98 protein-coding genes, 1 tRNA gene and 4 pseudogenes (1 of these 103 cut by a window edge) are annotated in these 113,135 nt (G+C 71.4%); 65 read left to right on the forward strand and 38 right to left on the reverse strand.

The features are described from left to right. Positions 1-226: 226 nt before the first annotated feature. The 4 genes from ACZ7L1_RS09020 to ACZ7L1_RS09035 all read right to left on the reverse strand — a co-directional run bounded on the left by ACZ7L1_RS09020 (position 227) and on the right by ACZ7L1_RS09035 (position 4,981). Positions 227-1,288, reverse strand: a complete 1,062-nt coding sequence (locus ACZ7L1_RS09020; protein ID WP_471435506.1) for a LuxR C-terminal-related transcriptional regulator — start codon at positions 1,286-1,288, stop codon at positions 227-229. A 189-nt stretch (positions 1,289-1,477) separates the two neighbouring features. Further along, positions 1,478-2,635, reverse strand: a complete 1,158-nt coding sequence (locus tag ACZ7L1_RS09025) for a ParB/RepB/Spo0J family partition protein (protein WP_471435508.1) — start codon at positions 2,633-2,635, stop codon at positions 1,478-1,480. Positions 2,636-2,838: 203 nt separating this feature from the next. Further along, complete coding sequence (locus ACZ7L1_RS09030) at positions 2,839-3,801, reverse strand: HAD family hydrolase (protein ID WP_471435509.1); 963 nt, start codon at positions 3,799-3,801, stop codon at positions 2,839-2,841. Positions 3,802-3,808: 7 nt separating this feature from the next. Continuing rightward, on the reverse strand, positions 3,809-4,981 hold the full coding sequence (locus tag ACZ7L1_RS09035) for an acyl-CoA dehydrogenase family protein (protein ID WP_471435510.1): 1,173 nt from the start codon (positions 4,979-4,981) through the stop codon (positions 3,809-3,811). A gap of 130 nt (positions 4,982-5,111) precedes the next feature. On the opposite strand from ACZ7L1_RS09035, the gene ACZ7L1_RS09040 reads away from it, so the two are divergent. After that, complete coding sequence (locus tag ACZ7L1_RS09040) at positions 5,112-5,747, forward strand: TetR family transcriptional regulator (RefSeq protein WP_471435512.1); 636 nt, start codon at positions 5,112-5,114, stop codon at positions 5,745-5,747. 200 nt (positions 5,748-5,947) lie between these two features. Here the strand turns inward: ACZ7L1_RS09040 and ACZ7L1_RS09045 are convergent, their stop codons facing one another. Next, a complete protein-coding gene (locus tag ACZ7L1_RS09045; protein ID WP_471435514.1) occupies positions 5,948-7,033 on the reverse strand; it encodes a ScbA/BarX family gamma-butyrolactone biosynthesis protein in 1,086 nt (361 codons plus the stop codon). A 162-nt stretch (positions 7,034-7,195) separates the two neighbouring features. Between ACZ7L1_RS09045 and ACZ7L1_RS09050 the strand changes: the two genes are divergently transcribed. Next, positions 7,196-7,873: a ScbR family autoregulator-binding transcription factor gene (locus ACZ7L1_RS09050; protein ID WP_471435515.1), complete on the forward strand. Its 678-nt coding sequence runs from the start codon at positions 7,196-7,198 to the stop codon at positions 7,871-7,873. Between the two features lie 189 nt (positions 7,874-8,062). Here the strand turns inward: ACZ7L1_RS09050 and aroC are convergent, their stop codons facing one another. From aroC to ACZ7L1_RS09065, 3 genes are read right to left on the reverse strand one after another with little or no spacing between them, the layout of a single operon-like run. Then, positions 8,063-9,262, reverse strand: a complete 1,200-nt coding sequence (aroC, locus tag ACZ7L1_RS09055) for a chorismate synthase (protein ID WP_471435516.1) — start codon at positions 9,260-9,262, stop codon at positions 8,063-8,065. Beyond that, a complete protein-coding gene (locus tag ACZ7L1_RS09060; protein ID WP_471435518.1) occupies positions 9,259-9,576 on the reverse strand; it encodes a hypothetical protein in 318 nt (105 codons plus the stop codon). Before ACZ7L1_RS09060 ends, aroC begins: the two co-directional genes overlap by 4 nt. Continuing rightward, positions 9,573-11,135, reverse strand: a complete 1,563-nt coding sequence (locus ACZ7L1_RS09065; RefSeq protein WP_471435519.1) for an acyl-CoA carboxylase subunit beta — start codon at positions 11,133-11,135, stop codon at positions 9,573-9,575. The genes ACZ7L1_RS09060 and ACZ7L1_RS09065 overlap by 4 nt, the downstream gene beginning before the upstream one ends. Before the next feature lie 266 nt (positions 11,136-11,401). Here ACZ7L1_RS09065 and ACZ7L1_RS09070 point away from each other — a divergent pair. The 3 genes and pseudogenes from ACZ7L1_RS09070 to ACZ7L1_RS09080 all read left to right on the forward strand — a co-directional run bounded on the left by ACZ7L1_RS09070 (position 11,402) and on the right by ACZ7L1_RS09080 (position 14,007). Continuing rightward, positions 11,402-12,064 (forward strand): annotated as a pseudogene (locus tag ACZ7L1_RS09070) (RraA family protein). 229 nt (positions 12,065-12,293) lie between these two features. Next, entirely contained in the window at positions 12,294-12,953 is a 660-nt protein-coding gene (locus ACZ7L1_RS09075; protein ID WP_471435521.1) for a L,D-transpeptidase, read from the forward strand. Positions 12,954-13,047: 94 nt separating this feature from the next. Continuing rightward, positions 13,048-14,007 (forward strand): D-2-hydroxyacid dehydrogenase family protein, encoded by a 960-nt coding sequence (locus ACZ7L1_RS09080; protein WP_471435522.1) that lies wholly within the window; start codon positions 13,048-13,050, stop codon positions 14,005-14,007. A 17-nt stretch (positions 14,008-14,024) separates the two neighbouring features. On the opposite strand, the gene ACZ7L1_RS09085 is transcribed toward ACZ7L1_RS09080, so the two are convergent. The 5 genes from ACZ7L1_RS09085 to ACZ7L1_RS09105 form a co-directional block, all read right to left on the reverse strand. Further along, on the reverse strand, positions 14,025-14,522 hold the full coding sequence (locus tag ACZ7L1_RS09085; RefSeq protein ID WP_471435524.1) for a DUF5949 family protein: 498 nt from the start codon (positions 14,520-14,522) through the stop codon (positions 14,025-14,027). Between the two features lie 120 nt (positions 14,523-14,642). Next, positions 14,643-14,939 carry a hypothetical protein gene (locus tag ACZ7L1_RS09090; RefSeq protein ID WP_471435526.1) on the reverse strand — a complete coding sequence of 99 codons (297 nt, stop codon included), beginning with the start codon at positions 14,937-14,939 and terminating at the stop codon, positions 14,643-14,645. A 137-nt stretch (positions 14,940-15,076) separates the two neighbouring features. Continuing rightward, the gene (locus ACZ7L1_RS09095; RefSeq protein ID WP_471435528.1) at positions 15,077-15,781 is read right to left on the reverse strand and encodes a hypothetical protein; all 705 of its coding nucleotides are present in this window, start codon (positions 15,779-15,781) and stop codon (positions 15,077-15,079) included. 251 nt (positions 15,782-16,032) lie between these two features. After that, positions 16,033-16,272 (reverse strand): chaplin ChpG, encoded by a 240-nt coding sequence (gene chpG / locus ACZ7L1_RS09100; RefSeq protein WP_471435530.1) that lies wholly within the window; start codon positions 16,270-16,272, stop codon positions 16,033-16,035. Between the two features lie 369 nt (positions 16,273-16,641). After that, positions 16,642-17,601 (reverse strand): helix-turn-helix domain-containing protein, encoded by a 960-nt coding sequence (locus ACZ7L1_RS09105; protein ID WP_471435532.1) that lies wholly within the window; start codon positions 17,599-17,601, stop codon positions 16,642-16,644. Between the two features lie 180 nt (positions 17,602-17,781). On the opposite strand from ACZ7L1_RS09105, the gene iolC reads away from it, so the two are divergent. From iolC to ACZ7L1_RS09140, 7 genes and pseudogenes are all read left to right on the forward strand, one after another. Then, entirely contained in the window at positions 17,782-18,735 is a 954-nt protein-coding gene (iolC, locus tag ACZ7L1_RS09110) for a 5-dehydro-2-deoxygluconokinase (protein ID WP_471435534.1), read from the forward strand. Positions 18,736-18,769: 34 nt separating this feature from the next. Further along, positions 18,770-18,933: pseudogene (locus tag ACZ7L1_RS09115) on the forward strand (5-deoxy-glucuronate isomerase); the annotation flags it as partial. Between the two features lie 89 nt (positions 18,934-19,022). Further along, a complete protein-coding gene (iolD, locus tag ACZ7L1_RS09120) occupies positions 19,023-20,906 on the forward strand; it encodes a 3D-(3,5/4)-trihydroxycyclohexane-1,2-dione acylhydrolase (decyclizing) (RefSeq protein WP_471435535.1) in 1,884 nt (627 codons plus the stop codon). A gap of 14 nt (positions 20,907-20,920) precedes the next feature. Then, positions 20,921-22,423: a CoA-acylating methylmalonate-semialdehyde dehydrogenase gene (gene mmsA / locus ACZ7L1_RS09125; protein ID WP_471435537.1), complete on the forward strand. Its 1,503-nt coding sequence runs from the start codon at positions 20,921-20,923 to the stop codon at positions 22,421-22,423. A gap of 300 nt (positions 22,424-22,723) precedes the next feature. Continuing rightward, positions 22,724-24,121: an APC family permease gene (locus ACZ7L1_RS09130; RefSeq protein ID WP_471435538.1), complete on the forward strand. Its 1,398-nt coding sequence runs from the start codon at positions 22,724-22,726 to the stop codon at positions 24,119-24,121. A 195-nt stretch (positions 24,122-24,316) separates the two neighbouring features. Further along, positions 24,317-26,962 (forward strand): alpha/beta fold hydrolase, encoded by a 2,646-nt coding sequence (locus ACZ7L1_RS09135; RefSeq protein WP_471435540.1) that lies wholly within the window; start codon positions 24,317-24,319, stop codon positions 26,960-26,962. Continuing rightward, positions 26,959-27,822: an ABC transporter permease gene (locus ACZ7L1_RS09140; protein WP_471435541.1), complete on the forward strand. Its 864-nt coding sequence runs from the start codon at positions 26,959-26,961 to the stop codon at positions 27,820-27,822. Before ACZ7L1_RS09135 ends, ACZ7L1_RS09140 begins: the two co-directional genes overlap by 4 nt. Before the next feature lie 91 nt (positions 27,823-27,913). On the opposite strand, the gene ACZ7L1_RS09145 is transcribed toward ACZ7L1_RS09140, so the two are convergent. Next, on the reverse strand, positions 27,914-28,321 hold the full coding sequence (locus ACZ7L1_RS09145) for a rodlin (RefSeq protein WP_471435543.1): 408 nt from the start codon (positions 28,319-28,321) through the stop codon (positions 27,914-27,916). Positions 28,322-28,575: 254 nt separating this feature from the next. Between ACZ7L1_RS09145 and ACZ7L1_RS09150 the strand changes: the two genes are divergently transcribed. The 4 genes from ACZ7L1_RS09150 (at position 28,576) to ACZ7L1_RS09165 (ending at position 30,867) form a co-directional block, all read left to right on the forward strand. Continuing rightward, positions 28,576-28,986, forward strand: coding sequence for a rodlin (locus ACZ7L1_RS09150; RefSeq protein ID WP_471435899.1), 411 nt, complete (start codon positions 28,576-28,578; stop codon positions 28,984-28,986). A gap of 355 nt (positions 28,987-29,341) precedes the next feature. Beyond that, positions 29,342-29,533, forward strand: coding sequence for a chaplin (locus ACZ7L1_RS09155; protein ID WP_471435901.1), 192 nt, complete (start codon positions 29,342-29,344; stop codon positions 29,531-29,533). 136 nt (positions 29,534-29,669) lie between these two features. Further along, positions 29,670-30,320 carry a chaplin gene (locus tag ACZ7L1_RS09160; RefSeq protein WP_471435545.1) on the forward strand — a complete coding sequence of 217 codons (651 nt, stop codon included), beginning with the start codon at positions 29,670-29,672 and terminating at the stop codon, positions 30,318-30,320. 346 nt (positions 30,321-30,666) lie between these two features. Beyond that, the gene (locus tag ACZ7L1_RS09165) at positions 30,667-30,867 is read left to right on the forward strand and encodes a helix-turn-helix transcriptional regulator (RefSeq protein WP_103838731.1); all 201 of its coding nucleotides are present in this window, start codon (positions 30,667-30,669) and stop codon (positions 30,865-30,867) included. A gap of 78 nt (positions 30,868-30,945) precedes the next feature. On the opposite strand, the gene ACZ7L1_RS09170 is transcribed toward ACZ7L1_RS09165, so the two are convergent. Further along, the gene (locus ACZ7L1_RS09170; protein WP_471435547.1) at positions 30,946-31,989 is read right to left on the reverse strand and encodes a zinc-dependent alcohol dehydrogenase family protein; all 1,044 of its coding nucleotides are present in this window, start codon (positions 31,987-31,989) and stop codon (positions 30,946-30,948) included. A 249-nt stretch (positions 31,990-32,238) separates the two neighbouring features. On the opposite strand from ACZ7L1_RS09170, the gene ACZ7L1_RS09175 reads away from it, so the two are divergent. After that, complete coding sequence (locus ACZ7L1_RS09175) at positions 32,239-32,478, forward strand: heavy-metal-associated domain-containing protein (RefSeq protein ID WP_263230015.1); 240 nt, start codon at positions 32,239-32,241, stop codon at positions 32,476-32,478. Positions 32,479-32,564: 86 nt separating this feature from the next. After that, on the forward strand, positions 32,565-34,829 hold the full coding sequence (locus ACZ7L1_RS09180; protein WP_471435548.1) for a heavy metal translocating P-type ATPase: 2,265 nt from the start codon (positions 32,565-32,567) through the stop codon (positions 34,827-34,829). A 630-nt stretch (positions 34,830-35,459) separates the two neighbouring features. Here the strand turns inward: ACZ7L1_RS09180 and ACZ7L1_RS09185 are convergent. Both ACZ7L1_RS09185 and recD2 read right to left on the reverse strand, forming a co-directional pair. Continuing rightward, a complete protein-coding gene (locus ACZ7L1_RS09185; RefSeq protein ID WP_471435550.1) occupies positions 35,460-36,749 on the reverse strand; it encodes a citrate synthase in 1,290 nt (429 codons plus the stop codon). A 253-nt stretch (positions 36,750-37,002) separates the two neighbouring features. Continuing rightward, positions 37,003-39,288 (reverse strand): SF1B family DNA helicase RecD2, encoded by a 2,286-nt coding sequence (recD2, locus tag ACZ7L1_RS09190; protein WP_471435551.1) that lies wholly within the window; start codon positions 39,286-39,288, stop codon positions 37,003-37,005. 346 nt (positions 39,289-39,634) lie between these two features. Between recD2 and ACZ7L1_RS09195 the strand changes: the two genes are divergently transcribed. The 15 genes from ACZ7L1_RS09195 (at position 39,635) to ACZ7L1_RS09265 (ending at position 51,469) form a co-directional block, all read left to right on the forward strand. Further along, entirely contained in the window at positions 39,635-40,675 is a 1,041-nt protein-coding gene (locus ACZ7L1_RS09195) for a LacI family DNA-binding transcriptional regulator (protein WP_471435553.1), read from the forward strand. Further along, positions 40,672-42,201, forward strand: a complete 1,530-nt coding sequence (locus tag ACZ7L1_RS09200; protein ID WP_471435554.1) for a sugar ABC transporter ATP-binding protein — start codon at positions 40,672-40,674, stop codon at positions 42,199-42,201. Before ACZ7L1_RS09195 ends, ACZ7L1_RS09200 begins: the two co-directional genes overlap by 4 nt. Next, entirely contained in the window at positions 42,191-44,137 is a 1,947-nt protein-coding gene (locus tag ACZ7L1_RS09205; protein ID WP_471435556.1) for an ABC transporter permease/substrate-binding protein, read from the forward strand. Before ACZ7L1_RS09200 ends, ACZ7L1_RS09205 begins: the two co-directional genes overlap by 11 nt. 132 nt (positions 44,138-44,269) lie before the next feature. Next, positions 44,270-45,250: a ribokinase gene (locus ACZ7L1_RS09210; protein ID WP_471435558.1), complete on the forward strand. Its 981-nt coding sequence runs from the start codon at positions 44,270-44,272 to the stop codon at positions 45,248-45,250. Continuing rightward, positions 45,247-45,636: a D-ribose pyranase gene (gene rbsD, locus ACZ7L1_RS09215; protein ID WP_471435559.1), complete on the forward strand. Its 390-nt coding sequence runs from the start codon at positions 45,247-45,249 to the stop codon at positions 45,634-45,636. The genes ACZ7L1_RS09210 and rbsD overlap by 4 nt, the downstream gene beginning before the upstream one ends. A gap of 277 nt (positions 45,637-45,913) precedes the next feature. Further along, positions 45,914-46,240, forward strand: coding sequence for a gas vesicle protein GvpO (locus ACZ7L1_RS09220; protein WP_471435903.1), 327 nt, complete (start codon positions 45,914-45,916; stop codon positions 46,238-46,240). Positions 46,241-46,275: 35 nt separating this feature from the next. Beyond that, complete coding sequence (locus ACZ7L1_RS09225) at positions 46,276-46,713, forward strand: gas vesicle structural protein GvpA (protein ID WP_471435561.1); 438 nt, start codon at positions 46,276-46,278, stop codon at positions 46,711-46,713. An 8-nt stretch (positions 46,714-46,721) separates the two neighbouring features. Then, positions 46,722-47,432, forward strand: coding sequence for a GvpL/GvpF family gas vesicle protein (locus ACZ7L1_RS09230; RefSeq protein ID WP_471435562.1), 711 nt, complete (start codon positions 46,722-46,724; stop codon positions 47,430-47,432). A 40-nt stretch (positions 47,433-47,472) separates the two neighbouring features. Continuing rightward, the gene (locus ACZ7L1_RS09235; RefSeq protein WP_471435564.1) at positions 47,473-47,736 is read left to right on the forward strand and encodes a gas vesicle protein GvpG; all 264 of its coding nucleotides are present in this window, start codon (positions 47,473-47,475) and stop codon (positions 47,734-47,736) included. A 28-nt stretch (positions 47,737-47,764) separates the two neighbouring features. Continuing rightward, complete coding sequence (locus tag ACZ7L1_RS09240; RefSeq protein WP_471435565.1) at positions 47,765-48,262, forward strand: hypothetical protein; 498 nt, start codon at positions 47,765-47,767, stop codon at positions 48,260-48,262. Then, positions 48,255-49,394, forward strand: coding sequence for an SRPBCC family protein (locus tag ACZ7L1_RS09245; protein WP_471435567.1), 1,140 nt, complete (start codon positions 48,255-48,257; stop codon positions 49,392-49,394). The genes ACZ7L1_RS09240 and ACZ7L1_RS09245 overlap by 8 nt, the downstream gene beginning before the upstream one ends. 81 nt (positions 49,395-49,475) lie before the next feature. Continuing rightward, positions 49,476-50,000 carry a gas vesicle protein gene (locus tag ACZ7L1_RS09250; protein ID WP_471435569.1) on the forward strand — a complete coding sequence of 175 codons (525 nt, stop codon included), beginning with the start codon at positions 49,476-49,478 and terminating at the stop codon, positions 49,998-50,000. Between the two features lie 5 nt (positions 50,001-50,005). Then, positions 50,006-50,818 carry a GvpL/GvpF family gas vesicle protein gene (locus tag ACZ7L1_RS09255; RefSeq protein ID WP_471435570.1) on the forward strand — a complete coding sequence of 271 codons (813 nt, stop codon included), beginning with the start codon at positions 50,006-50,008 and terminating at the stop codon, positions 50,816-50,818. Then, positions 50,815-51,081, forward strand: coding sequence for a gas vesicle protein (locus tag ACZ7L1_RS09260; RefSeq protein WP_471435572.1), 267 nt, complete (start codon positions 50,815-50,817; stop codon positions 51,079-51,081). Before ACZ7L1_RS09255 ends, ACZ7L1_RS09260 begins: the two co-directional genes overlap by 4 nt. Next, positions 51,065-51,469: a gas vesicle protein K gene (locus ACZ7L1_RS09265; protein WP_471435574.1), complete on the forward strand. Its 405-nt coding sequence runs from the start codon at positions 51,065-51,067 to the stop codon at positions 51,467-51,469. The genes ACZ7L1_RS09260 and ACZ7L1_RS09265 overlap by 17 nt, the downstream gene beginning before the upstream one ends. Positions 51,470-51,517: 48 nt before the next feature. On the opposite strand, the gene ACZ7L1_RS09270 is transcribed toward ACZ7L1_RS09265, so the two are convergent. From ACZ7L1_RS09270 to ACZ7L1_RS09280, 3 genes are read right to left on the reverse strand one after another with little or no spacing between them, the layout of a single operon-like run. Then, the gene (locus ACZ7L1_RS09270; protein WP_471435905.1) at positions 51,518-52,318 is read right to left on the reverse strand and encodes a sugar phosphate isomerase/epimerase family protein; all 801 of its coding nucleotides are present in this window, start codon (positions 52,316-52,318) and stop codon (positions 51,518-51,520) included. Between the two features lie 32 nt (positions 52,319-52,350). Beyond that, positions 52,351-53,502 carry a dihydrodipicolinate synthase family protein gene (locus ACZ7L1_RS09275; RefSeq protein WP_471435575.1) on the reverse strand — a complete coding sequence of 384 codons (1,152 nt, stop codon included), beginning with the start codon at positions 53,500-53,502 and terminating at the stop codon, positions 52,351-52,353. Then, positions 53,499-54,650 carry a Gfo/Idh/MocA family protein gene (locus ACZ7L1_RS09280; protein WP_471435576.1) on the reverse strand — a complete coding sequence of 384 codons (1,152 nt, stop codon included), beginning with the start codon at positions 54,648-54,650 and terminating at the stop codon, positions 53,499-53,501. The genes ACZ7L1_RS09275 and ACZ7L1_RS09280 overlap by 4 nt, the downstream gene beginning before the upstream one ends. A gap of 366 nt (positions 54,651-55,016) precedes the next feature. On the opposite strand from ACZ7L1_RS09280, the gene ACZ7L1_RS09285 reads away from it, so the two are divergent. The 5 genes and pseudogenes from ACZ7L1_RS09285 to ACZ7L1_RS09305 form a co-directional block, all read left to right on the forward strand. Further along, the gene (locus tag ACZ7L1_RS09285) at positions 55,017-56,057 is read left to right on the forward strand and encodes a LacI family DNA-binding transcriptional regulator (RefSeq protein WP_471435577.1); all 1,041 of its coding nucleotides are present in this window, start codon (positions 55,017-55,019) and stop codon (positions 56,055-56,057) included. A gap of 159 nt (positions 56,058-56,216) precedes the next feature. Next, a complete protein-coding gene (locus tag ACZ7L1_RS09290) occupies positions 56,217-57,017 on the forward strand; it encodes a sugar phosphate isomerase/epimerase family protein (RefSeq protein WP_471435579.1) in 801 nt (266 codons plus the stop codon). Positions 57,018-57,720: 703 nt separating this feature from the next. After that, positions 57,721-58,197 carry a hypothetical protein gene (locus ACZ7L1_RS09295; protein WP_471435580.1) on the forward strand — a complete coding sequence of 159 codons (477 nt, stop codon included), beginning with the start codon at positions 57,721-57,723 and terminating at the stop codon, positions 58,195-58,197. After that, a pseudogene (locus tag ACZ7L1_RS09300) lies at positions 58,194-58,901 on the forward strand (caspase family protein); the annotation flags it as partial. The gene ACZ7L1_RS09295 and the pseudogene ACZ7L1_RS09300, both read left to right, overlap by 4 nt. A gap of 183 nt (positions 58,902-59,084) precedes the next feature. Continuing rightward, positions 59,085-59,783 (forward strand): annotated as a pseudogene (locus ACZ7L1_RS09305) (DnaJ C-terminal domain-containing protein); the annotation flags it as partial. A gap of 66 nt (positions 59,784-59,849) precedes the next feature. Here the strand turns inward: ACZ7L1_RS09305 and ACZ7L1_RS09310 are convergent. Continuing rightward, a complete protein-coding gene (locus tag ACZ7L1_RS09310) occupies positions 59,850-60,005 on the reverse strand; it encodes a hypothetical protein (RefSeq protein ID WP_471435581.1) in 156 nt (51 codons plus the stop codon). Between the two features lie 30 nt (positions 60,006-60,035). Further along, positions 60,036-60,959 carry an EamA family transporter gene (locus ACZ7L1_RS09315; protein WP_471435583.1) on the reverse strand — a complete coding sequence of 308 codons (924 nt, stop codon included), beginning with the start codon at positions 60,957-60,959 and terminating at the stop codon, positions 60,036-60,038. Between the two features lie 90 nt (positions 60,960-61,049). Here ACZ7L1_RS09315 and ACZ7L1_RS09320 point away from each other — a divergent pair, with 90 nt between their 5' ends. The 3 genes from ACZ7L1_RS09320 to ACZ7L1_RS09330 all read left to right on the forward strand — a co-directional run bounded on the left by ACZ7L1_RS09320 (position 61,050) and on the right by ACZ7L1_RS09330 (position 64,816). Then, positions 61,050-61,967 carry a LysR family transcriptional regulator gene (locus tag ACZ7L1_RS09320; RefSeq protein ID WP_471435585.1) on the forward strand — a complete coding sequence of 306 codons (918 nt, stop codon included), beginning with the start codon at positions 61,050-61,052 and terminating at the stop codon, positions 61,965-61,967. A gap of 312 nt (positions 61,968-62,279) precedes the next feature. Beyond that, positions 62,280-64,106: a glycoside hydrolase family 3 protein gene (locus tag ACZ7L1_RS09325; protein ID WP_471435587.1), complete on the forward strand. Its 1,827-nt coding sequence runs from the start codon at positions 62,280-62,282 to the stop codon at positions 64,104-64,106. Between the two features lie 113 nt (positions 64,107-64,219). After that, positions 64,220-64,816: a hypothetical protein gene (locus tag ACZ7L1_RS09330; RefSeq protein WP_471435588.1), complete on the forward strand. Its 597-nt coding sequence runs from the start codon at positions 64,220-64,222 to the stop codon at positions 64,814-64,816. A 13-nt stretch (positions 64,817-64,829) separates the two neighbouring features. On the opposite strand, the gene ACZ7L1_RS09335 is transcribed toward ACZ7L1_RS09330, so the two are convergent. The 6 genes from ACZ7L1_RS09335 to ACZ7L1_RS09360 all read right to left on the reverse strand — a co-directional run bounded on the left by ACZ7L1_RS09335 (position 64,830) and on the right by ACZ7L1_RS09360 (position 74,755). Further along, entirely contained in the window at positions 64,830-65,219 is a 390-nt protein-coding gene (locus tag ACZ7L1_RS09335) for a hypothetical protein (RefSeq protein ID WP_471435590.1), read from the reverse strand. Positions 65,220-65,366: 147 nt separating this feature from the next. Further along, positions 65,367-69,104, reverse strand: a complete 3,738-nt coding sequence (locus ACZ7L1_RS09340) for an ABC transporter ATP-binding protein (protein ID WP_471435591.1) — start codon at positions 69,102-69,104, stop codon at positions 65,367-65,369. A gap of 153 nt (positions 69,105-69,257) precedes the next feature. Continuing rightward, the gene (locus tag ACZ7L1_RS09345) at positions 69,258-70,196 is read right to left on the reverse strand and encodes a serine hydrolase (protein WP_471435593.1); all 939 of its coding nucleotides are present in this window, start codon (positions 70,194-70,196) and stop codon (positions 69,258-69,260) included. Between the two features lie 302 nt (positions 70,197-70,498). Beyond that, on the reverse strand, positions 70,499-72,184 hold the full coding sequence (locus ACZ7L1_RS09350) for a thiamine pyrophosphate-binding protein (RefSeq protein ID WP_471435594.1): 1,686 nt from the start codon (positions 72,182-72,184) through the stop codon (positions 70,499-70,501). Then, positions 72,181-73,188 (reverse strand): agmatinase, encoded by a 1,008-nt coding sequence (gene speB, locus ACZ7L1_RS09355; protein ID WP_471435596.1) that lies wholly within the window; start codon positions 73,186-73,188, stop codon positions 72,181-72,183. Before speB ends, ACZ7L1_RS09350 begins: the two co-directional genes overlap by 4 nt. Before the next feature lie 106 nt (positions 73,189-73,294). Continuing rightward, complete coding sequence (locus tag ACZ7L1_RS09360) at positions 73,295-74,755, reverse strand: sodium:solute symporter family protein (RefSeq protein ID WP_471435598.1); 1,461 nt, start codon at positions 74,753-74,755, stop codon at positions 73,295-73,297. Between the two features lie 220 nt (positions 74,756-74,975). On the opposite strand from ACZ7L1_RS09360, the gene ACZ7L1_RS09365 reads away from it, so the two are divergent. Together ACZ7L1_RS09365 and ACZ7L1_RS09370 are read left to right on the forward strand one after the other, a co-directional pair. Continuing rightward, entirely contained in the window at positions 74,976-76,508 is a 1,533-nt protein-coding gene (locus ACZ7L1_RS09365; protein WP_471435600.1) for a helix-turn-helix domain-containing protein, read from the forward strand. Between the two features lie 115 nt (positions 76,509-76,623). Next, entirely contained in the window at positions 76,624-77,421 is a 798-nt protein-coding gene (locus ACZ7L1_RS09370) for a phosphatase (RefSeq protein ID WP_471435602.1), read from the forward strand. A gap of 32 nt (positions 77,422-77,453) precedes the next feature. Here the strand turns inward: ACZ7L1_RS09370 and tesB are convergent, their stop codons facing one another. The 3 genes from tesB to ACZ7L1_RS09385 form a co-directional block, all read right to left on the reverse strand. Next, the gene (tesB, locus tag ACZ7L1_RS09375) at positions 77,454-78,320 is read right to left on the reverse strand and encodes an acyl-CoA thioesterase II (RefSeq protein WP_471435603.1); all 867 of its coding nucleotides are present in this window, start codon (positions 78,318-78,320) and stop codon (positions 77,454-77,456) included. Between the two features lie 35 nt (positions 78,321-78,355). Beyond that, positions 78,356-79,513, reverse strand: coding sequence for an acyl-CoA dehydrogenase family protein (locus ACZ7L1_RS09380; protein ID WP_471435605.1), 1,158 nt, complete (start codon positions 79,511-79,513; stop codon positions 78,356-78,358). A 197-nt stretch (positions 79,514-79,710) separates the two neighbouring features. After that, positions 79,711-80,319, reverse strand: coding sequence for an SACE_7040 family transcriptional regulator (locus ACZ7L1_RS09385; RefSeq protein ID WP_471435606.1), 609 nt, complete (start codon positions 80,317-80,319; stop codon positions 79,711-79,713). A gap of 86 nt (positions 80,320-80,405) precedes the next feature. Between ACZ7L1_RS09385 and ACZ7L1_RS09390 the strand changes: the two genes are divergently transcribed. The 4 genes from ACZ7L1_RS09390 to ACZ7L1_RS09405 are packed head-to-tail and all read left to right on the forward strand — an operon-like array spanning position 80,406 to position 86,091. Next, the gene (locus tag ACZ7L1_RS09390) at positions 80,406-82,022 is read left to right on the forward strand and encodes a carboxyl transferase domain-containing protein (RefSeq protein WP_471435608.1); all 1,617 of its coding nucleotides are present in this window, start codon (positions 80,406-80,408) and stop codon (positions 82,020-82,022) included. Positions 82,023-82,038: 16 nt separating this feature from the next. Further along, positions 82,039-83,991 carry an acetyl/propionyl/methylcrotonyl-CoA carboxylase subunit alpha gene (locus ACZ7L1_RS09395; protein ID WP_471435610.1) on the forward strand — a complete coding sequence of 651 codons (1,953 nt, stop codon included), beginning with the start codon at positions 82,039-82,041 and terminating at the stop codon, positions 83,989-83,991. Further along, positions 83,988-84,926: a hydroxymethylglutaryl-CoA lyase gene (locus ACZ7L1_RS09400; protein ID WP_471435611.1), complete on the forward strand. Its 939-nt coding sequence runs from the start codon at positions 83,988-83,990 to the stop codon at positions 84,924-84,926. The genes ACZ7L1_RS09395 and ACZ7L1_RS09400 overlap by 4 nt, the downstream gene beginning before the upstream one ends. 4 nt (positions 84,927-84,930) lie before the next feature. Beyond that, positions 84,931-86,091: an acyl-CoA dehydrogenase family protein gene (locus ACZ7L1_RS09405; RefSeq protein WP_471435612.1), complete on the forward strand. Its 1,161-nt coding sequence runs from the start codon at positions 84,931-84,933 to the stop codon at positions 86,089-86,091. 98 nt (positions 86,092-86,189) lie between these two features. Here ACZ7L1_RS09405 and ACZ7L1_RS09410 read toward each other — a convergent pair whose 3' ends face one another. Then, positions 86,190-86,954, reverse strand: a complete 765-nt coding sequence (locus ACZ7L1_RS09410) for a glycerophosphodiester phosphodiesterase (protein ID WP_471435907.1) — start codon at positions 86,952-86,954, stop codon at positions 86,190-86,192. Positions 86,955-87,226: 272 nt separating this feature from the next. Here ACZ7L1_RS09410 and ACZ7L1_RS09415 point away from each other — a divergent pair, with 272 nt between their 5' ends. The 7 genes from ACZ7L1_RS09415 (at position 87,227) to ACZ7L1_RS09445 (ending at position 95,355) form a co-directional block, all read left to right on the forward strand. Further along, positions 87,227-88,276, forward strand: a complete 1,050-nt coding sequence (locus ACZ7L1_RS09415) for an ABC transporter substrate-binding protein (RefSeq protein ID WP_471435613.1) — start codon at positions 87,227-87,229, stop codon at positions 88,274-88,276. Between the two features lie 46 nt (positions 88,277-88,322). Next, entirely contained in the window at positions 88,323-89,204 is an 882-nt protein-coding gene (locus tag ACZ7L1_RS09420) for a siderophore-interacting protein (RefSeq protein WP_471435615.1), read from the forward strand. Positions 89,205-89,325: 121 nt separating this feature from the next. Next, on the forward strand, positions 89,326-90,792 hold the full coding sequence (desA, locus tag ACZ7L1_RS09425) for a lysine decarboxylase DesA (RefSeq protein WP_471435616.1): 1,467 nt from the start codon (positions 89,326-89,328) through the stop codon (positions 90,790-90,792). Then, positions 90,776-92,059, forward strand: coding sequence for a lysine N(6)-hydroxylase/L-ornithine N(5)-oxygenase family protein (locus tag ACZ7L1_RS09430; RefSeq protein WP_471435618.1), 1,284 nt, complete (start codon positions 90,776-90,778; stop codon positions 92,057-92,059). The genes desA and ACZ7L1_RS09430 overlap by 17 nt, the downstream gene beginning before the upstream one ends. Beyond that, on the forward strand, positions 92,056-92,598 hold the full coding sequence (locus tag ACZ7L1_RS09435; RefSeq protein WP_471435620.1) for a GNAT family N-acetyltransferase: 543 nt from the start codon (positions 92,056-92,058) through the stop codon (positions 92,596-92,598). The genes ACZ7L1_RS09430 and ACZ7L1_RS09435 overlap by 4 nt, the downstream gene beginning before the upstream one ends. After that, complete coding sequence (locus ACZ7L1_RS09440) at positions 92,595-94,367, forward strand: IucA/IucC family protein (protein WP_471435622.1); 1,773 nt, start codon at positions 92,595-92,597, stop codon at positions 94,365-94,367. The genes ACZ7L1_RS09435 and ACZ7L1_RS09440 overlap by 4 nt, the downstream gene beginning before the upstream one ends. Before the next feature lie 109 nt (positions 94,368-94,476). Further along, entirely contained in the window at positions 94,477-95,355 is an 879-nt protein-coding gene (locus tag ACZ7L1_RS09445) for a DUF4429 domain-containing protein (RefSeq protein ID WP_471435624.1), read from the forward strand. Positions 95,356-95,380: 25 nt separating this feature from the next. On the opposite strand, the gene ACZ7L1_RS09450 is transcribed toward ACZ7L1_RS09445, so the two are convergent. Continuing rightward, positions 95,381-96,946 carry a purple acid phosphatase family protein gene (locus ACZ7L1_RS09450; RefSeq protein ID WP_471435908.1) on the reverse strand — a complete coding sequence of 522 codons (1,566 nt, stop codon included), beginning with the start codon at positions 96,944-96,946 and terminating at the stop codon, positions 95,381-95,383. A 165-nt stretch (positions 96,947-97,111) separates the two neighbouring features. On the opposite strand from ACZ7L1_RS09450, the gene ACZ7L1_RS09455 reads away from it, so the two are divergent. Further along, on the forward strand, positions 97,112-97,369 hold the full coding sequence (locus ACZ7L1_RS09455; RefSeq protein WP_471435625.1) for a hypothetical protein: 258 nt from the start codon (positions 97,112-97,114) through the stop codon (positions 97,367-97,369). A 77-nt stretch (positions 97,370-97,446) separates the two neighbouring features. Then, positions 97,447-99,264 (forward strand): glutamine--fructose-6-phosphate transaminase (isomerizing), encoded by a 1,818-nt coding sequence (gene glmS, locus ACZ7L1_RS09460; RefSeq protein ID WP_471435627.1) that lies wholly within the window; start codon positions 97,447-97,449, stop codon positions 99,262-99,264. Positions 99,265-99,391: 127 nt separating this feature from the next. Here glmS and ACZ7L1_RS09465 read toward each other — a convergent pair whose 3' ends face one another. Together ACZ7L1_RS09465 and ACZ7L1_RS09470 are read right to left on the reverse strand one after the other, a co-directional pair. Beyond that, a complete protein-coding gene (locus ACZ7L1_RS09465) occupies positions 99,392-99,961 on the reverse strand; it encodes a GPR1/FUN34/YaaH family transporter (RefSeq protein WP_471435629.1) in 570 nt (189 codons plus the stop codon). A 327-nt stretch (positions 99,962-100,288) separates the two neighbouring features. Further along, positions 100,289-100,816, reverse strand: a complete 528-nt coding sequence (locus ACZ7L1_RS09470; protein ID WP_103838671.1) for a universal stress protein — start codon at positions 100,814-100,816, stop codon at positions 100,289-100,291. 324 nt (positions 100,817-101,140) lie between these two features. Between ACZ7L1_RS09470 and ACZ7L1_RS09475 the strand changes: the two genes are divergently transcribed. From ACZ7L1_RS09475 to ACZ7L1_RS09490, 4 genes are all read left to right on the forward strand, one after another. Continuing rightward, entirely contained in the window at positions 101,141-101,461 is a 321-nt protein-coding gene (locus tag ACZ7L1_RS09475; RefSeq protein WP_471435631.1) for a hypothetical protein, read from the forward strand. 377 nt (positions 101,462-101,838) lie between these two features. Beyond that, positions 101,839-103,074, forward strand: coding sequence for a helix-turn-helix domain-containing protein (locus tag ACZ7L1_RS09480; protein ID WP_471435633.1), 1,236 nt, complete (start codon positions 101,839-101,841; stop codon positions 103,072-103,074). A gap of 160 nt (positions 103,075-103,234) precedes the next feature. After that, complete coding sequence (orn, locus tag ACZ7L1_RS09485; RefSeq protein ID WP_103838668.1) at positions 103,235-103,837, forward strand: oligoribonuclease; 603 nt, start codon at positions 103,235-103,237, stop codon at positions 103,835-103,837. Between the two features lie 126 nt (positions 103,838-103,963). Continuing rightward, positions 103,964-104,036 (forward strand) — tRNA-His (locus tag ACZ7L1_RS09490). An 84-nt stretch (positions 104,037-104,120) separates the two neighbouring features. Here the strand turns inward: ACZ7L1_RS09490 and ACZ7L1_RS09495 are convergent. Next, positions 104,121-105,236: a DUF4037 domain-containing protein gene (locus ACZ7L1_RS09495; protein ID WP_471435636.1), complete on the reverse strand. Its 1,116-nt coding sequence runs from the start codon at positions 105,234-105,236 to the stop codon at positions 104,121-104,123. A gap of 204 nt (positions 105,237-105,440) precedes the next feature. Beyond that, positions 105,441-106,496, reverse strand: coding sequence for a LacI family DNA-binding transcriptional regulator (locus ACZ7L1_RS09500; protein WP_471435638.1), 1,056 nt, complete (start codon positions 106,494-106,496; stop codon positions 105,441-105,443). Between the two features lie 352 nt (positions 106,497-106,848). Here ACZ7L1_RS09500 and ACZ7L1_RS09505 point away from each other — a divergent pair, with 352 nt between their 5' ends. From ACZ7L1_RS09505 to ACZ7L1_RS09525, 5 genes are all read left to right on the forward strand, one after another. Continuing rightward, a complete protein-coding gene (locus ACZ7L1_RS09505; protein WP_471435640.1) occupies positions 106,849-108,174 on the forward strand; it encodes an ABC transporter substrate-binding protein in 1,326 nt (441 codons plus the stop codon). Positions 108,175-108,179: 5 nt separating this feature from the next. Further along, positions 108,180-109,190, forward strand: a complete 1,011-nt coding sequence (locus tag ACZ7L1_RS09510) for a carbohydrate ABC transporter permease (RefSeq protein ID WP_471435642.1) — start codon at positions 108,180-108,182, stop codon at positions 109,188-109,190. Between the two features lie 10 nt (positions 109,191-109,200). Then, positions 109,201-110,106, forward strand: coding sequence for a carbohydrate ABC transporter permease (locus tag ACZ7L1_RS09515; protein WP_471435644.1), 906 nt, complete (start codon positions 109,201-109,203; stop codon positions 110,104-110,106). Positions 110,107-110,257: 151 nt separating this feature from the next. After that, entirely contained in the window at positions 110,258-111,691 is a 1,434-nt protein-coding gene (locus tag ACZ7L1_RS09520; RefSeq protein WP_471435645.1) for a GH1 family beta-glucosidase, read from the forward strand. 130 nt (positions 111,692-111,821) lie between these two features. Next, complete coding sequence (locus ACZ7L1_RS09525) at positions 111,822-112,349, forward strand: STM3941 family protein (RefSeq protein WP_471435647.1); 528 nt, start codon at positions 111,822-111,824, stop codon at positions 112,347-112,349. Between the two features lie 18 nt (positions 112,350-112,367). Here ACZ7L1_RS09525 and ACZ7L1_RS09530 read toward each other — a convergent pair whose 3' ends face one another. Beyond that, positions 112,368-113,135 carry the 3' portion of a glycoside hydrolase family 18 protein gene (locus ACZ7L1_RS09530; protein ID WP_471435648.1) on the reverse strand. It continues 684 nt past the right edge of the window, so the window shows 768 of its 1,452 coding nt (coding positions 685-1,452); its start codon lies off the right edge, out of view — the gene reads right to left on this strand; it ends in the stop codon at positions 112,368-112,370.

Raw genomic sequence — 113,135 nt, forward strand, 5'->3', positions numbered from 1 at the left:
CCGAAGACAGGGCTCCGGCCCGATCGGCGCGCAGGGCTCCGGCCCGGCCCGAAGACAGGGCTCCGGCCCGATCTGCGCGCAGGGCTCCGGCCCGGCCCGAAGACAGGGCTCCGGCCCGATCGGCGCGCAGGGCTCCGGCCCGGCCCGAAGACAGGGCTCCGGCCCGATCTGCGCGCAGGGCTCCGGCCCGGTCCGAGGGCGGGGCTCCGGCCGGACCGCTGTTCCCTCACGTCCCGCCACGGTCGCTCCTCGCCCGCCGTCCGGAGGCCGCCCGGCCGGGCGACGGCGGCTGCGGGACGGGAGTGAGCCAGCCGCGGGCGGCGGCGAGGACACCCGCCTGGAAACGGCTGCGGGCCTGCAGGCGTTCGAGGAGGTGCGCGGTGACACGGCGTCCGGTGCGTACCGAAATCCCCAGCTTGCGGGCGACGACCTCGTCGGTGTACCCGGCCGCGAGCAGTTCGAGGACCGCGCGTTCCTGGCCGGTGGGGCGTTCGTCGTCGGCCGGCTCGGGCTCGGGGTCGAGCGGCTCGGAGCGCTGCCACTGCAGCTCGAAGAGGGCGTTCAGGGCGGTGACGGCGGGGCCGCCGTCCAGGACCAGGATGCCCTCGTCCAGCTGGTGCTGATCGCGCAGCAGCACGGCGGTGCGGCCGTCGAACAACGCCATGCGCAGCGGGAGTTCGGGCACCGTGCGCACCTCGGCCCCACTGCCCCGCAGCCAGCGGGCGTGGGCGAGGGCGTCCCGGTCGCCGGCGAGGCCGGTCACGCACAGGTAGCGGGCGCGCAGGCGGCCCCCGACCACTCCCTGCTCCAGCACACGGGAGGCCTCCGGCGAGCTCTCCAGCCGCGGGCCGCGCGGCGCGAACAGCGCGAACTCGCGCTCGCAGCCGTACGCGTAGCGCTCCAACCGGGAGCGGACCGCGTCCTCGCCGGTGAACTCCCTGACCCCGCTGGGCCCGGTGCCCGGGGCCTCGTCCATGAGCTCGATCAGCATGCGGCTGATCTCGAACCGGGCCTCCGCCACGGCCTTCTGCCGCTCCAGCAACCGCTGTTCCTGGCGGGCCAGCAGGCGCTGCAGGCTCAGCTCGGGGTCGACGAGCCGCATGCGTCCGGGCCGTTCCTCGGAGGGCCGCAGCAGCGCCAGGCGGATCAGCTCGTCCCACGCGTCCTCGATCCGGTCGGGCGCCCAGCCCAGCATCCCGGCCAGTTCCTGCCGTCCCAGCTGCGGAGTCCTGAGCATGACGCCGTACACGGCTGCGGCGTCCGGGCCCAGTCCGAGTTCGTCAAGCATCGTCGGTTCCTCGTCGGGGGGTGGGTCGGATCGGAGGATTCGCGGAGGGGACGGAACGCGCGGGGGGCGCGGTCCGGGGGTGTGCGACCGCGGGGGTGCGGCAGTTGCACGCGTGGTGCGCCGCCGGGCGCTCCGGCGGGTGGGCGGACCGCGCCTCCCGGTGTCCGTCGGGGGCGCTTCGGCCGGGCGTCATCCGGCCCTGCCGTCCAGGCTGCGGGCCAGGTCGAGCCAGGCCTCGGCGCACTGCCGGGCCAGGCCGGCGGCGATGCCGGTGCAGTGCGGCGGGACGCTGTCGGCGAGCTGGCGGCGACGCTCGGCGGGGACGGCGTGGGTGGCCATCAGCCGCAGCAGGTAGCGGCCGTTCTCGGTGAGCCGTACCGACGGGTCCCGGCTGAGCACCCGCAGCAGCTCGTCCCGCTCCTCGGCGGCCGGGCGTCCGGCCGCGCTGCGTCCGCCGCGGGTCCGCGCCGGGCGGCCCGCGCGGTCCGCGGCCCCGTCGGCCGACCGGTCCTGTCCGGCCGTCTTGGCGGCCCGCCGCTCCCGCTGCCCGGGCGGTACCGGGTCCTCGCCCCGCAGCACCCGTTGGCGTACGTCCCTGACCGTGCCCGGCGAGATGCCGACCGCGGCCGCGACCGCGCGCAGGGACGCCTCGGGGTGCGCCGCGATGAACGCCCCGGCCTGGCGGCGGGCCTCGGCGGTGTTCAGCGGGCGGACCCGTCCGTCGCGGCCCACGCGGACCGCGGCCTGCGGCTCGGGGCCCTCCATGCGCTGGCGGATCGCGCACACGGTGCGGGCGGACAGGCCGACCACCGAGGCGATGGCCCGGTCGGACCACTGGGGGTGGGTGCGCAGGATGCGGTGGGCGGCCGCGGTCCGGTCGGCCGTGGACAGCGGCAGGCCGTGTTTGACGTTCAACTCGACGGCGAGCACGAAGGCGTCGTGCTCGGACCCGTCGAAGAAGCGCACCGGCAGCCGTTCCTCGCCGCGCAGGCGCGCGGCGCGCAGCCGGTGCATGCCGTCGACGACCCGCATCGTCGCACGGTGCACGATGACGGGCGGCAGGGTCGCCCCGGACCCGGCGAGCGTCCGTGCGTGCGCCGCGTCCTCTCCTCCCAGCCGCGGGGACGCGGCCGGGAGCAGCGAGTCGATCGGGACGAGCTCCACGGGGGAGAGCCGGTTGTGGTGCGCGGCCTCGGGATCGGCCGTGTCCAGGAACAGGGCGGCGGAGTCCGCGAGGCTGAGCGGTAACCCGCCTCCCGGGGATCCGATGGTCAGGGCGCTCCCCTGGACGGCGGTCCCGGTGTCCCGGATCGCTGCGCCTGTGTCGGTGGAGTCGGTGCTGCTCACGTGGCTGTCCCCCCGGTTCGGTCGGTCGTGCGGGGTCGCATCCAAGGAGGCGTACGGCGCCGGGCGCGAGGTGCGGTCCCGGCCGGTGAAAGATGTGTGGCGTTCCGCATGGTGCGTGTCCCCCTTCGGGGCGGCGGGGCCGTTCGGGGTTCGGGCCGTCCGCCAAGTCCCCGCATCCAGCATAATACCTTCGCGAAGGAATTTTATTTGAGCCGAGTGGCGCCCGGTAGGCGCGCGGCGAGTTCCGGGTCGTCCCCGACGGTCACCGGGTGGCCGACCTCGGTGAGCATCGCCAGGTCGGAGACGTGGTCGCCGTAGGCGAAGCAGTCCCGCGGGTCTGCCCCGGGGTACCGGTCCAGCAGCCGCCGGACCAGTCGCCGCTTGCCCTCCCCGATCACCGGCCCGTCCTGGAGTTCGCCGGTCAGCACCCCGCCGCGCTCCACCGGGCGGGCGCACAGCAGGTGTCGGGCGCCGACCGCTTCGGCCACGGGGTCAAGGAGCGCCGGGAAGGACCCGGAGACGAGTGCGAGGACGGCGCCCTCGGCGCGGTGCGCGTCCAGGGCCGCGCGGGTGCCGGGGACGAAGAACCCGGCCCGGCGCGACCGTTCGCGATACCAGCGGCGCCCCACCTCCGCGACGGCGGCGGCGCTCTCACCGGCCCAGGCGCGGTAGTACCGGCGGTTCGCCTCCTCCCGGGACACCCCGGCGCCCGCCATCGCGGCCAGTTCGGCGGTGAGGCGCCGGGCGTGCCGGACGCCCTGTGCGCCGTACCGCTCACCCCAGTAGAAACCCAGGAAGTCGATCAGGCTCTTGCAGGCGACGAGCGTCTCGTCCACGTCACTGAACACCACCACCCGCACGGCGACGGCACCGTCCGGCCACTCCTGCCCGGCGGGTCCGAGCGGACCGGACGGCATCGGGCAGGGGGTGGGCCCGCACGGGGGCGGCGACACCGATGCGCCGTGGGGCGGCGCCGCGACCGCCGGCTCCTTCGTCCCGTTCACGCCGGCGCGGGCCTGCCCGACGGCGGTCCGCGGGGCCGCGTGCAGCCGCCCGGTACGCCCCAGGGCGCGCGTTCCCGCTGCCCGGTCGGCCGTCTTGGCGGCCGCTCCACCGGCACGGCTCTCGACCGCCGTCACCGCCGGCGTCCGATCCCCCGTGGTCACGCCCTCGTCACCTGCCCTCGGCCGCCAGGGCCGCCGTGCCGACGCGGGCATAGGCCTCCGCCGCGGGGCCGAGCCGCAGGGCGGCGTGCCCGGTGGCGGTGTGCACATCGCGCCAGGCACGTTGGAAGTCGCCCGCCGCGTCGCTGCCGTGCGAGCCGCCCGTCCGGAAGAGACGGTCCACGGCGGCCACCACGAGTTCGGCTCCGACCGCGGCGTCCCGCTGACCGTGCGCGACCGCGCCCTCGGCCCGCGGGTCCACGTCCGCCCGGCACGCCACCTCGCGCAACAGCAGCCCGGCGGCGTCGAGTTCGGCGGAGGAGCGGGCGTACGCCTCCCAGACGGGAACGGCGGCGGAGGCCGCACCCGTCGCCGCCTTGCCCAGTACCAGCTCGCTCCACAGGCGCAGGGCCCGCCGGGCGGCGCCCAGCGCCACCGCGACCAGCAGGACTCCGCCGACGAGCTGGGCGGGGGCGGCGTAGGGGACGGGGCGTCCGGGCGTCGCGTCGCCGCTCATCATCGCGGCCATCTCGAAGGAGCGCCGGCGCGGTACGAAGACCCCGTCCAGCGCGATCTCGTGACTGCCCGTCCCGCGCAGGCCCACGCTGTTCCAGGAGTCGATGACCTCGACCTCGGCCCGGGGCACGGCGAAGACGAGCGCACGCGCACGCCCGCCCGCGTCGGCGTCCGCCTGCCGCTCCGGCGCGGCCACCAGCACCCAGTCGGCATGGTCCACGCCGCTGGCGAACCGCCATCTGCCGCGCACCCGCCAGCCGTCGGCCTCGGGCTCGGCGCTTCCCGCCGGCGGGATGACCGCCGCCGATATCCGCACGTCGGGCGTTCGGCCCCAGAGGTCCCGTTGCCCCTCCTCGGGCAGGAACGCGGCGAAGCGCCCGTGGCCCGCCCACAGCACCCCGCACCATCCGGCGGATGCGCAGCTCCCGGCGACCTCGACGGTCGCGTCGAACAGCTCGGCGAAGCCGCCCTCGCCGCCGCCCCAGGTCCGGGGCACGAAGTGCCGGGCGAAGCCCGCTTCGGTCAGCGCCCGCGCGGTCCGCGCGCAGATGTGCCGTTCCCGCTCGGCGTCGGCCGCGCCGAGCGAGGCGACCGCGGCGGCCGGGGCCGGAGCGAGCAGCCCGCGCCGCCGGGTGTCCGCCGCGATCAGGTCAGTGAGCTCGGTCATCCCTTGAACTCCTCGGATCAATGCGATTGTTTGAGACGGCCCGGACCGTGACGAGGGCGTTCGGGCTACCAAAAATTCCTTCGCGAAGGTATCTTTAGCATGTACCAGCAGCCCTCGGAAGGGAAGAGGGATGACCGGAAAGCAAGCACGGTCACGGCTGACGTACGAACGCGTCCTGGACGCCGCGGCCGAGGAGTTCGCCCGGCAGGGGTACCCGAACACCAATCTGCAGCGGGTCGCGGAACGCACCGGACTCACCAAGGGCGCCCTGTACGGCCACTTCCCCTCCAAGGAGAAACTGGCCAGGGCCCTGGTCGAGCAGTTCGACGCGGCCCTGAGCACACCGGACCATGAAAGGACCGGGGGCGACGACGGCACGGACGCCTCCGACGGCCCGAACGGCACCGCGCTCGGCAAGCTGCGCTCGCTCACCTTCTCGCTCGCCGACCGCCTCGAGAACGACATCCGCACCGCCGCCGCCCTCCGCCTCGTCATGGACCGCGCCCAGCGGACCGGGGAGCCCCCGACGATGCTGTCCCGGCTGCGGGCGCACGCCGTGGAGCTGGTACTGGAGGCCCAGCGGGAGCGGGACGTCGACCCGGAGCTGCCCGCCGAGCGCGTCGCCAACCTGCTGCTCGCCGTACTGTTCGGCGCGCACTGCACGGCACCCGTCGTGAACTGGGCGAAGCTGCCGGACCGCGTCCGCGAGATGTGGGACCTGCTGGGCCCGGCCCTACGCGGACACCGTGCGGAACCCGGCTCCTGACCGGAAAGGCACGCCACCGTCCCGGGCCGGCCCGGGACGGCCCGGGACGGGCGGGGCACGGCGGCGGCCGACGTACGGGCGGAGGGACAGGTCACCCTCCGCCCGCGCCACCGCCCCGACGGAACGTCAGCCGCCCGGCGTTCACCGCTTGCGGCGGGGTGTCAGCCCGCCCACCCCCCGCACCACCGCCCGACGGAACGTCAGCCGGTCTCCGCCCACACCAGGTCCGCCGTGGTGACCACCTTGCCGCACTGCACCGCGTCGACGGTCAGTCGGCGGGTGCCGGTCTCGTGGCGGTCGTCCCGGACGACGAGTGAGACCGGGGCGTCGAGCTCGACGAAGAGGCGGCAGTCGGTGGTGCACGAGACCAGGGAGTACGCGCCGACGTCGGACGAGCCGCCGTTGACGAGCAGATGTCCGAGCTGCCGGAAGCCCTCCAGGGACGCCATCATCGGCAGATGGTCGGTGGGATGGTCGAACAGGATCGCGTGGTCCGTGTCGATCCGCATGCGCCACTCCCCCGCGGCGGACCGCTCCAGCACACAGTCCTTGGCCCGCAGCCGGCCCGTCCCGCAGGGCGGCACCGTCTCCCACTCCGCCCCGCCGGGCCCCGTCCGCACCGCGTCGCTCGTCAGTGAGACCGGGCTCGCGTAGGGGGTGCTGCGGGACCGCAGCACCTGATAGGTCCGTTCGTCCAGCGCGATGAAACGGATCCCGGCCCGCCCGCAGACCCTGCCGTCCACGGTCAGCTCCGCCTCCAGGCGCAGTCCGTGACGGCGCGGCGGCCGATGCCCCACCCGTACGCAGCGAACGTCCAGCACAACGGAGTGCGGCACCGCGCGCACGCGCAGGGGTGCCGGGTCCGTGATCTCGAAGTCCATGTCGTAGGCCACGAACCGGTACCCGAGAGGCACGTCGTAGTACTCGTGGGAGAGGTAGACCAACGACTGCCGAAGCGTTTCTGCAATGAGCAGGGGATCCGTGCGGCCCAGCGGATCCGGGTAGTACAGCGCATGATCCCTGGGCCACTGCGCGGCGACCAGGAAGTGGTCCTCCCCGAGCGGTGCCGTGTCGGTGAGAAAGACCTCGGCCATGGCCGCACGGTGCACCAGGGTGCGCGGCACCGGCCTGAGATGGTCGAGGCGCTGCACGAAGTCGGCACGCCACGCGCCGCCGGCGACGAGGGGCGCTTCGCGCGTCGAGGTGCGGACGCCCGGCGCACCGCCCCGGTCGGTCACGGTCTCGGCTCTCGGAGTGGTCGCCTCCGCGGCTAAGACATCAAACATGATGCATCCTCCACTCAGTCACGATGGAACGATGTACGGATCGCTGCGATGACGGAGCGGGGGCAAGAACCCATCCCCCAGGGTCGAGAAAATATACCTTCGAGAAGGAATATTGCAATGCCTGCCGCTCTCCCCGACGATGGTCCACATCACCCAGGAGCAATGAACGTGAAGAGGAGCACTGTGGGAGCAGCAGACAAGCCCACGCGCCGACCCTCGTCCAGTGCCGCCAGGCCGCGCGAGCTCAAGCAGGAGCGCGCCGTCCGCACCCGTCAGCAGGTGCTGGACGCGGCCGCCGCGGCCTTCGCGGAACGGGGCTTTCCGGCCGTGACCATGCTCGACATCGCGGAGATCGCGGGCATGACGAAGGGCGCCGTCTACTTCCACTACGCGAACAAGGAGGCCCTGGCCACCGCGGTGAGCGAGGAGTTCTACCGCCGTCTTCCCCTGATCGCCGAGGAGGTGGGCAAGGCCGGCCTGCCTCCCCTCCAGGCGGTGGCCGAGCTCCTCAACCGCACGGCGCTGGCCTTCCGCGACGACACGATGATCCAGGCCGGGGCACGGCTGCAGATAGAGTCGGCGTCCATCAACGCCTCGCTGCCCGAGCCGTTCGTCGGATACACCGAGTCGGTCACGCAGCTGCTCGACCGGGCCCGGGGCGCGGGCGACCTGCCGTCGCACAGCGCCCCGGACGCTCTGGGCCGGGTGCTCGTGGCGGCGTTCTTCGGGGCGCAGCACATCTCGTGGCGGCTCGACCAGCGGGCCGATCTCGTGACGCGGGTGCGGGAGATCATCGACGCCGTGCTGCCGATGGCGACCTCCGCGGCCGGCAAGGTCTGACACCGCGGAGCCGACACCTGGTCCCTTCCCGCACCGGACCACCGCGGGAGACGGGCCCTCCCGGAGACGGGCCCTCCCGGAGGCGGGACCCCCGGACCGGACCACCCGGAGACCGGACCATCCCCGGACGGCCCGACGACCGCCGCCCCGCGCCTGCGGCGGCCGTCGGGAGGCCCGGTGGCGGTGACGTCAGCGGATGCGCAGGCCATCGAGGTACGACCGCACGTTGCGGCGGGTCTCGGTCACGCTGTCGCCGCCGAACTTCTCCGCCACGGCATCCGCGAGGACCAGGGCGACCATCGCCTCGGCGACGATGCCGGCCGCCGGCACCGCGCACACGTCCGAGCGCTGGTGATGTGCCTTGGCGGCCTCACCCGTGGCCACGTCGACGGTGGCCAGCGCCCGCGGCACCGTCGCGATCGGCTTCATCGCCGCCCGCACGCGCAGCACTTCCCCCGTGGACAGACCGCCCTCGGTGCCCCCGGAACGGCCGGTGGCACGCCTGATCCCGTCACCGGTCGGCACGATCTCGTCGTGCGCCTCGGACCCCGGCACCCGCGCCAGCCCGAACCCGTCGCCGACCTCGACCCCCTTGATCGCCTGAATGCCCATCAGCGCGGCGGCCAGCCGCGCGTCCAGCCGCCGGTCCCAGTGGACGTGCGATCCCAGCCCGACCGGTACGCCGTACGCGAGGACCTCGACCACACCGCCGAGCGTGTCACCGTCCTTGTGCGCCTGGTCGATCGCGGCGACCATCGCCTTCGACGCCTCCGCGTCCAGGCACCGCACCGCATCCGCGTCCAGCCTCGCCACGTCGGCCGGGGTCGGACGGACGCCGTACGGGGCCTTGGTGTTCGCCAACTCGACGACGTGCGAGACGATCTCGATCCCGGCGGTCTCCTTCAGATAGGAGCGGGCCACCGCGCCCAGCGCCACGCGGGCCGCCGTCTCGCGGGCCGAGGCGCGCTCCAGGATCGGCCGGGCCTCGTCGAAGCCGTATTTCTGCATCCCCGCCAGGTCGGCGTGGCCGGGCCGGGGCCGGGTCAGGGGCGCATTGCGCGCGAGGTTCTCGAGGACGGCCGGGTCCACGGGGTCGGCCGCCATGACCTGTTCCCACTTGGGCCACTCGGTGTTGCCGACCATGATCGCGACCGGTGAGCCGAGGGTGAGCCCGTGCCGCACACCGCCCAGGAAGGTGACCTTGTCACGCTCGAACTTCATGCGCGCGCCGCGCCCGTGGCCGAGCCGCCGCCGGGCCAGGTGGTCCGCCACCATCCCGGTGGTGATCGGCACACCGGCGGGAAGCCCCTCCAGCGTCGCGACCAGTGCGGGACCGTGGGACTCCCCCGCGGTCAGCCAGCGCAGCCTGCCCGCCGTCGCGCCGCTCATGCCGCCTCCCGCCGGCCTGGTGCCGCGGCTGGCGACGTTTGCCCGTCAAGCGTCGCCTGCCGCGGCGCCAGCAGGGACGCCGCCGCCCATGACGTGGCGGCGGCCGACCATGGCTCGCCGCGGCGCAGGGCCACGGGGGCCGTGGCCGTCCGGTCCGTGTCGCGCGGTGCCGGCTTCCGCCGCCGGGACAGCGCCGCCCCGAGCACGAGCGCCAGCGCGGCCACCTCCTCCGCTGTGGGCTCTCCCCTGACGACCCGCCAGGACCCGGCGGCCAGCAGGTCGTGCGCGCGAAGCCCCTCGCTGAGGGCGCTCATTGGGGCTGGTTCCCATGCTTCCGGCCGGGCAGGGGGACGTGTTTCTCGCGCAGCATGGCCAGCACTCCAATCAGTGCGGAACGGGTGTCCGCAGGGTCGATGACGTCGTCGACGAGGCCGCGTTCGGCCGCGTAGTAGGGATGCATCAGTTCGCGCTGGTACTCCTCGACGCGTTGCCGACGGGTGGCCTCCGGGTCCTCGGAGGCGGCGATCTCCCGCCGGAAGACGACATTGGCGGCGCCCTCGGCACCCATCACCGCGATCTCGTTGGTCGGCCAGGCCAGGCAGACGTCGGCGCCGATCGACTGCGAGTCCATCACGATGTAGGCGCCGCCGTAGGCCTTGCGCAGCACCAGGGAGACCCGGGGCACGGTGGCGTCGCAGTACGCGTACAGCAGTTTGGCGCCGTGCCGGATCACGCCGTTGTGCTCCTGGTCGACACCGGGCAGGAAGCCGGGCACGTCGACGAGGGTGACGAGGGGGACGTTGAAGGCGTCGCAGAACCGCACGAACCGCGCGGCCTTCTCGGACGCGTGGATGTCGAGCACCCCGGCGAGCACGGACGGCTGGTTGGCCACGACACCGACGACCTGTCCAGCCAGCCGCGTCAGCGCGCACAGCACGTTGGGCGCCCACGCCTCGTGCACCTCGAAGAAGTCGCCGTCGTCGGCGATCTCGGCGAGCACCGCCCGCATGTCGTAGGCGCGTCGGGGGTCGGCGGGCACCTGGTCGAGGAGCGTGTCGGTGCGCCGGTCCGGAGGGTCTTCCACAGGAAGGGCGGGCGGGTGTTCGCGGTTGTTGGAGGGCAGCAGGTGCAGCAGCCGCCGTACGTCCTCCAGGCAGCTCTCCTCGTCGTCGTGGACGAAGCCGGCGAGTCCGGAGCGCGCGGCGTGCACGTCGGCGCCACCGAGGCCGTCCTGTCCGATCCGCTCGCCGGTGACCGCCTGGACCACATCGGGGCCGGTGAGGAACATCTGGGAGGTGCCGCGCACCATGAAGACGAAGTCGGTCAGTGCCGGGCTGTAGGCGGCGCCGCCCGCGCACGGCCCCATGATGACGCTGATCTGCGGAATCACCCCGGAGTTGCGGACATGACGGCGGAAGATGCCGCCGTAGCCGGCCAGCGCGGTCACGCCCTCCTGGATGCGCGCGCCGGCACCGTCGCACAGGCCCACCAACGGCGCCCCGGCCTTCTCCGCCAGGTCCATGAGCCTGTGGATCTTCTGGGCGTGGGCCTCGCCGAGGGCACCGCCGAACATGCGGAAGTCATGGGCGTACGCGAAGACCGTACGGCCGTGGACGGTGCCCCAGCCGGTGACGACACCGTCCGTGTACGGCCGCTTGTGCTCCAGGCCGAAGCCGCTCGCGCGGTGCCGGCGGAAGGGTTCGGTCTCGGTGAACGTGCCCTTGTCGAAGAGGAGCGCGAGCCGCTCGCGCGCGGTCAGCTTGCCCTTCGCGTGCTGTGCGGCAGTGGCCTTCGAGCCCGGTCCGGCGTGCACCTGCTCGCGCAGGGCGGCCAGTGCGGCCGCCCTGGCGCGGGCGTCCCCCGGCTCGGTCATCTGCACGCCCCCCTCCGCAATCGGGACCGGCCGCTCCCGGCCGCACCCCTGGCCTCAGCTGGACACCTGCCATGGTGGACGCCCGCCCTAGCCGGAGCCTTGCAGGGATCTGTACCGGTGGCCTCGGTCCTCGATCCGAAGCGGCGTGATCACCAGTCAGCCGGCGCGCGTCTTCGGTAGGCTCGCCGCCATGGTCATGACCAGTGCATCTCCGCAGGTCACAGGGGGTGTGTCGAGGTCCACGACGTACGACGAACGGAGCGACCATGACAGACGTCTCTGAGGCCACCGACTCCGCCGGTCCGTCGGTCTTCGCGGACATTCCCACGACCACCCTCGCCGACATCCTGGGCCGAGAGCAGGTCATGGACATCGGCATACGACCGCTGTGGTCGCCGGTGCCGCGCACGGCCGGACCGGCGTTCACCGTGCGGTGCGCTCCCGGCGACAACCTCATGCTCCACGCGGCCATCCACCGCGCCGGGCCCGGGTCGGTCATCGTCGTCGAGTCGGGCGACCTGGACTACGCGCTGGCCGGCGGAAACGTCTGCGCCGTGGCCCGGTGACGCGGCGTCAGGGGCTTCGTCGCCGACGGACTGATCCGCGATCTCGCCGAGGTCCGTGCCATGGGCTTCCCCGTCTTCGCCCGGGGCGTCATCCCCATCCCCGGCGGCAAGTCGGTCGTGGAGCCGCTCGACGTGGAGGTCCGCTGCGGCGGGGTGTCGGTGCGCGCCGGCGACCCGGGGGGGGCCGACGAGGAGGGCGTCGTCGTGGTCCCCGCCGCCCGCGCGGACGAGGTGCTCGCCGCGGCCCGGGCCAAGCTGGCCAAGGAGGCCACCGAAACCCTCGACGCGTGGGAGGAGGCTCACCGCGCCCGCGTCGACGCGATCCTGCGCGCCCAGGGCTTCGAGGGCCGACGGCACGTCTGACGGGTCGTCAAGGGCTGCAGGGAACTGGTCCGGGAGCGCCGCCGGGGGCATTGGGGTGATGCCCACGGCGCCTCCGTTTGACAGGAACGGGAAACGTCAACTGGTTCCCCGTCGACGCACGCCCGGGAATTCCACGGGCCCGGTACCGAGAGGGAACCTGATGGCAAGGAGGAAACGAATCCCCTTCCGTTGGATTCGCATCTGGGCCGCGGCGGGCATGGCATTTCCCATGACGCTCGCCGTCACCTCGGCTTCTTCGGCCACGAGCACTCCCCACATCCGCTCCGCAGGCGACGAAACCCCGGAATGCCGGCTCACCACGGGGCCTTTTCAACGGCAGGTGGAGAAGTATCTGGGTCTGCTCGAGGACGGAGAGCAGTCCGCGACGGACTGCGCGGCCATCCAGAAGATGCAGCAGAAGTACGAGATCGACCCGGCGGACGGGTATGCCGACCTCATCAGCTACCGAGCCGCCGGCGTGACCTGGGCCGCGGCCCACAAGAAGTCCCTCACCGGATGCCCCGGAGGGGCGAAAGTCGCGGTCTGCGTGGACCAGAACCGCCAGCTGCTGTGGGTGCGGAAGAACGAGAAGATCGTCTTCGGTCCCGTCCCCGCCCGTACCGGCAGGCCCGGATACGCGACCCGCAACGGCCGGCACAAGATCTACCGGCGCGTGAAGGACTTCTGGTCGACCCAGTTTCCCGGCCCCATGCCGTACAGCCAGTTCTTCGACCGCGGTGAGGCCCTCCACGCGAGCCGCCGGCCGATTTTCGAGGACCCGGGATCGCACGGGTGCGTGAATCTCCGGTACGACGACGCCAAGGCGCTCTGGTCCCTGCTCCGCATCGGCGACAGCGTCTACCTCTGGGGCACCAGGAAGGGCGAGTAGTCACACGGCGCATTCCCGGGCAGCCGTCCACAGGGCCACCGGGCCGCCGCACCCCGTCCGATAAGGTGCCCCCGTTGATCAAAAGGGGGCTGACATGCGGCTTCGTTGTGCCGTGCTCGACGACTTCCAGCAGATCGCGACGACCGTCGCGGACTGGTCAGCGATCGGGGACCGGGTGGAGGTGGTGTCCTTCGCCGAGCACTTCGGCGACGAGGACGCCCTGGCCACGGCGCTGGCGGGGTTCGACATCGTGGTCACGCTCCGCGAGCGCGTGCCGTTCCCGGGCTCGCTGTTCGCCCGGCTGCCCCGGCTGCGACTGCTCGTCGCCTCCGGCATGCGCAACAACGTCATCGACTACGCCGCCGCGGAGGCGCACGGCGTGACCGTCTGCGGCACGGAGAGTTCCGGCACACCGCCCGTCGAGCTGACCTGGGCCCTGCTGCTCGGGCTCGCACGCGGCATCGTCGAGGAGAGCAACGCCCTGCGGCACGGCGGACCTTGGCAGAGCACCGTGGGCGCGGACCTGCACGGACGGCGGCTCGGACTCCTCGGTCTCGGCAGGATCGGCAGCCGGGTGGCGCGGGTCGGACTCGCGTTCGGCATGGAGGTCGCCGCCTGGAGCGAGAACCTCACGAAGGAGCGCGCGGACAAGGTCGGTGTGGAACTCGCCGGGTCCAAGGAGGAGTTGCTCGCGACCGGCGACTTCGTCTCGGTGCACCTCGCGCTCGGTGATCGCACCCGCGACCTGGTCGGCGCGCGTGAACTGGCGCTCATGAAGCCGACCGCCTACCTCATCAACACCTCACGTGCCGCCATCGTCGACCAGGACGCCCTGCTCGCGGCCCTGCACGAGGGCCGTATCGCGGGCGCGGGCGTCGACGTGTTCGACGTGGAGCCGCTTCCGGCCGACCACCCGATGCGCACCGCCCCGCGCCTGCTCGCCACCCCGCACCTGGGCTACGTCTCGCGCGACAACTACGCGACGTACTACGGCCAGGCCGTGGAGGACATCCAGGCATACCTGGCCGGGAAGCCGGTGCGCCGCCTCGGCTGATCGGCGGCCGCGGAGGGTCAGCCGCGCAGGCTGAGGGCCGGCACCAGGACGTGCGCGGCCGTGCTCAGCGTCTCCTCGGCGCCCGCGAACGCCGCCAGCCGCTCCGGCTCGACAGGCCTGCCGGGCGCGGCCTCGGGCCAAGGGCGGGTGGCGAACAGGAAGTAGGCGTGGCCGCGTGCGCGGAGGGCGGCGAGCCACTGAGGCGGCACGGTGCACTGGGCGTTCAGATACGGCATCGTGACGACGGCCTGGCCCGCCTCGGCCAGCAGCGTCACGGGCAGGCCGGGACGCTGGGTGCCGTCGATGAGCTGGTCGCCCGGGTTCAGCCCGTTGGCGCGCAACAGCGCCTCGACGGCGGCCGCCGAACCCTCCGGACCGCTCTCCCCGTCGCCGAGGGAGTAGGCGAGCAGGTAGGGCATGTCCCCGCCGGGGGCCTCGCCGCTCCAGGCCAGGACGACGAGCGTGCCGAGGTCGGCGGCGCGAAAGGGGCGCGTTGCGCTGGAAGTTGTGGTCACCGCGGAACCGTATCGACGCCCCGGCGGGCCACCGGGCGGTTTCTCGCCCGACCGGGGGATGCGGACGGCGGCGACCACACGAACGAGGGACCCGGACGGCCAGGGCCTGTCTTTCGGGTCCTAGCGGCCCCGGAGCGGAAGACCGCCGAGCAGCCGGGCCGGGCCGGCCTGCCGGTTGAGGGCGGCCGCCGCGCCGTTCACCGTGCTCAGCACGGAGTGCTTGTTCTCGGTGTCCAGGGTGTCGGACTGGTGGGCGATGGGGCGGATGTCGAGGGTCTTTTGGGTGGTGACGGTCTGCAGCGCACCGTTGAGGCTGGTGGGCGTCAGGTCGGAGGCGGCGTCGGCGAAAGCGGGTGCGGCGACGCCGGCGGCGACCAGGGACCCGGCGACGACGGTGACGGCCTTGAGGGACTTCATCCGTGTTCCTTTCTTCGGCGACCGAAAGTCACCGGAGCTTCGGTGACCCAAGTCACCGGAGGGGACGGTTGCGTCCTGGCTAACGAGCCCCCGACCCGGCGGAAACCCTTACGGCCTCTCGTTCGGATCAGGCCGGTTCAGCGCTTGGGCGGGTACGGCAGGGCCGAGACCGTGTGCTGCGGCGGGTCCGTGGGCTTGCCGGCCGGCGCGAGCTTCGAGCCGGACGTCGCAGAAGCCGTCGGGCTGGGCTTGGTGGTGGGGTTCCCGCTCGGCTTCGGCATCAGCGACGGCGGAAGGCCGGGCATGCTCGGCAGGCTGGGAAGGGGCGGCATGGTCACCCCGCCGGCCACGAAGGCGACGAGGACGCTGATGAGCTTGTTGAGCACGGTCGTGGCCGCGGGCAGTACCTGACTGCCGTTGCCGGACGTGGTCGCCGCGGCCAGGTCGTCGACCGCCTTGCGCAGAGCGGCGAGCGCGTCGCCCTGCACGTCGTTGCGCGACGGTATGGGCACGGTCGGCGCCGGGGTGGGCGGGGCGATCCTGGTGATGGCGTCCTGCGCGGCCCTGCTGAGCTCGGCCGCCTCCTTGGCGGGCAGCCGGTGGTTGTCCGCCGTGAGCGCGGCCTTGAGGAGTTCCGAGACCGGGGCCACGGCACGGTCGGCTTCGGCGAGCCGCTGGACCCGGGGCAGGAGCACCTCCGGGCCGGGCAGAGGGGCGGAGGCGTGGGTACGGCCGCGGGGCGCGTCGTGCTCGGCCGCCACCGCGGCGGGGCCGGTGATGCCGAGCAGCAAGGTGGCGCAGACAGCGGTGGAAGCAAGGCGACGGGTGGGCACAGCAGGCATGAGTGGTCCCCTTCGTGGTCGGTGAGGGTGCTTGTGCTCACCGTGGAAGGAGCCGCCAGGGCGTGCAACAGATCGGCTGCCCGCAGTAGCGTCCGCGGCCCGTCGTGCACCATGTTTTCGCTGATGAGAGGACCTGTGAGCGCATGCGCGACGGCGCCACCCGTTCGGGGCAACGCCGAACGGGCGCAAGGACGCCAACCGGCCGTCCCCCCGAGGGGGGAACGGCCGGCAGAAGGGTCCGCTGTCGGGCGTCAGCCGTTGGCGCAGGTGTTGCCGAACGCCGGGTTCAGCAGGCCGACGACGTCGATCGTGTTCCCGCACACGTTGACCGGAACGTGAATCGGGACCTGCACGACGTTGCCCGACAGAACGCCCGGAGAGTTGTCGGCGGCGGCGCTTGCGCCGCTGTCAGCGGCGGCGATGCCGGCGGTGCCCGCCACGGCCGCGGCGGCAACGGAGGTCAGGGCAAAGCCCTTCGCGATACGCGACATGGAGAGGTGCTCCTTGGGGATCGTCACAACAGCCGGGCGGAATGCCCGACGTTGAGTCAACTGCGGGGCACCCGTCCGGGTTGCGCCTCCGATGGGGTGATATCCGCAATGACCGCGATTCACCCTTCCGGCACACTTGACTGGTTTCGCGCGCCGCGGCAGCCAGTGCGCCGCAGGTGCCGGCGCTCAGGCCGTGGCCGGGCGGCCGCTGCCCCACCGTGCGAACCGGTGACGCGTACGGATCCCGGCCGGCCAGGCCACCCCGGCCCCGCCCTGCCCCCGTGCAGAGCGGGGCCGGACCCGCTGCGCCGGGCCCGGCCCGCCGGTCCGTGCGTCCCCCGCAGCGACCGCCGCGGCCCCAGCCTGCCGTCAGGCGATCCTTCCGGTCTTGGAAAAATGCGCACTGCCGTTCGGTGAGAGCACCAGGCTCGTCACCTCCCCCGTCATCCGGTCCGCTCCGGGCGGCCCGGACCGCATCGCCGCCACCTCTTCGCGCGCCGCGGCGAACTCCCGGGGCGTGCACCCGGTCATCGCCCGGAACTCCCCGCTCAGATGCGCCTGGTCGTAGAAGCCGCAGAGCGCCGCGGTCTCGGCGGCCGACCGCCCGGAGGCGAGCAGCCGCCGGGCGCGTTGCAGCCGCAGCACGCGGGCCGCGGCCTTCGGGCCGAGCCCGATCTGTTCGCGGAACCGGTTCTCCAACTGCCGTACGCTCCACCCGACCTCGTCCGCGAGCCGCGCCACCGGCACGGCACCGCCGCTGCGCCGCAGCAGCGACCAGGCGCGCACCACCCGGGCGGAACTCGGCGGCCCCGCCTGCGTCCAGCGCGCGAGCACGTCGTCGAGCAGCCGGAAACGGTCCGTCCAGCCGGGCAGCGCGGCCAGTGCGGCGGCGAGTTCGGCCACGCCCGCCCGGCCGCCACGACCCGTCGGAGGCGGCAACTCGTCCGGGTCGACGGGCCGGTTGGTCAACTCGTGCTGAGAGGTGCCGAAGAGCGTGAACGCGGCCCAAGGGGTGAGCAGGATCTCGATGCCGAAGATGCGGCCGCCGTGCTCGCCGACGGCCGCCGTGGTGTTCAGAGCGGAGTACACCGACTCGAGGGTCGTCCGGGGCCGGCCGGGCCGCGCGATACGGACGCAGCCCTCGAAGCCCAGCAGGAGCGTGGCCGCGCCGATGGGGGTCTCCAGGCGGCTGCGCGGGCCGTCGAGCGCGAGCCGGATCCCGCGGTAGCTGATCACACCGGGTCGCAGCCGGGGGTGCGGCCACGCGACCACGTTTTCCCAACTCCCGCCCGGTCCGCGCCCGCTGCGCGCCACCATCCCGCTCGCCATACGTCCTCCCGGCACACCCGGAAACCATCCATGGTGCCCACCCACCCCGCGCCTCCGAAAGCCCACCGGCCCTCGGTTTCCCGAAACCACGTCAAGGTGTCATCCGAATGTCTGGACAAAACATTGACAGGGCTCCCCGGCGCGGCTAGACCTGGGGACAGCCGACGCGAAGGGAACCCGATGGAGGCCTACGACCTGATCACCATGGGCCGGATCGGCGTGGACCTCTATCCACTGCAGACCGGGGTGCCCCTGCCGCAGGTGACGTCCTTCGGGAAGTTCTTGGGCGGTTCGGCGACGAACGTGGCGGTCGCCGCCGCCCGGCTCGGTCGGCGTACGGCGGTGATCACGCGCACGGGCGACGACCCCTTCGGCGCCTACCTCCACCAGGCGCTGCACGGCTTCGGCGTCGACGACCGCTGGGTCACGCCGGTGGTGGGGCTGCCGACACCGGTCACCTTCTGCGAGGTGTTCCCGCCGGACGACTTCCCGCTGTACTTCTACCGGCAGCCCAAGGCGCCGGACCTGGAGATCGACGCGCACGAACTGGATCTTGACGCGATCCGCGCCGCGCGGGTCTTCTGGATCACGGGCACGGGCCTGTGCGAGGAACCCAGCCGCACCGCCACACTCGCGGCGCTCGCCCACCGCGCCGAGGCCGGTACGACGGTCTTCGACCTCGACTGGCGGCCCATGTTCTGGCGCGACCCGGACACCGCGCGCCCGTTCTACGCCGAGGCCCTGCGCCACGCCACCGTCGCGGTCGGCAACATCGACGAGGTTCAGATAGCCACCGGTGAGCGCGATCCGCACACGGCGGCACGCGCCCTGCTGGACGCCGGTGTCGAGTTGGCGGTGGTCAAACAGGGACCCAAGGGCGTCCTCGCGGTCAGCCGCACGGGCGAGTCGGCCGAGGTGCCGCCGCTCCCGGTGAAGGTCCTCAACGGTCTCGGCGCGGGCGACGCCTTCGGCGGGTCGCTGTGCCACGGGCTGCTGGCCGGCTGGGACCTGGAGCGGATCATGCGGTACGGCAACGCGGCGGGCGCCATCGTCGCCTCCCGCCTCGAGTGCTCGTCCGCGATGCCCACGGCCGACGAGGTGGAGGCGGCGATCACGGCAGGAGCGGTGCTGTGACCGTCGCGACCGGAACATAGCCAGCAGAACTTGACAACTCCCGGGCAGGGACACCGTCTTCGCGGGGCCGACCGACCTCGCGCACGGGTCCGGGCCGCCCGGGCACCGATCGCCTCCGGCGCGGGAGACCGCTTCGCCCTGGCAGGAGCGAAGTGCGAGCGCAGACTCCCCGCCCGCTACGGCCCCGCGCCGGAGGTCCGAGCGACGTACGGTCGAGACGTGCAGGGCGGCAGGGCCGTACCCCAGGTGCGGATCTGCTTCCACCCGGACCACACGGAGGGATACCGATGACCTCAACGACGAGGCTCACGGTCGCTCAGGCGCTCGTACGCTTCCTGGCCGCCCAGTACACCGAGCGCGACGGCGTGCGCCGCCGGCTGATCGCCGCCACCTGGGGCGTCTTCGGCCACGGCAACGTCGCGGGCCTCGGGCAGGCGCTGGTCGAGTACCCCGACGCCATGCCGTACCACCAGGGCCGCAACGAGCAGTCGATGGTGCACGCGGCGGTCGGCTACGCCCGCCAGTCGAACCGGCTGTCCGCGCACGCGGTGACGACGTCCATCGGGCCGGGCGCGACCAACCTGGTCACGGGTGCCGCCCTCGCCACGATCAACCACCTCCCGGTCCTCCTGCTGCCCGGCGACGTGTTCGCCACCCGCCCGGCCGACCCGGTCCTGCAGCAACTGGAGGTCCCGCAGGCCGGCGATGTGTCCGTCAACGACTGTCTGCGCCCGGTTTCAAGGTACTTCGACCGGATCACCCGCCCGGAGGCGCTGATACCGGCCGCCCTGCGGGCGATGCGCGTGCTCACCGACCCGGTGGAGACGGGCGCGGTCACGCTGGCGCTGCCGCAGGACGTGCAGGCGGAAGGCTTCGACTGGCCGGAGGAGTTCTTCGCCGAGCGGACCTGGAACGTGCGCCGCCCGGGCCCCGACCCGATCGAACTCGGCGAGGCCGTCCGGGCGGTCCGCGCCGCCCGGCGCCCGCTCGTGATCGCGGGCGGCGGTGTCCACCACAGCCGCGCCGAGGAGGCCCTCGCCGAGTTCGCCGAGGCCACCGGCATCCCGGTCGCCTCCACCCAGGCCGGCAAGGGCTCGCTGCGCTGGGACCACCCCCAGGACGTCGGCGGCATCGGCCACACCGGCACGGCGGCCGCCGACGAGCTGGCCCGCACCGCGGACCTGGTCATCGGCGTCGGCACCCGCTACACGGACTTCACCACGGCCTCCGGCACCCTCTTCACCGGCGAGGGCGTCCGCTTCCTCAACGTCAACATCGCGTCGTTCGACGGGCACAAGATGTCCGGGATGCCACTGGTCGCGGACGCGCGCAGCGCGCTGGAAGAGCTGACCGAGGCGCTCGAGCTGCACGACCACCGGGTCGATCGGGCGTACGTCATCGAGTACACGGAGGACAAGGAGCGCTGGGAGCAGCGCGTGGAGGCCTGCTTCGAGGCCGAGGAACCGGATCTGCGGCCGACGCAGCCGCAGGTCATCGGTGCCCTGGACGCGGTGGTGGACGAGACTGACGTGATCATCAACGCGGCCGGCTCGCTCCCCGGCGACCTGCACAAGCTGTGGCGGTCCCGCTCCCGCGACCAGTACCACCTCGAGTACGGCTACTCGTGCATGGGCTACGAGATCCCGGCCGCGATCGGCGTGAAGCTGGCCGCGCCGGAGCGGCCCGTGTGGGCGCTGGTCGGCGACGGCACCTATCTGATGATGCCGACGGAGATCGTGACGGCCGTGCAGGAGGGCATCGCGATCAAGGTGCTGATCCTGCAGAACCACGGCTACGCGTCCATCGGCGGCCTGTCGGAGTCCGTGGGCGGCGAGCGGTTCGGCACCGCCTACCGCTTCCGTTCCGACGACGGCACGTACACGGGGGCGAGGCTGCCCGTGGACCTCGCCGCCAACGCGGCCAGTCTCGGGATGCGGGTGCTGCGCGCCAGGACCGTACGCGACCTGGGTGACGTGCTCGCCGAGGCGCGCGCCGCGGACACTCCCACATGTGTCTATGTGGAGACCGAAACCGCAGACACTGTGTCGGGCGCGCCTCCGGCGCAGGCCTGGTGGGATGTACCCGTGGCCGAGACCGCGACCCGGCCGTCCGCGGTCAAGGCGCGCGAGGTCTACGAACGGCACGTTGCCACCCGGCGCCGCCATCTGTGAAGGAGTTCTCGGGCATGACGAAGATCGTCAACCACTGGATCGGCGGCAAGACCGCCGAAGGCGCGTCGGGCACGTACGGGCCGGTGACGGATCCGGCGACCGGCGCGGTCACCACGAAGGTCGCGTTCGCGACCGTGGAGGAGGTGGACGCGGCCGTCGCCGCGGCCAAGGAGGCCTTCGCGACCTGGGGCCTGTCCTCGCTCGCGCAGCGCACCTCGATCCTGTTCAGGTTCCGGGCGCTGCTGGACGAGCACCGCGACGAGATCGCGGAGCTGATCACCGCCGAGCACGGCAAGGTGCACGGCGACGCGCTCGGCGAGGTGGCGCGCGGCCTGGAGATCGTCGACCTGGCCTGTGGCATCACCGTGCAGCTCAAGGGCGAGCTGTCCACGCAGGTGGCCAGCCGGGTGGACGTGGCCTCGATCCGGCAGCCGCTGGGCGTCGTCGCGGGAATCACGCCGTTCAACTTCCCGGCGATGGTGCCGATGTGGATGTTCCCGATCGCCATCGCGTGCGGCAACACCTTCGTGCTGAAGCCGTCCGAGAAGGACCCCTCGGCGTCGATCCGCCTCGCCGAACTGCTGGCGGAGGCCGGGCTGCCGGACGGCGTCTTCAACGTCGTGCACGGCGACAAGGTGGCCGTGGACCGGCTGCTCGAACACCCGGACGTCAAGGCGGTGTCGTTCGTCGGTTCCACCCCGATCGCCCGCTACATCCACACCACGGCCTCCGCGCACGGCAAGCGCGTCCAGGCCCTGGGCGGCGCCAAGAACCACATGCTGGTCCTGCCGGACGCCGACCTGGACGCGGCCGCCGACGCGGCGGTGTCGGCGGCGTACGGCTCGGCGGGTGAGCGCTGCATGGCCATCTCCGCGGTCGTCGCGGTCGGCTCGATCGGCGACGAGCTGGTGGACAAGATCCGCGAGCGCGCCGAGAAGATCAAGATCGGCCCCGGCGACGACCCGGCGTCCGAGATGGGCCCGCTGATCACGAAGGCGCACCGCGACAAGGTGGCGTCGTACGTCGCGGGCGCTGCGGCGGAGGGAGCCGAGGTCGTCCTCGACGGCACCGGGTACACCGTCGACGGCTACGAGGACGGTCACTGGATCGGCATCTCCCTCCTCGACAAGGTGCCGACCAGCGCGAAGGCATACCAGGACGAGATCTTCGGCCCGGTGCTGTGTGTGCTGCGCGTGGACACCTACGACGAGGGCGTGGCGCTGATCAACTCCTCGCCGTTCGGCAACGGCACCGCGATCTTCACCCGGGACGGCGGCGCCGCCCGCCGCTTCCAGCTGGAGATCGAGGCCGGCATGGTCGGCGTGAACGTCCCCATCCCGGTCCCCGTCGGCTACCACAGCTTCGGCGGCTGGAAGGACTCGCTCTTCGGCGACCACCACATCTACGGGAACGACGGCACGCACTTCTACACCCGCGGCAAGGTGGTCACCTCCCGCTGGCCCGACCCGGCCGACGCCCCGGCGGGCGTGGACCTGGGGTTCCCGCGCAACCACTGATCATCGCCCGGCAGGGCTGACGAGGCCGTCCGTCATACGGACGGCCTCATTTTTTTCCGGGGCCCCGCTGCGGTTCCCGCATGCGCGCAAGGTGCCGAACGCATGGACCGATTGACGCGCGAATCAGTTGTAGATCGCGTTTCTGATGCGGATTCCGTAGGTGAACACCCATTGACGCGGCGGTTTTCGTCGGGGTTCGATGCGTGCGCCGGGAGCGGACCAGAGCACGTACGACCGAAGCCGCGGAGGCGATAACGCTCCCGACCCCACCATGTCGCACGAGTCGATCGGAACCGCCGCATGACCGACACGCTCCGCCCTGTCGAGAACGCCCCCGTCCCGGTATCGGGCAGTCCCCAGAAACTCAGGCGGTCCATCGGCGTCGTCGGCGGCACCCTGCTGACCCTGTCCTGCGTGACGCCCGCCTCCACGCTCTTCGTGGTCGTCCCCGACCTGTTCGGCTCGCTGGGCACCGCCACCGCCCTCACCATCGCCATCGGCTCCGTGCTGTGTATCGCGGTGGCGTTCTGCTACTCCGAGCTGGGCACCCTGATCCCCAGCGCGGGCGGCGAGTACGCGATGGTGTCGACGCTGGCCGGACGGCTCGCGGGCTGGCTGGTGTTCGTGCTGTCCCTGCTGGTCGTCATGATCGTGCCGCCGGTGATCGCGATCGGCACGGCGGACTACCTGGCTCCGGTCGTGCACCTGGACCCGGCCATGACGGGCGCCGGGGTCATGCTCCTCGCCACCCTCGCCGGCCTGCTGGACCTGCGCGCCAACGCGTGGATCACCGGCATCTTCCTGGTCCTGGAGGTCGTGGCCGCGGGCGTCGTCGCGGTCCTCGGCTTCGCGCACGGCGAGCGCGGGGCCGGCAGTCTGGTCTCGATGCAGGTGACCGGCGCCGGCGGGCACACGGACCACGTCACGGCCATGATGGTGGTCTCCGGCCTCGCCATCGCCCTCTTCGTCACCCAGGGCTTCTCGACCGCCGTCTACCTCTCCGAGGAACTGGAGAACCCGCGCCGCACCGTCGCCCGCACGGTCCTCGCCACCCTCGCCATCTCCTCGGTCGTCATCCTGGTCCCGGTCGTCGCCATCACCATGGGCGCCCCCGACCTCAAGGCGCTGACCGGCGGCGACCTCAGCAGCATGGTCACCGCCTGGTCGAACACCGCCGTCGGCACCTTCGTGAGCCTGTGCGTCGCGCTCGCGATCATCAACGCGGGCATCGTCATGGTCATCCAGAACTCCCGCGTGCTGTTCGCCTCGGCCCGCGACAAGGCCTGGCCCCAGCCGGTCAACAACGCACTCGCCAGGCTCGGCCGGTTCGGCTCCCCGTGGGTCGCCACCCTCGTCGTCGGCGTCCCCGGCGCACTGCTCTGCTTCGTCAACCTGGACACGCTCTACGGCGTCACGGGCGTCTCGGTGACCGGCATGTACCTGCTCGTCGCGGTGGCCGCCCTGCTGTCCCGGCGCGGCAAGCACGCGACGACGCCGGCCTGGCGGATGCCGCTGTGGCCCGCGATGCCGGTCCTGCTGATCGCGGTCCTGGGCTACATCCTCACCCAGCAGGAGGCGACCTACCTGCTGTGGACGGGCGGCATCACGGCCGCCGCCACCCTCTACTGGGCCCTCTACCTCCGCCCGCGCCGCGCGACCCGCTGGCTGGTGTCGCTCCCGGAGGACACGCGGGCCTGAGCCACCCGTTCCCGTCGCCCCCTCGCCCCCTCGCCCCCTCGCCCCTGCCGCCCGTACCACGACCGGCGGCAGGGGCGACCGCGTCGTCGTACCACGACTGCGGTACGCGGCAGCAGGCCCGTACGCCCGCAGGAGGGGCCGTGGTTCAGCCCCTCGGCTGCCCCGGTTGTCGGTGGCGGCCTTTACCGTTGACGCATGGATCTTCGACTGCCCGCATTCCGTGGGCTGCGCCGAGGGGCCGTGGCCGCCGTGGTCGCGGTCCTCCTCGTGCTGGCCGGTGTCGGGACGTGGACGGCCGCAGCTTCGGACGACGCGCCGGCCGTGCACCGCACCGACAGAGTCATGGACATGGGCGGCGGAGTACGCATCGACACCTCTTTCTTCACCTCCGGATCCGCCGGCCGCCGCCCGGCCGTCCTGCTCGCGCACGGCTTCGGCGGCAGCAAGGACGACATGACGGACCAGGCCATCACACTCGCCCGGGACGGGTACGCGGTGCTGACCTGGTCGGCGCGCGGCTTCGGCAGGTCCACGGGGAAGATCGGGCTGAACGACCCGAAGGGCGAGGTCGCCGATGTCTCCCGGCTCATCGACTGGCTGGCGAAGCGTCCGGAGGTCCAGCTGGACAAGCCGGGCGATCCGCGCGTGGGGATGGCCGGCGCGTCCTACGGCGGGGCGATCGCGCTGCTGGCCGCGGGGTACGACCACCGGGTGGACGCCATCGCCCCGGCGATCACGTACTGGAACCTGGCGGACGCCCTGTTCCCGAACGGCGTGTTCAAGAAGCTGTGGGCCGGCGTCTTCGTGAACTCCGGCGGCGGTTGTGCCGAGTTCACCGCCGAGCTGTGCCGGATGTACGAGCGGGTCGCCGAGTCCGGCCAGCCGGACGCCCAGGCGCGTGCCCTGCTCCAGGCGCGTTCGCCGTCCGCCGTGGGCAAGGACATCAAGGTGCCCACCCTGCTGGTGCAGGGCCAGTCCGACTCGCTGTTCCCGCTCGGCCAGGCGGACGCGGCAGCCCGGGTGATCCGGGCCAACGGCGCCGCCGCGGACGTCGACTGGATCGCGGGCGGTCACGACGGCGGGGACATGGAGACCAGCCGCGTGCTGGCCCGTGACACCGCCTGGTTCGACCGCTACCTGAAGGGCGACAAGGGCGTCGACACGGGGCCCGCCTTCCGGATCACCCGCACCGGCGGCATCGACTCCACGGACGGCGCGGCCCAGTTGAGGGGTGCGAGCGGCGCCTCGTACCCGGGGCTGGAGAGCGGGCAGCGGACGGTCGAGCTCAGCGGCCGTCAGCAGCGCTTCACCAACCCGGCCGGCGCCACCCCGCCCGCGGTCTCCGCGCTGCCCGGCCTCGGCGGCTCCGGCGGCCTCGCCCAGCTGTCGTCGCTGGGCGTCGGGGTGTCGCTCGACTTCCCCGGACAGTACGCGCGGTTCGACTCGCGTCCCGTGCGCCAGGACCTGTGGATCACCGGCTCGCCGACCGTGACGGTGCATGTCACGTCGACGAGCGACGACGCCGTGCTGTTCGGAAAGGTGTACGACATCGGCCCCGGCAAGGGACAGCCGGTGCTGCCCTCGCAACTGGTCGCCCCGGTCCGGGTGGAGGGAGCGAAGGCCGGCAAGGACGTCACGCTGACCCTGCCCGCCGTCGACCACGAGGTGCAGAAGGAACACCGGCTGCGGCTGGTCCTCGCCTCCACGGACCTCGGCTACGCCTCCCCTACCGCCCCCGCCACGTACACGGTCTCCCTGAAGAGCGGACTGAAGGTGCCGACGGCACCCGGGGTCGCGACCGCTGCGGCCCCGCTCCCCTCCTGGGTGTGGTGGCTGCCGGTGACCGGTGCGGTCGTCGCGGCAGCCCTGCTGCTCACGGCCCGCCGCCGTACGACGGCACCCGCGCCCGACCCCGCGCTGGCGGAGGTGCCACTGCAGATCACCGGCCTGAGCAAGCGGTACGCGAAGTCGGCGGACCGGTATGCGGTCAGGGACCTGTCCTTCCGCGTGGAGACGGGACAGGTGCTGGGCCTGCTGGGGCCGAACGGCGCGGGCAAGACGACCACGCTGCGCATGCTGATGGGCCTGATCCGGCCGGACGGCGGCGAGATCCGCGTCTTCGGCCACGCGGTGCGCCCCGGTGCCCCGGTGCTGTCACGGGTCGGGGCCTTCGTGGAGGGCGCCGGCTTCCTGCCGCACCTGTCCGGCCGGGAGAATCTCGAGCTGTACTGGCGGGCGACGGGCCGCCCGGCCGAGGACGCGCACCTGGACGAGGCGCTGGAGATCGCGGGGCTCGGCGACGCGCTGGAGCGCGCGGTGCGCACGTACTCCCAGGGCATGCGGCAGCGCCTCGCCATCGCGCAGGCGATGCTCGGCCTGCCGGACCTGCTGATCCTGGACGAGCCGACCAACGGCCTGGACCCGCCGCAGATCCGCGAGATGCGCGAGGTCATGATCCGGTACGCGGCGGGCGGCCGCACGGTCATCGTCTCCAGCCACCTGTTGGCGGAAGTGGAGCAGTCCTGCACCCACCTGGTGGTCATGGACCGCGGCCGACTGCTCCGGGCGGGCCCGGTCAAGGAGATCATCGGCTCGGGCGACACCCTGCTCGTCGGCACCGCCGCACCCGTGGAGGAACCCCTCGTCGAGAAGGTGGGCGCGCTGTCGGGCGTCGCCTCGGCGGTGCGCACGGAGGACGGACTGCTGGTCCGGCTCGACGCGGGCGGCAGCGCGCGGCGGCTGGTCGCGGAGCTGGTGCGGCTGGACGTCCCCGTGGAGTCCGTGGGCCCCCACCGGCGTCTGGAGGACGCCTTCCTGACCCTGATCGGAGGTTCCGCATGAGTGCGCTCGCCGAGCGGGCGGAGACGGCCGACGGGTACCGGGCGCGGCGGACGCTGCCGCTGCGCGTGGAGCTCGTCCGGCAGTTGAAGCGGCGCCGCACCCTCGTGATGGGCGCCATCCTGGCCCTGCTGCCGTTCGTGCTGGCCGTCGCGTTCGCCATCGGCGGCGACCCGGGCTCGCGCAACGGCCAGGTGACGCTGATGGACACGGCGACGGCGTCGGGTGCCAACTTCGCCGCGGTGAACCTGTTCGTCTCCGCCGGGTTCCTGCTGGTCATCCCGGTGGCCCTGTTCTGCGGTGACACGGTCGCCTCGGAGGCGAGCTGGTCCTCGCTGCGCTATCTGCTCGCGGCGCCCGTCCCCCGCGCCCGCCTGCTGTGGTCCAAGCTCGCGGTCGGACTCGGCATGAGCCTCGCGGCCATGGTGCTGCTGCCGGTCGTCGCGCTCGCGGTGGGTACGGCCGCCTACGGCTGGGGGCCGCTGGAGATACCGACCGGCGGCTCCCTCTCCCCGGGCACGGCGGCTCAGCGGCTCCTCGTCGTGGTGGCGTACATCTTCGTGTCCCAACTGGTCACGGCCGGGCTCGCGTTCTGGCTGTCGACGAAGACGGACGCCCCGCTGGGCGCGGTGGGCGGCGCGGTCGGGCTCACCATCGTGGGGAACGTGCTGGACGCGGTCACCGCTCTGGGCCACTGGCGCGACTTCCTGCCGGCGCACTGGCAGTTCGCCTGGGCCGACGCGGTGCAGACCCAACCGGAGTGGGCCGGCATGGTCCAGGGCACGGCGATCTCGGTGACGTACGCGCTCGTGCTGTTCGCCCTGGCCTTCCGCGGTTTCGCCCGCAAGGACGTCGTCTCGTAGAACGGCCGGACATCCCCGGAGCACAACGGCCGGGGCGCATACGGGAGCGGCCCGCCGAATCACTCGGCGGGCCGCTCCTCGTGCGCCGGACTCAGCCGTTGTTGGTGCCGTTCGCGGACAGGACCGGAACGTCGTCCAGGATGTGCGACAGCGGCTCGTCGCCCTTGGCCTGGGTGGAGTTCTCGGTGCACTGCTGGTTCTGCGGAGCGGACAGGACCGGGACGTCCTGCACGGCGACCGGCACGACGCCGACGAGCGAACCGGCGTTGACCTTCGCCGGCACACCGACACAGGGCTTGTTCAGCGAGCCCTGGATGAGCGCCATCTGGGGGCTCATCGTGCCGTAGGTGGCCGAGTTGCCGTACTGCTGCGTCGAGGTGTTGCCGTTGGTGGACGTCGTCCCGGTGTCGTCACCGAGCGCCAGCGCCTGGGGAGCGGCCGCCGCCGAGACGCCCACCACGGAAGCAGCGACCGCCGCGGCGGCCATGAACCTCTTCATCACTTGCTAGTCCCTTCTGGAGAAACCCCGTCCACCGGAGCGCTCTGGACAACTGCCGCACGGTGTCGTGGTTGCTCCCCTTCACTCCGATGGCCGATATCGAGAGGCGCGGGCGAACCCGTACGGCGGGCGCGTATTTCCAGAATTACTGCCCGCAGGGCGGGCCCGACCGGGTGAATGGCCGAAACCAATTCGCGGGTGCCGGGTTGGTCGCAGAGCAGGAACCCGTGTCTTCTGTCAGGAAGGGAACCGACATGTTCAAGAAGGCGATGGCCGCGGCGGCGGTCGCCGCTTCCGTGGTGGGCGTCTCGGCGGCGGCCGCTCCGCAGGCGCTGGCGCTCGGTGACGACACCGGGACCACGTCCACCAACTCGAACACCGTCTCGGAGTCGTTCGGCAACGCGGCCACCTCGGGCGCCATGAGCCCGCAGCTGTCCCTGGTGCAGGGCTCCCTGAACAAGCTCTGCCTCGGTGTGCCGGCCAAGGCCAACGCGGGTTCGCTCGTCGGCGTAGTGCCGGTCGCCGTGCAGGACGTCCCGGTCCTGTCGGCGTCGCAGAACCAGCAGTGCACCGAGAACTCCACCCAGGCCAAGGGCGACGAGCCGCTGTCGCACGTCCTGGACGACGTTCCGGTCCTGTCCGCGAACGGCACCGGCAACAGCTGACCGCCTTCGCCCACCGGCCGGCCGCCCCGGGGGCTTCGGGCGGCCCGGACACGGGCCGTTGTGCACATTCTTCTTTTCCCGGCATCCTCGCGAATGACTCTCGATCGCACAAAGCCACGCGGACGGCCCGCCTCGCCTTTCGTGTGTATTCACGATCGGCGTTCGGGTGAATTGCGCGGCGGCCCGTGCGAGGGAGTTGCTTCGGCCGTCTATTCCTCGTTTCACAGATGCAGGTCGTGCGGCGAGCCGTTTCGAATTGTGCTCGCTCGGTTTCGGCCGTCACAGGGGCACGACCGCACAGAAGGGAAACTCCGTGAAGCACAAGAAGAGCGCCGCCGTCGTGGCCGGCGCCATCATGACTCTGGGAATGGCCGCCCCGGCCATGGCGGACTCCGGAGCCGAGGCGTCCGCGACCAACTCCCCGGGAGTCCTGTCCGGGAACGTCATCCAGGTTCCCGTGCACGTGCCCGTCAACGTCTGCGGCAACAGCCTCAACATCATCGCGCTGCTGAACCCCACGTCCGGCAACGCGTGCTCCAACACCTGACGCAATGGCCGCGCACGGCTGAGGTCGTCACACACCAGCCGTCCGGCTGTGTCACGGCCGGCCTTGGACTGCTCTTCTCGGTTCCAGGGCCGGCTTTACCACTTCTCCCACCTCTACCAGCAGGAAGACAACGAGATTGCGACAGACCCTGAACAGGGGAATGGTCGCGGCGGCCGCCGCGACGGGCATTCTGTCCCTGTGCGGCAGCCCGGTGTTCGCCGATTCGAGCGCCAACGGCTCGACGTCCGGATCACCGGGCCTCGCGTCCGGCAACACCGTCCAGGCCCCCGTGAACGTCCCCGTCAATGTCTGCGGCAACACGGTCAACGTGATCGCCGTGCTGAACCCGGCGTTCGGCAACGCCTGCGCCAACGGCCGGGGCGCCACGGCATCCCCTGCACCCGTGACCCCCGCCCCCACCCCGACCGTCCCGGTGCAGACGCCGCCGCGCGGCAACGGTTCCGGCACCCCGACCACCCCGTCGGGGTCCGGCACCACGAACCCGCCGGGCTCCGGAGCGACGCCCCAGACGCCGGGCACGGGACAGGGCAGCCAACCGCCGGGCACCGGGACGACCCCGCCGGAAGGGACGCTGCCGCCCCAGGCAGGTGTCCCCCAGGCGAACATCCCGCGGGCCGGCGTGCGGCCCGTCGCGGCCTCGCACACCCTGCCCGCGCTGGCCGAGACCGGCAGTGAGGGTCTCCTCGCGGCCTCGGCCGTCAGCGTCGCGATGCTGACCGGCGGGCTCATCCTGTACCGACGGGGGCGGGTCGGCTCCCGCCGGTAGCGCGCCGGGTGCCGGGCGTGCCGCGTCCGGCACCCATGCCGTCGTTCACCCGTCACTTCCTCAGTTGACCGCCCAGGGGCGGCGTCCACTCCGGGCGCCGCCCCTGGGCCGTTCATCCTCGCAGGCACTTCCGCCCCGATGCGCCACCCGTGTCACAAAGAACTCCCTCCGGTCACGCATGTCGCGGCTGTGCGGGCCTTCTGTCACAGCCGGTTCACAGGCCCTTTCCGACGAGCGCCGCGGTTCGTTGACCCGGCACAGGCTTTGTGATCGCCAGCGCGGGCCCGGCTCCCCCGACGACCTCCCTCCGGTCGCCGCCGTGGCGTGCGCGAGGAGGTGCTTGAAGATGACCGACCGTCGCCTCTGGTCCTACAAGGAGATCGCCGCCCACATCAGCGTGCAGCCGGACACCGTCAGGTCCTACCGCAAGCACGGGCTGCTTCCACCACCGGACCATGTGGAGGGCGGAAAGCCCTACTGGTACGCCGACACGGTCCGGGCCTGGGTGGCCTCGCGCCCGGGCAACCGCGGCCGCGGAGAGCCCTGACCGCCTCCCCGGTGCCTCCGGGTGGCCCGTCCCGGTCGGGACGGGCCACCCGGCTGTCGCCGCCGGTGACAGGCCGGCTCAGCTCCACGGCTCGATGACCGTCACTCCCTGCCCCGGTGTCGAACCCATGGCCGCCAGCGCCTCGGGGGACGCGGCCAGCGGGATGGCCGACGTGACCAGGAGGTCGGGGCGCACGGCGCCGGAGCGGACCAGTTCCAGCATCGGCGGATACGTGTGTGCCGCCATGCCGTGGCTGCCGAGGATCTCCAGTTCCAGGGCGATCACCCGGGACATGGGGACGGAGGTGGTGCCGTTCGGGGCGGGCAGCAGGCCGACCTGGACGTGACGTCCGCGGCGCCGCAGTCCGTTCACCGACGCGGCGCACGTCGCCGGGGAGCCGAGCGCGTCGAGGGAGACGTGGGCGCCGCCGCCGGTCAGGGTCCGGACTGCTTCAGCCGTGTCGTCGGTGCCGGTCCCGTCCACACATTCCACCGCGCCGAACTTCCGCGCCAGGTCAAGGGCCTGGGGCGACACGTCGACGGCCACGACCCGCGCCCCCACGGCCGCCGCGATCATCACCGCCGACAGTCCGACACCCCCGCAGCCGTGCACGGCGACCCACTCCCCCGCGGCCGGCCGACCCTGCTGGACGACCGCCCGGAACGCCGTGGCGAACCGGCACCCGAGCGCCGCCGCCGTCCGGAACGACATCTCCTGCGGCACCGCGACCAGGTTCACGTCCGCGTGCTCCAGCGCCACGTACTGTGCGAAGGACCCCCAGTGTGTGAACCCCGGCTGGGTCTGCCGCTCGCACACCTGCTGGTCGCCCGCCGCACAGGACGGACAGCTCCCGCAGGCGCAGACGAACGGCACCGTGACCCGGTCGCCGGGCCGCCAGCGCGTCACCCGGGCGCCGACCGCCTCGACGACACCGGCGAGTTCATGGCCGGGCACGTGCGGGAGCCTGACGTCCGGGTCGTGCCCCATCCAGCCGTGCCAGTCGCTGCGGCACAGCCCCGTCGCCTCGACCCGCACCACGGCCCCGTGCTCGGACGGCTCCGGGTCCGCCACCTCACGCACCTCGGCCCGCTCCCCGTACCGCTCGAACACCACCGCACGCATACGACCGACCCTCCGCCATGTCCGCGATCCCTGCCCCGGAGATCGTCTCCTGCCGAACGCTAGTGCCCCACCCGCGTCCCGTCCCCGGGCCTCCTCGCCTCCCCTCCGCACCAGGACGCGATCCCCGCTGACGGCTGCCGAACCGAACGCGCCCCGCCGACGCACCCCCACCTCCCCTCGTCAGGTACCCCCAGGGGGTATAGTGTGATTCTCGTAAGTCCCACACGCCTCCCCCTGAGGAGTAATGCCATGACCGCGCAGACCGACACCCCGGGTTCCGTGACGACCGTCTACAAGGTGAGCGGGATGAGCTGCGGGCACTGTGAAGGCTCCGTCTCCGGCGAGATCTCCGGCATCGACGGCGTCACCTCGGTCACCGCCGTCGCGTCCACCGGCGAGGTCACGGTCGTCTCCGCCGCCCCCCTCGACGACGAGGCCGTGCGCGCCGCGGTCGACGAGGCGGGCTTCGAGCTCGTCGGCAAGGCCTGAACCACCGGCATCGCCCACCGCACCGGGCCGTACCGACCAGCTGATACTGGCTCCGCACGGCCCGGTCCGTTGTCTGGAGTCCGGACATGACCAGCACCACAGCACCAGCCCCGATGAACGACACGACCGCGCGTTCCGAGGTCGAGCTCACGATCGGCGGTATGACCTGCGCCTCCTGCGCGGCCCGTGTCGAGAAGAAGCTCAACCGGATGGACGGCGTCACCGCCACGGTCAACTTCGCGACGGAGAAGGCGAAGATCTCCTACCCCGAGGGCGTCCAGGTCGCCGATCTGATCGCCACGGTGGTGAAGACGGGCTACACCGCCGAGGAACCCCCGCCGCCGCAACGGGAACGGCCCGCCGGGACCGAGGATCCCGCGGGGCTCGAAGAAGACCCGGAGCTCGCCGCTCTCCGTCAGCGCCTGACCGTCTCCGCGCTGCTCGCCCTGCCCGTCGTGCTGCTCGCGATGGTTCCGGCCCTGCAGTTCGACAACTGGCAGTGGCTCTCGCTCACCCTCGCCTCACCCGTCGTCGTATGGGGCGCACTGCCGTTCCACAAGGCGGCGTTCACAGGTGCCCGGCACGGCGCGGCCACCATGGACACACTCGTCTCGGTCGGCACGCTCGCCGCCTTCGGCTGGTCGCTGTGGGCGCTGTTCTGGGGGCAGGCGGGGATGCCCGGTATGCGCCACGGCTTCGAGCTCACCGTCTCCCGCACGGACGGGGCGTCCACGATCTACCTCGAGGTGGCCGCCGGTGTCGTCGCGTTCATCCTGCTCGGCCGCTACCTGGAGGCCCGCTCCAAGCGGCGCGCGGGCGCGGCCCTGAAGGCGCTGCTCGAACTGGGCGCGAAGGACGTCGCGGTGCTGCGGGAGGGACGTGAGGTACGCGTTCCGGTGGCGCGGCTGGCCGTCGGCGACCGGTTCGTGGTTCGGCCCGGTGAGAAGATCGCCACCGACGGGACCGTCGTGGAGGGCGTGTCCGCGGTCGACGCGTCCATGCTCACCGGCGAGTCGGTGCCGGTCGATGTGGCGGTGGGCGATGCCGTGACCGGCGCGACCGTGAACGCCGGGGGCCGGCTGGTGGTCGAGGCGACCCGGGTCGGCGCGGACACCCAGCTCGCGCGCATGGCGCGGCTCGTGGAGGACGCGCAGAACGGCAAGGCCGAGGTGCAGCGCCTCGCCGACCGCATCTCCGGGATCTTCGTGCCCGTGGTGCTGCTGATCGCGCTCGGCACCTTCGGGGTGTGGCTCGGCGTCACCGGGGACACCGTCGCCGCCTTCACCGCGGCGGTCGCGGTGCTGATCATCGCCTGCCCCTGCGCGCTGGGCCTCGCCACCCCGACCGCCCTGATGGTCGGCACGGGCCGCGGCGCCCAGCTCGGGATCCTGATCAAGGGGCCCGAGGTGCTGGAGTCCACACGGCGGGTCGACACCGTGGTCCTGGACAAGACCGGAACAGTGACCACCGGCCGGATGACGCTCCAGGAGGTGCACGCCGTCGAGGACAGCGACGAGAAGGAGGTTCTGCGGCTCGCAGGGGCCCTGGAACACGCCTCCGAGCACCCGATCGCCCGGGCGGTCGCGGAAGGCGCTCAGAAGCACATCGGCGACCTTCCCGTGCCGGAGCACTTCGAGAACGTGCCCGGACTCGGCGTGCGCGGCCGCGTCGAGGGACACGAGGTCACGGTGGGCCGCTTCCCTGGCGTACTCCCGGAGCCGCTGGCCCGCGCGAAGGCCGGGGCCGAGACGGAGGGACGTACGGCCGTCGTGGTCGTCCGGGACGGTGTGGCACTCGGTGTCGTCACCGTGGCCGATGCGATCAAGGAGACCAGCGTCCAAGCCGTACGGGACCTGCGCGCGCTGGGGCTGCGGCCGGTGCTGCTGACCGGGGACAACCGGGCGGTGGCCGAGGCGGTGGCACGGGCCGTCGGCATCGACGGCGCGGACGTGATCGCCGAGGTGCTGCCCGAGGACAAGGTCGGCGTCGTCCGGCGGCTCCAGGGCGAGGGGCGGACCGTCGCCATGGTCGGCGACGGCGTCAACGACGCGGCCGCCCTCGCCACCGCCGATCTGGGCCTGGCCATGGGCACCGGGACGGACGCGGCGATCGAGGCGAGCGATCTGACGCTGGTGCGCGGGGACCTGCTGGTGGCCGCGGACGCGATCCGACTGTCACGGCGCACGCTCGCCACGATCAAGGGCAACCTGGCGTGGGCCTTCGGGTACAACGTGGCTGCCCTGCCGCTGGCCGCGGGGGGCTTCCTCAACCCCATGATCGCGGGTGCGGCCATGGCCTTCTCGTCGGTGTTCGTGGTCACGAACAGCCTGCGGCTGCGGGCGTTCTCATGAGGGCGCGGCAGGGACACCGACCTCGCGGCGTGGTCGCCGGGGCGGAGCGGTAAGAGTCCCTCTAGAGTCGGACGCGCGCCTCACATAAGCTCTTCACAAGGCCCGCGCACCATCCTTACGCTGGGGCCTCGATCAACGTGTCGAGGCTCTTGCGCATCTTCAGGAGGTGCGCAAGAGACACAGATCACAGTGACGTGAACGTAACCAGCGGAAGGGTTCGTGGGTCTAAGTTGGCGATGTCGGAAGCGTCTTGGGGGGCGTGACTGACATCTGGGGATGTCTTGGGGGACGTTCCCGGGAACTGCGTTGCCGGGGCACGTACACCGGGGAGCTTTGAGCGGCCCTCCCGTCCGTACGCGTCCCGGCAGACCGCACCGCAGTGGTATGCCGAGTTCTGCTCGTTTTGCTCACAGCGATTCAGGCGCTGTCCCACAGACGCCCGGCCGGATCCCGTGGGGGGAATCCGCACCGGGACATGGGAAGGCGCCCTGGTCGTCGGCCCGTGGGGGGACCGGCGCGCCGGGGCGCCTTCTGCTTTTCTGGCTCATGCGCGCGTACCGCGTGGCGTACGCCGTTCTACGAAGACGGCGTACGCCACGGGTACGTACGACAGCTACGCGGCAGCGCCGCTCAGCGCTCCTCGACCGGGACGAAGTCGCGCTCGACCACGCCGGTGTAGATCTGGCGCGGGCGGCCGATGCGGGAGCCCGGCTCCTTGATCATCTCGTGCCACTGGGCGATCCAGCCCGGCAGACGGCCGAGGGCGAACAGGACCGTGAACATCTCGGTCGGGAAGCCCATGGCGCGGTAGATCAGGCCGGTGTAGAAGTCCACGTTCGGGTAGAGCTTGCGCTCGACGAAGTAGTCGTCGGACAGCGCGTGCTCCTCCAGCTTGAGCGCGATGTCGAGGAGCTCGTCCTCCTTGCCCAGGGCGGAGAGGACGTCGTGCGCGGCAGCCTTGATGATCTTGGCGCGCGGGTCGAAGTTCTTGTAGACCCGGTGGCCGAAGCCCATCAGGCGGACGCCGTCCTCCTTGTTCTTCACCTTGCGGATGAAGGTGTCGACGTCGTTGCCGGAGTCACGGATGCCCTCGAGCATCTCCAGGACGGACTGGTTGGCGCCGCCGTGCAGCGGGCCCCACAGTGCGTTGATGCCGGCCGAGATCGAGGCGAACATGTTGGCCTGCGAGGAGCCCACCAGGCGGACCGTGGAGGTCGAACAGTTCTGCTCGTGGTCGGCGTGCAGGATCAGCAGCTTGTCGAGCGCGGAGACGACGACCGGGTCAAGCTCGAACTCCTGCGCGGGGACCGAGAAGGTCATGCGCAGGAAGTTCTCGACGTAGCCGAGGTCGTTGCGCGGGTAGACGAACGGGTGGCCGATCGACTTCTTGTAGGCGTACGCCGCGATCGTCGGAAGCTTGGCGAGCAGCCGGATGGTGGAGAGATTGCGCTGCTTCTCGTCGAACGGGTTGTGGCTGTCCTGGTAGAAGGTGGACAGCGCCGAGACCACCGAGGACAGCATCGCCATCGGGTGGGCGTCGCGCGGGAAGCCCTTGTAGAAGTTCTTGACGTCCTCGTGCAGCAGGGTGTGCTGCGTGATGTCGTTCTTGAAGACGGAGAGCTCGTCGACCGTGGGCAGCTCGCCGTTGATCAGCAGGTAGGCGACCTCCAGGAAGGTGGAGCGCTCGGCCAGCTGCTCGATCGGGTAGCCGCGGTACCGGAGGATGCCCTGCTCGCCGTCGAGGTAGGTGATGGCGGATTTATAGGCGGCGGTGTTGCCGTAGCCGCTGTCCAGGGTCACCAGACCGGTCTGGGCGCGGAGCTTGCCGATGTCGAAGCCCTTGTCACCGACGGTGCTGTCGACCACCGGGTAGGTGTACTCGTTGCCGTCGTACCGCAGTACTACAGAGTTGTCGCTCACGTCTTCCCTCACCGACGTAGTGCCTCATCTTCGAGGTGCCCTGACTGTCTCTACCATCCCCCATTTGGCGCAGGAGAGTGCACTCGGGGTCGGCCGTTGGGCTCATCGGCGGCACTGAGTGCCGTCAACCTGCTCATCCTGCCCCCCTCCGACCGGTTCCGGAAGTGCTCTGTGACCTTCGCGACTCATTTGATCGATCATTTTTTTCCATGACCGGGGTGGCGGGGCGGGGCCGCCGGGTCGACGGGAGGGCTCAGCTCTCCAGGGGCCGCGGCGACAGCCTGAAGTCCAGTGCCGTGCAGCGGCGGCCGGCCGACACCGTGCGTACCGCCTGCCCGATCGCCTTGCGTGAACCGACGAGCACCACCAGCTTCTTGGCCCGGGTGACCGCGGTGTAGAGCAGATTGCGCTGGAGCATCATCCAGGCTCCGGTGGTGACCGGGATGACCACCGCCGGATACTCGCTGCCCTGGGAGCGGTGGATCGTCACCGCGTAGGCGTGGGCCAGCTCGTCGAGCTCGTCGAACTCATACGCCACCTCCTCGTCCTCGTCCGTCAGCACCGTCAGGCGCTGATCGACCGGGTCGAGCGCGGTGACCACGCCGACGGTGCCGTTGAAGACACCGTTCTTCCCCTTCTCGTAATTGTTGCGAATCTGGGTCACCTTGTCGCCGACGCGGAAGACGCGGCCGCCGAACCGCTTCTCGGGCAGGTCCGGGCGGGCGGGGGTGATCGCCTGCTGGAGCAGGCCGTTGAGGGTGCCCGCACCGGCGGGTCCGCGGTGCATGGGCGCGAGCACCTGTACGTCGCGGCGCGGGTCGAGGCCGAAGCGGGCCGGGATCCGCCGTGCCGCCACGTCCACGGTGAGCCGGCCGGCCTCCTCCGTGTCGTCCTCGACGAAGAGGAAGAAGTCCTTCAGGCCGTCGGTGAGGGGGTGCTGTCCGGCGTTGATGCGGTGCGCGTTGCTGACGACGCCGGACTGCTGGGCCTGGCGGAACACGCGGGTGAGCCGGACGGCCGGGATCGGGCTGCCGTCGGCCAGCAGGTCCCGCAGGACCTCGCCGGCACCCACGCTCGGCAGCTGGTCGACGTCGCCGACGAAGAGCAGGTGGGCGCCCGGCGGCACGGCCTTGACCAGCTTGTTGGCGAGCAGCAGGTCGAGCATGGAGGCCTCGTCGACCACGACCAGGTCGGCGTCCAGCGGGCGGTCCCTGTCGTACGCCGCGTCGCCGCCGGGCTTCAGCTCCAGCAGCCGGTGCACGGTGGAGGCCTCGGCGCCGGTCAGCTCGGACAGGCGCTTGGCGGCGCGTCCGGTGGGCGCCGCGAGCACGACCTTGGCCCGCTTGGCCCGGGCCAGCTCGACGATGGACCGTACGGTGAACGACTTGCCGCAGCCGGGCCCGCCGGTGAGGACGGCGACCTTCTCGGTCAGCGCAAGCCGTACGGCCTGCTCCTGCTCGGGCGCGAGGTCGACGCCCGTACGCCCCTTGAGCCAGCCCAGGGCCTTGTCCCAGGTCACGTCCCGGAAGGCGGGCATCCGGTCCTCGTCGGTGCGCAGGAGGCGCAGCAGCTGCGCGGAGAGGGAGAGTTCGGCGCGGTGGAAGGGGACCAGGTAGACGGCGGTCACGGGGTCCCCTCCGTCCGGCCCGGGCACCTTCTCCCGTACGACACCGGGGTCGTCGCCGTCCTCGGGGGGTGCCGCCAGCTGCGCGAGGCACTCGATGACGAGCCCGGTGTCGACCTGGAGGAGTTTGACGGCGTCCGCAATGAGCCGCTCCTCCGGCAGGTAGCAGTGCCCCTGGTCGGCGGACTGCGACAGCGCGTACTGCAGGCCGGCCTTGACGCGCTCGGGACTGTCGTGCGGGATGCCGACGGACCGGGCGATGCGGTCGGCGGTGAGGAAGCCGATGCCCCAGACGTCGGCGGCGAGGCGGTACGGCTGGTTCCTGACGACGGAGACGGAGGCGTCGCCGTACTTCTTGTAGATGCGGACGGCGATGGAGGTGGACACCTCGACGGTCTGCAGGAAGAGCATGACCTCCTTGATCGCCTTCTGCTCCTCCCAGGCGTCGGCGATCTTCTTGGTGCGCTTGGGGCCGAGACCGGGGACCTCGATCAGCCGCTTCGGCTCCTCCTCGATGATCTTCAGGGTGTCCAGCCCGAAGTGCTGGGTGATCCGGTCGGCGAAGACGGGCCCGATGCCCTTGACGAGTCCGGACCCGAGGTAACGGCGGATGCCCTGGACGGTGGCCGGGAGGACGGTCGTGTAGTTCTCCACGGTGAACTGCCGGCCGTACTGGGGGTGCGACCCCCAGCGCCCCTCCATCCTCAGCGACTCCCCCACCTGGGCGCCGAGGAGCGCGCCGACGACGGTGAGCAGATCACCTCCGCCGCGGCCGGTGTCGACGCGGGCGACGGTGTATCCGTTCTCCTCGTTGGCGTACGTGATCCGCTCGAGCACACCTTCCAGCACGGCGAGCCGCCGCTCTCCGCCCCCGGCCGCTTCCGCCCGCCCCGCACGACTCGCCTCCTTGGTCATGATCCGACGCTACCGCCGGGGTGTGACAGACGGGGACGGGCGGACGGGACCACGGTGAGCCAGGGCAGTTCAGCTCCCGGCCGCGCACGCTCCCCTGACGTGACGTCACGCGGTGGCTCCCCTCAACCACCGGGGCGTCGAAGGAGGTTGCCGACCGCCGCACCGGCCGCGCCGCTGCCGACCGCGTCACCCCACGAGCCCGCTCGCCCCAAGTGACCCCCGTCACACAGGTCACAATCCGGTCTCGCCCTCACTCCGCCTCTTGAAGGGGGGAATGTAATCGATTCCAATCCTCTTTGTCAGTCGTGAAAACGATTCCACGGACTCACAAGGAGGTGGTCCGGCGATGGCGAGCATCAAGGACGTCGCCGCCGAGGCGGGGGTCTCCGTCGCCACGGTGTCGCGCGTCCTGAACGACCACCCGTCGGTCAGCGCCGAGGCACGCACCCGTGTGCTGGCCGCCGTCGAGGCGCTGGGCTACCGCCCGAACGCCGTCGCCCGGTCCCTGCGCACCGACCAGACCCACACCCTCGGCCTGGTCATCAGCGACGTACTCAACCCGTACTTCACCCATCTGGCCCGCTCCGTCGAGGAGGAGGCCCGCGCCCTCGGCTACAGCGTGATCATCGGCAACGCCGACGAGCGGCCCGACCTCCAGGACCACCATGTGCGCAACCTGCTGGACCGGCGGATCGACGGACTGCTCGTCTCCCCGACGGACGGCGGGTCGCCGCTCATGCTGGACGCCGCACGGGCCGGCACCCCGATGGTCTTCGTCGACCGGTGGATCGCGGGCGTCGACGTACCCGTCGTACGCTCCGACGGCTGCGCCGCCGTCCACGATCTGGTCCGTCATCTGCACGGGCTGGGCCACCGGCGGCTCGCGATCATCGCCGGTCCGGCGGCGACCACGACCGGCCGTGAGCGTGTCGAGGCCTTCCGCGAGGCCCTGGCCGAGTACGGGCTTCCCCTCCCGGACGCCTACATCGGCCAGGGCGACTTCCAGGCGGAGAGCGGACGGCGCGCCACCGAGGCGTTCCTCGACCTGCCCGAGCCGCCCGAGGTCGTCTTCGCCGCAGACAACCTGATGGCGCTCGGCGCCCTGGACGCCATCCGGGCGCGCGGGCTGCGGGTGCCGGACGACATCGCGCTCGCCGCGTTCGACGACATCCCGTGGTTCGTGCACACCGATCCGCCGATCACCGCGATCGCCCAGCCCACGGGCCGGCTGGGACGCGCCGCCGTGCGCGCGCTGGTCGACCGCATCGAGGGGCGGCACCCCGAGTCCGTCACCCTCCCCGCCCGTCTCGTCGTACGCCGCTCGTGCGGCGAGCCGCCTGCACAGGCCCCCGCTGTGCAGTTCCCCGTACAAAGGAGCCAGTCGTGAGCAACCCGGACGAGTTGCTGCGCATCGAAGGCATACGCAAGACCTTCCCCGGCGTGGTCGCGCTGGACGGCGTCGACTTCGATCTGCGCCGCGGCGAGGTGCACGTGCTGCTCGGTGAGAACGGCGCGGGCAAGAGCACCCTCATCAAGATGCTCTCCGGCGCCTACCGCCCCGACGCCGGCCGGATCCTGGTCGGCGGCGAGGAGGTGCGCATCCACGGTGCGCAGGACTCCGAGCGCCTCGGGATCGCCACCATCTACCAGGAGTTCAACCTCGTTCCCGACCTGACCGTCGCCGAGAACATCTTCCTGGGCCGCCAGCCGCGCCGCTTCGGCATGATCGACCGCAAGAAGATGGAGGCGGACGCCGCCGAACTCCTCGAACGCGTCGGCGTGCACGTGTCGCCCCGCGCGCGGGTGCGTGAACTGGGCATCGCCCGGCTCCAGATGGTCGAGATCGCGAAGGCGCTCAGCCTGAACGCGCGCGTGCTCATCATGGACGAGCCGACGGCCGTGCTCACCTCCGAAGAGGTCGAGAAGCTGTTCGCCATCGTGCGCTCACTGCGCGAGGACGGCGTCGGCATCGTCTTCATCACCCACCATCTGGAGGAGATCGCCGCTCTCGGGGACCGGGTGACCGTGATCCGCGACGGCAGGAGCGTCGGGCAGGTGCCCGCCTCCACGCCCGAGGACGAGCTCGTGCGCCTCATGGTGGGACGGTCGATCGAGCAGCAGTACCCACGCGAACGGCCGGACACCGGCACGGCGTTGCTCACCGTCGAGGGGCTCACCCGGGACGGGGTCTTCCACGACGTGTCGTTCGAGGTGCGGGCCGGTGAGGTCGTCGGCATCGCGGGGCTGGTGGGGGCCGGCCGTACGGAGGTCGTACGGGCCGTGTTCGGCGCCGATCCCTATGACCGGGGAGCCGTGCGCGTCGCCGGCACTCAGGTGCGCCGGTACGACGTGAACGCCGCGATGGCGGCCGGGATCGGGCTCGTGCCCGAGGACCGCAAGGGTCAGGGCCTCGTGCTGGACGCGTCCATCGAGGAGAACCTCGGGCTCGTGACCATGCGGGCCGCGACCCGCGGCGGGCTCGTCGACCGCAAGGGGCAGCACGCCGCCGCGGCCGAGGTCGCCGAGCAGCTCCGCGTGCGGATGGCCGGTCTCGGCCAGCACGTGCGCACGCTCTCCGGTGGCAACCAGCAGAAGGTCGTCATCGGCAAGTGGCTCCTGGCGAACACCAAGGTGCTCATCCTCGACGAGCCGACGCGCGGTATCGACGTCGGCGCCAAGGTCGAGATCTACCAGCTGATCAACGAACTCACGGCCGCGGGCGCCGCCGTCCTGATGATCTCCAGCGATCTGCCCGAGGTGCTCGGCATGAGCGACCGGGTGCTGGTCATGGCCCAGGGCCGGATCGCGGGCGAACTGACCGCCGACGAGGCGACGCAGGACTCCGTCATGGCGCTCGCCGTCAGCACACCCACCACGTCTGTGAACGAAATGGAGGCCACCCGTGGCCACTGACACGCTCAAGAGCACAGCGGGCGCCGGTGGCGCCGCGGGGGTCCGCAGACTCCTGCTCGACAACGGCGCGCTCACCGCGCTGATCGTCCTCGTCGTCGCGATGTCGGCGCTGTCCGGCGACTTCCTGACGACCGACAACCTCCTGAACATCGGCGTCCAGGCGGCCGTCACGGCCATCCTCGCCTTCGGCGTCACCTTCGTGATCGTCTCGGCGGGCATCGACCTGTCGGTGGGTTCGGTCGCCGCGCTGTCGGCCACCGTCCTGGCCTGGAGCGCCACGTCGGCGGGCGTCCCCGTCGCGATAGCGGTGATCCTGGCGATCGCGACCGGACTCGCCGCCGGACTCGTCAACGGCGTCCTGATCTCGTACGGGAAGCTCCCGCCGTTCATCGCGACGCTCGCCATGCTGTCGGTGGGCCGCGGTCTGTCGCTGGTCATCTCGCAGGGCTCCCCGATCGCGTTCCCGAACTCGGTGTCGCACCTCGGTGACACGCTGGGCGGCTGGCTGCCCGTGCCGGTCCTCGTCATGGTCGTCATGGGCCTGATCACCGCGTTCGTCCTCGGTCGTACGTACATCGGCCGCTCCATGTACGCGATCGGCGGCAACGAGGAAGCGGCCCGTCTGTCGGGTCTGCGGGTGAAGAAGCAGAAGATCGCGATCTACGCGCTGTCGGGTCTGTTCGCCGCGGCCGCGGGCATCGTGCTCGCCGCGCGCCTGTCCTCCGCGCAGCCGCAGGCCGCCAACGGCTACGAGCTGGACGCGATCGCCGCGGTCGTCATCGGCGGCGCCTCCCTCGCGGGCGGCACCGGCAAGGCGTCGGGCACGCTGATCGGCGCGCTGATCCTGGCGGTGCTGCGCAACGGCCTCAACCTCCTGTCGGTGTCCGCCTTCTGGCAGCAGGTCGTCATCGGTGTCGTGATCGCCCTGGCGGTGCTCCTCGACACCGTGCGCCGCAAGGCCGGGACCACCCCGGTGGCCGCCGGCACCTCGCCGGGCGGCCGGGCCCGGCAGACTCTGACGTACGCGCTCGCGGCCGTGGTCGCGGTGGCCGTGGTGGGCGGGATGTCCTTCCTGCACGGCGGCTCGTCCTCCACGACGCCGAAGGTGGGCCTGTCGCTGTCCACCCTCAACAACCCCTTCTTCGTGCAGATCAAGCAGGGCGCGCAGGCGGAGGCGAAGAAGCTGGGCGTCGACCTGACCGTCACGGACGCGCAGAACGACGCCTCGCAGCAGGCCAACCAGCTGCAGAACTTCACCAGCTCGGGCCTCGGCGCCATCGTCGTCAACCCGGTGGACTCGGACGCCGCGGCCCCGGCGGTGCGGGCCGCGAACAAGGCGGGCGTCCCCGTCGTGGGCGTCGACCGCGGCGTCAACAAGGCGAAGACGGCCGCGCTGGTCGCCTCCGACAACGTCGAGGGCGGCAAGCTGGGCGCCAAGGCGCTGGCCGAGAAGCTCGGCGGCAAGGGCAAGATCGTCATCCTGCAGGGTCTGGCCGGGACGTCCGCGAGCCGTGAGCGCGGCGCGGGCTTCGCGGAGGGCCTGAAGGCCTACCCGGGCATCCAGGTCGTCGCCGAGCAGCCCGCCGACTTCGACCGCACCAAGGGCCTCGACGTGATGACGAACCTGCTCCAGGCCCACCCGGACATCCAGGGCGTCTTCGCCGAGAACGACGAGATGGCGCTCGGCGCGATCAAGGCGCTGGGGTCGAAGGCCGGGAAGTCCGTCCAGGTCGTCGGCTTCGACGGTGAGCCGGACGGACTCGCCGCGGTCAAGGCGGGCACGCTGTATGCGTCGGTGGCGCAGCAGCCCTCGCAGCTGGGCCGGATCGCGATCGACAACGCGCTGCGGGCCGCTGAGGGCAAGAAGGTCGAGGAAACGGTCATGGTGCCGGTGAAGGTGGTGACCAAGGAGAACGTGGCCGGGTTCACCGGCTGATCCGCACCGTCCGGTCGCCACGGCGGCGGGCCGCGCAGCACGCGCGGCCCGCGGCCGTGGCACCGGATTCACCGCTTTGTCGTATCCACGGGGATCCGTTGGGATCCGTCGGGATCCGTTGGGAGACAGTTCATGTACGACTACGACCTCCTGGTCGTGGGTTCGGCCAACGCCGACCTGGTGATCGGGGTCGAGCGGCGGCCCGCGGCCGGGGAGACCGTGCTCGGCTCCGACCTGGCCGTCCACCCGGGCGGCAAGGGCGCGAACCAGGCGGTGGCCGCCGCCCGCCTCGGTGCCCGTACGGCGCTGCTGGCCCGGGTCGGTGACGACGCGCACGGACGGCTGCTGCTGGACGCGCAGCGCGCGGCGGGCGTCGACACGGTGGGGGTCCTGGTCGGCGGGGCGCCCACGGGGGTCGCGCTGATCACGGTGGACCCGTCGGGGGACAACAGCATCGTGGTCTCCCCGGGCGCCAACGGGCGGCTCGCCCCCGAGGACGTACGGGCCGCGCAGAGCCTGCTGCACGCCTCCCGGGTGGTGTCGGCGCAACTGGAGATCCCGCTGGAGACGGTCGAGGAGGTCGTACGGAACCTGCCGTCCGGTACCCGGTTCGTGCTGAACCCGTCGCCGCCGAGGCCACTGCCCGCCGAGGTGCTGGCGGCCTGTGACCCGCTGATCGTGAACGAGCACGAGGCACGGGTCATCGCGGGCGACGAACTGGGCGGGGCGCCCGAGGACTGGGCGCGGGCGCTGCTGGCGCTCGGCCCCCGCTCGGTGGTGGTGACGCTGGGCGCGGAGGGGGCGCTGGTGGCGGCCGACGACGCCATGACGCGCATCCCCTCCGTGAAGGTGGACGCCGTCGACACGACGGGCGCGGGCGACGCGTTCACGGCGGCGCTGGCCTGGCGGCTGGGCACGGGTACGGCGCTGCCGGAGGCGGCGGCGTACGCGGCGCGGGTGGGGGCGGCGGCGGTCACGCGCCCCGGGGCTCAGGAGTCCTACCCCACCGCCGAGGAGGTCGACGCCCTGTGCTGTGCCGGCGTGGGGGACGCCCCCCAGGCCGGCGGGCGAGACGGCGAGCCGGGAGCGTCCCTGCGAGGTGGGTCCCTGTGAAGAAGGCCGGAATTCTGAACCGTCATCTCGCGGGCGCACTGGCCGAGTTGGGGCACGGGCACGGGGTCCTGATATGCGACGCGGGCATGCCGATCCCGGCGGGCCCCCGGGTCGTGGACCTGGCGTTCCGCGCCGGGGTGCCGTCCTTCGCGGAGGTCCTGGACGGTCTGCTTCAGGAGCTGGTGGTGGAGGGCGCCACGGCCGCGCACGAGGTGCGGGACGCCAACCCGCAGGCCACGGCGCTGCTTCAGGCCCGCTTCCCGGACCTCGAGCTGGTCCCGCACGAGAAGCTGAAGCGGCTCACGGCCGACGCCCACCTGGTGGTCCGCACCGGCGAGGCCCGCCCGTACGCGAACGTACTCCTGCGCTGCGGCGTCTTCTTCTGAACCGGCCGCTCCGCCCGAGAGACCCCGAGATACTTCGAGGGGCCCGGTCACTGCCCGGGCCCCTCGGCTTCCCCCCACCCCGCCAGAACCCCCGTGATCCCCCCAGATCCCCCCGGGGAGTCCTGACTCCCCTTACGACACGCAGAGAGCGGCAAGGGTTGCACCGTTCGCCGAGAAATTTTCCGCCGACCCCCGTGCGGGCGGCGCGGGCGGCGCAAGCCTGACTGGCACGGGCTGTGGACGGGGGCGATGATGGATGAAGAGAAGAAGGTGATGGATCACGAACGACCGTGAGCCGGACAAGGCAGACTCCCCCTCGCCGAAGGCGCCCGCTCCGGAGCGGACGTCGGCCCCCGAGGCCATGCGGAGCGCGGCTGCGCAGCTGACCGAGCTGCTCGGGCGGGCTCCTCAGTCCGTTTCGGCGCTGAGGCCGACGGATCAGGGCTGGGAGGCCCTCATCGAGGTCCTCGAGCTGGAGCGCGTTCCGGACACGAGCAGCGTCATGGCCAGCTACAGGGTCGTTCTGGACCCCGCGGGCAATCTGATGGGCTACGAACGCGTACGCCGCTACACCCGCGCGCAGGTCGACAAAGAGGGCCGCTGACAGCGGCCGACGCCCTTCGCTTGAAGGGGAAGATTGTGACTGTAGTGCCGCAGGGCGGTGGTCTGCCGGCCGGCGGGGGCGGCGGAGGCTCGGGCAACCTCTACGACGTACTGGAACTGGTCCTCGACCGGGGCCTGGTCATCGACGCGTTCGTACGGTTGTCCCTCATCGGTATCGAGATCCTGAAGGTCGACGCACGCGTCGTCGTGGCGAGCGTGGACACCTATCTGCGCTTCGCCGAGGCTTGCAACCGACTGGATCTGGAGTCGGGCCGCAAGGCCCCCGCGACGTTGACCGACATCACCCAGAGCGTCACCGAGGGTGGTGCCCGGGGCAAGAGCAAGGGTGCGCTGACCGGCGCGGTGGAGGCGTTCACGGAATCGCTCCAGAAGGGGAGCAAGGAGCGCGAGAGGGAACACGAGCACGTCGAACGCGACTCGGGCCGCCGTTCCTCGAAGGACCGGGAGGAGTGAGCGGGCCGATGTCGCTGTACGTGTACGCGATCACCAAGGACTCGCATCCGCTGGATCTGGACGGGGTCAAGGGCGTGGGTGAGGCCCCCGCCGAGCTGCACGCCGTCCACAGCGGTTCGCTCTGCGCCGTCGTCAGTGACGCCCCCGAGGACCTGTCGGTCGCGCGCCGGGACCTGGAGGCGCACAACGAGGTCCAGGGACGTCTGTGGGCCGGCGGCAGCATCCTGCCGCTCGGCTTCGGGTACGTCGCGGAGAACGAGGACGCCGTACGCGCGGTGCTGGAGGCGCGGGCGGAGGAGTTCTCCCGGCGTCTGGACGAGCTCACCGGGCGGGCGGAGATCAACATCAAGGGCGTCTGGCAGGAGGACGCGCTGCTGCGCACCATCCTCGAGGAGTCCGACCAGGTCCGGGCGCTGAGCGAGCGGACCCGCGAGGGCGGGAGCTACGACGACCGGCTGGCGCTCGGTCAGCTCGTGGCCCAGGAGGTACAGAACCGTCAGGACGCGCTGGCCGAGGAGGTCGTCGCCGCCCTGCGTCCGCTCGCAGTGTCCGAGAAGACCTCCCCGCCCTCCAAGCAGTACTTCGTGAACGCGTCCTTCCTGGTGGAGGGGGAGCGGACGGAGGAGTTCACGCGAACCGGGCAGGAACTGGCCGAACGCCTCGGAGAGGGCATCGAGCTGCGGGTACGGGGGCCGCTGCCGCCGTACAGCTTCGCCTGAGCGTTGCGATCGACCGGCCCGGACGGCATGAGGAGGCGCTGTGGGAGGACTGGTCACGGGGATCCTGGGGCTGCCGCTCGCCCCGTTCAAGGGCATCGGCTGGGTGCTCGACAAGGTCGTCCAGAACGCGGAGCAGGAATACTACGACCCGGCTCCCATCCAGGAGGAGCTGATCAACCTGGAGCAGGCGCGGACCGAGGGCCGTATCGGCGAGGAGGAGTTCGCGCAGCGCGAGGAGGCGCTGCTGCACCGCCTGGAGGAGATCAGGGCCTACCACCTGCGGCGTGCGCAGGGCGGGCCGTGACGGTCGGCGAAAGAAAGAAGACGGAACCATGAACAACGCCAAGATCGGCGCGGCTGTTGTCGGCGGCTACCTGCTGGGCCGGACGAAGAAGGGCAAGCTCGCCCTGAGCCTGGGGGCGGCGCTGGCCGGGTCGCGGATGAGGCCCGGGCAGGTCGGCAAACTGCTCCAGGACTCCCCCGTTCTCGGCAACGTCAGCAAGCAGGTGCGCGGTGAACTGGCGAGCGCGGGAAAGGCCGCGGCCACCACCGTGCTGTCGGCGAAGGCCGAGAGCCTGGCCGACGCCCTGCACGAACGCACCGTGGGGCTGAAGGAGAAGGCGCACGGCGAGGGCGGGCGCAGCCGGGACGAGGAAGCCCGCGACCAGGAAGGCGCGGACGAGGAGGACCGGGACGAGGGCGACCGGGACGACGGAAGCCGGGGAGAGCGTCGGAGCGGAGCAGGGGAGGAGCCGGGTCGCCGGGGCAAGGGGCGTGAGAAGCAGGCGAAGAGCGGGTCCGCACGATCAAGGAGGCCGGACGATGGTTGAGGGCACCCTCAACAAGGTTCGCGATCAGGTGCAGGGGAACCCTGGCGCGGACCGGCTGAAGGAAGAGCTGGAGAACTACCTGCAGGCCCGGCTCCAGGTGATGCTCGAGGGCATGGGCGAGCGGCTGGGTGAGGGGGCGCGCCGGCTGGCGGAGACGCACGTCGGTCCCGGCATGTTGTCCAAGCTCGCCCTCAAAGGCGGCAAGAGGCTCCTCGGAGGCGGAGGCGGAGGCGGAGGCGACGGCGCGGGAGCGGGCGGGATGCTGTCCCAGGCGAAGGACACGCTGCTCGGCAAGGCCAAGGAGGCGGTGGGCGGAGGCGGCAAGGGCAAGCCCGGCGGCCCGCAGCGCGGGCTGACCATCATCGAGGACGTCGACGTGGGCGTGCCCGTGCGCGAGGCCTACAACCAGTGGACGCAGTTCCCGGACTTCGAACGGTTCGCCAAGGGTGTCGAGGACGTCCGGCGGGAGGACGAGACAACGACCCACTGGCAGGCGAAGATCGCCAAGTCACGTCGTCAGTGGCGGGGCGTCGTGACCGAGCAGGTGCCCGACGAGCGCATCGCCTGGACCACCGAGGGCCCCAAGGGCACGAACAAGGGCGTCGTCACCTTCCACCCGCTCGGCGACAACCTCACCAAGGTGCTGCTCGTCCTGCAGTACTACCCCAAGGGCCTGTTCGAGAAGACGGGCAGCCTGTGGCGCGCACAGGGGCGGCGGGTGCGGCTCGATCTCAAGCTCTACCGCTCGTTCGTCATGTCCCGCGGTGAGGCCACCGGCGCTTGGCGCGGCGAGGTCCGCGACGGGGAGGTGGTCCGCAGCTCCGAGGAGGTCGAGCGCGAGGAAGAGGCGGAGAAGGAGGGCCGCGGGGAGCGCGAAGAGGAGCCCGAGGAGCGGGAAGAGGAGCCCGAGGAGCGCCGCCCGGACGAGGAAGAGGACGAGGAAGAAGAGGAAGACAGAGAAGAGGGACGTCGGGGACGCCGCGACGGGGACGAAGAGGACGAGGAAGAAGAGGAGCCCGACTCCAGCTACGAGGAGGACGACGAGCGGGAGGAGGACGAGGACGAGGACGAACAACCCGACGACCGCTACGACGAGAGGGAGGCATCCGAAGGGCGCCGGCGCCGCGGATAGTCGCGGGCGCCGGGGTGCGCGAGCCCGCGGGTCTTCGCGTCGCCGCCGTCGGGTGCTCAAGGAAACGAGGTCGAGTGTGCCGTGTCCGAGCCCGCCGTTCCCGCGTCGCGGCCCCTGACCCCCTACAGCCAGGGGTCCTCCGGCGCGAACCTGGCCGACATCCTTGAACGCGTGCTCGACAAGGGCATCGTGATCGTCGGCGACATCAAGATCAATCTCCTCGACATCGAGTTGCTCACCATCAAACTCCGGCTTCTGGTCGCGTCCGTGGACAAGGCCCGGGAGATCGGCATCGACTGGTGGGAGCACGACCCGGCGCTGTCCTCCCGCGCGGACGGCCGACGCAGCCTGAAGGAGCAGAACGAGCGGCTGCGGTCCGAGGTGGAGGAACTGCGCAAACAGCTCGCCAGCTCCCCGACGCCCGAGCTGTCCGAAGGCAGGTCCGCCCGCCGCCGGCCGCGGGAGGACCGCGACACCGAACGGGAGCCGCGACGGGACCGCGACACCGAACGGGAGCCGCGACGGGACCGCGACACCGAACGAGAGCCGCGCACCGAACCCCGGCGCACCAGGCGCAGGACCGATGAGGACGAGGACCGGAGCTGAGGACGGTGGACGAGCAGCTGTGCTACGCGTATGCCGTACTGGGGGCGTCGGCCCTGGACGAGACGGCGCTCGCGCCTGTCCGGGGCGTGGCGGACGCCCCCGTCACCCTGGTCCGCCACGGTCAGGTGGCGGCCGCGGTCAGCGCGGTGCCCGCGGCCGAGTTCTCGGAGGCGGCCCTGAAGGCCGGCCTGGAGGATCTGCGGTGGCTGGAGGCGACGGCCCGGGCGCACCACTTCGTGATCGAGACCCTCGCCGGGCACACCACGGTCCTTCCCCTGCGGCTGGCCACCGTCTACCTGGACGAGAGCCGGGTACGGGAGATGCTGGCCGGGCGGGAGGCGGAGTTCGCCGCTCTCCTCGACCGGCTCGCCGCGCACGTGGAGTGGGGCGTGAAGGTCTACGTCGAGGCGCCGCCGGAGCCCTCGCCCGCCCAGGCGCCCACCGGCGCCCCGGCGGCCGAGGAGAACCCGGGGAAGGCGTATCTGCGCAGCCGTCGGCACCATCGGCAGGCACGCGAGGACGCCTGGCGGCTCGCCGAGGAGGCCGTGCGGCGGACCGAGCAGGAGGCCAGGGGCCTGGCGGTGGAGCGCACCCGGCACCGGCCGCAGCAGGGGGGCCTCGCGCGGGTGCCGGGCGAGAACATCGCCAACGACGCCTATCTGGTCCCGCGCCGGCTGTCCGAGGAGTTCCGCGACCGGATGCTGCACGCCGCCGACGGCCTGCCCGGGATCCGCGTGGACGTCACCGGGCCGTGGGCGCCGTACTCCTTCACCGCGCCGCTCGCGCCCGACGCGCGGGAAGGGGCCGGGCAGCGGTGAGCGAGTACGGCCCGTACGACGACCGCCCGGTCGCCCAGCCGCAGGTGGCGTTGATCGACCTGCTGGACCGGCTGCTGAGCGGCGGTGTGGTGCTCACCGGCGATCTCGTGCTGTCCATCGCCGACGTGGACCTGGTGCGGATCTCGCTGCGCGCGGTGATCGTCGCGATCCGCGAGGAGCTGGACGCGGAGTGGGCGACGTTCCTGCCCCCGGGACACTCCGCACTTCCGGTCTACGGGAGCCACGGTGACGGGCCCGGCTGACGGCCCGCGCACGGACCGGCTGCGGGAGGTGGCCCAGGCCGCGACCCGGGCGTTCTCGCTGCTGCCCGCCCGCCCGGACGAGGTCCCCCCGCCGTCCGCCGACCGGGGCGGGGGCGTCGCGCGCCGGCTGCACGCCGACCCGGAGACGGTAGAGCGGGACCTTGTCAAACTGGTCCTCACCATCGTCGAGTTGCTGCGCCAGCTGATGGAGCGGCAGGCCCTGCACCGCGTCGACGAGGGCGGCCTCACCGAGGAGCAGGAGGAACGGCTCGGACTGACCCTGATGCTCCTGCACGACCGGATGGCCGACCTGTGCGACCAGTACGGCCTCACCATGGCCGACCTCAACATCGACCTGGGTCCGCTGGGCACGCTGCTTCCGCCGTGAGAGCCTGTGGGCGGACCGGGCCGCGCGGGCCCGGCCCACCCGGGGGCGTCACCGGATCACGTGCTCCACGAACCGCGCCACCGTCTCCGCGAGGACCTCCCGGCCGTCCCGCGCCCACAGCCCGTCGTTGAACAGCTCGACCTCGATGGGACCGGTGTAGCCCGCGGCTTCCACGTATCCCTTCCACTCGCGCATGTCGATCGCGCCGTCGCCGATCTGCCCGCGGCCGTTGAGGACGCCCTCCGGCAACGGGGTGGTCCAGTCGGCGAGCTGGAAGGTGTGGATGCGGCCGCCGACGCCCGCGCGGGCGATCTGTTCGGGGGCCGTGTCGTCCCACCAGATGTGGTACGTGTCCACCGTGACGCCCACCTGTTCCGCCGGGAATCGCTCGGCCAGGTCGAGGGCCTGGGCCAGGGTCGAGACCACACAGCGGTCAGAGGCGTACATCGGGTGGAGCGGCTCGATGGCCAGTCGCACACCGCGCTCGGCCGCGTACGGGCCCAGTTCCGCGAGCGCGTCCGCGATCCGCTCGCGCGCCCCGCGCAGGTCCTTGGAGCCGGCCGGCAGCCCGCCCGAGACCAGGACCAGGGTGTCCGTGCCCAGCGTGGCCGCCTCGTCGACCGCCCGGCGGTTGTCGTCGAGGGCGCGCGCCCGCTCGTCGGGGTCGATCGCGGTGAGGAAGCCGCCCCGGCACAGGGTCGTCACCGTCAGCCCGGCGTCACGGACCAGCTTCGCCGTGGCCTCCAGGCCGTGGGACTGCACGGGCTCCCGCCACAGGCCCACGCCCCGCACACCCGACTCCTGGCAGGCATCGACCAGTTCGGGCACGGACAGCTGCTTCACCGTCATCTGGTTGATGGAGAACCGCTCCGGTGCCGTGCTCACTGGGCCACTCCGTACAGGGACAACAGCGTCTTCATGCGTGTCTCGGCCAACTCCGGGTTCGGCAACAGGCGCAGCCCGTCGGCGAGTTCGTACGCCTTCGCGAAGTGCGGCAGCGAGCGCGCCGACTGCAGGCCGCCGACCATCGTGAAGTGCTCCTGGTGGCCCGCGAGCCAGGCCAGGAAGACCACACCCGTCTTGTAGAAGCGGGTGGGCTCCTGGAACAGGTGGCGGGACAGCTCCACCGTGGGGTCGAGGAGTTCCCGGAAACCCTTCACGTCACCGGTGTCCAGGACCCGTACCGCCTCGGCGGCCAGCGGGCCGAGCGGGTCGAAGATCCCGAGCAGGGCGTGGCTGAAGCCCTGCTCGTCGCCGGCGATCAGCTCCGGGTAGTTGAAATCGTCACCGGTGTAACAGCGCACGCCCTGCGGGAGGCGCCGGCGCAGGTCGACCTCGCGCCGGGCGTCGAGCAGGGAGATCTTGACGCCGTCCACCTTGTCCGGGTGGGCGGCGACGACCTCGAGGAACACGTCCGTGGCGGCGTCCAGGTCGCTGGAGCCCCAGTAGCCCTCCAATGCCGGGTCGAACATCGGGCCGAGCCAGTGCAGGACGACGGGTTCGGCGGCCTGGCGCAGCAGGTGGCCGTAGAGCTCCAGGTAGTCCTCGGGACCCTTCGCCGTGGCGGCCAGGGCGCGGGACGCCATGAGGATCGCCTGCGCGCCCGCCTCCTCCACCACGGCGAGCTGCTCCTCGTACGCCTTGCGGATCTCCTCCAGGGAGCCGGCGGCGAGCTGGTCGGTGCCGACCCCGCAGGCGATCCGCCCGCCGACCGCCTTGGCCTCCGCGGCGGACCGACGGATCAGCTCGGCCGCGCCCGCCCAGTCCAGGCCCATCCCGCGCTGCGCGGTGTCCATGGCCTCCGCGACGCCGAGCCCGTGCGACCACAGATGGCGGCGGAAGGCGAGCGTGGCATCCCAGTCGACCGCGGCGGGCGAGTCGGGGGACACGTCCGCGTACGGGTCGGCGACGACGTGCGCCGCGGAGAAGACCGTACGGGAGGTGAACGGCGTGCCGGAGGTGAGGGCGAGGGGCTCGCGGCGCGGCTCGTAGGCCCTGAGCCGCCCGCTCGCGTCGGGGAGGTGGACGGTCACAGGGAGATCTCCGGTACGTCGAGGCGGCGGCCCTCGGCCGAGGACTTCAGGCCCAGTTCGGCGAGCTGCACGCCGCGGGCGCCGGCCAGCAGGTCCCAGTGGTAGGGGGCGTCGGTGTAGACGTGCTTGAGGAACAGCTCCCACTGGGCCTTGAAGCCGTTGTCGAACTCGCCGTTGTCCGGGACCTCCTGCCACTGGTCGCGGAAGACCTCGGTGGCGGGGATGTCCGGGTTCCACACGGGCTTCGGGGTCGCCGAGCGGTGCTGCACGCGGCACTTGCGCAGTCCCGCGACCGCCGAGCCCTCCGTGCCGTCCACCTGGAACTCCACCAGTTCGTCGCGGTTGACGCGCACCGACCAGGAGGAGTTGATCTGGGCGATCGCGCCGCCTTCGAGTTCGAAGATGCCGTACGCGGCGTCGTCCGCCGTCGCGTCGTACGGCTTGCCGTTCTCGTCCCAGCGCTGCGGGATGTGGGTGGTCGCCAGGGCCTGTACGGACCTCACGCGGCCGAACAGCTCGTGCAGCACGTACTCCCAGTGCGGGAACATGTCGACAACGATGCCACCGCCGTCCTCGGCACGGTAGTTCCAGGAGGGACGCTGGGCGGGCTGCCAGTCGCCCTCGAACACCCAGTACCCGAACTCACCGCGCACCGAAAGGATCCGGCCGAAGAAGCCGCCGTCGATGAGCCGCTTCAGCTTCAGCAGGCCGGGCAGGAAGAGCTTGTCCTGGACGACGCCGTGCTTGACGCCCTTCTCATGGGCGAGGCGGGCCAGTTCCAGGGCGCCCTCCAGGCCGGTGGCCGTCGGCTTCTCGGTGTAGATGTGCTTGCCCGCCGAGATCGCCTTCTTGATCGACCCCTCGCGGGCGGAGGTGACCTGCGCGTCGAAGTAGATCTCGACGGTCGGGTCGGCGAGGACCGCGTCCACGTCCGTCGACCAGTGCTCCAGACCGTGCTGCTCGGCGAGCGCCCTCAGGGCGTGCTCGCGACGGCCGACGAGCACCGGCTCGGGCCACAGCACGACGCCGTCGCCCAGGTCGAGGCCGCCCTGCTCGCGGAGGGCCAGGATGGAACGGACGAGGTGCTGGCGGTAGCCCATGCGCCCCGTCACGCCGTTCATGGCGATTCGCACCGTCTTGCGTGTCACGTCAATCCCTTCGTACGCGTCCGGCGCCTCGTACGCTCCGGGGTGAGCGTGACAGCAAGCGCTTTCTATATACGAAGACGCTAGCCTCTGTGCGGCGGCTCGGACAAGACCGCCGGGCCGACGAGATGCACGTGTCCGCATACAGCGTCACACGAGGTGACACGACGGACACGGTGCCGTGAAGTCGGCCGGTCCGGGAGCGTGGAGTTGGTCGATCCGTCGAACACGGTGAACCGCAGGCCTGTACACGGGTGTCTGTAGAGCTGTAGATGGATCTCGGCGGATGTCAGTGGATGTCGGTGGACGGACACGACGGACGCCGCCGAGCACGACGGGTACGACGAGACACGCGACCGGAGGACGACGATGACGGTGACCCTGGCGGACGTGGCGGCGCGCGCACAGGTGTCGCCCGCCACCGTGTCGCGCGTGCTGAACGGGAACTATCCCGTGGCGGCGTCGACCCGGGAGCGGGTGCTGCGCGCGGTGGACGAGTTGGACTACGTCCTCAACGGCCCGGCGAGCTCGCTGGCGGCGGCCACCTCCGACCTGGTCGGGATCCTGGTCAACGACATCGCCGACCCCTTCTTCGGGATCATGGCGAGCGCGATCCAGTCGGAGATCGGTGGCCCGGGCGGACGGGCCGGCGGCGAACGGCTCGCCGTGGTGTGCAACACCGGCGGCTCGCCGGAGCGGGAGCTGACGTATCTGACGCTGCTGCAGCGGCAGCGGGCGGCGGCGGTGGTGCTCACCGGTGGCGCGGTGGAGGTCAGCGCGCATGTGGAGGCCGTGGGCGCGAAGCTGCGCAAGCTCGCGGCGGCGGGCACCCGGGTGGTGCTGTGCGGCCGGCCGCCGGAGCCCGAGGCGATCGCCCTCACCTTCGACAACCGCGGCGGCGGCCGGCAGCTCACCGAGCACCTGATCGGCCTCGGGCACCGGCGGCTCGGCTATATCGCCGGCCCGGAGGAGCGCACGACGACGCGGCACCGCCTGGAGGGTCACCGGGAGGCGCTGGCCGCCGCCGGGATCGAGGACGACCCGAAGCTGACGGTGCACGGCCGGTACGACCGCCGGGCCGGTTACGAGGCGACACTCGAACTCCTGCGCAGAGACCCGTCCCTCACGGCGATCGTGGCCGCGAACGACACGGTGGCGCTGGGCGCGTGCGCGGCCTTGCGCGATTCCGGGCTGCGCATCCCCGACGACGTGTCGGTGGCGGGCTTCGACGACCTCCCGTTCGCGATCGACGCGGTACCGGCCCTGACGACGGTCCGCCTCCCGCTCTCGGAGGCGGGGGCCCGCGCGGGCCGTATCGCGATGGGACGCGAGGAACCGCCGCCGGGCGGGATCGCGACGGTGCGGGGGGAATTGATGGTGCGGGGTTCGACGGCGGCGCCGCGGGGATAGGGCCGCGGCCGGCGTCGGGAGGGGCGGGCGGTCCCGTCCCGGCGCGCCACCCGTGGAAGCAGCCCCCGGCTTCCTTCCGGCTCGGCAGGGACATCGGCCCGACGCGCCCGGGTGTCGCCGACGGGCACTGCCCACAGGTGCCGAGTAGGGTCCGTATGCATGAAGCTCGCGTTCTCCACCCTCGGCGTCCCCGGTCTGCCCATACCCGACGTGGTCCACCTCGCGGCCACCCACGGCTACCACGGTGTCGAACTGCGCGCGCATCCCGACGAACCCGTGCACCCGGGCATCGCCCCCGCCGAACGGGTCGACGCGGCCGCCGCGTTCAAGGCGGCCGGTGTCGAGATCCTGGGGCTCGCGGGGTACGCACGCGTGGCCGCGCCCGGTGACGACGCGCCGGTCCTGGCGGAGATCCGCGACCTCCTCGACCTGGCCCGCGACGTGGGCGCCCCCTTCGTCCGCGTCTTCCCCGGCGGCGGCACCGAGCAGAGCCCTGAGGAGGCCGACGCGACGGCCGCCCGGCGCCTGGGCACCGCCGCCGAGTACGCCGCCGACGCCGGTGTACGGATCCTGCTGGAGACGCACGACTCGCACCGCACCGGCGCGGACGCCCTGCGCGTCCTCGGCACGGTCGGCCACCGGAACGCGGGCGCGCTGTGGGACGTGATGCACACCTGGCTGGGTGGCGAGCAGCCGCAGGAGACCTACGCGGCGCTGTCCCCGTACCTCGGCTACGTCCAGGTCAAGGACATCGCGTCCGCCGACGACACGACACCGCTGCCGCTGGGCTCCGGCGTCCTCCCGCTCGCCGAGTGCGTGGAGGTCCTCTCCCGTCACGGCTGGGACGGCTGGCTGTGCTGGGAGTACGAGAAGCGCTGGTACGAGTCGGCGACACCGCTGCCGGAGCTGCTGGGCGCGGGGCGGGAGCACCTGGGGCGGCTGCTCAACGAATCGGCGTAGGAAAGGGCCGGTGTCAGCGCGCCGTGAGCCTCGCGGAGCCGTCCAGGCACCACTCCAGCACCGCGGGCCGGGAGCCGTAGCCTGCGTCCAGGTCCAGGCGGGCTGTGCCGGGGATGATCTCGGTCCCGCTGCCGAGCGGTTCCCCGAAAGCCGTCTTCGCCCCCTTGGGGCAGTACGGGTCGGCGTCGCCCGCGGCGGTGCGGGTCGGGGCCGGGCAGGGTCAGGTCGTCGAGGGGCGGTGGGGTGAAGGCAGCCACCTCCCGGTGCCGGACGAGAACGGAGGCGACGGCGGGGCCACGAGCAGTGCCCCGTCCACCTCCAGCCCCTTCACCCACGGGCCACGGCGTGCAACCACAGCACGGCGGACGGGCTGTGGGCGACGACGACCCGCTCCGCGCTGCCGCCCGGCAGACCCGTCGAGGTGACGGCCCAGCTCCCCGAGCCACACGTCCAGTTCCGGATCGTCGGGGTCGGACAACTGCGGATACCCTCGAACGCCGCCGATCAGAGCCCCCTCCTCTCCACCTCCTCAGCGAACACCGCCGGCCCGACCCCGGGCCTACCGCCTGCTGAAGTGCGACAGATCGGCTGGTTGTGTTGCACCGACTCCCCCGCCCCGCCCCGGCCGTCCGAACTCACCAGTCCCACAACGGCCTTCCCATTCCCCCATACACTGGAAGCCGCCGTTGAACAGGGGGACGACATGGCGGCAGCCGGCACCGTGCGTCTGGTCGTGTCCGGTCGGGCCGAGGTGGACCCGGAGGAACTCGACGAGCTCACCCTGCAGTTGAGGCGGCGGCTGCTCGAACTGGACGTGGACGACGTACGAATGGTGCGATCCGGCGCACCGGCACCCGAGGGCGCCAAGCCGGGTGAGCTCATAGCGGTCGGCGCTCTCGCCGTCAGCCTCGCACCAGCCGTCCTGCGACCCGCGCTGCATCTGGTGGAGACCTGGATGCAGAACCGCCCCGTGCGCTCGGTCAAGGTCGACATCGACGGCCGCACCCTCGAGCTCGGTCACGCCTCGGCCGGGGAGCAACGGCGCCTGGTGGACGCCTTTCTGGAGGAGGTCCGGACGCGTAACCAGGCCGACGACAGCCCGACCACACCCGGCGAAGCGGCCGAAGTCACGGGAGGTACCGGAGAGCCGCCCGCTGTTCAGGAGCAGACCGCCCCATGACCGACTTCCCCCTCGGCGCGGGCCGCAGGGACGCTCTCCTCATCGCGACCGGAACGTACGACGACCGAACACTCAGCACACTGCGCTCCCCCGGCCAGGACTGCGCAGGCCTCGCCGACGTACTCTCCGACCCCCTCATAGGCGGGTTCCACACCGAGCAGGTGAAGGATGCCCGGGCTCACGAAGCCATGCGCGCGCTGGAGCGCTTCTTCAGGGACCGCAGCCGTGACGACCTGCTTCTTCTCCATGTGTCCTGCCACGGCATCAAGGACGACGACGGCCACCTGCACTTCGCCGCACGCGACACGGACCGCGACCTTCCCGCCTCCACCGCGATCCCGGCCGCCTTCCTGCGCGACCGCATGGAACGCTGCCGGGCCCGCAGCATCGTCGTCCTGCTCGACTGCTGCTACAGCGGAGCCTTCCTGCCCGGTGCGAAGGGCGACGACCGGATCCACGTACGCGACGAACTCAGCGGTCACGGCAGAGCCGTCCTGACCGCGACCAGCCGGACCGAGTACGCATGGGAGGGCGAGCGGGTCGAGTCCAAGGTGCCGCAGCCCTCCCGGTTCACGGGCGCGCTGATCGAGGGCCTGCGTACCGGAGCGGCCGACCTGAACCGGGACGGCCGGATCACGGTCACCGAGTTGTACGACTACGTGTACGAGTCCCTGCACCGCGACGGAGTGAGACAGCGGCCTCGGATGTGGGCCGACCTGGAATATCAGGTGACCATCGCGCGTGCGGTCGGCGCGAGGGCGGGCGCCCACGGCGCGGACCCGCGAACCGGCGAGGACGAGCGACAGACGGTGGCCGAGCCGGAAGCGGCGTCCGAGACCTGGGACCGTGCAGGTGCCGATGTCGGCCGGCAGCCGAAGGAGCAGTACCCCCGGTCACGTACCCGCCCTGGCCAGGACGCGATGATCCGTGTGGAACTCGACTTGGGAGAGGCAGCGTTCGGCACGACGAAGGACGTCCAGGTGGAGACCGCCGTCGTGTGCGGCACCTGCAAAGGTTCGGGTACGGAGCCGGGAACCCGGCCCATGCAGTGCGACGCCTGCGGGGGGCGCGGCGAGACGCCGGACCCCCGACGGGGCCTGTTCGGTGAACTCCGGCGAGCCTATCTCGGCGAGCCCGCCCCGTCGCATCCGTGCGAGAAGTGCGACGGGTACGGCACGCTCCTGCCCCACCCGTGCCCCGAATGCGCCGGCGACGGCAGGATCCGCGCCCGCCGTACGCTCACCATCAAGATTCCGGGGGGCGTCGAGAACGGCACCAGAATCCAGCTGGCCGGCGAAGGCGAGGTCGGCCCCGGCGGCGGCCGGCCGGCAGACCTGTACATCGAAATCGTGGAACGTCCGCACCCGGTCTTCCAACGGAAGGGCGACGACCTGCACCGCACCCTGACCATCCCGCGCGCCCTGGCGTCGACGGGAGGCACTCTTCCCCTGGAGACGCTGGACGGACGTCATACCGTCCGCATCCCTCCGGGCATCCGTGACGGCCAGACCGTGCGCCTGGCCGGCCTCGGCGTCATCCACCTGAGAGGCGGCGGCCGGGGCGACCTCCTCGCCCGCGTCGAGATACGCGACTGAGGAAGTCGCCTTCACCACCGCCAAGCACATCCACGACTCCAAGGCCCCGGACCGCCCCTACCTCACCGTCTCCCCCGCCGCCTGGGCCGACTTCCTGGCCACCCTCGCCTCCAGCAGTGAGCGGCACTGCGGCCACTCCTGTGCCGTGATCGAGTAGATCGCGGAGTCCCGGAGCCGGCGTGCGGGCGGGGCGCGACCGCGCCTCGCCCGCACGCCGGCCCACCTGCCGGCTCGGGCAGGGCCTCATGCCGGCTCGCCGACCGACTCGCGTGCTGGAACGTCCGCCGACTGGACCTCCTTCGACCGGACCCTCTTCGCCGGGGCCAGGGAGGTCAGCGCCACCCCGCCCACCAGCAGCGCCGCCGCACCCCAGCGCAGGGAGCTGATCGGTTCGCCCAGGAACACGGCCGCGGACGACATGCCGAAGACCGGGACCAGCAGGGAGAACGGGGCGACCGTGGACGCCGGGTGGCGGCGCAGCAGCCACCCCCAGGCGCCGAAGCCGAAGACCGTGGTGATCCAGGCGACGTAGAGGACGATGCCGACGCCCTGCCAGTCGAGGGTGCGCAGCGCGGAGAGGTCGCGGGACGGGCCCTCTGTGAGGAGGGACAGACCGAGCAGGGGCAGGACCGGCACCGTGCTCACCCACACCATGAAGTTCAGGGGGTCCGGCGGGGACGCCTTGCGGGTGAGAACGTTGGACAGGCCCCAGCAGGCCGCCGCCACGATGACCAGGGCGAACGCGCCGAGCGGGCCCGCCGTTCCCTCGTCGACGGCGGCGAGGGCGACGCCGCCGAGGGCCACCGCCATGCCCAGCGCCCTCAGGCGCGTGGGGCGTTCGCCGAGGAGCGCGAAGGCCATGAGCGCCGTGAACACCGCCTGGATCTGGAGGACCAGGGAGGACAGGCCGGCGGGCATCCCGGCGGCCATGCCGAGGAACAGCAGCCCGAACTTCGCCACGCCCAGCACCAGGCCGACCGCCACGATCCACTTCCACGCCACCTTGGGGCGGCCCACGAGGAAGACGGCGGGGACGGCCGCGGCCAGGAAGCGCAGGGCCGAGAACAGCAGTGGCGGGAAGTGGCCGAGGCCGAGTTCGATGACGGTGAAGTTGACGCCCCAGACGGCGGCGACGAGGACGGCGAGAGAGAGGTGTGCGGGTCGCATACGTCGATGATCACGGTGCACGACCGTGAAGCACCAGCGATGATTGCTGCATGGTTGGATGAAGTAGCTCTAATCCTCGAGGGGGTCGTCTTGCTCGATCTTCAGCGCCTGCGCGCCCTGCACGCCGTCTCCGTCCACGGCACGGTCGGCGCCGCGGCCACCGCGCTCGGCTACACCCCGTCCGCCGTCTCCCAGCAGATCGCCAAGCTGGAGCGGGAGACCAGGACCGTGCTGCTCGAACGGGAGGGGCGCGGCGTGCGGCTCACCGACGACGCGATGCAACTGGCCGCAACCGCTCAGGAGTTGCTGGCGATCGTGGAGCGTGCCGAGACCGAGCTGGAGGAGCGGCGGGGGCTGCCCGCCGGACGGCTGACGGTGGCGGCGTTCGCCTCGGCCGCGCGCGGGCTGATGCCGGGGGTGCTCGCGGATCTGACGCGCCGGCATCCCGCCCTGGACACCCGGCTGACCGAGGTGGACCCGCATCTGTCCGTCGACCTGGTGGCCAAGGGCGTGGTCGACGTCGCCGTGGCGCACGACTGGGACATCGCGCCGCTGCCCGCCCCGGAGGGGGTGGAGCAGGCGGTGATCGGAGACGACCTGTGCGATCTGCTGGTGCCCGCAGGCCATCGTTTCGCCGGGCGGACGGCGGTGCGCCGCGAGGAGCTGGGCGGTGAACGCTGGATCTGCCAGCCGCCGGGCCGGGTCTGCCACGAGTGGCTGGTGCGGACGCTGCGCGCGGCCGGGCACGAGCCCGAGGTGGTCCACCAGGCCGACGAGAACCCCACTCTGGTCGCCCTGGTCGCCGCCGGACTCGGTATCGCCCTGATCCCGCGGCTGGGCCGGGGCCCGCTGCCCGAGGGGGTCGTCGAGGTGCCCCTGGACCCCATGCCCGTACGGCATCTGTACGCGCTGTGGCGCAGGGGAGCGGCCCGTCGGCCGGCGATCGCCGAGACCGTGCGCACCCTCCAGCACCACTGGCCCGCGGTCTCGGCGCACACGCCCCGTTGACCACCCTCGTACCGACTTCCGGCGACCGGCCGTTTCCGGGGAACCCGACCCGGTGCGCCTTCGTCCCATGGGCAGGCTGCCGGATGAGTCTCCGCGCTGCGGTGTCGGCCCTCGCTGCTGGCTGCGATCGCTGACCACCCTCTCCGCCGCACGCGGCCGGCAGCACGCCGCCATCGGCGCGCCCCCCACAGCGCCGATGGCGGCCCCTTGCGTGCGGTACCGCGTGTGCGGCGCCTTGACCGGCGAAAACTTCCAGGATATTGGTGACTCCTCGGAAGTTTCCTTCAGCGTTCTCCTCCGGAAGGAGCGCACGTGCACGACTCCGGCACGGGAAGCACCGCACAGCCCTCCAGACGCACGGTCCTCGCCGCCACCGCGGGCCTGACCGCAGCCCTCGCCCTCACCCCGGGTGCCGCTCGGGCCGCCGGGTACGACGACGAACGGCTCAAGGGCCTGATCTCCCGCATGTCGCTCGAGGAGAAGGCCGGCCAGCTCTTCGTGATGCGGGTCTACGGCCATTCGGCGACCGCCCCCGACCAGGCCGACATCGACGCCAACCTCAAGGAGATCGGCGTCCGCACGGCCGCCGAGCTGATCGCCAGGTACCGCGTCGGCGGCATCATCTACTTCACCTGGGCGCACAACACCCGCGATCCCCAGCAGATCGCCGAGCTGTCCAACGGCATCCAGAAGGCCTCGCTCGACCAACCCCGCGGGCTGCCCGTGCTCATCGCCACCGACCAGGAGCACGGGATCGTCGCCCGCGTGGGCAGGCCCGCGACCCTGTTCCCGGGCGCGATGGCGATCGGAGCCGGTGGCTCCCGGGCAGACGCGCAAACCCTGGGCCGGATCGCCGGTGCCGAACTGCGCGCCCTCGGCATCCGCCAGGACTACTCCCCCGACGCCGACGTGAACGTCAACCCGGCCAACCCGGTCATCGGCGTACGGTCCTTCGGTGCCGACCCGGAGGCGGTGGCGGACCTGGTCGCCGCGGAGGTGAGGGGCTATCAGTCCTCCCGCGTCGCGGCGACCGCCAAGCACTTCCCGGGCCACGGCGACACCGCCGTCGACAGCCACTACGGCTTCCCGGTCATCACGCACAGCCGCGAGCTGTGGGAGAGGCTGGACGCGGTGCCGTTCCGGGCGGCGGTCCGGGCCGGGATCGACGCCGTCATGACCGCGCACATCATGGTGCCCGCACTCGACGACTCGGGCGACCCCGCGACCCTCTCCCGTCCGATCGTCACCGGCATCCTGCGCGAGGAGCTCGGCTACGACGGGGTCGTGGTGACCGACTCGCTCGGCATGGAGGGCGTACGGCAGAAGTACGGCGACGACCGTGTGCCCGTGCTCGCCCTCAAGGCGGGGGTCGACCAGCTGCTCAACCCGCCGAACCTGGACCTCGCGTGGAACGCGGTGCTGGACGCGGTGCGGGGCGGCGAGCTGACCGAGGCCCGGCTGGACGAGTCGCTGCTGCGCATCCTGCGCCTGAAGGCGAAGCTGGGGCTGCTGGACCAGCCGTACGTGACCGGGGCCGGCGTCGAGCGGACCGTCGGCACCCCAGGGCATCTGCGCACCGCCGACCGCATCGCGGACCGTACGACCACGCTGCTGGTCAACACGGAGCGCCTGCTGCCGCTCTCGCGCCGAACCCACCCCCGGCTGCTGGTGGCAGGCGCGGACCCGGCGTCCCCGACCGGCACCGACGGGCCACCCACCACCGTCCTGGCGAACGCCCTGAACGAGCTGGGCTTCACGGCGACCGCGCTGTCCACCGGCACCGCCCCCTCGGCGGCGGCGATCGCGAAGGCGGTGACGGCGGCGGGGGACGCGGACGCGGTGGTCGTGGCCACGTACAACGTGAGCGCGACCAGTTCCCAGCGGACGCTGGTGAACCGGTTGGCCGCCACCGGGAAGCCGGTGGTCGCCCTCGCCGTCCGGAATCCCTACGACGTCGCCCAACTCCCGCACGTGGGCGCCTTCCTGGCGTCGTACTCCTGGACGGACGTCGAACTGCGCGCCGCGGCACGGGTGATCGCGGGCCGGGTGAGGCCGCACGGGAAGCTGCCGGTGCCGGTGCAACGGGCGGACGACCCGGCGCAGGTGCTGTACCCGATCGGGTACGGGCTGTCGTACTAGCCGTACGCCGGGAACCGGGCACCCCGCCCCCAAATGTCGCAAAGCACCCGAGACGTCTGGCGTGGGCCGTGGCCGCGGGTCACGCTGGACGGGGGTGGACCGGGGGGTTGGCGATGCGAGGGACGCGAGCGTTGCTGGGTGCGCTGCTGGCCGCTGCGCTGGTGGTGGGCGGGCTCTCCGGGTGCCAGACGGTGTCGGAGGCGGCGAGGGACCGGCCGAGCGGGCGTGTCACGTCGGCGGCGCCGTCCGGGTTCGGCGCCGAGTTCCTCGCCGTGGACGAGTGCAGTTCCTTCGGGACGACGAGCTTCACGGAAGTGCCGTGCACCAGCGAACGGGCCGCCGCCCGGGTGGTCGCCCGCTACGACGGCGATCCGGCGCAGGGTCCCGCGTGCCCCGCGACCACGGACTTCGTGCTGCACATCAGCCCCTCGGGGGTGGTGCGGCGCGGCTATGCGTGCATGCGGAACCTGGAGCCGCCGCACCCGGGCGACCCCGGTGGCGGGGGCGGCCCGCGCACGATCGTCGGGGACTGCGTGTACGGCGCGGGCAAGGGCGAGGTCCGGGAGACGGCCTGCGACGGCAGGGGTGGGCGCACGCCCGAGTACAGGGTGACGTCGGCGGTCGCGCGCCGCTCGCAGTGCCCGCCGTCGACGGCGCTCTACGTCCAGCTGGGCGGCAGCAGACCGGTGGGGTGCGCCCGGCGGCTGTGAGCGCGGGGACGCTTCAGCAGAGGGTCCACCCGGAACTGACCGATCCGGACCCGACGGAGCCGCGGATCCACACGCACCGGTGGCCGGCGTGCACGGTGACGGGCCCGGCGTGGTGCGTGTACTGCCCGATGTCGACCGCGGGACGGCTGCCGCGGGCCTGCACGCTCACCGACATGGTCGTCTTCCTTCCGGAGGCCCGCTTGGCGAAGGTCACCGCGCACACATAACCGTCGCGCCTGTAGACCTGCACGGAGCCGGTGGAGAACGAGAGCGTACGAACGTTGCGTCCCGAGCAGTAGCCGGCCGCCTCCGCGTGTCCCGGGCTCGCCAGTGCGAGCAGCCCGGACGCCGTCAGTACGGTCATGCCGAGCGCCAGGCGCCGGCGTATCGCACTCTTGTCCACCTTTGTGGTCCCTCCCCGCGACGATGAGCGTACTGCTGTACGGACGCATGGCGTACGACAGATGGTTGCATCGCGGTGGAGCACGCAGGCGCACATTTTCGAACGTTTGGGGCAACCTCCGCAGAATTTCCCGAATCCGACGGAGCGTCAGGCCGAGGAGCCGACCGGCTCCTCCTGCCCCGGTTCCGGCGCCCCCACGAACGTCCGCCACAGCTCGGCGTACCGCCCGCCGCGGCGCAGCAGCTCCTCGTGGGTGCCGTCCTCCACGATGCGGCCATGGTCCATCACCACCACCCGGTCGGCGCGGGCCGCCGTCGTCAGGCGGTGCGCCACGACCAGAGTCGTACGGCGGCCGGCGAGGCGGTCCGTGGCCTGGTTGACCTGGGCCTCGGTGGCCAGGTCGAGTGCGGCGGTCGCCTCGTCGAGCAGCAGGACGTCGGGGTCCACCAGTTCGGCGCGGGCCAGGGCGATCAACTGCCGCTGTCCGGCGGACAGGTTGCGGCCGCGCTCGGCGACCTCGTGCAGATAGCCGCCCTCGAGGCGGGCGATCATGTCGTGCGCGCCGACCGCCCGGGCCGCGGCCTCCACCTCGGCGTCGGTCGCGCCCGGACGCCCGTACGCGATGGCGTCCCGGACGGTCCCCTGGAACAGGTACGCCTCCTGCGGGACCACGCCGAGCCGGTGCCGGTACGAGGTCAGGTCCAACGAGCGCAGATCGGTGCCGTCGACCAGCACCCGGCCGCGCGTGGGGTCGTAGAACCGGGCGACGAGCTTGACCAGGGTGGACTTGCCCGCGCCGGTCTCGCCGACGAAAGCGACGGTCTGCCCGGCCGGGATCGTCAGGTCCACGCCGGCAAGCGCCTCCGCGTCGTCCCCGTAGGCGAAGTGGACGCCGTCGAAGGTGATGTCGCCGCGCAGCGACAGCACTTCGAGCGGCTCGTCGGCGGCCTTCGTGGTGGTGGGCTCCTGGAGGAGTTCCTGGATGCGGCCCAGCGACACCGTGGCCTGCTGGTATCCGTCGAACACCTGGGAGAGCTGCTGCACCGGCGCGAAGAACAGGTCGATGTAGAGGAGGTACGCGACCAGGGCGCCCGTCGTCAGCGTCCCCGCCCCGACCCGGTGCGCGCCCACGATCAGCACGGACGCCGCGGCCACCGACGACAGCAGCTGCACGAAGGGGAAGTAGACGGAGATCAGCCACTGGCCGCGGATGCGCGCCCGGCGGTAGGAGTCACTGCCCTCGGCGAACCGCCGCCCGCCGTCCCGCTCGCGCCGGAACGCCTGCAGGATCCGCAGCCCGGACACCGACTCCTGAAGGTCCGCGTTGACCGCCGAGACCCGCTCGCGGGCGAGTTCGTACGCCTTCACGCTGGCCCGGCGGAAGAAGACGGTCGCCACGATCAGCGGCGGCAGCGTGGCGAACACGACGAGGGCGAGCTGTACGTCGATCACCAGCAGCGCGGCCATGATGCCGAAGAAGGTGACGACGGAGACGAAGGCCGTCACCAGCCCCGTCTGCAGGAACGTCGACAGCGCGTCGACGTCGGTCGTCATCCGCGTCATGATCCGGCCGGTCAGCTCCCGCTCGTAGTAGTCCAGCCCGAGCCGCTGCAGCTGGGCGAAGATCTTCAGCCGCAGGGAGTACAGGACGCGTTCACCGGTGCGTCCGGTCATCCGGGTCTCGCCGACCTGCGCCGCCCACTGGATCAGGACGGTGACCAGCGCCAGCAGGGACGCGGACCAGACCGCGCCGACTGCCATCCGGGACACGCCCTGGTCGATGCCGTGCCGGATCAGGATCGGCAGCAGCAGCCCCATGCCCGCGTCCACGGCGACCAGCGCGAGGCTGACGAGCAGGGGCAGCCCGAAGCCGCGCAGCAGCCGCGTGAGGCCGTAGGACTCCTCCGGCCGGACGGCACGTGCCTCGTCGACGCCCGGGGTGTCGGTGGCCGGGGGCAGCTTCTCGACCCGTGCGAGCAGCTCGGGGGTCGCCGGGGTGCCGGCGAGGGCGTGGTCCTTGGGCTCGCGGTCGCCGGTCCACAGCCGCGGGGTGACGCCGCGCTCGGCGTCGAACTCGGCGTCCAGCTCGTCCCGGACGCTGGTGTCCTCCTCCGGCGCAGCCGGCTGGGCGTGGCCGGGGGAGACACCGCCCAGCTCGTCGGGGTCGGTGAGGAGGCGACGGTAGAGGGCGGAGCGCTCCTGCAGCTCCTCGTGGGTGCCGATGTCGGCGAGACGGCCGCCGTCGAGGACCGCGATGCGGTCGGCGAGGTTGAGGGTGGAGCGGCGGTGGGCGATGAGCAGGGTCGTGCGGCCCTCCATGACCTGCTTCAGCGCTTCATGGATCTCGTGCTCGACACGGGCGTCCACCGCCGAGGTCGCGTCGTCGAGGACCAGCAGCCGGGGGTCGGCGAGGATGGCGCGGGCGAGCGCGATGCGCTGGCGCTGGCCGCCGGAGAGGGTCAGGCCGTGCTCACCGACCTTGGTGCCGTAGCCGTCGGGCAGCTCGGCGATGAAACGGTCCGCCTGGGCGGCGCGCGCTGCCCGCTCGATCTCCTCGTCCATCGCGTCGGGGCGGCCGTAGGCGATGTTGTCGCGGACCGTGTCCGAGAAGAGGAAGGAGTCCTCGGGGACCAGCCCGATCGCGGCGCGCAGGGACGTCAAGGTCAGCTCCCGCACGTCGTGGCCGCCGACGAGGACGGCACCGTGCGTGACGTCGTAGAAGCGCGGCAGCAGCAGCGAGACCGTGGACTTCCCGGAGCCGGAGGAGCCGACGACGGCGAGGGTCTCGCCGGGGCGGATCTCGAAGGAGAGCCCGTCCAGGACCGGGCGCCCGTCTTCGTACGCGAAGGAGACGTCGTCGAACTCGACGGTCGCGGGCGCGTCGGCGGGCAGCTCCTTGGTGCCGTCCTTCAGCGACGGCTCGGTGTCGATCAGTTCCAGGACGCGCTCGGCGCCCGCGCGGGCCTGCTGGCCGACGGTGAGGACCACGGCGAGCATGCGGACCGGGCCGACGAGCTGCGCGAGGTAGGAGGAGAACGCGACGAACGTGCCGAGCGTGATGTGCCCGCGCACCGCGAGCCAGCCGCCGAGCGCGAGCATGGCGACCTGGCCGAGAGCCGGTACGGCCTGGAGGGCCGGGGTGTACCTGGCGTTCAGCCGGATGGTCCGCAGGCGCCCCGCGAAGAGCCGGCGCCCGACCTCGCGGAGCTTGCCGGTCTCCTGCTCCTCCTGCCCGAAGCCCTTCACCACACGAACACCGCTGACGGCGCCGTCGACCACGGTCGCCACGGCGGCGGCCTGGGCCTGGGCGTACCAGGTCGCCGGGTGCAGCCGGGACCGGCTGCGCCCCGCGATGAACCCCAGGGCGGGCGCGACGGCCAGGGCGACCAGGGTCAGCGGCAGCGACAGCCAGGCCATGACCATCAGGGAGACCAGGAAGAGCAGGACGTTCCCGATGGTCATCGGGAGCATGAAGAGCAGGCCCTGGATCAGCTGGAGGTCGCTGGTGGCGCGGCCGACCACCTGGCCGGTGGACAGCTCGTCCTGACGCCGCCCGTCCAGCCGGGTGATCGTCCCGTACATGTCCGTCCGCAGGTCGTGCTGGACGTCCAGGGCCAGCCGCCCGCCGTAGTAGCGGCGGACGTAGGTGAGGACGTAGACGAGGACGGCCGTGCCGATCAGGGCGCCCGCCCAGGGGGCCATGGGCCTGCTGTGGTTTCCGATGACGTCGTCGATGATCACCTTGGTGATCAGGGGCACCAGGGCCGTGAGCGCCATGCCGGCGAGGGAGGAGCCCAGGGCGAGGACGACGTCCTTGGGGTACCGCCAGGCGTACCCCGCGAGTCGCCGCGCCCAGCCGCGATGCTCCCCCTCGTGCTCTGCCACGCCGGTGCCCTCCTTCAGACCTGGTCTACCGGAAGACACCAACGCCGTCAGCAGCGGATTTCATCCCCGCGCAACATTCGGACTCGTACCGGCGGGTAGGAGAGCCGCGTGGTCCGGACCGGATTCGTGATGATCATCGGGAGTTCGGCCGTGTCAGCTCGCGGGGGCCGCCGGGTACGCCTCCTGCGGCGTGCTCGTGGGCACGAACGTGCTGGTGGTGGACGTGGTCGGCACCAGGTCCTTGTGGATGACCCTCGCCACGTTCTGGATGGTGGTGACGCCATAGTTCATCGTGCTGTTGTCCCAGGTCAGCACGGTGATCATGTAGTCGTGGCCGCGGCCGTTGAACGTGCCGACGCTGTGCACCCGCCAGCCGTGCGTGGAGCGCTGCAGCCAGCCGTTCTTGACGTGCACGGCAACGCCGGAGGGCGCGCCGGCCGGAGTGCCCCAGCGCTGCGAGGAGATGACGTTCGCCATCAGCTTCAGCTCGTACGCGCGGGAGTTGTCGCTCAGCACGGAGTTCTTCGCGGTGAGGAGCTTGAGCAGCTTCTGCTCGTCCTGCGCGGTGATCTGGGTCAGGCCCCAGTAACCGTTCGCGCCCGGCTTGGTCTGGGTCATGCCGGCGGCGGCGAGGAAGCCCCTGATCTTCGTCAGGCCCAGCTGCTTCCACAGCGTGCTGGTGGCGTTGTTGTCCGACTTGGTGATCATGGCCGTGGCCAGGCTGTTCTCACGGCTCGTCAGGTAGCGGTTGTGCTTCTTCGCGTCCCACAGCAGGGTGGCGAGCACGGTGACCTTCACCACGCTGGCCGAGTCGTAGGCGGACGTGCCGCGCAGCGAGCAGGTGGTGTTGGTGGAGCGGTCGTACAGGCCGACCGCGACGGTGCCGTTGCGGCCGGCGAGGGCCGAGGTGATGTCCTTCTGCAGCTTGGCGGCCAGGCCCGCCTTGCCCGAGGTGCAGCTGACGGTGGGCGTGGCGGCGGCAGCGGGTGCGGCGGCAGCCACGAACGGTACGAGCATGCCGACGCCGAGCGCGGCCGCGAGGACCCGAGCTCTCGGGAATGTCGGGAAATTGCTGGATATCCGGTGAGTCATAGAGGTTGACCATCCTCTTACATGGACAAGAGCGCGCCCCCGGGCGCGCTCGTGCCCTATTGACTCACGGGAATGTCCGAAAGTTGTAAGCGAGTTCGGTCACACAGTCGTTCGCAGGCCGGTTCGCGCCCGCAATCGCGGCGCCCCCGTGAGGAACCTCTCACTTGCCGTCCGCTTACCGGGACCTCACCATCCACAGCCCACGCCCAGGCCGACCACAGTCCGTACCCAAGGCGTCTTCACCGGCTCGTACACCCCCGGCTGGGGAATGTCGACGCTCTACCGCCTGGACGCGTCCGACGTCAGCTGAGGTGCGTCGGCGCGAACATCCGCAGGAGCGCCGGCAGGACGACCACCGAAGGCCCTGGTTCCGCCAGGGCCTTCGCCAGGTCGGCCTCCAGGGTCTCGGGCGTCGTACGCACGCCCGGGACGCCGAAGGACTCCGCCAGGGCCACGTAGTCGGGGCGGGTCAGTTCCGTCGCCGTGGCCTGACCGAAGGCGTCCGTCATGTACTCGCGCAGGATGCCGTAGCCGCCGTCGTCGACGATCAGCCAGGTGACGTCGAGGCCGTACTGCCGCGCCGTAGCCAGTTCCGCGATGGAGTACAGGGCGCCGCCGTCACCCGACACCGCGAGCACGGGGCGCGTGGGGTCCGCCGCCGCCGCGCCGAGGGCCGCCGGGAAGCCGTAGCCGAGACCGCCCGCTCCCTGCGCGGAGTGCATGGCGTTCGGAGCCTTCGCGTCGAAGGCCGACCAGGCCCAGTAGGCCAGGATCGTCATGTCCCAGAAGGACGGGGAGTCGGCGGGCAGGGCCCGGCGCACCGACGCCAGCACCTCCTGCTCCAGGGTCAGGTCCTGGGACGCGATCCGCTCCGCCACCTTCGCGAGCAGCGCCCGTACGCGCTGCGGAGCCCCCTCGTCCTCCCGGGCCTCCACCGTCTCCAGCAGCGCCTGCAGCGCCAGGCGGGCGTCCGCGTGGATGCCGAGGGCCGGATGGTTGGACTCCAGTTTGCCGAGGTCCGCCTCGATCTGGACGACCCGGCCGCGCGGCTTGAACGTGTGGTAGTTCGAGGAGAGTTCGCCGAGGCCCGAGCCGACCACGAGCAGGACGTCCGCGTCCTCGAGGAAGTCCGTGGTGTGACGGTCCTCCAGCCAGGACTGGAGGGAGAGCGGGTGTTCCCAGGGGAAGGCGCCCTTGCCGCCGAAGGTGGTGACGACGGGGGCGTTCAGCTTCTCGGCGAGCGCCAGCAGCTTTCCGGACGCGTCCGACCTGACCACACCCCCGCCCGCGATGATCGCCGGGCGGTCGGCGCGCGACAGCAGGTGCGCGGCCACCGCGGTGAGTTCGGGGCGCGGCGGCAGTTCGTCCGGGGTCGCGTCCACCGCCGTCACCACCGGCAGCCGCGTCTCGGCGAGCAGCACGTCCTGCGGGATCTCCACCCACACCGGGCCGTGCGGCACCGTCAGCGCCGACTTCCAGGCCTGAGCGATCGCCGACGGGATCTGTGACTGCGTACGGACCGTGTGGACCGACTTGACCACGCCCCGGAACGAGGCCGCCTGGTCGGGGAGTTCGTGCAGATAGCCGTGACGGCCGCCGCCCAGGCCGGTGGTCGGGACCTGGCTGCTGATGGCCAGCACGGGTGCCGACGCCGCCGCGGCCTCCTGGAGCGCCGCCAGGGACATCAGCGCGCCCGGGCCGGTGGAGAGCAGCAGGGGTGCCGCCTCGCCCGTGATCCGGCCGTACGCGTCCGCCGCGAACCCGGCGTTGTTCTCCACCCGCAGCCCGACGTACCTGAGGGCGGAGCGGCGCAGTGCGTCGAACATGCCGAGGGCGTGCTGGCCGGGCAGGCCGAAGACCGTCGTCGCGCCCAGCCCGGCCAGGGTCTCCACGACCAGGTCTCCGCCGGTGCGGCCGGGGGGAGTGCTGAGCGCGGCCTCCGTCTGGGCGGTGGTGGGACGGAGTACCAGGTCGTGGTCGTGCGTCACTTGCTCTCGGTCTCCTCACCGGTGCGGGCCGCCGCGATCTGGCGGGTCATGATCGTCGTCAGTTCGTACGCCGTGTGGGACGCGGCCACCGACGTGATCTCCGCGTGGTCGTAGGCGGGCGCCACCTCGACGACGTCCGCCGAGACCAGGTTGCAGGACGCGAGGCCCCGGAGGATCTCGAGGAGTTCTCGGGAGGTCATGCCGCCCGCCTCCGGGGTGCCGGTGCCGGGGGCGTGCGCCGGGTCGAGGCAGTCGATGTCGATGGAGATGTACAGCGGGCGGTCGCCGATGCGCCGGCGCAGCTGGTCGGCTACCTCGTCGGCGCCGCGACGGTAGATGTCGGCGGAGGTGACGATGCCGAAGCCCATCTTCTCGTCGTCGGTCAGGTCCTGCTTGCCGTAGAGCGGGCCGCGGGTGCCGACGTGGGAGAGCGCGGAGGTGTCGAGGATGCCCTCCTCGACGGCGCGGCGGAACGGGGTGCCGTGCGTGTACTCCGCGCCGAAGTAGGTGTCCCAGGTGTCGAGGTGGGCGTCGAAGTGGAGCAACGCGACCGGGCCGTGCTTCCTCGCCACCGAGCGGAGCAGCGGGAGTGCGATGGTGTGGTCGCCGCCGAGGGTCATCAGGCGGGCGCCGGTGCCGAGGAGTTCGTCGGCGGCGGCCTCGATGGTCTCCACCGCCTCGTGGATGTTGAACGGGTTCACGGCGATGTCGCCGCCGTCCGCGACCTGGGCGAGCGCGAAGGGGGAGGCGTCCTGCGCCGGGTTGTACGGGCGCAGCAGGCGGGACGCCTCACGGATCGCGTTGCCGCCGAAGCGGGCTCCCGGGCGGTAGGAGACGCCCGAGTCGAACGGCACGCCGACCACGGCGACGTCCGCGGTGCCGACCTCGTCGAGGCGGGGCAGCCGGGCGAAGGTCGCGGGGCCCGCGTACCGCGGGATGCGGGACGAGTCGACGGGGCCGCGGGGCCGGCTGCCGCCTGCTGCGGGGTTCTCGGTGCTGCTCATCGTCGGACTCCTCCAGGAAATGCGTGTTTCTTCCAGTGTCGCGGAGCCCTGCGACAGGCCCCGCACGGCCCGGCCGCCCCCTGGCGGCCTGGCCGAAGCAACAGGGTCAGGCGCCCACCGCCGCCGGCTCCTCCGCGGTCGCCGCTCCGCGTCCGGCGAGCCGCTCCCGCCAGGCGGCCAGGACGGCCTCGTCGGTCGGCCTGGTCACCAGCGACACGGCGAGGTAGGCGGCGAGCGAGGCGAGCAGCCCGTAGTAGACGGGCTCGTTGGCGAGGATGCCGTAGGACGCCATCAGGCCGATGACGGCGAGACCGCCGACCACCACCGAGGCGAGCGCGCCCTGGACGGTGCCGCGCTTCCACAGCAGGCCGCCCAGGATCGGGACGAGCAGACCGCCGACGAGCAGGTTGTACGCGACGGTCAGCGCCTCGACCACGTTGTTCAGCGCGATGGCCGTGCCGATCACCGCCACCCCCATGATCAGGATGAAGACGCGGTTGCCCTTCACCTCGTCGTGCGCCCCCTCGTCGCGGCGCACGACACCGCGCAGCCGCGACCAGATGTCGTTGTTGGCGACGGTCGCACATGCGATGAGCGCCCCGGAAGAGGTCGACATCACCGCGGCGAGGGCGGCGGCGAGCACCAACCCCCTTATGCCGACGGGGAGTTCCTGCTTGACGATGGTCGCGAACGCGTCGTCCGGGCTGCCCAGATCGGGGAACAGCACCTTGGCGGCGGTGCCGATGACCGCGCCGGCGAGCGCGTAGGCCAGGCAGTAGGTGCCGGCGACCGTGCCGCCCCACTTGGCCGTGGTGTCGCTGCGCGCGGTGAACACGCGCTGCCAGATGTCCTGCCCGATCAGCATGCCGAACGTGTAGATCAGGACGTAGGTGAAGATCGTCTCGCCGCCGATGCCCAGCGGGTCGAAGTACGAGGTCGGCAGCTTGGCCTTCATTTCGCTGAAGCCGCCCGCCTTGACGACCGCGATGGGCAGCAGGAGCAGCAGCACGCCGATCGTCTTGACGACGAACTGCACCATGTCCGTCAGCGTGATGGACCACATGCCGCCGAGCGTGGAGTATGCGACGACGATGGAGCCGCCGAGGATGATCGCGAGCGTCCGGTTCATGTCGAACAGGACGTCGAAGATGGTGGCGTAGGCGATGGTCGAGGTGACCGCGAGCATCAGGGTGTACGCCCACATGACCACGCCCGAGATCACGCCGGCCCGGCCGCCGTATCTGAGGTCGAGCATCTCGGAGACGGTGTAGACCTTCAGTCGGGCGATGCGGGCGGAGAAGAAGACCGAGAGGGCGAGCAGGCCGAGGCCGATGGTGAACACCATCCAGGCGCCGGAGAGCCCGTACTTGTAGCCGAGGCCGACGCCGCCGATGGTGGACGCGCCGCCGAGGACGATCGCAGCCATGGTGCCGGAGTACATGGCGGGCCCGAGGCGGCGCCCTGCCACCAGGAACTCGCTCTTGGAGCGGGCGCGGCGCATGCCCCACCAGCCCATGGCCAGCATGCCGGCCAGATAGACGACGATCACTGTGTAGTCGACGGCCATGTGTGGGGCCCTCCTTCGCGCACTTCCCGGTGGCGTGTCGTGCAGATGGATCTCGGGGACGCGGTCGGCCGCTCGGCTCGACCGGGGACGGCAGGGGCTCGCGGGGACATCCGCCCGTACCCGCGGCTGCCGGTCTGGACTGACATTAGGTGGCCGGAAAGCGACTGCGAAGTGTACGTTTCATCCATCTGAACCGAACGGGATGGAGGAACCGTCCACCATGCCGGACACCCCGTCGGCGCCGGCGGTACCGCCGACCCCACCGGTACCGCTCTGCGCCCTGCTGGCCCGCGAGGACCTGGCCCTGCGGCAGATCGCCGGGCCCGGGGACGCCGACATAGCGATCCACTGGGCGCACACCTCGGAGATGGCGGACCCCTACCCGTACCTGCTGGGCGGCGAGCTGCTGCTGACGGCGGGCGTGCACATCCCGGAGGCGGCGGGTTCGGAGGGGGGTGCCTCCTGCTCGAGCGGAGTCGAGAGCTTGGGGGAATACTTCGACGACTACGTGTCCCGGATCGTGGCGGCGGGTGGCGCGGCGCTCGGTTTCGGCCTGGCGCCGGTGCACGACACGGTGCCGCGGGCGCTGGTGGCGGCCTGCGACCACTACGGGCTGCCGCTGCTCGAGGTCCCGCCGCAGACGACGTTCTCCGGCGTGGCCCGCGCGGTGTGGCAGCTGATGGCCCAGGCGCGGCTGGCGGAACTGCGCCGCGTCACGGAGGCCCAGCAGAGCCTGGCCGCGGCGGCGTCCCGCCCGGACCCGGTGCCGTCGGTGCTGCGGCAGCTGGCGCAGCGGGTGGGCGGCCGGGCGGTGCTGTACGGACCGGACGGCGCGGAACTGGCGGGCGCGGGCCGAGCACCCGAGGAGGCGGCCCGGGCACTGAGCGAGCTGGCGGGAGTGGTCCGCCCGGCCGGCCCCGCGGGCCCCACCCCCGCCTCCGCAACCGACACCGTCGCCGAGACCCATCTCGCCGCGTACGCCCTCGGCGCCGGGCAGGGCTTCGTGCTCGGGGTGGCGGCGCCGCGGCGGGACCCCGGCGACCACACCATCGCCTCCGTCGCGGCGGTGCTCCTGACGCTCCTCACCGGGGAGCACCAGAGCGGTACCGGTGCGGCCCGCTCCTCGGCGCTCGTACGGCTGTTGCTCGGCGCCCCACCGGAGGCGGTCGCGCCCCTGCTCGGCGGGGACCGCTGGGTGGTGGTACACGCCCGGCCCACCCGGGACGGACCGGCACCGGACGCCGTGGCCGCGTCCGCACTCGGGGCCGCGTTCGGGTCCCCGCTGGTCGATCTCGGGGACGGGTTCGTACGGGTACTGGTCCCGGCCGACCGCGAACCGGCCCCGCAGCCCGGCTGGACCCTGGGCCTCAGCGCCCCTGCCGCCCCGCGCGACTGGGCCGCCGCCGACACCCAGGCCTCCCGCGCCCTGGCCCGCGCCCGCGCGACCCGCACCGCGCTGGTCCGGCACGGCGAGCGCACGGGCCTGGCGGACCTGGTCCCGCCCGCGGAGGCCGAGCTGCACGCCCGCACCCTGCTGGCACCCCTGGCCCAGGGCACCGCCCTCACCGAGACACTGCGCACATGGCTGTCCCTGCACGGCAGTTGGGACCGCACGGCGGTCGCCCTCTCGGTCCACCGCAACACGGTCCGGCAACGGATCGCGCGGTGCACGGCACTGCTGGGGGTGGACCTGGACGATCCGGACGTGCGGATGGAGCTGTGGTTCGCGCTGAAGCAGACGGGGGCCGAGTGAAACCGGACAGTACCCGCGCGCAACACCCCGAGGGCGTCCCCGGCCGGGAGTGACGCACATCCCAGGGAACGAAACACCGGCGGCCCCGGCGGAGCGCCCCGGCAGAATGGGGCACATGCCGATACCCGGGATCCCCAGCCGCTCCGAGCTCCTCGTCCACCTCGTCCGGACCCGTATCGCGGGCGAGGTCGCCACGCCCCGCGAGAACAACCTCTCCCACTACCGCAAGCTCGCGAACGGCGACCGGAACTTCTGGCTCGGCCTGGAGCTCGGCGACCGCTGGAGGGACGAACAGGACGTCCTGGCGGTCATGGCCGAGCGCTGCGGCGTCAACGACGACCCCGAGTACCGCTACGGCCAGGACACCATCGACCCGGAACTGACGGTCGACGCAGTGGAACGGCTCGCGGCCCGCCTGCGCAAGGCCGCCGACGGCGGGCAACGCGTGCTGTTCGCCACCGGCCACCCCGGCGGCCTCCTCGACGTGCACCGTGCCACCGCCGCCGCCCTGCGCGCCGCAGGCTGCGAGATCGTCGTGATCCCGGACGGGCTGCGGACGGACGAGGGGTACGTCATGCAGTTCGCGGACGTGGCCGTCCTGGAGCACGGCGCCACCCTGTGGCACACGCACTCCGGCGAGCCGATGAGGGCGATCCTGAAGGGCCTGGAGGCCGAGGGAGGCCCCCTGCCGGACCTGGTCGTCGCCGACCACGGCTGGGCGGGCTGCGCGGGACAGCTCGGCATCGACTCCGTCGGATACGCCGACTGCAACGACCCGGCCCTCTTCATCGCCGAGGCCGAGGGCACCGTCCAGGTGACGGTCCCCCTCGACGACCACGTCACGAGCCCTCGCCACTACGACCCGCTGACGGCGTACCTGCTGCACGCGGCGGGCCTGACCGACGACGACTGAGCCCCCTCAGCCGGCCCCCAAGCCGAGCCCCCTCAGCGGGGGACGCGGACCACGCCCTCCTGGATCACCGTGATCGCCAGCCGCCCGTCCTGGGTGTAGATGCGGGCCTGGCCCAGCCCGCGTCCCCCGGAAGCGGACGGCGACTCCTGGTCGTACAGCAGCCATTCGTCGGCCCGGAACGGCCGGTGGAACCACATGGCGTGGTCCAGCGAGGCCCCGACCACGTCCCCGACGGCCCAGCCGCCGCGCCCGTGCGCGAGCAGCACGGAGTCCAGGAGCGTCATGTCGGAGACGTAGGTGGCGAGGACGACGTGCAACAGGGGGTCGTCGTCGAGCTTGCCGTTGGTACGGAACCACACCTGGGAGTGCGGCTCGCGCGGCTCCCCGAACCGGCCGTAGGGCGGCTCGTCGACGTATCGCAGGTCGACGGCCTCGCGAGCCTCCAGGAACCGTTCCACGACCTCGGGGGCGAGGTGGCCGTAGCCGCGCAGCCGCTCCTGCGAGCTGGGCAGCGTGGCCGGGTCGGGCGCGGGCGGCATCGGCGCCTGGTGCTCCAGGCCCTCCTCATACGTCTGGAACGACGCGGAGAGGTGGAAGATGGGCTGCCCGTGCTGGACTGCGACCACCCGACGGGTGGTGAAGGAGCGGCCGTCGCGGATGCGGTCGACGCTGTAGACGATGGGCGCGCCGGGGTCGCCGGGGCGCAGGAAGTACGCGTGCAGCGAGTGCGCGTGCCGTTCCTCGGGAACGGTGCGCCCCGCGGCGACCAGCGCCTGGGCCGCGACCTGCCCGCCGAAGACGCGCGGAACAACGGCGGACCGGGACTGGCCGCGGAAGATGTCCCGCTCGATCCGCTCCAGGTCGAGCAGATCGAGCAGGGACTGCAGTGCCTGACTCATGGCGTCAGTTGTATCCGGCACTTTTTTCGGGGACCTTACAGACCCATGTCCTTGGCGATGATCGTCTTCATGATCTCGCTGGTGCCGCCGTAGATGCGGTTGACACGGTTGTCGGCGTACAGACGGGCGATCGGGTACTCGTTCATGTAGCCGTAGCCGCCGTGCAGCTGGAGGCAGCGGTCGATCACGCGGTGGGCGACCTCCGTGCAGAACAGCTTGGCGGAGGCGGCCTCGGCGGGGGTCAGCTCGCCGGCGTCGAGGGCTTCCAGCGCGCGGTCGGCGACGGCCTCCGCCGCGTCCACCTCGGCCTGGCAGGCGGCCAGCTCGAACTTCGTGTTCTGGAAGTGGGCGACCGGCTTGCCGAAGACGGTGCGCTCCTGCACGTACTGCTTGGCGAACCGGACGGCGGCCTTGGCCTGCGCGTAGGCGCCGAAGGCGATGCCCCAGCGCTCGGAGGCCAGGTTGTGCCCGAGGTAGTAGAAGCCCTTGTTCTCCTCGCCGAGCAGGTCCTCGGTCGGCACCTTGACGTCGACGAAGGCCAGCTCGGCGGTGTCCGAGGTGCGCAGGCCCAGCTTGTCCAGCTTGCGACCGATGGAGTAGCCCTCGGACTTGGTGTCCACGGCGAACAGGGATATGCCGAAGCGGCGGTCGTCCTCGCGCGGGGCGGCGGTGCGGGCGCAGACGATGACGCGGTCGGCGTGGACGCCGCCGGTGATGAACGTCTTGGCGCCGTTGAGGACGTAGTGCGTGCCGTCCTCGGAGAGCTTGGCGGTGGTCTTCATCCCCGCGAGGTCGGAGCCGGTGCCCGGCTCGGTCATCGCGATGGCCCACATCTCCTCGCCGGTGACGAACTTCGGCAGGTAGCGCTTCTTCTGCTCGTCCGAGGCGAGCATCTTGATGTACGGCAGGGCGAGCAGGACGTGCACGCCGGAGCCGCCGAACTGCACGCCCGCGCGCGCGGTCTCCTCGTAGAGGACGGCCTCGAACTTGTGGGTGTCCAGGCCCGCGCCGCCGAACTCCTCGGGCACGCTGATGCCGAAGATGCCCAGCTCGCCGAGCTTGTAATAGAAGTCGCGCGGCGCCTGACCGGCCGCGAACCACTCGTCGTACACCGGTACGACCTCGGCCTCGATGAAGGCGCGCAGGGTCTCCCGGAACGCCTCGTGGTCCTCGTTGAACACAGTACGGCGCACCGCTGCCGCCCTCCTCTGCGCCTAAACCGGCGCCGCTCTCGCGTACCTGGTTGCTCGCCGTCGGGGTTCCTCAATCGATGGCTGGGGCCCCACCTGGCTAAGCGCTTGCTCAGAGAACACGGTACCGGCCGGTAGCGACAGTCGTCCAGAGCCACCGTGCCGTAACGCTCGTCACGCCTGCGGAGCAGGACCCCGGCTCATTCCCCGCCCGCCGCCGCGAACGCCCCCCGCGCCATCCGGTGCAGCAGCTGCGCCGTCGTCCCACGCCCCGGCAGGGAACCCGGCCGCCCCAGGTGCGGCGTGGAGTTGAGCAGCCCGAAGACCGAGTGCACCGCCGAGCGGGCGGCGGGCTCCGCCAGCCCCGGGTACACCTCCCGCAGCACTTCCACCCACAGCTCCACGTACTGCCGCTGCAGCTGGCGCACCAGCTTGCGGTCGCTGTCCCGGAGGCGGTCCAGCTCGCGGTCGTGCAGGGTGATCAGGGGACGGTCGTCGAGCGCGAAGTCGATGTGCCCCTCGATCAGCGAGTCGAGGACCGCCTCCGGGTTCCGCCCGCCGGGACCTCCGTCGGCCTCGGCGACCCGCCGCCTGGCCCCGGTCAGCAGCTGCCCGCTGATCCCCACGAGCAGCTCGGCGAGCATCGCGTCCTTGCCCGCGAAGTGCCGGTACAGACCGGGTCCGCTGATGCCGACCGCGGCCCCTATCTCGTCGACCCCGACGCCGTGGAAGCCGCGTTCGGCGAACAGCCGCGCGGCCTCCTTGAGGATCTGCTCGCGACGGGTGGGGGCGTCGGTTCTCGTGGCCATGAAAACAATTCTAGACAGGGAGGTTAGCGGTCGTTAACCTGAAGGAAATGCGTTAACGCTCATTAACAAGGTGAGGGGACCGCAGGATGCACGAGGCACCGGAGCTGACGAGCGCGGCAGACCCCGCGTCGGAGGCCTGGCGGGCCAACGAGGCGGCACACCGCGCGCTGGTGGAGGAGTTGCACGCCAAGCTGGCCGCGGCCCGGCTGGGCGGCGGCGAGAAGGCCCGCGCGCGCCACACCGCGCGCGGCAAGCTGCTGCCGCGCGACCGCGTGGACACCTTGCTGGATCCGGGCTCGCCGTTCCTGGAGCTGGCCCCGCTGGCCGCCGAGGGGATGTACGACGGTCAGGCGCCGGCCGCCGGGGTGATCGCCGGGATCGGGCGGGTCAGCGGCCGCGAGTGCGTGATCGTCGCCAACGACGCCACCGTCAAGGGCGGCACGTACTACCCGATGACGGTGAAGAAGCACCTGCGGGCGCAGGAGGTGGCCCTCGACAACCGCCTGCCGTGCGTCTATCTCGTCGACTCCGGGGGCGCCTTCCTGCCCATGCAGGACGAGGTCTTCCCCGACCGTGAGCACTTCGGGCGCATCTTCTACAACCAGGCGCGGATGTCCGGCGCCGGCATCCCGCAGATCGCGGCCGTCCTCGGCTCCTGCACTGCGGGCGGGGCGTACGTCCCGGCGATGAGCGACGAGGCCGTGATCGTGCGCAACCAGGGCACGATCTTCCTGGGTGGGCCGCCCCTGGTGAAGGCGGCCACCGGTGAGGTCGTCACCGCGGAGGAGCTCGGCGGCGGCGAGGTCCACGCGCGTGTGTCCGGCGTGACGGACCACCTGGCGCAGGACGACGCGCACGCGCTGCGGATCGTGCGGAACATCGTCGCCACGCTCCCCGCGCGCGGGGCGCTGCCCTGGGAGGTCGTCCCGTCGGTCGAGCCGAAGGTGGATCCGTACGGGCTGTACGGGGCGGTGCCGGCCGACTCCCGCACCCCCTACGACGTCCGCGAGGTCATCGCGCGCGTGGTGGACGGCTCGCGCTTCGCGGAGTTCAAGGCGGAGTTCGGGCAGACCCTGGTCACCGGCTTCGCCCGGATCCACGGCCACCCGGTGGGGATCGTCGCCAACAACGGCATCCTGTTCTCCGAGTCCGCCCAGAAGGGCGCCCACTTCATCGAGCTGTGCGACCAGCGCGGCATCCCGCTGGTGTTCCTGCAGAACATCTCCGGCTTCATGGTGGGCCGCGACTACGAGGCCGGCGGTATCGCCAAGCACGGCGCCAAGATGGTGACGGCGGTCGCCTGCACGCGCGTACCGAAGCTCACGGTGGTGATCGGCGGCTCCTTCGGCGCGGGCAACTACTCGATGTGCGGCCGGGCCTATTCACCGCGCTTCCTGTGGATGTGGCCGAACGCCAAGATCTCGGTGATGGGCGGCGAGCAGGCCGCCTCGGTCCTCGCGACCGTCAAGCGCGACCAGCTGGAGGCACGCGGGGAGTCCTGGGCGGCGGAGGAAGAGGAGGCGTTCAAGGCCCCGATCCGCGAGCAGTACGAGCGCCAGGGCAACGCCTACTACGCCACGGCCCGCCTCTGGGACGACGGCGTGATCGACCCGCTTGAGACCCGTCGGGTACTGGGCCTGGCCCTGACCGCGTGCGCCAACGCGCCCCTGGGTGAACCCCAGTTCGGCGTCTTCCGGATGTGAGGGGGGCTTGACGACCATGTTCGAGACAGTGCTTGTGGCCAACCGGGGCGAGATCGCCGTCCGCGTCATCCGCACGCTGCGGTCGATGGGCGTGCGCTCGGTGGCCGTCTTCTCCGACGCCGACGCCGACGCCCGGCACGTGCGCGAGGCCGACACGGCGGTACGGATCGGACCGGCGCCGGCGGCCGAGAGCTATCTGTCCGTGGAGCGCCTGCTGGAGGCCGCCGCCCGGACCGGAGCGCAGGCGGTGCACCCCGGGTACGGCTTCCTCGCGGAGAACGCGACGTTCGCGCGTGCGTGCGCCGAGGCGGGGCTGGTGTTCATCGGCCCGCCTGCGGACGCGATCGCGCTCATGGGCGACAAGATCCGGGCCAAGGAGACGGTACGGGCGGCCGGAGTGCCGGTCGTACCGGGGTCGAACGGCAGCGGGCTGACGGACGCGGAGCTGGCCGAGGCCGCCCGCGAGATCGGCATGCCGGTGTTGCTCAAGCCCAGCGCGGGCGGCGGCGGCAAGGGCATGCGGCTGGTGCGGGACGCGTCGGCGCTGGCCGACGAGATCGCCGCCGCCCGCCGCGAGGCCCGCGCCGCCTTCGGCGACGACACGCTGCTCGTCGAACGGTGGATCGACCGCCCCCGCCACATCGAGATCCAGGTCCTGGCGGACGCCCACGGGAACGTGGTGCACCTGGGCGAGCGCGAGTGCTCCCTCCAGCGCCGCCACCAGAAGATCATCGAGGAGGCGCCGAGCGTGCTCCTCGACGAGGCCACACGCGCGGCGATGGGCGAGGCGGCGGTCCAGGCGGCCCGCTCCTGCGGCTACGAGGGCGCGGGCACGGTCGAGTTCATCGTGCCGGGCGGCGACCCCTCCTCGTACTTCTTCATGGAGATGAACACCCGCCTCCAGGTGGAGCACCCGGTCACCGAGCTGATCACCGGCCTGGACCTGGTCGAGTGCCAGCTGCGGGTGGCGGCGGGCCAGCGGCTGTCCTTCAAGCAGGACGACATCACCCTCACGGGCCACGCGATCGAGGCCCGTATCTGCGCCGAGGACCCTGCACGGGGCTTCCTCCCGTCGGGCGGCACGGTGCTGAGTCTGCACGAGCCGCAGGGCGACGGCATCCGCACCGACTCGGGCCTGTCCGAGGGCACGGAGGTCGGCAGCCTCTACGACCCCATGCTGTCGAAGGTCATCGCCTACGGCCCGGACCGTGCGACCGCGCTGCGCAAGCTCCGCGCGGCCCTCGCGCAGACGGTCACCCTGGGCGTGCAGACCAACGCCGGTTTCCTGCGCCGACTGCTGGCCCATCCGGCGGTCGTGGCGGGCGAGCTGGACACGGGACTGGTGGAGCGCGAGGTCGACTCGCTGATCCCGACCAAGGTGCCGGACGAGGTCTACGAGGCCGCCGCCGCCGTACGCCTGGACGCGCTGACACCGCGCGGGGAGGGCTGGATCGACCCGTTCTCCGTGCCGAGCGGCTGGCGGCTCGGGGGCGAACCCAAGCCGGTCGCCTTCCCGCTTCGGGTGCACGAGCCGGTGCAGTACACACCCCGCGGCACCCACACGGTCACCGAGGGGCACGTGTCCGTCGTCGTGGACGGCGTACGCCACACCTTCCACCGCGCCCACGACTGGCTGGGCCGCGACGGCGACGCCTGGCACGTGCGCGACCACGACCCGGTCGCCGCATCCCTCACCGGGGCCGCCCGCTCCGGCACCGACTCGCTGACCGCGCCCATGCCCGGCACGGTGACGGTGGTGAAGGTGGCCGTCGGCGACGAGGTGACGGCCGGGCAGAGCCTGCTGGTGGTGGAGGCGATGAAGATGGAGCACGTCATCTCCGCCCCGCACGCCGGGACCGTCACCGAACTGGACGTCTCCCCCGGCACCACGGTCGCCATGGACCAGGTGCTGGCCGTGATCGCGGCGCACGGGGAAGGCCCCGAGGACGACACGGAGGCGGAGCGATGACCGCTGGTGAACTGCCCATGGTCCAGCCGGCGCAGGGCCTCCCCGCCCGGGTGAGGATCCACGAGGTCGGCCCGCGCGACGGCCTGCAGAACGAGAAGCGCACGGTACCGACGGAGGTGAAGGCGGACTTCATCCGCCGTCTCGCGGACGCGGGCCTGACGACGATCGAGGCGACGAGCTTCGTCCACCCCAAGTGGGTGCCGCAGCTCGCCGACGCGGAGGAACTGTTCCCGCTGGTCGGCGAACTGCCCGTGGAACTCCCGGTCCTGGTCCCGAACGAACGCGGCCTGGACCGCGCCCTCGCGCTGGGCGCCCGCCGGATCGCCGTCTTCGCCAGCGCCACCGAGTCCTTCGCGAAGGCCAACCTCAACCGCACCGTGGATGAGGCGCTGGCGATGTTCGAACCGGTGGTCGCGCGCGCGAAAGCGCAGAAGGTGCACGTCCGCGGCTATCTGTCGATGTGCTTCGGGGACCCCTGGGAAGGTGCGGTCCCCATCCATCAGGTGGTCCGCGTCTGCAAGGCCCTCATGGACATGGGCTGCGACGAGCTCAGCCTGGGCGACACGATCGGGGTTGCGACCCCGGGCCACGTACAGGCCCTCCTGTCCCAGCTGAACGAGGAGGGCGTGCCGACCAGCGCGATCGGCGTGCACTTCCACGACACCTACGGCCAGGCGCTCGCCAACACCCTGGCAGCGCTCCAGCACGGCGTGACGACCGTCGACGCCTCCGCGGGCGGCCTCGGCGGCTGTCCCTACGCCAAGTCGGCGACCGGCAACCTCGCCACCGAAGACCTCGTCTGGATGCTCCAGGGCCTCGGCGTCGATACCGGGGTCGACCTCGGCCGGCTCACCGCCACAAGCGTGTGGATGGCCGCGCACCTGGACCGGCCGAGCCCCTCCCGCACCGTCCGAGCCCTCTCCCACAAGGAGTGACCCCATGGACCACCACCTCTCCCCCGAGCTGGAGGAACTCCGGCGCACGGTCGAGGAGTTCGCGCACGACGTCGTGGCGCCCAAGATCGGCGACTTCTACGAGCGGCACGAGTTCCCGTACGAGATCGTCCGCGAGATGGGCCGGATGGGCCTGTTCGGGCTGCCGTTCCCCGAGGAGTACGGCGGTATGGGCGGCGACTACCTGGCGCTGGGCATCGCGCTGGAGGAACTGGCCCGAGTGGACTCCTCGGTCGCCATCACCCTCGAAGCAGGGGTCTCCCTCGGCGCGATGCCGATCTACCGCTTCGGCACGGAGGCCCAGAAGCAGGAGTGGCTCCCGCGCCTGTGTTCGGGCGAGATCCTGGGCGCGTTCGGACTGACGGAGCCGGAGGCCGGCTCGGACGCGGGCGGGACCCGTACGACGGCCCGCCTGGACGCGTCGACGAACGAGTGGGTGATCAACGGCACCAAGTGCTTCATCACCAACTCGGGTACGGACATCACGGGCCTGGTCACCGTCACGGCGGTCACCGACCGCACGGAGCACGGCCGCCCGAAGATCTCCTCGATCATCGTCCCGTCCGGCACGCCCGGGTTCACGGTCGCGGCCCCCTACTCGAAGGTCGGTTGGAACGCCTCCGACACCCGGGAGCTGTCCTTCGCGGACGTCCGTGTCCCCGCTGAGAACCTCCTGGGCGAGGAAGGCCGGGGCTACGCCCAGTTCCTGCGCATCCTGGACGAGGGCCGTATCGCGATCGCGGCCCTGGCGACGGGTCTGGCGCAGGGCTGTGTGGACGAGTCGGTGAAGTACGCGAAGGAACGTCACGCCTTCGGCCGCCCGATCGGCGCCAACCAGGCCGTCCAGTTCAAGATCGCCGACATGGAGATGAAGGCCCACACGGCCCGCCTGGCCTGGCGCGACGCCGCCTCCCGTCTGGTCTCCGGCGAACCCTTCAAGAAGGAGGCGGCCCTGGCCAAGCTCCACTCCTCCACGGTCGCGGTGGACAACGCCCGCGACGCCACCCAGATCCACGGCGGCTACGGCTTCATGAACGAGTACCCGGTGGCCCGTATGTGGCGCGACTCCAAGATCCTGGAGATCGGGGAGGGCACGAGCGAGGTGCAGCGGATGCTGATCGCCCGGGAGCTGGGGCTGGCGGGCTGAGCACGGCTGACGGCGGGGCGCCGACCACCTGACAAGCCGCCTTGCCGTGCGGCACACACACTGAGGGCGCCGTATCCGGCGATACGGCGCCCCGGTCGTCACCTGTTGAGGCAGTTGGCCTTCCGCCACTGGACGAAGTCGCCCACACGATTGGTGATGACGCCGTCGACGCCCCAGGACGTGGCGGTCTTCCACTTGGTGTCGGTGTCGACCGTCCAGACGAACACCTTGACGCCTGCCGCGTGGAGCTGCGCCAATGCGGTGGGCCTGGCCGCGAGACCGTTGAAGTTCACCGCATACGTGTCGAGTGAGAACGAGCGGGCCGTGGCCACCGGGTCCGCGTCGAGTGCGTCCCGGAGCAGCGCGGCCTTGATCCCGTACGGGGAGGCCTTCACCTCGCGCACGATGTTCTCGTCGAAGGACTGCACAACGGTGCGCTCGGTCATTCCCGCTTCGGACACGAGCCTGAGGGCGTGGTCGACGGCGGCCGGTGTCTGTGGCCCCTTCAGTTCCAGCAGAAGTCGAGTGGACCTTGCCTTCACCGAGGACAGCAGTTCCTCCAGCGTCGGAACGTGCCCTCCGCCCTTCACCGTCAGCTTGGAGATCTCCTCGGCGGTGAGCTCGTCGACGCGCCCGGTCCCGTCGGTCGTCCTGTCCACGGTGTCGTCGTGCATGATGACCGGCTGGCCGTCCTTGGTGAACTGCACGTCGGTCTCGACCCAGTCCGCGCCTCGGTCGGCTGCCGCGTCCATGGAGGCGATCGTGTTCTCGGGTGCGATCTGCGGCGCGCCGCGGTGCCCGAGGCCGTCGGTACGGGAGCAGTCGGCGACCGAGGTGTCGTCGGAGACGAAGACGTCGTCGATGGTGCCGGGGAAGTACTCCTGGAAGGCGCCCTTGTAAGTCTACGACTTTCACAGATGCTTCACAGCCAACTTCGAGCAGGCCGTGGCTGGTTCCGTCGCCCCGGCCACCACGGTGCCGGTCGCCCCGAAAGAGGAGGAGGTCCCGGTCAGGCCCCAGTTCGGGTCGCCTGGGGGAAACCGCCCCTGCCCCTCACTCCCTGGACATCATGTGAGGTTAGGCTAACCTAAGATCGCCTTGCCCTGGCTCGACCGCACGAAAGCAGACCACAGCCATGTCCAAAGCCCCCGCCACCCGTCTCACCCGCCGCGGCATCCTCACCGCCGGCGGCGCCCTCGGTCTCGGTGCCGTGCTCGCGGCCTGCGGGGACGAGAAGACGAAAAGCGGCGGCTCGGGCAGCGGCACCACGGCCGGCAAGTCGGGCCCCTGGTCCTTCAAGGACGACCGCGGACAGACCACCAAGGCCGCCAAAGTGCCGTCGAACATCGTCGCGTTCGTCGGTGTCGCCGCCGCGCTGCACGACTACGGCGTCGACGTGAAGGGCGTCTTCGGCCCGACGAAGACCAAGGACGGCAAGGCCGACGTCCAGGCCGGCGACCTCGACGTCGACAAGGTCACCGTTCTCGGCAACCAATGGGGCCAGTTCAACATCGAGAAGTACGCGGCCCTCGCCCCCGACCTCCTCGTCACCACCATGTTCGACGGCGCCGGGACGCTCTGGTACGTGCCCGAGGAGTCCAAGAAGAAGATCCTCGCCGTGGGCGCCCCGAGCGTCGGGATCTCCGTCTGCGACCGCCAGATGCCCGAACCCCTGCAGCGCATGCTGGAACTCGCGGCGTCGCTCGGCGCGGACACCGCGTCCGCCAAGACCGCCCAGGCGAAGAAGCGGTTCGAGGACGCCGCCGCCCGGCTGCGCGCCGCCGCCAAGGCCAAGCCGGACATCAAGGTGCTGGCGGGCTCCGCGAGCCAGGACGTCTTCTACGTCTCCGGAACCAACCTCTCGATCGACCTCGAGTACTTCAAGGCCCTCGGCGTGAACTTCGTCGAGCCGCCCGCCTCCGCGCTGAAGGCGAGCGGAGGCTGGTTCGAGAACCTCAGCTGGGAGAACGTCGACAAGTACAAGGCCGACGTCATCATGATGGACAACCGCACCTCGGCCATCCAGCCCGCCGACATCACCGAGGCGACCTGGAAGAAGCTCCCCGCGGTCAAGGCGGGTCAGGTCATCGCCCGCAACCCCGAGCCCATCCTGTCGTACGACAAGTGCGCCCCGCTGCTCGAGGACCTCGCCAAGGCGATCGAGACGGCCAAGAAGGTCGGCTGAACAACCCCTCCCCCGCCCCTCACCTGACGATGGCTCAGGAGCGCTCATGACGACGGCCGTAGCCGCCCCGTTCCGTTTCTTCTCCCTCCAGGTCGTACGGACGAGGCGGCTCGGCCCGTCTCTCGTCCGGGTCACCTTCGCCGGAGACGACCTGAACGCCTTCCGCTCCGCCGGACGCGACCAGAGCCTGTCCCTGTTCCTGCCGCACCCCGGGCAGCCGAAGCCCGTCATCCCCCTTCACCTCGGCTGGGGGTCCCCCCGCTCGAGCGAAGCCGAGAGTGGGGGAGGCTGGTGGCACGGCTGGCGTGAACTCCCCGACGACGTACGCGCGGTGATGCGCTCGTACACGCTGCGCGCCCTGCGCCGTGACCCCGACGAGATCGACATCGACTTCGTGCTCCACGGCATCGAGCCGGCCGCCACGGCACCCGCCGGTCCCGCCTCCCGCTGGGCCTCCCGGGCCACCCCCGGCGACCGGGTCGTCCTCCTCGGTCCGGCCGTCGAGGACAACCGCGCGATCCGTTTCCGTCCGCCCGAGGACACCGACCTGGTGGTGATCTGGGCCGACGAGACCGCCGTACCCGCCGCCTCCGCGATCCTCGAGTCGCTGCCCCCGGGCTCGCGCGCCCAGGTCTGGCTGGAGGTCGGGCAGGCCGGCGACATCCAGGACCTGGTGACTCGCGCGGACGCCGAGATCACCTGGCTCGTACGCGACGGCGAGAGGTCCCCCATGACTCTCGCCGCGCTGCGGGACGCCCAACTCCCGCCCGCCAAGGCCCCGTACGTGTGGATCGCGGGCGAGGCCGGCCGGGTCAAGGAGCTGCGCCGGCACTTCGTCGGCGAGCGCGGTGTCGACCGGCGGCGTGTCACCTTCGTCGGCTACTGGCGGCACGGGCTGAGCGAGGAGCAGGTGCGCGAGCAGCAGTGACGGCGGTCACGACGGGGTGGAATTTCCCTAGATCAAACTTAGGTTAGGCTAGCCTAAGTTACGACAGAGACGACTTCGCCCCTCTGCTGTCCCGCCCGGACTCCCCCACCGGAGGACCCACATGCGCTCGCACCTGCTCAATGACCTCACCGCGGAGCACTACCGCCGCTCCGTGACCGAAGGAGTGGAGCGGGTGGCCGACCGACTCGCCACCACCGACCGTCCGTTCACCGGCGTCACGGTCGACGCCCTCGCCCCCCGCATCGACGGGATCGACCTGGACCGCCCGCTGCACGACACCACCGCGGCCCTGGACGAGCTGGAGGAGCTCTACCTCCGCGACGCGGTCTACTTCCACCACCCCCGCTACCTCGCCCACCTCAACTGCCCGGTCGTCATCCCGGCCGTGCTCGGCGAGGCCGTCCTGTCCGCCGTCAACTCCTCCCTCGACACCTGGGACCAGTCGGCGGGCGGCACCCTGATCGAGCGCAGGCTCATCGACTGGACCGCCGAGCGGATCGGCCTCGGCCCGGCCGCCGACGGCGTCTTCACCTCCGGCGGCACCCAGTCCAACCTCCAGGCCCTGCTGCTGGCACGCGAGGAGGCCAAGCCGGGGCGGGCAGGGTGGGAAGTACCGGACACGCTCGCCAGGCTGCGCGTCCTCACCTCCGAGGTCAGCCACTTCAGCGTCAGGAAGTCCGCGAAGCTCCTCGGCCTGGGCCCCGAGTCCGTCGTCGCCGTCCCCGTCGGCCACGACAAGCGCATGCAGACCGTCGCCCTCGCTCACGAGCTGGAGCGCTGCACCCGGGACGGCCTGATCCCGATGGCCGTCGTCGCCACCGCCGGCACCACCGACTTCGGCTCCATCGACCCACTGCCCGAGATCGCCGAGCTGTGCGCCCAGTACGGCACCTGGATGCACGTGGACGCGGCATACGGCTGCGGACTGCTGGTCTCGCCCCGCCGCCGTGGCCTCCTCGACGGCATCGACCGCGCCGACTCGGTCACCGTCGACTACCACAAGTCCTTCTTCCAGCCGGTGAGTTCGTCGGCCGTCCTGGTCCGCGACGCCACCACGCTGCGGCACGCCACCTACCACGCGGAGTACCTCAACCCGCTCCGCGCGGTGCGGGAGCGCATCCCCAACCAGGTCGACAAGTCGCTGCAGACCACCCGCCGCTTCGACGCCCTCAAGCTGTGGATGACGCTGCGCGTGATGGGCGCCGACGGCATCGGACAGCTCTTCGACGAGGTCTGCGACCTGGCGGCCGAGGGCTGGAAGCTGCTCGCCGCCGACCCGCGCTACGACGTCGTCGTCGAGCCACAGCTGTCCACGCTCGTCTTCCGCTACATCCCCTCCGCCGTCACCGACCCGACCGCCGTCGACGGCGCCAACCTGCACGCCCGCAAGGCCCTGTTCGCCTCCGGCGACGCGGTCGTCGCGGGCACCAGGGTCGCCGGCCGCCACTACCTGAAGTTCACCCTGCTCAACCCCGAGACCACGGTGGACGACATCGCCACCGTCCTCGACCTGATCGCCGGCCACGCCGAGCAGTACCTGGGAGAGTCCCTTGACCGCGCGTCCTGAAGCCACCGGGAAGACGTACGACTTCGTCGGGATCGGGCTCGGCCCCTTCAACCTCGGCCTCGCCTGCCTCACCGAGCCGATCGAAGGCCTCGACGGCGTCTTCCTGGAGTCGAAGCCCACCTTCGAGTGGCACTCGGGGATGTTCCTGGAGGGCGCCCACCTCCAGACCCCGTTCCTGTCGGACCTGGTCACCCTGGCCGACCCCACCTCCCCGTACTCCTTCCTCAACTACCTGAAGGAGCGGGGCAGGCTGTACTCGTTCTACATCCGCGAGAACTTCTACCCCCTGCGCGTCGAGTACGACGACTACTGCCGCTGGGCCGCCGAGAAGCTCGCCGGCGTCCGCTTCGGCACGACGGTCACCGAGGTGACGTACGCGGACCAGGACGAGGTGTATGTCGTACGGACGCAGGACGGCGGCACCTACCGCGCAAGCCGTCTGGTCCTCGGCACCGGCACCCCGCCCCACATCCCGGAGCCCTGCCGCGGTCTCGGCGGTGACGTCATCCACAACTCCCGCTACCTGGACCACAAGCACCGGTTCCAGGCCAAGGAGTCGATCACCCTGGTCGGCAGCGGCCAGTCCGCCGCCGAGATCTACCGCGACCTGCTCGGGGAGATCGACGTCCACGGCTACCGGCTGAACTGGGTGACCCGCTCCCCGCGCTTCTTCCCCCTCGAGTACACCAAGCTCACGCTGGAGATGACCTCCCCGGAGTACATCGACTACTTCCACGCGCTGCCCGAGCGGACCCGCTACCGCCTCACGGAACAGCAGAAGGGCCTGTTCAAGGGCATCGACAGCGATCTGATCAACGAGATCTTCGACCTGCTGTACCAGAAGAACCTCGACGGCCCGGTCCCGACCCGCCTGCTCACCAACTCCGCCCTGACGAGGGCCACGTACGAGGACGGCACCTACACCCTCACCTTCCGCCAGGAGGAACAGGAGAAGGACTTCGAGCTGCGCTCCCAGGCCCTGATCCTCGCCACCGGATACAAGTACCTCGAACCCGAGTTCCTCAGGCCCGTCCGCGACCGTCTGCGCTACGACCAGCACGGCAACCTCGACGTGGCCCGCAACTACGCGATCGACGTCACCGGCCGGGGCGTGTTCCTGCAGAACGCCGGCGTCCACACCCACTCGATCACCTCACCCGACCTGGGCATGGGCGCCTACCGGAACGCGTACATCATCCGGGAACTGCTCGGCACCGAGTACTACCCCGTCGAGAAGACGATCGCCTTCCAGGAGTTCGCCGCATGACGACCGTCGACACCGGCACCTTCACCTTTCGCCCCCTCGACCCCACCGGGGACGCCGAACTGCTGCACGCCTGGGTCACGCACCCCAAGGCGGTCTTCTGGATGATGCAGGACGCCACGGTCGCGGACGTCGAGCACGCCTACACGGAGATCGACGCCGACGAGCACCACCACGCGCTCCTCGGACTGCACGACGGCGAACCCGCCTTCCTGATGGAGAAGTACGACCCGGCCCACCGGGAGCTGGCCGGGCTGTACGAGCCGGAGCCGGGCGACGTGGGCATGCACTTCCTGGTGGCGCCGACCGGCACGCCCGTGCACGGGTTCACCCGGGCCGTCATCACCGCCGTGATGCGACACCTGTTCGAGGACCCCGCCACACGGCGGGTCGTCGTCGAGCCCGATGTGCGCAACACGGCCGTGCACGCCCTGAACGCGGCGGTCGGATTCGTGCCCGAACGTGAGATCGAGAAGCCGGAGAAGAAGGCCCTGTTGAGTTTCTGCACCCGTGAGCGGTTCGAGAAGGCGGTGGCGGCATGACCCTCGCCGACGCCGTGGCCCATCTGTCCCCCGAACGCTGGGAGAAGGCCAACCGCCTCCTCGTACGCAAGGCCCTGGCCGAGTTCGCCCATGAGCGGCTGATCACCCCCGAGCGGGAGGAGGACGGCCGGTACGCCGTCCGCAGCGACGACGGGCTCACCCGCTACCGCTTCACGGCCACCCTGCGCGCCCTCGACCACTGGCAGGTCGACGCGGACTCGATCACCCGTCACCGTGACGGCACCGAACTGCCGCTCGCCGCCCTGGACTTCTTCATCGAACTGAAGCGGTCGCTCGGCCTGAGCGACGACGTCCTGCCCGTCTACCTGGAGGAGATCTCCTCCACCGTCTCGGGCATCTGCTACAAGCTCGCCAAGCCGCAGGTCACGTCGGCGGAGCTGGCCCAATCCGGTTTCCAGGCGATCGAGACCGGGATGACGGAGGGCCATCCCTGCTTCGTCGCCAACAACGGGCGGCTCGGCTTCGGCATCCACGAGTACCTGTCGTACGCACCCGAGACCGCGAGCCCGGTCCGGCTGGTGTGGGTCGCGGCGCACCGCTCGCGGGCGGCGTTCACGGCGGGCGTGGGGATCGAGTACGAGTCGTTCCTGCGGGAGGAGCTGGGAAGCGCAACGCTGAAGCGTTTCCGCGACGCACTCTCGGACCAGGGCCTGGACCCGGCCGACTACCTGCTCATCCCCGTCCACCCCTGGCAGTGGTGGAACAAGCTCACCGTCACCTTCGCCGCCGAGGTCGCCCACCGCAACCTGGTGTGCCTCGGCGAGGGCGACGACGAGTACCTGGCGCAGCAGTCCATACGCACGTTCTTCAACACCTCGCACCCCGAGAAGCACTACGTCAAGACGGCCCTGTCCGTGCTCAACATGGGCTTCATGCGGGGCCTGTCCGCCGCCTACATGGAGGCCACTCCGGCGATCAACGACTGGCTGGCCCGGCTGGTCGAGAACGACCCGGTGCTCAAGTCGACGGGCCTGACGATCATCCGGGAGCGCGCGGCCGTCGGCTACCGGCACCTGGAGTACGAGGCAGCCACCGACCGCCACTCCCCCTACCGGAAGATGCTCGCGGCCCTGTGGCGGGAGAGCCCGGTGCCCTCGCTCCAGGACGGCGAGACCCTGGCGACCATGGCGTCCCTCGCCCATGTCGACCACGCGGGCGCGTCCTTCGCGGGGGCGCTGATCGAACGCTCGGGACTCCCACCGACGGAGTGGCTGCGAGGGTACCTGCGGGCGTACCTCGTTCCGCTGCTGCACAGTTTCTACGCATACGACCTGGTGTTCATGCCGCACGGCGAGAACGTCATCCTCGTCCTGAAGGACGGCGTCGTACAGCGCGCGATCTTCAAGGACATAGCGGAGGAGATCGCCGTCATGGACCCCGAGGCGGTGCTGCCGCCGGAGGTGGCGCGCATCCGCGTGGAGGTCCCGGAGGACAAGAAGCTGCTGTCGCTCTTCACGGACGTCTTCGACTGCTTCTTCCGCTTCGTCGCGGCGCACCTCGCCACCGAGGGGATCCTGGAGGAGGAGGACTTCTGGCGGACGGTCGCGGAGGTCGTCCACGAGTACCGGGACGCGAACCCGCAGCTCGCCCACAGGTTCCGCCGGTACGACCTGTTCGCCCCGGAGTTCGCCCTGTCCTGCCTCAACCGGCTGCAGCTGCGGAACAACAGGCAGATGGTGGACCTGGCCGACCCGTCGGGGGCGCTACAGCTGGCCGGGACCCTGAAGAACCCGATCGCAGGCCTGTAGGCCCTTCGCGGACGGGCGGGCACCCCGGTGCAGGCCCTCCGGGGTGCCCGTCACCGGCCCCGATGGGCGTGGACCACTCCCTCGCGAACGGAGTGGAACAATCCCCGGCATGGCGGAAATCATCCAGAAGGACGGTACGTGGAGTTTCGACGGTGACGCCTTACGGCTGACCCCGGGTCGTGACAAGAACGCCGGGCTGTTCCGTCGGACGTTGGGTGAACTGACCGTTCCACTCGAGGCGATGGCGGGCATCTCGTTCGAGCAGGGGAAGAAGGCCGGACGGCTCAGGCTGCGGCTGCGCGACGGCGCCTGCCCCCTGCTGCAGGCGACCGGCGGCAGACTGAAGGAGTCCGACGACCCGTACCGGCTGACCGTCGAGTCCGACCGCTACGGCGTCGCCGAGTATGTGGCGGACGAGGTGCGGGACGCGCTCATGCCGGCACAGGTGCCCACCGAGCCGGTCGACCGCTATCTGCTGCCCGGCCCCTCCGTCCCGCTGTCCGTGTCGGCCGGGGACGGCACGGCGAGCTTCGACGGCGAGCAGGTACGCCTGGAGTGGAACTGGAAGACGGAGGACGCGAAGCAGGCCTCGGGCATGCGCACACTGCCGGTCGCCGACATCACCGGCGTGGAGTGGCAGCCGGCGGTCGGTCTGGAGAACGGCTGCCTCCGCTTCACCGTGCGCGGGGCCGAGACCAAGGCTCCGCCGAAGTACGACCCCAACTCGGTGGAGCTGTGGGGCTTCAAGAAGGACGCGCTGATGGCGCTCGTCGCGGCGGCCGTCCAGGCCCGGCTGCCGCACCCGGCGGCGCCCGTGGACTCCGTACCACTGCTGAAGGAGCTGTCCGCGCCCGCGCGGGACGCCGTGGAGAACGAGCACGACGCCCTGCTGCGGCGGCTGCGGGAGCTGGGCGAGCTGCACCGCGGAGGGGTGCTCACCGACGAGGAGTTCGCGATGGCCAAACAGGCGGTCCTCAGGAGGATGTGAGGCCCGCCTGCTCGTCGAGGTTTCGCTACTTGGCCCGGCGCGCCACCGTGAAGTGGTCGATGCGGTCACCGGTCTCGGCGATGCCCGAGACCTTCAGCTTGGCGTAGTGGCCGCTCGGCGCCGGCTCGACGTCCACGCGCAGGAACGAGTAGTTGAGGTAGCGCACCCGGGACCAGGCGACGGTCTCGTTGACCTTGCCGTCCTTGGTGTTGATGAAGGAGGCGACGGAGTCGACCTCGTTCAGGTGCCCCTCGTAGGAGTCCGGCGCGCTGAACGCGTACAGGCTGCGGCCGGCCGCGCCCGCCGTCACGTAGACGACGCCCTCGGTCTCGGGGTAGGCCGTCTCGCCGATCGGCAGCTTCTTGGCGACCTTGTCGCCCTTGATGACGTCGGTGCGCTCGTACTGGTGGTTGTGGCCGTTGATGACCAGGTCCACCGTGTACTTCTCGAACAGCGGCACCCACTCCTGGCGCACGCCCCCCTCCGAGGCGTGCGCCGTGGAGGTGCAGTACGCGCAGTGGTGGAAGAACACGATGATGAAGTCGACGTCCTTCGAAGCGCGGTACTTCTTCAGCTGCGCCTCGAACCATGTGGTCTGGGTGCCGCCGGAGATGCCGAGGTTGGCCGGGATCTCGAAGGAGACGTCGTTCGGGTCCAGCGAGATGATCGCCGTGTTGCCGTAGACGAAGGAGTAGACGCCCGGCAGGTTCTTCTCGTCCGGCCCGTTGTCGGGGAGCGTGAAGCGGGCCTCCTCGCCGCCGTAGCCGTTGGGCGAGTACCAGGCCTCCATGTCGTGGTTGCCGTAGGAGACCATCCACGGCACGGACTTGGCGACCGACTCGGTCTGGGCGAGGAACTGGTCCCACGTGCGCGAGTCGAAACCGGTGTCGGAGGTCTTGCCCTGTCCGGCGGGGTCGCCGTAGGCGATGTCGCCCGCGTGCAGGTGGAAGACCGGGTCCTGGCCGAGGATCAGGCTGTCGTTGGCCAGCGCGTGGTAGCTGACGCCCTGGTCGCCGAAGGCCGTGAAGGTGAACGGCACCTTGTGCGCCGGGGCGGTGGTGAAGGTGCCGAGGGTGCCCAGCAGGTGGCGCTCGGCCGGGTCGAAGCCCTCGTGGCCGACCCCGTAGTAGTACGTCCTGCCGGGGCGCAGGTGGGTGAGCTTGGCGTGCAGGTAGTACTGGGTGTGGTTGCCGCTCGCGCCGACGCCAGCCGGGGTGTAGAGGGTGCGGACCTCGGCGGGGATCTTGCGGGAGAGGTCCCAGGGGTGGGCGCCGATCCGGATGAACGGGTTCTTCACGGCCACCGGGACCTGCCAGGAGACGGTGATCTCGGTGCGCGGGTCGTTGCCGAAGGCGAGGTGGCGGCCGAAGGGGGCGACCAGGGCGCCGTCGACGCTCTCGACGGCCGGGGCGGTGCTCTGGGTCGGGACGGCGGCCTGGGCGGTCGCACCCGGCACGAATGCGCCACCCGCGACGGCGCCCAGGGTGACGGCTCCGCCTCTGATCATCGTGCGCCGGGAGAATCTCTCGCGCAGGTACTCGTGCTGCTCCGCCATGCTCATGCGGGCCGCGAGCTTCTCCGGTACTCCCATACGAGGTATGTCCATGTGGCCAGAACTTCCTCCACATAATCAACGTGGCGCAGGACACAGGATGGACAGCCGTCGAACGGGATCCCATAAGAACTTCAACAGGCATCTGCCCGAAATCGGGCACGATTCTTGCGATTCCGGCGCTCTTACCTCAGGATCTACCGGGTGCACGACGAACTTGTCGATCATCTGACGCGGACCACGCCCTTGAACCGGGGCGAGGCGCTGCGCGTGGTCCAGGACGTGCTCGCCTACTTCGACGAGACGACCGAGGAGTTCGTCCGTCGCCGCCACCGCGAACTGCAGGCCCACGGACTGGTGAACGCGTCGATCTTCGAACGGATCGAGGCGGACCTGAAGTATCGCGCGGTGGCACCGCCCGAGCTCACGCTCCGGCAACTGCGGCGCATCGTCTACGGCTGAGTTACGGCCGAGTCGACGACCGAGCCACCGGACGACCGCCCCATCCAGACGGGGCAAAAAGGGACTTAAGGAAACATATGTGCGGAATCGTCGGATACATCGGTAAGCGCGATGTGGCCCCGCTCCTGCTGGAGGGTCTGCAGCGGCTGGAGTACCGCGGCTACGACTCGGCGGGCATCGTCATCACCTCGCCGAAGACGGCGGGCTTGAGGATGGTCAAGGCCAAGGGCCGGGTCCGCGACCTGGAGGCCAAGGTCCCCGCGCGCTTCAAGGGCACCACGGGCATCGCCCACACCCGCTGGGCCACCCACGGCGCCCCCTCCGACGTCAACGCGCACCCGCACATGTCGGCCGACAACAAGGTCGCCGTCGTCCACAACGGCATCATCGACAACGCCGCCGAGCTGAGGAAGAAGCTGGAGGCGGACGGCGTCGAGTTCCTCTCCGAGACCGACACCGAGGTCCTCACCCACCTCATCGCCCGCTCCCAGGCCGAGAAGCTGGAGGAGAAGGTCCGCCAGGCACTGCGGCTGGTGGAGGGCACGTACGGCATCGCCGTGATGCACGCCGACTTCCCGGACCGGATCGTGGTGGCGCGCAACGGCTCCCCCGTCGTGCTCGGCATCGGCGAGAAGGAGATGTTCGTCGCCTCCGACGTCGCCGCCCTCGTCGCCCACACCCGCCAGATAGTGACGCTGGACGACGGCGAGATGGCGACGCTGAAGGCCGACGACTTCCGCACGTACACCACTGAGGGCACCCGTACGACGGCCGAGCCGACCACCGTGGAGTGGGAGGCCGAGTCGTACGACATGGGCGGCCACGACACCTACATGCACAAGGAGATCCACGAGCAGGCCGACGCCGTGGACCGGGTGCTGCGCGGCCGCATCGACGACCGGTTCTCCACCGTGCACCTGGGCGGCCTGAACCTGGACGCCCGCGAGGCGCGGCAGATCCGCCGCGTGAAGATCCTCGGCTGCGGCACCTCGTACCACGCGGGCATGATCGGCGCCCAGATGATCGAGGAGCTGGCCCGTATCCCGGCCGACGCCGAGCCGGCGTCGGAGTTCCGCTACCGCAACGCCGTCGTGGACCCCGACACGCTGTACGTGGCGGTGTCGCAGTCCGGTGAGACCTACGACGTGCTGGCGGCCGTGCAGGAGCTCAAGCGCAAGGGCGCACGGGTGCTGGGCATCGTCAACGTGGTCGGCTCGGCGATCGCGCGTGAGGCGGACGGCGGCATGTACGTCCACGCGGGGCCCGAGGTGTGCGTGGTGTCCACCAAGTGCTTCACGAACACGACGGTGGCGTTCGCGCTCCTGGCACTGCACCTGGGCCGCACCCGCGACCTGTCCGTCCGTGACGGGAAGCGGATCATCGAGGGCCTGCGGAAGCTGCCGGAGCAGATCTCCGAGATCCTGAAGCAGGAGGAGGAGATCAAGAAGCTGGCGGAGCAGTTCGCGGACGCCCGCTCGATGCTGTTCATCGGTCGTGTGCGCGGCTACCCGGTGGCCCGTGAGGCCTCGCTGAAGCTGAAGGAGGTCTCCTACATCCACGCCGAGGCCTACCCGGCCTCCGAGCTCAAGCACGGTCCGCTGGCACTGATCGAGCCGGCCCTGCCGACGGTCGCGATCGTGCCGGACGACGACCTGCTGGAGAAGAACCGCGCGGCCATGGAGGAGATCAAGGCCCGCAGCGGCAAGATCCTCGCGGTGGCGCACCAGGAGCAGGAGAAGGCCGACCACACGATCGTGGTGCCGAAGAACGAGGACGAGCTGGACCCGATCCTGATGGGCATTCCGCTGCAACTCCTCGCCTATCACACGGCGTTGGCGCTGGGTCGGGACATCGACAAGCCGCGGAACCTGGCGAAGTCCGTGACGGTGGAGTAGTCCGCGCCGACCGACTGCGCCGCGATCTCGCTGGTTCGAACATCAGCAACCCCCTGTGTGCCACCACCACAGGGGGTTGCTCTTTCGGAGGGGCCGGGGCCGCCCAAACCCCGGCCCGGTCGCTGCCTCAGCCGGCGGCCGTCACCCCCCGGCCGGCAGCGCGTCGCGGAAGGGTGGTGGGCCAGTGGGCGAGGGCCGCGGTCGCCGCGTACCAGGCCACCGCTCCCGCCGCCACGGCGAACCAGCCGCCGGCCTTGCCGAGCGCGTCGTTGCCGGCGAGGCGGCCGATGGCGAGCAGCAGCAGCGAGACGAAGAACAGCCCGTAGGTGCCCTGGTCGAGCAGGCCGCCCGACGCTCCGAGCGCCAGGCTCAGGGTGACCAGGGCGAACAGCAGGAGGAAGAGTCCGGCGGCGTGGTCGGACATCTGGTTGCCGGCCGTGACGGCCCAGGTGAACCACAGGGCGCCGAGCGCCGAGAAGGCGGTGCCCGTGGCGGTGTCACGGTCGCGGAGGGCGAGCAGCCCGGCGAGGAACAGGGCCACGCCGCCGACATAGTGGGCCAGTGACACGGCGTCGGCCGTCGTCACGCCGTCGATGACCTTGGTGGATCCGAGCCCGAAGGCCAGCAGCGTGACGCCGAGCGCCAGCCGGCCGACGATGGTGGTGGTGGTGCCTCCCGCAGAGACGTCGTTGTCCACGGCGGGCTCCCTTCTTGTCCTGCGTGTACGGTGCGCGGTGACCGATATATGCCCTTCACAAGGGCACAAACACCTCCGGACGCAAAGGAATTCAGCAGGCGCGGAAAAGGAGTCGGCGGTACCCACGGCGCATCTCACCTGGGCCAAAGGGAAGTTGCGGAATGACAACGGCGGAGGTGCGAGCCTTGGGGCGGGCGGTGGCTGTACATCGCGCCCCGCAAGGGGCGCACGGAACGGCGTGAGCAACCACGCAACACCCCGCGGGCGGTGCACAACCCGCCGGGGCTCGCCGGTAGCGGGACCAGTGAGCACACGCGGAGCGACAACTCAGGGAATGACGATCACCGGGCGCTGCGCGCGCTTGGCGAGGCGGCCGGCGACCGAGCCGAAGATACGGCCGACGATGCCGTGCGTGGAGCCGACGACGATCGCGTCCGCCTCGTACTCCCGGCCCACCTCTTCGAGTTCGTGGCAGATGTCGCCGCCGCGCTCGACCAGGATCCAGGGCACGTCGGCGAGATGATCCGCGCAGGCCAGCTCCAGACCCAGGACCTCCGTACGGTGGTCCGGCACGTCGACGAAGACCGGCGGCTCGCAGCCCGCCCACACCGTGGTGGGCAGCCGGTTGGCGACATGGACGATGATCAGGCCCGACCCCGAGCGGTACGCCATGCCGATCGCGTACGCGAGGGCGCGCTCACTGGAGGTGGAGCCGTCGAAGCCGACGACAACGCCGTGCTTGAACGCGGGATCGCACGAAGGGCGTGGCTCTTCCGCCGCCAGGGGATCGGTCGCCGTCGGGTCGGCGACCGGTCGCTTGCGGTCCGCGGGTTCGGAGAATTCGTGACCGGCCATGGCTGTCTCGGCGATGTGATCCTTTGTCGGGGACGACGGTGTGCGGCGGAGCTGTGTCCGGGAATCGTCTTCCCGTCCCCATACCCCCAAGGGTACGGCGGCACGCCTCCTTAGCCCAGATCCCGCACAGGCTGCACGGGGTTCCAGGGAGCATGCACGAGGGAACGCCCGTAACGCAATGGTTGCTGCCCCGTACAGGCGCTTTGCACGGCGTTTCCTCAGGGGCGGTACGTGCGCACGTGGCCGCTGCCGCCGGGGCGCCGCAGTGACCGACGGGACGGACCCGCGTTGAACCGGGCGAACCCCCGCCCCAGGGAGCGCCCCGTGCCCGCACCCCGCACCGCCCCCCAGAACCGCCCCGCGCCGGACACCGCGAGCGACGTGATCCGCTGGGCCGCCTTCTGCTGCGTGCTCGTCCCCACCGTCCTCGTCTGCTACGGCATCTCCCTCGCCGCCGCCATCAGCACGGCTCTCGGCCTCGCCGCCGTCACCGCGGCCTGCCGCACCCTCCTGCGGCAGTCGGAGCGCGGCGCCGCGCGCCTGCGGGCCGAGGAGATCGCCCCGCACCGCGGACGCCACAGCCGGAGGGGAACGGGGGCGCACAGAGGCAGACGTCACAGTGATGGGGACACTCCGGTCGACTGACCGGTTTCCGCGCACGCGCCCGTATCTTTTCAGCCAACTTCTCAATCTCGTGCATCACACCGTCGAATGGCCCCCCACCCCCCGTTCGACCTGCGCTGAAAGGGTCCCGGACGGCGCACGCACCCTACGGGGATTGGCCACCGGGACGAGGCGCACTTCCCTGCACGCTCCACGAGTGCAACCCTTCGTGATCGAATGCTTCACGCCAAGTTGCCATGTCGACAATGTGCCGGATGGTGAACTGGTCACGCCGGCACCGCGCGACACAGTAGATTCGATCATGACTGTCTACGGCGGGGGACTCGTGCAGGACCGAGGGGAAACGTGCAGGAGCGACACAACCGAGGAGCCGCGACCACCGAGGGGGGCTTAGCAGGATGAGCCATGACTCAACTGCCGCGCCGGACGCCGCGGCCCGGAAGCTGTCCGGGCGACGCCGCAAGGAGATCGTCGCGGTGCTGCTGTTCAGCGGCGGCCCCATCTTCGAGAGTTCCATTCCACTTTCGGTGTTCGGGATTGACCGCCAGGACGCCGGAGTGCCGCGCTACCGCCTGCTGGTGGCGGCCGGTGAGGAAGGCCCACTGCGGACCACAGGGGGCCTGGAACTGACCGCGCCGTACGGGCTGGAGGCGATCTCGCGGGCGGGCACCGTCGTGGTGCCGGCCTGGCGGTCGATCACCTCTCCGCCTCCGGAGGAGGCGCTCGACGCGCTGCGCCGGGCGCACGAGGAGGGCGCCCGCATCGTGGGGCTGTGCACCGGCGCCTTCGTGCTGGCCGCCGCCGGGCTGCTGGACGGGCGGCCGGCCACCACGCACTGGATGTACGCACCGACGCTGGCCAAGCGCTATCCGTCGGTGCACGTCGACCCGCGCGAGCTGTTCGTGGACGACGGGGACGTCCTGACGTCGGCCGGTACGGCGGCCGGCATCGACCTGTGCCTCCACATCGTGCGCACGGACCACGGCAACGAGGCGGCGGGCGCGCTCGCCCGGCGTCTGGTGGTCCCGCCGCGCCGCAGCGGAGGCCAGGAGCGCTATCTCGACCGGTCTTTACCCGAGGAGATCGGCGCCGACCCCCTCGCGGAGGTCGTCGCGTGGGCGCTGGAGCACCTCCACGAACAGTTCGACGTGGAGACGCTGGCGGCGCGCGCGTACATGAGCCGGCGGACGTTCGACCGGCGCTTCCGCTCGCTGACCGGCAGCGCGCCGCTGCAGTGGCTGATCACCCAGCGGGTGCTGCAGGCGCAGCGACTGCTGGAGACCTCCGACTACTCGGTCGACGAGGTCGCCGGGCGCTGCGGCTTCCGCTCGCCGGTCGCGCTGCGCGGCCACTTCCGGCGCCAGCTCGGCTCGTCACCCGCGGCTTACCGGGCCGCGTACCGGGCACGGCGCCCGCAGAGCGAACGGCAGGCGGACGCCGAGAGTGCCGGCGGCCCGCCGGCGCCGCAGGCCGCGCAGGAGTCCGCCCAGGTCCCGATGCAGACCCGCCGGACCGCTGCCACGAACGGGATCGGTCCCTCGGCGCCCCTGTCCACGGACCACCCGGGCAAGCAGGTTCCCGAGCTGTACGCGGCGGGCCGCCCGAGCGTGCCCGGGCAGCGCAGCGCGCCGTAGCGCCACCGCCGTGCCGGCGCACCGGGAGCTCCGGGCCACCGGCGAGGACGGGCGGGACGGGGGCGTAACGCCCCCGTCCCGCCCGTCGCCGTATCCGTCCGTGCACAGGTCACATGCACGGGCGGTCCGCACGCCACGCCCGGGCCATAAGGTGGGACACATGAACGATCGCATGGTGTGGATCGACTGCGAGATGACCGGCCTCTCGCTGTCCGACGACGCGCTCATCGAGGTGGCCGCGCTGGTCACCGACTCCGAGCTGAACGTACTCGGCGAGGGGGTGGACATCGTGATCCGGCCGCCGGACGCGGCACTGGAGACGATGCCGGAGGTGGTGCGTCAGATGCACACCGCCTCGGGACTGCTCGACGAGCTGGCCGCCGGCACGACGCTCGCCGACGCCGAGGAGCAGGTCCTGACCTACGTACGGGAGTGGGTCAAGGAACCGGGCAAGGCGCCCCTGTGCGGCAACTCCGTCGGCACGGACCGCGGCTTCCTGTCCCGCGACATGCCGACGCTGGAGGACTACCTGCACTACCGGATCGTGGACGTCAGCTCGATCAAGGAGCTGGCCCGGCGCTGGTACCCGCGGGCGTACTTCAACAGTCCGGAGAAGAACGGCAACCACCGGGCGCTGGCCGACATCCGCGAATCGATCGCCGAGCTGCGCTACTACCGGGAGGCGATCTTCGTGCCGCAGCCGGGTCCCGACTCCGACACGGCGCGCGCGATCGCGGCCAAGCACGTGCTGCCCGCGCGGTAGCGTCCCGACGGGGCCGACGGGGCGCCACGCCGGACGCCCGGGGAAACGCTGGCGCGAGCACCCCTTCGGACCCTGTACACTTTTTCTCGGCCGGTAGGGGAAACCACTGCGAAAACACCGGTCATGGTGGGTGTAGCTCAGCTGGTAGAGCACCTGGTTGTGGTCCAGGATGTCGCGGGTTCGAGTCCCGTCACTCACCCTCGGTAGTCAGCCGGTGACCTGTGGGAGCAGGTCACCGGCTGTACTGCTTTTTGGGGCCACGCGGGAGTCCCCGAGATCCCGTTCAATGCGGCCCTTCTTCGAGGGCGTCCGTCACCGCCCGAAGGGCACGGTGCCGGCCGAGCAGGTCGGTGCTGTCCGACCACTGGTCCACGCCTCCGACCAGCGGCAGGCCGCGAAGACCGGGGTCCGTGACCGTGCGGGCCAGGGCCTGGGCGAAGCGCTCGGCGTGCAGGACGAGGAACGGGCGTGCGTGGTAGGGGCGGGGCCTCGGGTCCACCCAAGTGGTCAGTCCGGAGGCGTTCTGCAGGGAAGCGACCGCTTCGTACGCGTCGCACAGGTGCCCTTCCCGGGCCGGGTGGTCCGTCGCCGCGAGCGCACCGCGCAGTGACGGAGTGAGCGACGCCGCCACCGGCAGCCGGCCGAACGCGCTGCCGAGCCATTTGCCGTAGGGGGCGTACCGGCGCTCCAGCAGCAGGCACAGCCGCATCAGGTCCCGTACGAGGCGGGCGGCCACGACGGCGGAGCCCAGGTCGTCGCCGACCTCCGCGCAGCGTCCCACGAACGCCTCTTCCTGCGAGATGCGCTGCCACTGGCATGCCAGCAGGTACCGCCACACCTGCTCCGGGTACCAGGCCAGCCGGCGCCGCGCGGCGGTGAGGGTGCCGGGCCCGTCGTGGAACACCGCGCCGCCTGTGGTCTCGGCGAGCCGTTGCTGGGGCATCGCCAGCCATGCGCGCACGCTCGGTTCCGCGTCGCCCGAGCGCAGCCCGAGCCGCTCTGCCAGCCACCCCTCGACGTCGTGCACGTCGACACGGTGGTTGACCGGCCCGTCGGTCAGCCGCATGCGTCCGACCGGGTCCAGCGGGTCGTCGCTCTCCTGGAAGTGGGTGGGCCAGCCACGCAGCTGCTTCGGCAGCCGTTCGGCCAGCAGGCGGCGGATGTCGTCGCCGTGCCGGGCGCGGTCCTCGGCCGTGAGGAAGAGCTCCAGCCGGGGTCCCCACTCGTGATCCGCCGAGCGGGGCGTGTCGAAGCCCAGTACCTCGGACCCGCTGCCGATCCGCGCCGCCGCGTACCGCAGTCCCGGGAAGGCCTCGCGGAGGACCGGCGCCACGGCCTCCTCGTACAGGATCGCGGACAGCCTCAGGCCGGGCATGAAACGGGCTTCGGAAGTCGCCATGACCTCACTGTGCCGGGCCTGTTTCCCGCCGGGCCACCGGTTATCGGCGCCGGAACTCCGGCAGGCTCACGCACGCCGCCGCCACGAGCCCGTATCGCACCGCCCTTTCGTATACGTCCCCTGCTCGTAGTCAGCTCCGCACGGCTGTGCGCGGCCCTTGCGCACCGCCCCTGCACGCGGGCAGGGGCGCCGACTTCGGGTGCGTCAGGACGAGTCCCGCGCCACCAGCTCCGTCGGCAGCACCACCTGGCGCCGGTCCAGCGCCCGGGAGGCCACCGGGCGGTGGTCCGCTATCTCGTCCAGGAGCAGGTCGATCATCGCCCGGCCCATCTCCTCGATCGGCTGGCGCACGCTCGTCAGCGGCGGGTCCATGTGGCGGGCGATCGCCGAGTCGTCGTACCCCACGAGCGCCACGTCGTCCGGGATACGGCGCCCCGCCTCCCGCAGCACCTGGCGCGCGCCCGCCGCCATCACGTCCGACTCCGCGAACACCGCGTCCAGGCCCGGGTGGCGCGCCAGCAGTTCCGTCATGGCGCGCCGGCCGCCCTCCTCGGTGAAGTCGCCGGGCAGGATCAGGGCCTCGTCCACCGCACGGCCGGCGTCCCGCAGCGCGTCCCGGTAGCCGTCGATGCGCCGCTGCGCGCCGTACACGTCGAGGCGGCCGGTGATCGTGGCGATGTGGGCGCGGCCACGGGCGATCAGGTGCTCGACCGCCGAGCGGCCGCCGCCGTAGTTGTCCGAGTCCACCGACGGCAGGGTCTCCGAGGCCGAGCGGGGGCCGCTGATCACCGCCGGGATCTCCAACTGGGCGAGCAGGTCGGGCAGCGGGTCGTCCGCGTGGACGGAGACCAGCAGGACGCCGTCCACCCGGTGCGCCGCCAGGTACTGCGCCAGCCTGCGCCGCTCCCGGTCGCTGCCCGCGAAGATCAGCAGCAACTGCATCTCGGTGTCCGACAGCGCGGACCCGACACCCGTCACCATGTCCGAGAAGTACGGCTCCGCGAAGAACCGCGTCTCCGGCTCGGGGACGACGAGCGCGATCGCGTCCGTACGGTTCGCGGCCAGCGCCCGGGCCGCGGTGTTCGGCACGTACCCCAGCTCCGCGACCGCCGCCTCGACGGCCGCGCGCGTCGCGTCGCTCACCCGGGGTGATCCGTTGATCACCCGGGAGACCGTGCCGCGGCCCACGCCGGCCCGTGCGGCGACCTCCTCAAGAGTCGGCCGCCGGCCACTCCGGCCCCGCGTTCCGTGGCCTGTCATGGTCGCCTCCCGTCGCACCGCGCGTCGCGCGCCTGGCCTGGAATGTAACAGTCCCGTGCGGCTCCGCGACCGCCGTTGGGGCCGACCGCCCGCGCCCCCGCGCCCCCCGGGGGGGGGGCTCCGCACGGCGGCCAGTTAACGTCCCGATAACTGAACGCGTCTGACACCGTCCGCTCCCTTGACACCCCCGCGCCGACCCACGACTCTTCAACACATCACTTGTGGGAGCGCTCCCACAGTACCTGCCCCATACACATCCCGCACGTTCCCCGCCCGAGCCGCAGCGACAAGACACGGGCCCAGCACAGAAGTTGGCCGGGGGGTCGGCACGTCAGGGCAACTGGAGGACGACATGCGAGCACGTACCCGATCCAGCCACAAGGCGATAGCCCTCACGGCCGTCGCCGTGCTGGGCGCCGGGCTGCTGGCCGGCTGTGCCAACGACAGCGGCGGGAGCAGCGACAGCGGTTCCGGTGGCGACAGCAAGGGCAAGACCACGATCACGCTGGGTCTGTTCGGCACGATGGGCTTCAAGGAGGCCGGTCTCTACGCCGAGTACGAGAAGCTCCACCCGAACATCAAGATCCAGGAGAACGCGATCGAGCGGAACGAGAACTACTACCCCGCTCTCGTGAACCACCTGACCACCAACAGCGGTCTGATGGACGTCCAGGCCGTCGAGGTCGGCAACATCGCCGAGGTCACCAGCACCTTCGCGAGCAAGCTGGCGGACCTGTCCAAGGTCTCCGGCGTGCAGAAGAGCAACTGGCTGGACTGGAAGTGGCAGCAGGCCACCGCCAAGGACGGCCAGACCATCGGCCTCGGCACCGACATCGGCCCGCTGGCGATCTGCTACCGCAAGGACCTGTTCCAGGCGGCCGGCCTGCCCACCGACCGGGACGCCGTGGGCAAGCTGTGGGCGGGCAGCTGGGACAAGTTCGTCAAGGCCGGCGAGCAGTACAAGAAGAAGGCGCCGAGCGGCACGACCTTCATGGACTCCCCCGGCGGTCTGCTCCAGGCGATCCTCGCCGGCGAGAGCACCCGCTTCTACGACTCCTCCGGCAAGGTCATCTACAAGTCGAACCCGGCCGTGAAGACCGCCTTCGACACCACCGCGAAGGCCGCGCAGGAGGGTCTGGTCGGAGCGCAGACCCAGTTCCAGCCCGCGTGGAACACGACGATCGCCAACAGCAAGTTCGCCGCCATGTCCTGCCCGCCCTGGATGCTCGGCTACATCAAGGGCCAGTCGAAGCCGGACACGAAGGGCAAGTGGGACGTGGCCCAGGCGCCGAAGGCCGGCAACTGGGGCGGCTCGTTCCTGACGGTGCCGAAGAGCGGCAAGAACGTCACCGAGGCCGAGAAGCTGGTCGCCTGGCTGACCGCGCCCGAGCAGCAGGCCAAGCTGTTCGCCACCCAGGGCTCCTTCCCGAGCGCACCCGGCGCGTACACGATGCCCGCGGTGACCGGCGCCAAGAACGACATGACCGGTGACGCCCCGATCGGCACGGTCTTCGCGGAGGCCGCCAAGAACATCCCCGTCCAGGTCATCGGCCCGAAGGACCAGATCATCCAGCAGGGCCTGACGGACAACGGCGTCATCCTCGTCACCAAGGGCAAGACGCCCGCGGAGGCCTGGGCGACGGCCACCAAGACCATCGACAACAACCTGGAGAAGTGACCGGCATGGCCACCCGGCACGACATCGCCGCGCCCCCCGCGAAGGAGGGGGGCGCGGCCCCGGCCCGCCCACCCGCCGCCCCCACGGAGGCGGAGCGGCGGCGCCGCGCCCGCCTGTCCCGGCGCTGGCAGCGGGACATCAAGTGGAGCCCGTACGCCTTCGTCTCCCCCTTCTTCCTCCTCTTCGTGGCCTTCGGGCTCTTCCCGCTGATCTACACGGGCTGGGCCTCGCTGCACACGGTTGAGCTGACCGCGCCCACCGACATGCAGTGGGTGGGCCTGCACAACTACACGCGGATCTTCGACGACGACTTCTTCTGGAACGCGGCGAAGAACACTCTGACCATCGGCATCATCTCCACGGTCCCGCAGCTGCTGATGGCCATGGGCCTCGCGCACATCCTCAACTACAAACTGCGCGCCTCGACCTTCTACCGGGTCGTGATGCTCGCGCCGTACGCGACCTCGATCGCCGCGGCCTCCCTCGTCTTCGTCCTGCTGTTCGGCCGCGACTACGGCATGATCAACTGGGCGCTGCACTTCTTCGGCATCGACAAGGTCGACTGGCAGAACGACAAGTGGCCGTCCCAGATCGCCGTGTCGTCGATCGTCATCTGGCGCTGGACCGGCTACAACGCGCTGATCTACCTCGCGGCCATGCAGGCGATCCCGCAGGACCTGTACGAGTCGGCCGCGCTCGACGGCGCCTCGCGCTGGCAGCAGTTCTTCCATGTGACGCTGCCGCAGCTGCGCCCGACGATCCTGTTCACCTGCGTCGTGTCGACGATCGGTGCGAGCCAGGTGTTCGGCGAGCCGCTGATCTTCGACGCCAACAAGGGCGCGTCGGGCGGTGCGGAGCACCAGTTCCAGACGCTCGGCCTGTACCTGTACGAGCAGGGCTGGGTGAACCAGCACCTGGGCCGCGCCTCCGCGATCGCCTGGACGATGTTCCTGATCCTGATCGTGATCGGCGTCGTCAACTACGTCATCTCGCGCCGGCTGCGCGCCAGTAGTTAGGAGACCCGGCGTGACGACAACCCTGAACCCTCCCGCCGACGCGGCGGCGAAGGAGCCGAAGCGCGTACGGCGCCCGAAGTCGGCCCGTGCGGGCGGGCAGATGCACGCGGGTCCGATCGCGTACACGATCCTCGTGCTGTTCTCCATCGGTTCGCTGTTCCCGCTGGTGTGGACGGCGATCGCCGCCTCCCGCACCAACAACCGGCTGGCGCAGAGCCCTCCGCCGTTCTGGTTCGGCGGGAACCTCTTCCACAACCTCGACGTCGCCTGGACCCAGGCCAACCTCGGCAAGGCCTTCGTCAACACCACCATCGTGGCGGGGACGTCGGCGGCGACCATCGTGTTCCTGTCGACGATCGCCGGGTTCGCCTTCGCCAAGCTGCGCTTCAGGGGCCGCAACATCCTGATGCTGATCGTGATCGGCACGATGATGGTGCCGCCGCAGTTGAGCATCATCCCCCTGTACATGATGGTCGCGAAGCTGGACTGGACGGACCAGTTGCAGGCGGTCATCTTCCCGTCGCTGGTGAGCGCGTTCGGCGTGTTCTTCATGCGGCAGTACCTGCTCCAGGCGCTGCCTGACGAGCTGATCGAGGCGGCCCGGGTGGACGGTGCGAGCAGCTGGCGCGTGGTGTGGAACGTGGTGTTCCCCGCGGCGCGGCCCGCGATGGCCGTGCTCGGCATGCTGACGTTCGTACAGGCCTGGAACGACTTCCTGTGGCCGTTTTTGGTCCTGACCCAGACCGGCAACCCGACCGTGCAGGTCGCCCTGGCGGGCCTGGGCCGCGGCTACACGGTCGACCAGTCGCTGATCATGGGAGGCGCGCTGCTCGGTACGCTGCCGCTGCTGCTGGTCTTCGCGATCTTCGGCAAGCAGATCGTGGGCGGCATCATGCAGGGCGCGGTCAAGGGCTGACGCCCGGCCGCCGTGGTCGCCCGGCCGCCGTGGACGCCGATCGCCGTACGGGGGCCGGATCACCGCCGCTCCGGCCCCTTCCCTCCCCCCTCCTCCTTTCTCCCCTTCCCCCAACTCATCGGTCTTCACGACCTCGTATGGGAGCGCTTCCATGTCTGAGTCCGCACAGTCGGCACCCCCGGTGACCTTTCCTCCCGCCTTCGTCTGGGGCGCCGCGACCTCCGCGTACCAGATCGAGGGGGCGGTGCGGGAGGACGGCCGCACCCCCTCCATCTGGGACACCTTCAGCCATACGCCGGGCAGGACGGCCGACGGCGAGACCGGTGACATCGCTGTCGACCACTACCACCGCTACCGCGAGGACGTGGCGCTGATGGCAGAGCTGGGCCTGAACGCGTACCGCTTCTCGATCTCCTGGTCGCGCGTGCAGCCCACCGGCCGGGGCCCGGCGGTCCAGCGGGGCCTGGACTTCTACCGCCGCCTGGTGGACGAACTCCTCGCGCACGGCATCCGGCCGGCGATCACCCTCTACCACTGGGACCTCCCCCAGGAGCTGGAGGACGCGGGCGGCTGGCCGGAGCGGGACACGGCGTACCGGTTCGCCGAGTACGCGCGGATCGTGGGCGAGGCCCTCGGCGACCGCGTGGAGCAGTGGATCACCCTGAACGAGCCCTGGTGCAGCGCTTTCCTGGGCTACGGCTCCGGGGTGCACGCCCCGGGCCGTACGGACGCGGCGGCGTCGCTGCGCGCGGCCCACCACCTCAACCTGGCCCACGGCCTCGGCGCCTCCGCCCTGCGGTCCGTGATGCCGGCCCGCAACGCGGTGGCGGTCAGCCTCAACTCCTCCGTCGTGCGTACGGTCTCGCAGGACCCGGCGGACCTGGCGGCCGGCCAGAAGATCGACGACCTGGCGAACGGCGTCTTCCACGGTCCGATGCTGCACGGCGCGTACCCGGAAACCCTGCTGGCGGCCACGTCGTCGGTCACGGACTGGTCCTACCTCCGCGACGGCGACCTGGAGACGATCCACCAGCCGCTGGACGCCCTGGGTCTGAACTACTACACGCCGACGCTCGTCTCGGCGGCCGAGGAGCAGGCGAGCGGCCCCCGTCCGGACGGTCACGGCGCCAGCGCCCACTCGCCCTGGCCGGGCGCGGACGACGTGGCCTTCCACCAGACCCCGGGCGAGCGGACCGAGATGGGCTGGACGATCGACCCGACCGGGCTGCACGAGCTGATCATGCGCTACACGCGGGAAGCGCCGGGCCTGCCGCTGTACGTGACGGAGAACGGCGCGGCCTACGACGACAAGCCGGACCCGGACGGCCGCGTCCACGACCCGGAGCGGATCGCCTACCTGCACGGGCACCTGTCGGCGGTGCGCCGGGCCATCACGGACGGCGCGGACGTGCGGGGCTACTTCCTGTGGTCCCTGATGGACAACTTCGAGTGGGCGTACGGCTACGGGAAGCGCTTCGGGGCGGTGTACGTGGACTACACGACGCTGGAGCGGACACCGAAGTCGAGCGCGCACTGGTACGGCCGGGCGGCGCGGACCGGGGAGCTGCCGCCGCTGGAGGACTGACCGGCGGGGGGCCGGAGGTTCGGGGCGCGGCACAGGAGGGAGGTGCCGCGCCCCGGTGGTTCGCCGTGCCGCCCGAAGCCTGTCGCAAAGGGGCTTCGTCGCGTGGCCCACTCGCCTAGGGTGTGGTCGCGTGACCACCGAAGCCGCGGACAGAGCGGCAACCGCCTACCCGTCCTCGCTGCGTCGGACCTCACTCGTGGCCCTCGGCTCACTGGCGTTCGTGGCTCTGGGCGTCTGGCTGCTGATCGACCACGCCACGCTCAAAGGCGTCCTCGCGGGCGCGGCCGCCGTGCCGTTCTTCGGCCTGTGCGCCTGCCTGGCGATCGGCCGCCTGCTGCGACGGCGGCCCGAACTGGTGCTGACCGGCGAGGGCCTGACACATGTGATGCTGGGCTCGATCCGCTGGACGGAGATCGCGGAGGTCACCGTCCGCGAGATCAGGGTCCGCTCCGCCACGCAGCGCGTGATCGAACTGGTGCTCAATGACCCGGACGCCTACCTGGCGCGAGCACCGCGCACGGCACGAATCGCCGGTAAGGCCAACCTGCGCCTCGGCTACAGCCCGGCGACCATTTCGGCGACCACGCTCCCGGTGGACCTCGACGAGGTGGTGGCGGCCATGCGCCGCCACCAACCCGAGTTGAGGATCAGGCGGTAGCACCCTGGAGAACAGGCACTACTTGTAGGCGCCGAACGCCTTCGAGAACGCGAACCTGTCCTGGGTGATCGAGCTGCACGTCGGGTCCGCCGTCGGCTTGGGGCCGCCGTCGCACTGCTTGTCGCGTGCGGCCGACCACATGGACAGCCAGCCGAGTCCCTTGGACTTGGCGAAGGCCACCAGCTGGGCGGCGTCGTCGACCTTGAAGACCTCGGAGGAGACGTCGTTGACGCCGATCATCGGGGTGAGGGCGACCGTCTTCCAGGCCGCGCTGTCGGTCAGGCCCAGCACGCTCTTGATCTGCGCCTGCGTCGCGGTCGCCGCCTGCTCGGCGTAGGTGCCCATGTCACCGCTGTACGCGGGGCCGTAGTCCATCGCCATGATGTTGACGGTGGAGATCTTCACGCCGTTGGACTTGGCGTCGGCGAGGAGGTTCACTCCGTCCTGGGTCAGGCCCTCCGGCATGACCGGAAGCGTGAACGAGACATCGAGGCCCGGGTGTTGCTGCTGCAGCTTGGCGATCGCCTGGGCGCGGCGGGTGTTCGCGGCCGTGTTCGGCAGCGCGCCACCCTCGACGTCGAAGTCGACTTTGGTGAGTCTGTACGCGTCCACGGCCTTCCCGTACGCCGCCGCCAGCGCGTTGGCCGAGGAGCAGGTCGTGGCCAGCTCCGAGCCGGAGGCGCCGCCGAAGGAGACCCGGACGTCGCCGCCCTTGGCGCGCAGGGCGCCGATCTGCGCGGCCACCGCGTCGTTGCCGAGGTCGGAGACGCCGCCCCACTTGGGGGT

This window comes from Streptomyces sp. NPDC107546 (assembly GCF_055639175.1).

Bases quoted from the DNA above. Each gene is read 5' to 3' on its own strand.
- ACZ7L1_RS09020 (WP_471435506.1), bottom strand. From the start codon at position 1,288: ATGCTTGACGAACTCGGACTGGGCCCGGACGCCGCAGCCGTGTACGGC.
- ACZ7L1_RS09035 (WP_471435510.1), bottom strand. From the start codon at position 4,981: ATGACCGAGCTCACTGACCTGATCGCGGCGGACACCCGGCGGCGCGGG.
- ACZ7L1_RS09040 (WP_471435512.1), top strand. From the start codon at position 5,112: ATGACCGGAAAGCAAGCACGGTCACGGCTGACGTACGAACGCGTCCTG.
- ACZ7L1_RS09045 (WP_471435514.1), bottom strand. From the start codon at position 7,033: ATGTTTGATGTCTTAGCCGCGGAGGCGACCACTCCGAGAGCCGAGACC.
- ACZ7L1_RS09050 (WP_471435515.1), top strand. From the start codon at position 7,196: ATGAACGTGAAGAGGAGCACTGTGGGAGCAGCAGACAAGCCCACGCGC.
- aroC (WP_471435516.1), bottom strand. From the start codon at position 9,262: ATGAGCGGCGCGACGGCGGGCAGGCTGCGCTGGCTGACCGCGGGGGAG.
- ACZ7L1_RS09060 (WP_471435518.1), bottom strand. From the start codon at position 9,576: ATGAGCGCCCTCAGCGAGGGGCTTCGCGCGCACGACCTGCTGGCCGCC.
- ACZ7L1_RS09065 (WP_471435519.1), bottom strand. From the start codon at position 11,135: ATGACCGAGCCGGGGGACGCCCGCGCCAGGGCGGCCGCACTGGCCGCC.
- ACZ7L1_RS09075 (WP_471435521.1), top strand. From the start codon at position 12,294: ATGACGCTCGCCGTCACCTCGGCTTCTTCGGCCACGAGCACTCCCCAC.
- ACZ7L1_RS09080 (WP_471435522.1), top strand. From the start codon at position 13,048: ATGCGGCTTCGTTGTGCCGTGCTCGACGACTTCCAGCAGATCGCGACG.
- ACZ7L1_RS09090 (WP_471435526.1), bottom strand. From the start codon at position 14,939: ATGAAGTCCCTCAAGGCCGTCACCGTCGTCGCCGGGTCCCTGGTCGCC.
- ACZ7L1_RS09095 (WP_471435528.1), bottom strand. From the start codon at position 15,781: ATGCCTGCTGTGCCCACCCGTCGCCTTGCTTCCACCGCTGTCTGCGCC.
- chpG (WP_471435530.1), bottom strand. From the start codon at position 16,272: ATGTCGCGTATCGCGAAGGGCTTTGCCCTGACCTCCGTTGCCGCCGCG.
- ACZ7L1_RS09105 (WP_471435532.1), bottom strand. From the start codon at position 17,601: ATGGCGAGCGGGATGGTGGCGCGCAGCGGGCGCGGACCGGGCGGGAGT.
- iolC (WP_471435534.1), top strand. From the start codon at position 17,782: ATGGAGGCCTACGACCTGATCACCATGGGCCGGATCGGCGTGGACCTC.
- iolD (WP_471435535.1), top strand. From the start codon at position 19,023: ATGACCTCAACGACGAGGCTCACGGTCGCTCAGGCGCTCGTACGCTTC.
- mmsA (WP_471435537.1), top strand. From the start codon at position 20,921: ATGACGAAGATCGTCAACCACTGGATCGGCGGCAAGACCGCCGAAGGC.
- ACZ7L1_RS09130 (WP_471435538.1), top strand. From the start codon at position 22,724: ATGACCGACACGCTCCGCCCTGTCGAGAACGCCCCCGTCCCGGTATCG.
- ACZ7L1_RS09135 (WP_471435540.1), top strand. From the start codon at position 24,317: ATGGATCTTCGACTGCCCGCATTCCGTGGGCTGCGCCGAGGGGCCGTG.
- ACZ7L1_RS09140 (WP_471435541.1), top strand. From the start codon at position 26,959: ATGAGTGCGCTCGCCGAGCGGGCGGAGACGGCCGACGGGTACCGGGCG.
- ACZ7L1_RS09145 (WP_471435543.1), bottom strand. From the start codon at position 28,321: ATGAAGAGGTTCATGGCCGCCGCGGCGGTCGCTGCTTCCGTGGTGGGC.
- ACZ7L1_RS09150 (WP_471435899.1), top strand. From the start codon at position 28,576: ATGTTCAAGAAGGCGATGGCCGCGGCGGCGGTCGCCGCTTCCGTGGTG.
- ACZ7L1_RS09155 (WP_471435901.1), top strand. From the start codon at position 29,342: ATGACTCTGGGAATGGCCGCCCCGGCCATGGCGGACTCCGGAGCCGAG.
- ACZ7L1_RS09165 (WP_103838731.1), top strand. From the start codon at position 30,667: ATGACCGACCGTCGCCTCTGGTCCTACAAGGAGATCGCCGCCCACATC.
- ACZ7L1_RS09170 (WP_471435547.1), bottom strand. From the start codon at position 31,989: ATGCGTGCGGTGGTGTTCGAGCGGTACGGGGAGCGGGCCGAGGTGCGT.
- ACZ7L1_RS09175 (WP_263230015.1), top strand. From the start codon at position 32,239: ATGACCGCGCAGACCGACACCCCGGGTTCCGTGACGACCGTCTACAAG.
- ACZ7L1_RS09180 (WP_471435548.1), top strand. From the start codon at position 32,565: ATGACCAGCACCACAGCACCAGCCCCGATGAACGACACGACCGCGCGT.
- recD2 (WP_471435551.1), bottom strand. From the start codon at position 39,288: ATGACCAAGGAGGCGAGTCGTGCGGGGCGGGCGGAAGCGGCCGGGGGC.
- ACZ7L1_RS09195 (WP_471435553.1), top strand. From the start codon at position 39,635: ATGGCGAGCATCAAGGACGTCGCCGCCGAGGCGGGGGTCTCCGTCGCC.
- ACZ7L1_RS09210 (WP_471435558.1), top strand. From the start codon at position 44,270: ATGTACGACTACGACCTCCTGGTCGTGGGTTCGGCCAACGCCGACCTG.
- ACZ7L1_RS09230 (WP_471435562.1), top strand. From the start codon at position 46,722: ATGTCGCTGTACGTGTACGCGATCACCAAGGACTCGCATCCGCTGGAT.
- ACZ7L1_RS09240 (WP_471435565.1), top strand. From the start codon at position 47,765: ATGAACAACGCCAAGATCGGCGCGGCTGTTGTCGGCGGCTACCTGCTG.
- ACZ7L1_RS09245 (WP_471435567.1), top strand. From the start codon at position 48,255: ATGGTTGAGGGCACCCTCAACAAGGTTCGCGATCAGGTGCAGGGGAAC.
- ACZ7L1_RS09270 (WP_471435905.1), bottom strand. From the start codon at position 52,318: ATGACGGTGAAGCAGCTGTCCGTGCCCGAACTGGTCGATGCCTGCCAG.
- ACZ7L1_RS09285 (WP_471435577.1), top strand. From the start codon at position 55,017: ATGACGGTGACCCTGGCGGACGTGGCGGCGCGCGCACAGGTGTCGCCC.
- ACZ7L1_RS09290 (WP_471435579.1), top strand. From the start codon at position 56,217: ATGAAGCTCGCGTTCTCCACCCTCGGCGTCCCCGGTCTGCCCATACCC.
- ACZ7L1_RS09295 (WP_471435580.1), top strand. From the start codon at position 57,721: ATGGCGGCAGCCGGCACCGTGCGTCTGGTCGTGTCCGGTCGGGCCGAG.
- ACZ7L1_RS09315 (WP_471435583.1), bottom strand. From the start codon at position 60,959: ATGCGACCCGCACACCTCTCTCTCGCCGTCCTCGTCGCCGCCGTCTGG.
- ACZ7L1_RS09330 (WP_471435588.1), top strand. From the start codon at position 64,220: ATGCGAGGGACGCGAGCGTTGCTGGGTGCGCTGCTGGCCGCTGCGCTG.
- ACZ7L1_RS09345 (WP_471435593.1), bottom strand. From the start codon at position 70,196: ATGACTCACCGGATATCCAGCAATTTCCCGACATTCCCGAGAGCTCGG.
- speB (WP_471435596.1), bottom strand. From the start codon at position 73,188: ATGAGCAGCACCGAGAACCCCGCAGCAGGCGGCAGCCGGCCCCGCGGC.
- ACZ7L1_RS09360 (WP_471435598.1), bottom strand. From the start codon at position 74,755: ATGGCCGTCGACTACACAGTGATCGTCGTCTATCTGGCCGGCATGCTG.
- ACZ7L1_RS09365 (WP_471435600.1), top strand. From the start codon at position 74,976: ATGCCGGACACCCCGTCGGCGCCGGCGGTACCGCCGACCCCACCGGTA.
- ACZ7L1_RS09370 (WP_471435602.1), top strand. From the start codon at position 76,624: ATGCCGATACCCGGGATCCCCAGCCGCTCCGAGCTCCTCGTCCACCTC.
- tesB (WP_471435603.1), bottom strand. From the start codon at position 78,320: ATGAGTCAGGCACTGCAGTCCCTGCTCGATCTGCTCGACCTGGAGCGG.
- ACZ7L1_RS09385 (WP_471435606.1), bottom strand. From the start codon at position 80,319: ATGGCCACGAGAACCGACGCCCCCACCCGTCGCGAGCAGATCCTCAAG.
- ACZ7L1_RS09390 (WP_471435608.1), top strand. From the start codon at position 80,406: ATGCACGAGGCACCGGAGCTGACGAGCGCGGCAGACCCCGCGTCGGAG.
- ACZ7L1_RS09395 (WP_471435610.1), top strand. From the start codon at position 82,039: ATGTTCGAGACAGTGCTTGTGGCCAACCGGGGCGAGATCGCCGTCCGC.
- ACZ7L1_RS09400 (WP_471435611.1), top strand. From the start codon at position 83,988: ATGACCGCTGGTGAACTGCCCATGGTCCAGCCGGCGCAGGGCCTCCCC.
- ACZ7L1_RS09405 (WP_471435612.1), top strand. From the start codon at position 84,931: ATGGACCACCACCTCTCCCCCGAGCTGGAGGAACTCCGGCGCACGGTC.
- ACZ7L1_RS09415 (WP_471435613.1), top strand. From the start codon at position 87,227: ATGTCCAAAGCCCCCGCCACCCGTCTCACCCGCCGCGGCATCCTCACC.
- ACZ7L1_RS09420 (WP_471435615.1), top strand. From the start codon at position 88,323: ATGACGACGGCCGTAGCCGCCCCGTTCCGTTTCTTCTCCCTCCAGGTC.
- desA (WP_471435616.1), top strand. From the start codon at position 89,326: ATGCGCTCGCACCTGCTCAATGACCTCACCGCGGAGCACTACCGCCGC.
- ACZ7L1_RS09435 (WP_471435620.1), top strand. From the start codon at position 92,056: ATGACGACCGTCGACACCGGCACCTTCACCTTTCGCCCCCTCGACCCC.
- ACZ7L1_RS09440 (WP_471435622.1), top strand. From the start codon at position 92,595: ATGACCCTCGCCGACGCCGTGGCCCATCTGTCCCCCGAACGCTGGGAG.
- ACZ7L1_RS09445 (WP_471435624.1), top strand. From the start codon at position 94,477: ATGGCGGAAATCATCCAGAAGGACGGTACGTGGAGTTTCGACGGTGAC.
- ACZ7L1_RS09450 (WP_471435908.1), bottom strand. From the start codon at position 96,946: ATGGGAGTACCGGAGAAGCTCGCGGCCCGCATGAGCATGGCGGAGCAG.
- glmS (WP_471435627.1), top strand. From the start codon at position 97,447: ATGTGCGGAATCGTCGGATACATCGGTAAGCGCGATGTGGCCCCGCTC.
- ACZ7L1_RS09470 (WP_103838671.1), bottom strand. From the start codon at position 100,816: ATGGCCGGTCACGAATTCTCCGAACCCGCGGACCGCAAGCGACCGGTC.
- ACZ7L1_RS09480 (WP_471435633.1), top strand. From the start codon at position 101,839: ATGAGCCATGACTCAACTGCCGCGCCGGACGCCGCGGCCCGGAAGCTG.
- orn (WP_103838668.1), top strand. From the start codon at position 103,235: ATGAACGATCGCATGGTGTGGATCGACTGCGAGATGACCGGCCTCTCG.
- ACZ7L1_RS09495 (WP_471435636.1), bottom strand. From the start codon at position 105,236: ATGGCGACTTCCGAAGCCCGTTTCATGCCCGGCCTGAGGCTGTCCGCG.
- ACZ7L1_RS09500 (WP_471435638.1), bottom strand. From the start codon at position 106,496: ATGACAGGCCACGGAACGCGGGGCCGGAGTGGCCGGCGGCCGACTCTT.
- ACZ7L1_RS09505 (WP_471435640.1), top strand. From the start codon at position 106,849: ATGCGAGCACGTACCCGATCCAGCCACAAGGCGATAGCCCTCACGGCC.
- ACZ7L1_RS09510 (WP_471435642.1), top strand. From the start codon at position 108,180: ATGGCCACCCGGCACGACATCGCCGCGCCCCCCGCGAAGGAGGGGGGC.
- ACZ7L1_RS09520 (WP_471435645.1), top strand. From the start codon at position 110,258: ATGTCTGAGTCCGCACAGTCGGCACCCCCGGTGACCTTTCCTCCCGCC.